Origin of the sequence: Acidiphilium iwatense, assembly GCF_021556475.1 — a bacterium.
Classification (GTDB): domain Bacteria; phylum Pseudomonadota; class Alphaproteobacteria; order Acetobacterales; family Acetobacteraceae; genus Acidiphilium; species Acidiphilium iwatense.
The window spans coordinates 1-112,055 of the sequence record NZ_JAKGBZ010000010.1 but is presented as its reverse complement, the minus strand read 5'-3'; the positions used below and the strand labels follow the sequence as shown (position 1 = coordinate 112,055).

The 112,055-nt window shown below is 64.6% G+C and carries 94 protein-coding genes, 2 tRNA genes and 3 pseudogenes; 51 read left to right on the top strand and 48 right to left on the bottom strand.

Annotation, left to right across the window (positions count from 1 at the left end; genetic code table 11):
* A pseudogene (locus L2A60_RS07390) lies at window positions 1–111 on the top strand (IS5/IS1182 family transposase); the annotation flags it as partial.
* Between the two features lie 125 nt (window positions 112–236).
* Here the strand turns inward: L2A60_RS07390 and ubiG are convergent.
* Window positions 237–971: a bifunctional 2-polyprenyl-6-hydroxyphenol methylase/3-demethylubiquinol 3-O-methyltransferase UbiG gene (ubiG, locus tag L2A60_RS07385; protein WP_235703731.1), complete on the bottom strand. Its 735-nt coding sequence runs from the start codon at window positions 969–971 to the stop codon at window positions 237–239.
* A 100-nt stretch (window positions 972–1,071) separates the two neighbouring features.
* Here ubiG and L2A60_RS07380 point away from each other — a divergent pair, with 100 nt between their 5' ends.
* The 10 genes from L2A60_RS07380 to L2A60_RS07335 all read left to right on the top strand — a co-directional run bounded on the left by L2A60_RS07380 (window position 1,072) and on the right by L2A60_RS07335 (window position 12,553).
* Window positions 1,072–2,289, top strand: coding sequence for an aspartate kinase (locus tag L2A60_RS07380; protein ID WP_235703730.1), 1,218 nt, complete (start codon window positions 1,072–1,074; stop codon window positions 2,287–2,289).
* A gap of 23 nt (window positions 2,290–2,312) precedes the next feature.
* On the top strand, window positions 2,313–3,350 hold the full coding sequence (locus tag L2A60_RS07375) for an NAD(P)H-dependent flavin oxidoreductase (protein WP_235703737.1): 1,038 nt from the start codon (window positions 2,313–2,315) through the stop codon (window positions 3,348–3,350).
* The gene (locus tag L2A60_RS07370; protein ID WP_235703729.1) at window positions 3,328–5,595 is read left to right on the top strand and encodes a phosphoenolpyruvate--protein phosphotransferase; all 2,268 of its coding nucleotides are present in this window, start codon (window positions 3,328–3,330) and stop codon (window positions 5,593–5,595) included. The genes L2A60_RS07375 and L2A60_RS07370 overlap by 23 nt, the downstream gene beginning before the upstream one ends.
* Before the next feature lie 135 nt (window positions 5,596–5,730).
* Window positions 5,731–6,819 carry a helix-turn-helix domain-containing protein gene (locus L2A60_RS07365; RefSeq protein ID WP_235703728.1) on the top strand — a complete coding sequence of 363 codons (1,089 nt, stop codon included), beginning with the start codon at window positions 5,731–5,733 and terminating at the stop codon, window positions 6,817–6,819.
* 46 nt (window positions 6,820–6,865) lie between these two features.
* On the top strand, window positions 6,866–7,990 hold the full coding sequence (gene ispG / locus L2A60_RS07360) for a flavodoxin-dependent (E)-4-hydroxy-3-methylbut-2-enyl-diphosphate synthase (protein ID WP_235703727.1): 1,125 nt from the start codon (window positions 6,866–6,868) through the stop codon (window positions 7,988–7,990).
* Between the two features lie 113 nt (window positions 7,991–8,103).
* Entirely contained in the window at window positions 8,104–8,706 is a 603-nt protein-coding gene (locus L2A60_RS07355) for an NYN domain-containing protein (protein WP_235703726.1), read from the top strand.
* Window positions 8,707–8,722: 16 nt separating this feature from the next.
* The gene (gene hisS / locus L2A60_RS07350) at window positions 8,723–9,958 is read left to right on the top strand and encodes a histidine--tRNA ligase (protein WP_235703725.1); all 1,236 of its coding nucleotides are present in this window, start codon (window positions 8,723–8,725) and stop codon (window positions 9,956–9,958) included.
* The gene (prfA, locus tag L2A60_RS07345; RefSeq protein WP_235703724.1) at window positions 9,955–11,010 is read left to right on the top strand and encodes a peptide chain release factor 1; all 1,056 of its coding nucleotides are present in this window, start codon (window positions 9,955–9,957) and stop codon (window positions 11,008–11,010) included. Before hisS ends, prfA begins: the two co-directional genes overlap by 4 nt.
* On the top strand, window positions 11,007–11,840 hold the full coding sequence (gene prmC, locus L2A60_RS07340) for a peptide chain release factor N(5)-glutamine methyltransferase (protein WP_235703723.1): 834 nt from the start codon (window positions 11,007–11,009) through the stop codon (window positions 11,838–11,840). The genes prfA and prmC overlap by 4 nt, the downstream gene beginning before the upstream one ends.
* A 260-nt stretch (window positions 11,841–12,100) precedes the next feature.
* Window positions 12,101–12,553, top strand: coding sequence for a DUF4167 domain-containing protein (locus tag L2A60_RS07335; RefSeq protein ID WP_235703722.1), 453 nt, complete (start codon window positions 12,101–12,103; stop codon window positions 12,551–12,553).
* A gap of 3 nt (window positions 12,554–12,556) precedes the next feature.
* On the opposite strand, the gene L2A60_RS07330 is transcribed toward L2A60_RS07335, so the two are convergent.
* A complete protein-coding gene (locus tag L2A60_RS07330; protein ID WP_235703721.1) occupies window positions 12,557–13,228 on the bottom strand; it encodes a tyrosine-protein phosphatase in 672 nt (223 codons plus the stop codon).
* Between the two features lie 75 nt (window positions 13,229–13,303).
* Between L2A60_RS07330 and murJ the strand changes: the two genes are divergently transcribed.
* From murJ to L2A60_RS07295, 7 genes are read left to right on the top strand one after another with little or no spacing between them, the layout of a single operon-like run.
* The gene (gene murJ, locus L2A60_RS07325; protein ID WP_235703720.1) at window positions 13,304–14,857 is read left to right on the top strand and encodes a murein biosynthesis integral membrane protein MurJ; all 1,554 of its coding nucleotides are present in this window, start codon (window positions 13,304–13,306) and stop codon (window positions 14,855–14,857) included.
* A gap of 9 nt (window positions 14,858–14,866) precedes the next feature.
* A complete protein-coding gene (trpS, locus tag L2A60_RS07320; RefSeq protein WP_235703719.1) occupies window positions 14,867–15,868 on the top strand; it encodes a tryptophan--tRNA ligase in 1,002 nt (333 codons plus the stop codon).
* Entirely contained in the window at window positions 15,865–17,511 is a 1,647-nt protein-coding gene (locus tag L2A60_RS07315; RefSeq protein WP_235703718.1) for an ABC transporter substrate-binding protein, read from the top strand. Before trpS ends, L2A60_RS07315 begins: the two co-directional genes overlap by 4 nt.
* Window positions 17,508–18,530 carry an ABC transporter permease gene (locus L2A60_RS07310; protein WP_235703717.1) on the top strand — a complete coding sequence of 341 codons (1,023 nt, stop codon included), beginning with the start codon at window positions 17,508–17,510 and terminating at the stop codon, window positions 18,528–18,530. The genes L2A60_RS07315 and L2A60_RS07310 overlap by 4 nt, the downstream gene beginning before the upstream one ends.
* Window positions 18,531–18,533: 3 nt before the next feature.
* A complete protein-coding gene (locus L2A60_RS07305; RefSeq protein WP_235703716.1) occupies window positions 18,534–19,508 on the top strand; it encodes an ABC transporter permease in 975 nt (324 codons plus the stop codon).
* Window positions 19,505–20,509 (top strand): ABC transporter ATP-binding protein, encoded by a 1,005-nt coding sequence (locus L2A60_RS07300; protein ID WP_235703715.1) that lies wholly within the window; start codon window positions 19,505–19,507, stop codon window positions 20,507–20,509. Before L2A60_RS07305 ends, L2A60_RS07300 begins: the two co-directional genes overlap by 4 nt.
* Window positions 20,506–21,483: an ABC transporter ATP-binding protein gene (locus tag L2A60_RS07295; protein WP_235703714.1), complete on the top strand. Its 978-nt coding sequence runs from the start codon at window positions 20,506–20,508 to the stop codon at window positions 21,481–21,483. Before L2A60_RS07300 ends, L2A60_RS07295 begins: the two co-directional genes overlap by 4 nt.
* A 6-nt stretch (window positions 21,484–21,489) precedes the next feature.
* On the opposite strand, the gene pgmG is transcribed toward L2A60_RS07295, so the two are convergent.
* Together pgmG and galU are read right to left on the bottom strand one after the other, a co-directional pair.
* Window positions 21,490–22,908 (bottom strand): phosphoglucomutase/phosphomannomutase PgmG, encoded by a 1,419-nt coding sequence (gene pgmG / locus L2A60_RS07290; RefSeq protein ID WP_235703713.1) that lies wholly within the window; start codon window positions 22,906–22,908, stop codon window positions 21,490–21,492.
* The gene (gene galU / locus L2A60_RS07285; protein ID WP_235703712.1) at window positions 22,901–23,779 is read right to left on the bottom strand and encodes a UTP--glucose-1-phosphate uridylyltransferase GalU; all 879 of its coding nucleotides are present in this window, start codon (window positions 23,777–23,779) and stop codon (window positions 22,901–22,903) included. The genes pgmG and galU overlap by 8 nt, the downstream gene beginning before the upstream one ends.
* A 476-nt stretch (window positions 23,780–24,255) precedes the next feature.
* Between galU and L2A60_RS07280 the strand changes: the two genes are divergently transcribed.
* Entirely contained in the window at window positions 24,256–24,681 is a 426-nt protein-coding gene (locus L2A60_RS07280) for a MaoC family dehydratase (protein WP_235703711.1), read from the top strand.
* 2 nt (window positions 24,682–24,683) lie between these two features.
* Here the strand turns inward: L2A60_RS07280 and L2A60_RS07275 are convergent, their stop codons facing one another.
* From L2A60_RS07275 to L2A60_RS07255, 5 genes are all read right to left on the bottom strand, one after another.
* Window positions 24,684–25,583 (bottom strand): alpha/beta fold hydrolase, encoded by a 900-nt coding sequence (locus L2A60_RS07275; RefSeq protein ID WP_235703710.1) that lies wholly within the window; start codon window positions 25,581–25,583, stop codon window positions 24,684–24,686.
* A gap of 7 nt (window positions 25,584–25,590) precedes the next feature.
* Window positions 25,591–26,121, bottom strand: coding sequence for a transcription termination/antitermination protein NusG (gene nusG / locus L2A60_RS07270; protein ID WP_235703709.1), 531 nt, complete (start codon window positions 26,119–26,121; stop codon window positions 25,591–25,593).
* Between the two features lie 9 nt (window positions 26,122–26,130).
* The gene (secE, locus tag L2A60_RS07265) at window positions 26,131–26,325 is read right to left on the bottom strand and encodes a preprotein translocase subunit SecE (protein ID WP_316044757.1); all 195 of its coding nucleotides are present in this window, start codon (window positions 26,323–26,325) and stop codon (window positions 26,131–26,133) included.
* 71 nt (window positions 26,326–26,396) lie between these two features.
* Window positions 26,397–26,473: transfer RNA gene (locus L2A60_RS07260), tRNA-Trp, on the bottom strand.
* Between the two features lie 107 nt (window positions 26,474–26,580).
* Window positions 26,581–26,654: transfer RNA gene (locus L2A60_RS07255), tRNA-Gly, on the bottom strand.
* Window positions 26,655–26,713: 59 nt separating this feature from the next.
* Here L2A60_RS07255 and L2A60_RS07250 point away from each other — a divergent pair.
* The 8 genes from L2A60_RS07250 to alaS all read left to right on the top strand — a co-directional run bounded on the left by L2A60_RS07250 (window position 26,714) and on the right by alaS (window position 36,810).
* Window positions 26,714–28,369: an acyl-CoA dehydrogenase family protein gene (locus L2A60_RS07250; protein ID WP_235703707.1), complete on the top strand. Its 1,656-nt coding sequence runs from the start codon at window positions 26,714–26,716 to the stop codon at window positions 28,367–28,369.
* Window positions 28,370–28,378: 9 nt separating this feature from the next.
* Entirely contained in the window at window positions 28,379–29,506 is a 1,128-nt protein-coding gene (locus L2A60_RS07245) for an aldose epimerase family protein (RefSeq protein WP_235703706.1), read from the top strand.
* A 168-nt stretch (window positions 29,507–29,674) separates the two neighbouring features.
* The gene (gene recA, locus L2A60_RS07240; RefSeq protein WP_235703705.1) at window positions 29,675–30,715 is read left to right on the top strand and encodes a recombinase RecA; all 1,041 of its coding nucleotides are present in this window, start codon (window positions 29,675–29,677) and stop codon (window positions 30,713–30,715) included.
* Between the two features lie 77 nt (window positions 30,716–30,792).
* A complete protein-coding gene (locus L2A60_RS07235; RefSeq protein WP_235703704.1) occupies window positions 30,793–31,527 on the top strand; it encodes a hypothetical protein in 735 nt (244 codons plus the stop codon).
* 40 nt (window positions 31,528–31,567) lie between these two features.
* Window positions 31,568–32,215: a type II toxin-antitoxin system toxin DNA ADP-ribosyl transferase DarT gene (gene darT, locus L2A60_RS07230; RefSeq protein WP_235703703.1), complete on the top strand. Its 648-nt coding sequence runs from the start codon at window positions 31,568–31,570 to the stop codon at window positions 32,213–32,215.
* On the top strand, window positions 32,212–33,288 hold the full coding sequence (gene darG, locus L2A60_RS07225) for a type II toxin-antitoxin system antitoxin DNA ADP-ribosyl glycohydrolase DarG (RefSeq protein ID WP_235703702.1): 1,077 nt from the start codon (window positions 32,212–32,214) through the stop codon (window positions 33,286–33,288). Before darT ends, darG begins: the two co-directional genes overlap by 4 nt.
* Before the next feature lie 50 nt (window positions 33,289–33,338).
* Window positions 33,339–34,010 carry a hypothetical protein gene (locus tag L2A60_RS07220; protein ID WP_235703701.1) on the top strand — a complete coding sequence of 224 codons (672 nt, stop codon included), beginning with the start codon at window positions 33,339–33,341 and terminating at the stop codon, window positions 34,008–34,010.
* 163 nt (window positions 34,011–34,173) lie between these two features.
* Window positions 34,174–36,810, top strand: a complete 2,637-nt coding sequence (gene alaS / locus L2A60_RS07215) for an alanine--tRNA ligase (protein WP_235703700.1) — start codon at window positions 34,174–34,176, stop codon at window positions 36,808–36,810.
* On the opposite strand, the gene L2A60_RS07210 is transcribed toward alaS, so the two are convergent.
* Genes L2A60_RS07210 through putA form a run of 6 tightly spaced genes read right to left on the bottom strand, consistent with a single transcriptional unit; the run spans window position 36,778 to window position 45,157 of the window.
* On the bottom strand, window positions 36,778–37,506 hold the full coding sequence (locus tag L2A60_RS07210; protein WP_235703699.1) for an ABC transporter ATP-binding protein: 729 nt from the start codon (window positions 37,504–37,506) through the stop codon (window positions 36,778–36,780). The two genes, alaS and L2A60_RS07210, sit on opposite strands and share 33 nt — an antisense overlap.
* Window positions 37,503–38,288, bottom strand: coding sequence for an ABC transporter ATP-binding protein (locus tag L2A60_RS07205; RefSeq protein ID WP_235703698.1), 786 nt, complete (start codon window positions 38,286–38,288; stop codon window positions 37,503–37,505). The genes L2A60_RS07210 and L2A60_RS07205 overlap by 4 nt, the downstream gene beginning before the upstream one ends.
* The gene (locus L2A60_RS07200) at window positions 38,285–39,214 is read right to left on the bottom strand and encodes a branched-chain amino acid ABC transporter permease (RefSeq protein ID WP_235703697.1); all 930 of its coding nucleotides are present in this window, start codon (window positions 39,212–39,214) and stop codon (window positions 38,285–38,287) included. Before L2A60_RS07200 ends, L2A60_RS07205 begins: the two co-directional genes overlap by 4 nt.
* Complete coding sequence (locus tag L2A60_RS07195; protein WP_235703696.1) at window positions 39,214–40,116, bottom strand: branched-chain amino acid ABC transporter permease; 903 nt, start codon at window positions 40,114–40,116, stop codon at window positions 39,214–39,216. Before L2A60_RS07195 ends, L2A60_RS07200 begins: the two co-directional genes overlap by 1 nt.
* 16 nt (window positions 40,117–40,132) lie before the next feature.
* Entirely contained in the window at window positions 40,133–41,275 is a 1,143-nt protein-coding gene (locus tag L2A60_RS07190) for a branched-chain amino acid ABC transporter substrate-binding protein (RefSeq protein ID WP_235703695.1), read from the bottom strand.
* A gap of 27 nt (window positions 41,276–41,302) precedes the next feature.
* Complete coding sequence (gene putA, locus L2A60_RS07185; RefSeq protein WP_235703694.1) at window positions 41,303–45,157, bottom strand: trifunctional transcriptional regulator/proline dehydrogenase/L-glutamate gamma-semialdehyde dehydrogenase; 3,855 nt, start codon at window positions 45,155–45,157, stop codon at window positions 41,303–41,305.
* A gap of 133 nt (window positions 45,158–45,290) precedes the next feature.
* Between putA and L2A60_RS07180 the strand changes: the two genes are divergently transcribed.
* The 8 genes from L2A60_RS07180 to ilvD all read left to right on the top strand — a co-directional run bounded on the left by L2A60_RS07180 (window position 45,291) and on the right by ilvD (window position 56,971).
* Window positions 45,291–47,207: a polysaccharide biosynthesis protein gene (locus L2A60_RS07180; RefSeq protein ID WP_407932528.1), complete on the top strand. Its 1,917-nt coding sequence runs from the start codon at window positions 45,291–45,293 to the stop codon at window positions 47,205–47,207.
* 9 nt (window positions 47,208–47,216) lie between these two features.
* Window positions 47,217–48,353, top strand: a complete 1,137-nt coding sequence (locus tag L2A60_RS07175; protein WP_235703692.1) for a DegT/DnrJ/EryC1/StrS family aminotransferase — start codon at window positions 47,217–47,219, stop codon at window positions 48,351–48,353.
* Between the two features lie 2 nt (window positions 48,354–48,355).
* On the top strand, window positions 48,356–49,306 hold the full coding sequence (gene pip, locus L2A60_RS07170) for a prolyl aminopeptidase (RefSeq protein WP_235703691.1): 951 nt from the start codon (window positions 48,356–48,358) through the stop codon (window positions 49,304–49,306).
* Window positions 49,307–49,333: 27 nt separating this feature from the next.
* Window positions 49,334–50,938 carry a Rieske (2Fe-2S) protein gene (locus L2A60_RS07165; RefSeq protein ID WP_235703690.1) on the top strand — a complete coding sequence of 535 codons (1,605 nt, stop codon included), beginning with the start codon at window positions 49,334–49,336 and terminating at the stop codon, window positions 50,936–50,938.
* A gap of 47 nt (window positions 50,939–50,985) precedes the next feature.
* Complete coding sequence (locus tag L2A60_RS07160) at window positions 50,986–51,999, top strand: TAXI family TRAP transporter solute-binding subunit (protein WP_235703689.1); 1,014 nt, start codon at window positions 50,986–50,988, stop codon at window positions 51,997–51,999.
* 175 nt (window positions 52,000–52,174) lie between these two features.
* Window positions 52,175–54,751, top strand: a complete 2,577-nt coding sequence (locus L2A60_RS07155) for an MMPL family transporter (RefSeq protein WP_235703688.1) — start codon at window positions 52,175–52,177, stop codon at window positions 54,749–54,751.
* A gap of 104 nt (window positions 54,752–54,855) precedes the next feature.
* A complete protein-coding gene (locus L2A60_RS07150) occupies window positions 54,856–55,059 on the top strand; it encodes a ribbon-helix-helix domain-containing protein (protein ID WP_235703687.1) in 204 nt (67 codons plus the stop codon).
* A gap of 58 nt (window positions 55,060–55,117) precedes the next feature.
* On the top strand, window positions 55,118–56,971 hold the full coding sequence (gene ilvD, locus L2A60_RS07145; RefSeq protein WP_235703686.1) for a dihydroxy-acid dehydratase: 1,854 nt from the start codon (window positions 55,118–55,120) through the stop codon (window positions 56,969–56,971).
* Between the two features lie 106 nt (window positions 56,972–57,077).
* Here the strand turns inward: ilvD and L2A60_RS07140 are convergent, their stop codons facing one another.
* The 11 genes from L2A60_RS07140 to L2A60_RS07090 form a co-directional block, all read right to left on the bottom strand.
* The gene (locus tag L2A60_RS07140) at window positions 57,078–58,274 is read right to left on the bottom strand and encodes a YbfB/YjiJ family MFS transporter (RefSeq protein WP_235703685.1); all 1,197 of its coding nucleotides are present in this window, start codon (window positions 58,272–58,274) and stop codon (window positions 57,078–57,080) included.
* Window positions 58,275–58,322: 48 nt separating this feature from the next.
* Window positions 58,323–59,030 carry an ABC transporter ATP-binding protein gene (locus L2A60_RS07135; protein ID WP_235703684.1) on the bottom strand — a complete coding sequence of 236 codons (708 nt, stop codon included), beginning with the start codon at window positions 59,028–59,030 and terminating at the stop codon, window positions 58,323–58,325.
* Window positions 59,027–59,791 carry an ABC transporter ATP-binding protein gene (locus tag L2A60_RS07130; RefSeq protein WP_235703683.1) on the bottom strand — a complete coding sequence of 255 codons (765 nt, stop codon included), beginning with the start codon at window positions 59,789–59,791 and terminating at the stop codon, window positions 59,027–59,029. The genes L2A60_RS07135 and L2A60_RS07130 overlap by 4 nt, the downstream gene beginning before the upstream one ends.
* On the bottom strand, window positions 59,788–60,786 hold the full coding sequence (locus tag L2A60_RS07125) for a branched-chain amino acid ABC transporter permease (RefSeq protein ID WP_235703682.1): 999 nt from the start codon (window positions 60,784–60,786) through the stop codon (window positions 59,788–59,790). The genes L2A60_RS07130 and L2A60_RS07125 overlap by 4 nt, the downstream gene beginning before the upstream one ends.
* Window positions 60,783–61,655, bottom strand: coding sequence for a branched-chain amino acid ABC transporter permease (locus L2A60_RS07120; RefSeq protein WP_235703681.1), 873 nt, complete (start codon window positions 61,653–61,655; stop codon window positions 60,783–60,785). The genes L2A60_RS07125 and L2A60_RS07120 overlap by 4 nt, the downstream gene beginning before the upstream one ends.
* A 73-nt stretch (window positions 61,656–61,728) precedes the next feature.
* Window positions 61,729–62,982: an ABC transporter substrate-binding protein gene (locus L2A60_RS07115; protein WP_235703680.1), complete on the bottom strand. Its 1,254-nt coding sequence runs from the start codon at window positions 62,980–62,982 to the stop codon at window positions 61,729–61,731.
* Between the two features lie 223 nt (window positions 62,983–63,205).
* Entirely contained in the window at window positions 63,206–63,871 is a 666-nt protein-coding gene (gene trmB / locus L2A60_RS07110; protein ID WP_235703679.1) for a tRNA (guanine(46)-N(7))-methyltransferase TrmB, read from the bottom strand.
* A 37-nt stretch (window positions 63,872–63,908) separates the two neighbouring features.
* Window positions 63,909–65,096, bottom strand: a complete 1,188-nt coding sequence (gene metK / locus L2A60_RS07105; RefSeq protein WP_235703678.1) for a methionine adenosyltransferase — start codon at window positions 65,094–65,096, stop codon at window positions 63,909–63,911.
* A gap of 113 nt (window positions 65,097–65,209) precedes the next feature.
* Window positions 65,210–65,944: a 4-hydroxy-tetrahydrodipicolinate reductase gene (dapB, locus tag L2A60_RS07100; protein WP_235703677.1), complete on the bottom strand. Its 735-nt coding sequence runs from the start codon at window positions 65,942–65,944 to the stop codon at window positions 65,210–65,212.
* Between the two features lie 46 nt (window positions 65,945–65,990).
* The gene (locus tag L2A60_RS07095; RefSeq protein WP_235703676.1) at window positions 65,991–66,452 is read right to left on the bottom strand and encodes a hypothetical protein; all 462 of its coding nucleotides are present in this window, start codon (window positions 66,450–66,452) and stop codon (window positions 65,991–65,993) included.
* A 105-nt stretch (window positions 66,453–66,557) separates the two neighbouring features.
* On the bottom strand, window positions 66,558–68,207 hold the full coding sequence (locus L2A60_RS07090) for an electron transfer flavoprotein-ubiquinone oxidoreductase (RefSeq protein ID WP_235703675.1): 1,650 nt from the start codon (window positions 68,205–68,207) through the stop codon (window positions 66,558–66,560).
* A 21-nt stretch (window positions 68,208–68,228) separates the two neighbouring features.
* On the opposite strand from L2A60_RS07090, the gene L2A60_RS07085 reads away from it, so the two are divergent.
* From L2A60_RS07085 to L2A60_RS07070, 4 genes are all read left to right on the top strand, one after another.
* Complete coding sequence (locus tag L2A60_RS07085) at window positions 68,229–69,110, top strand: uracil-DNA glycosylase (protein ID WP_456237164.1); 882 nt, start codon at window positions 68,229–68,231, stop codon at window positions 69,108–69,110.
* Window positions 69,111–69,223: 113 nt separating this feature from the next.
* Complete coding sequence (locus L2A60_RS07080) at window positions 69,224–71,053, top strand: lytic transglycosylase domain-containing protein (RefSeq protein ID WP_235703674.1); 1,830 nt, start codon at window positions 69,224–69,226, stop codon at window positions 71,051–71,053.
* A gap of 59 nt (window positions 71,054–71,112) precedes the next feature.
* Window positions 71,113–72,765 (top strand): tetratricopeptide repeat protein, encoded by a 1,653-nt coding sequence (locus tag L2A60_RS07075; protein ID WP_235703673.1) that lies wholly within the window; start codon window positions 71,113–71,115, stop codon window positions 72,763–72,765.
* Window positions 72,762–73,694 carry a methylglyoxal synthase gene (locus L2A60_RS07070; RefSeq protein ID WP_235703672.1) on the top strand — a complete coding sequence of 311 codons (933 nt, stop codon included), beginning with the start codon at window positions 72,762–72,764 and terminating at the stop codon, window positions 73,692–73,694. Before L2A60_RS07075 ends, L2A60_RS07070 begins: the two co-directional genes overlap by 4 nt.
* Before the next feature lie 203 nt (window positions 73,695–73,897).
* On the opposite strand, the gene L2A60_RS07065 is transcribed toward L2A60_RS07070, so the two are convergent.
* The 7 genes from L2A60_RS07065 to L2A60_RS07035 all read right to left on the bottom strand — a co-directional run bounded on the left by L2A60_RS07065 (window position 73,898) and on the right by L2A60_RS07035 (window position 83,109).
* Window positions 73,898–75,622 carry an ABC transporter ATP-binding protein gene (locus L2A60_RS07065; protein WP_235703735.1) on the bottom strand — a complete coding sequence of 575 codons (1,725 nt, stop codon included), beginning with the start codon at window positions 75,620–75,622 and terminating at the stop codon, window positions 73,898–73,900.
* Window positions 75,623–75,690: 68 nt separating this feature from the next.
* Window positions 75,691–77,151, bottom strand: coding sequence for an MFS transporter (locus L2A60_RS07060; protein WP_235703671.1), 1,461 nt, complete (start codon window positions 77,149–77,151; stop codon window positions 75,691–75,693).
* A gap of 6 nt (window positions 77,152–77,157) precedes the next feature.
* Window positions 77,158–78,321: a DUF2125 domain-containing protein gene (locus tag L2A60_RS07055; protein WP_235703670.1), complete on the bottom strand. Its 1,164-nt coding sequence runs from the start codon at window positions 78,319–78,321 to the stop codon at window positions 77,158–77,160.
* A 112-nt stretch (window positions 78,322–78,433) separates the two neighbouring features.
* Entirely contained in the window at window positions 78,434–80,026 is a 1,593-nt protein-coding gene (locus L2A60_RS07050) for a hypothetical protein (RefSeq protein WP_235703669.1), read from the bottom strand.
* 87 nt (window positions 80,027–80,113) lie between these two features.
* Window positions 80,114–81,193 (bottom strand): hypothetical protein, encoded by a 1,080-nt coding sequence (locus L2A60_RS07045; RefSeq protein WP_235703668.1) that lies wholly within the window; start codon window positions 81,191–81,193, stop codon window positions 80,114–80,116.
* The gene (locus tag L2A60_RS07040; protein ID WP_235703667.1) at window positions 81,147–81,974 is read right to left on the bottom strand and encodes an IS5 family transposase; all 828 of its coding nucleotides are present in this window, start codon (window positions 81,972–81,974) and stop codon (window positions 81,147–81,149) included. The genes L2A60_RS07045 and L2A60_RS07040 overlap by 47 nt, the downstream gene beginning before the upstream one ends.
* 70 nt (window positions 81,975–82,044) lie before the next feature.
* A complete protein-coding gene (locus tag L2A60_RS07035) occupies window positions 82,045–83,109 on the bottom strand; it encodes a YfhO family protein (protein WP_235703666.1) in 1,065 nt (354 codons plus the stop codon).
* Between the two features lie 146 nt (window positions 83,110–83,255).
* Here L2A60_RS07035 and L2A60_RS07030 point away from each other — a divergent pair.
* The 5 genes and pseudogenes from L2A60_RS07030 to L2A60_RS07010 all read left to right on the top strand — a co-directional run.
* A pseudogene (locus tag L2A60_RS07030) lies at window positions 83,256–83,461 on the top strand (IS256 family transposase); the annotation flags it as partial.
* Window positions 83,462–83,995: 534 nt separating this feature from the next.
* Window positions 83,996–84,640: a class I SAM-dependent methyltransferase gene (locus L2A60_RS07025; RefSeq protein ID WP_235703665.1), complete on the top strand. Its 645-nt coding sequence runs from the start codon at window positions 83,996–83,998 to the stop codon at window positions 84,638–84,640.
* Window positions 84,641–84,647: 7 nt separating this feature from the next.
* Window positions 84,648–85,052: a GtrA family protein gene (locus L2A60_RS07020; RefSeq protein WP_235703664.1), complete on the top strand. Its 405-nt coding sequence runs from the start codon at window positions 84,648–84,650 to the stop codon at window positions 85,050–85,052.
* 237 nt (window positions 85,053–85,289) lie between these two features.
* A complete protein-coding gene (locus L2A60_RS07015; protein WP_456237163.1) occupies window positions 85,290–85,820 on the top strand; it encodes a MaoC family dehydratase in 531 nt (176 codons plus the stop codon).
* Window positions 85,817–86,743 carry a bifunctional riboflavin kinase/FAD synthetase gene (locus L2A60_RS07010; RefSeq protein WP_235703663.1) on the top strand — a complete coding sequence of 309 codons (927 nt, stop codon included), beginning with the start codon at window positions 85,817–85,819 and terminating at the stop codon, window positions 86,741–86,743. The genes L2A60_RS07015 and L2A60_RS07010 overlap by 4 nt, the downstream gene beginning before the upstream one ends.
* Before the next feature lie 9 nt (window positions 86,744–86,752).
* On the opposite strand, the gene recF is transcribed toward L2A60_RS07010, so the two are convergent.
* Together recF and dnaN are read right to left on the bottom strand one after the other, a co-directional pair.
* Window positions 86,753–87,889, bottom strand: coding sequence for a DNA replication/repair protein RecF (gene recF / locus L2A60_RS07005; RefSeq protein WP_235703662.1), 1,137 nt, complete (start codon window positions 87,887–87,889; stop codon window positions 86,753–86,755).
* Entirely contained in the window at window positions 87,886–89,010 is a 1,125-nt protein-coding gene (dnaN, locus tag L2A60_RS07000) for a DNA polymerase III subunit beta (protein ID WP_235703661.1), read from the bottom strand. The genes recF and dnaN overlap by 4 nt, the downstream gene beginning before the upstream one ends.
* Before the next feature lie 235 nt (window positions 89,011–89,245).
* Between dnaN and L2A60_RS06995 the strand changes: the two genes are divergently transcribed.
* Both L2A60_RS06995 and L2A60_RS06990 read left to right on the top strand, forming a co-directional pair.
* Window positions 89,246–90,979 carry an ABC transporter permease gene (locus tag L2A60_RS06995; protein WP_235703733.1) on the top strand — a complete coding sequence of 578 codons (1,734 nt, stop codon included), beginning with the start codon at window positions 89,246–89,248 and terminating at the stop codon, window positions 90,977–90,979.
* 10 nt (window positions 90,980–90,989) lie between these two features.
* On the top strand, window positions 90,990–92,309 hold the full coding sequence (locus L2A60_RS06990) for an ABC transporter ATP-binding protein (RefSeq protein WP_235703660.1): 1,320 nt from the start codon (window positions 90,990–90,992) through the stop codon (window positions 92,307–92,309).
* A 9-nt stretch (window positions 92,310–92,318) separates the two neighbouring features.
* Here L2A60_RS06990 and L2A60_RS06985 read toward each other — a convergent pair whose 3' ends face one another.
* Complete coding sequence (locus L2A60_RS06985; protein WP_235703659.1) at window positions 92,319–92,600, bottom strand: DUF427 domain-containing protein; 282 nt, start codon at window positions 92,598–92,600, stop codon at window positions 92,319–92,321.
* 136 nt (window positions 92,601–92,736) lie between these two features.
* Here L2A60_RS06985 and fumC point away from each other — a divergent pair, with 136 nt between their 5' ends.
* Window positions 92,737–94,197, top strand: coding sequence for a class II fumarate hydratase (gene fumC / locus L2A60_RS06980; protein WP_235703658.1), 1,461 nt, complete (start codon window positions 92,737–92,739; stop codon window positions 94,195–94,197).
* Between the two features lie 3 nt (window positions 94,198–94,200).
* On the opposite strand, the gene L2A60_RS06975 is transcribed toward fumC, so the two are convergent.
* Window positions 94,201–95,088, bottom strand: a complete 888-nt coding sequence (locus tag L2A60_RS06975) for a LysR family transcriptional regulator (protein ID WP_235703657.1) — start codon at window positions 95,086–95,088, stop codon at window positions 94,201–94,203.
* A gap of 167 nt (window positions 95,089–95,255) precedes the next feature.
* On the opposite strand from L2A60_RS06975, the gene L2A60_RS06970 reads away from it, so the two are divergent.
* From L2A60_RS06970 to L2A60_RS06955, 4 genes and pseudogenes are all read left to right on the top strand, one after another.
* Window positions 95,256–95,678 (top strand): DoxX family protein, encoded by a 423-nt coding sequence (locus L2A60_RS06970; RefSeq protein ID WP_235703656.1) that lies wholly within the window; start codon window positions 95,256–95,258, stop codon window positions 95,676–95,678.
* A 2-nt stretch (window positions 95,679–95,680) separates the two neighbouring features.
* Window positions 95,681–96,463: a DODA-type extradiol aromatic ring-opening family dioxygenase gene (locus tag L2A60_RS06965; RefSeq protein WP_235703655.1), complete on the top strand. Its 783-nt coding sequence runs from the start codon at window positions 95,681–95,683 to the stop codon at window positions 96,461–96,463.
* Window positions 96,464–96,589: 126 nt separating this feature from the next.
* Window positions 96,590–100,525 carry an amino acid adenylation domain-containing protein gene (locus L2A60_RS06960; protein ID WP_262311900.1) on the top strand — a complete coding sequence of 1,312 codons (3,936 nt, stop codon included), beginning with the start codon at window positions 96,590–96,592 and terminating at the stop codon, window positions 100,523–100,525.
* Between the two features lie 2 nt (window positions 100,526–100,527).
* Window positions 100,528–101,712, top strand: a pseudogene (locus tag L2A60_RS06955) (glycosyltransferase); the annotation flags it as partial.
* Between the two features lie 75 nt (window positions 101,713–101,787).
* On the opposite strand, the gene L2A60_RS06950 reads toward L2A60_RS06955, so the two are convergent.
* The 11 genes from L2A60_RS06950 to L2A60_RS06900 form a co-directional block, all read right to left on the bottom strand.
* Window positions 101,788–103,020: an MFS transporter gene (locus L2A60_RS06950; RefSeq protein ID WP_235703653.1), complete on the bottom strand. Its 1,233-nt coding sequence runs from the start codon at window positions 103,018–103,020 to the stop codon at window positions 101,788–101,790.
* A gap of 101 nt (window positions 103,021–103,121) precedes the next feature.
* Window positions 103,122–104,654, bottom strand: a complete 1,533-nt coding sequence (gene mctP, locus L2A60_RS06945) for a monocarboxylate uptake permease MctP (protein ID WP_235703652.1) — start codon at window positions 104,652–104,654, stop codon at window positions 103,122–103,124.
* 12 nt (window positions 104,655–104,666) lie between these two features.
* A complete protein-coding gene (locus L2A60_RS06940) occupies window positions 104,667–104,873 on the bottom strand; it encodes a DUF3311 domain-containing protein (RefSeq protein WP_235703651.1) in 207 nt (68 codons plus the stop codon).
* 41 nt (window positions 104,874–104,914) lie between these two features.
* A complete protein-coding gene (gene gmk / locus L2A60_RS06935; protein ID WP_235703650.1) occupies window positions 104,915–105,526 on the bottom strand; it encodes a guanylate kinase in 612 nt (203 codons plus the stop codon).
* Between the two features lie 8 nt (window positions 105,527–105,534).
* A complete protein-coding gene (locus L2A60_RS06930; RefSeq protein WP_235703649.1) occupies window positions 105,535–106,443 on the bottom strand; it encodes a YicC/YloC family endoribonuclease in 909 nt (302 codons plus the stop codon).
* Window positions 106,440–107,459, bottom strand: a complete 1,020-nt coding sequence (locus tag L2A60_RS06925) for a site-specific DNA-methyltransferase (protein ID WP_235703732.1) — start codon at window positions 107,457–107,459, stop codon at window positions 106,440–106,442. Before L2A60_RS06925 ends, L2A60_RS06930 begins: the two co-directional genes overlap by 4 nt.
* Window positions 107,460–107,586: 127 nt before the next feature.
* Window positions 107,587–108,519: a heavy metal-binding domain-containing protein gene (locus tag L2A60_RS06920; protein WP_235703648.1), complete on the bottom strand. Its 933-nt coding sequence runs from the start codon at window positions 108,517–108,519 to the stop codon at window positions 107,587–107,589.
* 14 nt (window positions 108,520–108,533) lie between these two features.
* Window positions 108,534–108,926: a hypothetical protein gene (locus tag L2A60_RS06915; RefSeq protein ID WP_235703647.1), complete on the bottom strand. Its 393-nt coding sequence runs from the start codon at window positions 108,924–108,926 to the stop codon at window positions 108,534–108,536.
* Window positions 108,923–109,642, bottom strand: a complete 720-nt coding sequence (locus tag L2A60_RS06910; RefSeq protein ID WP_235703646.1) for a PspA/IM30 family protein — start codon at window positions 109,640–109,642, stop codon at window positions 108,923–108,925. The genes L2A60_RS06915 and L2A60_RS06910 overlap by 4 nt, the downstream gene beginning before the upstream one ends.
* Window positions 109,643–109,670: 28 nt before the next feature.
* The gene (locus L2A60_RS06905; protein WP_235703645.1) at window positions 109,671–110,507 is read right to left on the bottom strand and encodes a heavy metal-binding domain-containing protein; all 837 of its coding nucleotides are present in this window, start codon (window positions 110,505–110,507) and stop codon (window positions 109,671–109,673) included.
* Between the two features lie 272 nt (window positions 110,508–110,779).
* Complete coding sequence (locus L2A60_RS06900) at window positions 110,780–111,880, bottom strand: IS1595 family transposase (RefSeq protein WP_235703644.1); 1,101 nt, start codon at window positions 111,878–111,880, stop codon at window positions 110,780–110,782.
* Between the last annotated feature and the right edge of the window lie 175 nt (window positions 111,881–112,055).

Below are 112,055 nucleotides of genomic sequence, written 5' to 3'. Positions count from 1 at the left end.
TTCCTTGCCAAACTCAAGCAATTCCGCGCCATTGCAACGCGCTACGACAAAACCGCCAGAAACTTCCTCGCAGGCGTCCACCTCACCGCCACCGCTATCTGGCTTAATTGACGACACACCCTAGTGTCCCGATTCGGAATCGGAAAAATTGGCGCGGGAGGCGCCTGGATGCGCTTTCGAGCCGGTCGGTATCGCGACCTGCCGGCGATCAGGATTTGCAATTGGCGTCGTGACGTTTAGGCCGCCTGAGCCATCGCGATGTAGTTGACGCTGGTGTTGCGGCTGGCGCGGAAGCCGCCGGCGAGCGGGGCCGGAACCAATCCCGCGACATCGGCGAGGCGCAGCCCGGATGATCGGCACAGCACGCCGAGTTCCGCCGGAGTGATGAATTTGCGCCAGTCATGGGTGCCGACCGGCAGCAGGCGGAGCAGGTATTCGGCGCCTAGCTTGGCAACGGCATAGGATTGCGGGGTGCGGTTCAGGGTCGAGACGAACAGGAGGCCGCCCGGCTCGAGCAAGCCGGCCAAGGTGGCGAGAAAACCCTGGGGATCGGGCACGTGCTCGATCACTTCGAGCGCGGTGATCACCGGAAATTTTTTCGCTTCGGCCAGAAGATCGTCGGATTCCGCCGTGCGATAGTCGATGGCGAGCCCTTGCCCGGCCGCGTGAGCGCGCGCCGCCTCGATCGCGTCCGAAGCCGCGTCGATCCCGGTCACGGCGCAGCCGGCGCGGGCGAGGCTTTCGGCGAGCAGCCCGGCGCCGCAGCCGACATCCAGCACCCGTATTTTTGTCGTGCCGAAACGATCGCGCAGCCGGTTCACGATCCACGCGGTGCGCGCCGGGTTCATCGCGTGGAGCGGGCGCATCGGCCCGCGCCGGTCCCACCAGCGTTGCGCCAGCGCGTTGAATTTTTCCACCTCGCCGCGATCCGCGCGCGCTTGTCCCGCCGAGGCGGCTTCGCGATCCTGCATTGCCCTGCTCCTTGCGTGACGCTATGTGAACGCGCCGGGGCGCGCGGGCAAGCGCCCCACAGGCGATATTCACCAATACGCGGCAACGAACGGACTCCCCATGGCGCGCATCGTGATGAAATTCGGCGGCACCTCGGTCGCCGATCTGGAGCGGATTCGCAACGCGGCGGCGCGGGTGATGCGCGCGGTCGAGGCGGGCGACGAGGTCGCGGTGGTGGTATCGGCCATGGCGGGGGCGACCAACCAACTCGTCGACTGGTGCCATGAGCTGTCGCCGCTGTACGACGCGCGGGAATACGATGCGGTGGTGGCGACCGGCGAGCAGGTGACGGTGGGGCTGTTCGCCATCGCCCTGCAGACGCTGGGGGTCGAGGCGCGGTCCTGGACCGGCTGGCAGATCCCGGTCTCGACCGACGGCCAGCACGGCAAGGCGCGCATCATGGCGATCGACGGTGCCGAGCTGATCCGCCGGATGCAGGCCGGACAGGTGCCGGTGATCGCCGGGTTTCAGGGGCTCGGGCCGGACAAGCGGATCACCACGCTCGGGCGCGGCGGATCGGACACCTCGGCGGTCGCGGTCGCCGCGGCGATCCGTGCCGATCGGTGCGATATCTACACCGATGTGGATGGCATCTACACCACCGACCCCAGGCTGGTGTCGAAAGCACGCAAGCTTTCGCACATCACCTACGAGGAGATGTTGGAACTCGCCTCGGTCGGTGCCAAGGTGCTACAGACGCGCTCGGTCGAACTCGCGATGAAGGAGCGGGTGCGCGTGCAGGTTCTGTCCAGCTTTACCGATACGCCGGGAACGCTGGTCGTCGATGAGGATGAAATCGTGGAACAGGAAATCGTCGCCGGCATCGCCTATTCGCGGGACGAGGCGAAACTCACCGTCCGCCGCGTGCCGGACCGGCCCGGCGTGGCCGCCGCCGTGTTCGGGCCGCTCGCGGAGAATGGCATCAATGTCGACATGATCGTGCAGAACGTCTCGGAGGACGGCACGACCGACATGACCTTCACCCTCAACAAGACCGAATTGCCGCGCGCGCGGGCGGTGCTGGAGGCGATGCGCGGCGAGATCGGCTATGCCGACCTCGCGGCGGATTCCGATGTCGCGAAAATCTCGGTGGTAGGGGTCGGAATGCGCAGCCATGCCGGCGTGGCGGGCACCATGTTCAAGGCGCTCGCAGGACGGGGGATCAATATTCAGGTGATTTCGACCAGCGAGATCAAGGTGAGCGTGCTGATCGCCGCGGAATATACCGAGCTTGCGGTGCGCGCGCTGCATACCGCCTATGGGCTGGACGTCGCGTGAGCCGGCCAGCGCAAGCGGCGAAGATGTCGGTTCTCGACCATCTCTGGGCGCGCGGCTGCGCCTTCCTCGGCACCAGAACCGCCATCATGGGCGGGGCGATGAGCTGGGTGAGCGAGCGGCATCTGGTTTCGGCGATTTCCAACGCCGGCGGGTTCGGAGTGATCGCCTGCGGCTCGATGACCCCGGCGCTGCTCGATGCCGAGATCGCCGCGACCCAGGCGCTGACCGACAAGCCGTTCGGCGTCAATCTGATCACCATGCATCCGCAGCTCGACGAACTGATCGGTGTGTGCGTCGCCCACAAGGTGAGCCACGTGGTGCTCGCGGGCGGCGTGCCCACGGCATCGGCGGTGCGCGCGGTGAAGGATGGCGGGGCCCGGCTGATCGGCTTCGCGCCGGCGCTGGTGCTCGCGAAGCGGCTGATCAGGATCGGCGCCGACGCGCTGGTGATCGAGGGCTCCGAGGCCGGCGGGCATATCGGCCCGGTATCCCTCGCGGTTCTGGCGCAGGAGATTTTGCCTACGGTGCGTGAGGTGCCGGTCTTCGTCGCCGGCGGCATCGGGCGCGGCGAGGCGATCCTGGCCTTCCTGGAAATGGGCGCTTCGGGCGCGCAGCTCGGCACCCGCTTCGCCGCCGCGACCGAGAGCATCGCCCATCCGAGGTTCAAGCAGGCGTTCATCCGCGCCAATGCGCGCGACGCGGTGCCCTCGGTGCAGCTCGACGCGCAATTTCCGGTGATTCCGGTGCGCGGGCTGGCCAATGACGGCACCCGCAGATTCCTCGCCCATCAGGCCGAAACGCTCCGGCGTTTTCAGGCGGGCGAGTTCGACCGCGAAGCGGCGCAGCTTTCGATCGAACATTTCTGGGCCGGCGCGCTGCGCCGCGCGGTGATCGACGGCGATGTCGAGCAGGGCTCGGTGATGGCGGGGCAGTCGGTCGGCATGGTGACCGCGATCCAGCCGGTCGCCGTGATCATCGCGGAGCTGATCGCCCAGGCCGAGGCCGCTCATGCGGCGCGGTCCGGGGCATGCGTGCCGGATGCCGCAAGCGCGGCGGCGTAACGGCGGGGCCAAGCGCCGGGGCGAGCCGTTCGCGGCGTCGCGGCGGCTGTTCGCCAAGCTGCGCGAGCGGCTGAGCGCAGGCGATTCCAGCCTCGCCGAACTCACCGAGCTGGTCGCCGCGGAACTCGCCGTCGAGGTCTGCTCGATCTACGTCGCGCGGCCCGGCGAAATGCTCGAACTGGTGGCGACCCATGGGCTGCGCCTCGAAGCGGTGGGGCGGACGCGGCTGCGCATGGGCGAAGGGATCATCGGGCTTGCGGCTGCGAAGGGTGAGCTTCTCAATCTGGCGGATGCGCAGAACCATCCCGAATTCGCCTATCGGCCGGAGACCGGGGAGGATCGCTACGCATCGATGCTGGCGGTGCCGGTGCGCCGGGCCGGACGCACGCTCGGGGTGATCGCGGTGCAGAACACCGAGCCGCGCGCCTATTCCGGGCTCGAAGCCGAGACGATCTCGACCATCGCCATGCTGCTCGGCGAAATCCTGAGCGGGCTGGGCGCCGGCGAGATCCCGGCGAGCGGGTTCGGCGATTCGCTGTCGCGCCGCTATGCCGGCCATCCGCTGGCGCCCGGCATCGTGCGCGGGGCCGCCCTGCCGTTCGGCCGTTCCATCGGGCCGCGCCACGTGCTGGCCGACGATCCCGGCGCCGAGCTGGAACGGCTCGAACAGGCGATGGCCGATGCGGAATCGAGCCTCGATGCGCTGATGTCCGAGCATTTGCCAAGCGGCCACGCGACCCGCGAGGTGCTCGATGCCTACCGGCTGATCTCGCAGGGCACCGGCTGGCTGGACCGGGTGCGCGCCGGCATCGCCGACGGGTTGACCGCCGAGGCGGCGGTGGATCAGGTCGGCGCCGAATTGCGCGGGCGGATGCGCAAGATCGCCGACCCGTATCTGCGCGAGCGCCTCGCCGATATCGAGGACATGGTCGAGCGCATGCTGACCGCCCTCGGCGCCGGGACGCCGAAGCCCGACGATGCGAGCGGGATGATCCTGGTCGCGCGCCGGCTCGGGCCGGCGGAACTGCTCGACTGGCACCGGCGCGGCATCGCCGGGGTCGCGATCGAGGAGGCAAGCGCGGGCGGCCATGCCGCGATTCTGGCGCGGGCTCTGGAAATTCCGGCACTCGCGGTCGAGGCCGGCGCGACCGAGGCGGCGCGCCCAGGCGATCCGGCTCTGCTCGACGCGGAGTCCGGCGCGCTGATCCTGCGTCCCGACCCCGAGGTCACCGCGCTCTACGACCGGGCGCTGGCCAGCCGCTCCAGCCGCGCGGCGGAACTTGCCGCCTATCGCGACCGTCCGGCCGAGACGCTGGACGGCACGCGGCTGACCCTGATGCTCAATGTCGGGCTGGCCTTCGAGCTCGATCAGCTCGCGCGCACCGGCGCCGAGGGGATCGGGCTGTACCGGACCGAAATCGCCGCCCTGGCGGCGGCGCGGGTTCCCGGCATTGCCGCTCAGGCCGCCGAATATCGCCGGGTGATCGAACGCGCGGGGGATCAGCGTGTGGTATTCCGCACCCTCGATCTCGGCGCCGACAAGCTGCTGCCCGGCGAGGCCGAGGATGCGGTGGAAAACCCCGCGATGGGCTGGCGCAGCCTGCGCGTCGGGCTCGACCGGCCTGCGATTCTCCGCCGGCAGTTGCGCGCGCTGCTGATGGGCGCCGCGGGATACCGGCTTTCGGTGATGTTTCCGATGGTGGCGACCGTGGCCGAGTTTCGCGCCGCGCGCGACCTGCTGGAGGCCGAAGCGGCACGGCTGAACGAAGGGCCATGCGAGATCGAGGTGGGCACCATGCTGGAGGTGCCGGCGCTGCTGTTCCAGTTGCCCGGCCTGCTGGCGGAGGCCGATTTCATCTCGCTCGGCACCAACGATCTGATGCAGTTCCTGTTCGCCGCCGATCGCGGAACCCCACGGCTCGCCAACCGCTACGACGTGCTGTCGGCCCCGGTGCTCGAACTGATCGAGGGGCTCGCCGCCGCCTGCGCCGAGGAAGAGGTGGGGTTTTCGATCTGCGGCGAGGCTGCCGGGCGGCCCCTGGATGCGCTCGCCTTCGCGGCGATCGGGGTCAACACCCTCTCGATGTCCGGCGCATCGATCCTGCCGGTCAAGGCCTTGCTGGCCGCGACCGATCTGGCCATTCTGCGTCCGGTGCTGCGCGAGCTGCGCCGCGCGGGGGCTGCCGGCGGGAGCCTGCGCGACCCCCTCACCGCCTGGGCGCGCGAGCACGGTTTGCCGATCTGAATGGAACCGGGTAGACTGGCGCCGTAATGAAGGATGCGGCATACGCCTCGGGCATGGCGTTTCCTTTTGGCGCGGCTTGGATGCGATCATGCCGCCGCAGGGGAGGTTTCGGCTTCCAGACGTCGATGACCCGCGATGAATGATATGGATGGCGACCGAGACACTGGTGTGAATACCCCGGATTTCCATGACTCCGACCTGCACGGTCCCGCACGGGTCGGCGCGGAATTGCGCGCCGTGCGCGAGCGGCTTGGGTGGACGCTGACCGATCTGGCCCGCCGCCTGAAAATTCGCCTGCCCTTTCTGGAAGCGATCGAGGCGGGCGATCTCGCCGCCCTGCCCGCCCCCGCCTACGCCGCCGGATTCATCCGCTCCTACGCCGAAGCGATGGGGCTGGACCCCGAGGAAATTCTACGCCGGTTTCGCGCCGAGGGCATGAGCCGCGCGAAGCAGCCGGTGCTCAGCTTTCCCGAACCCGTGCCGGACCGTGCGGTACCGCCCGGCGCGATCGTGTTTCTCGCCGTGGTGATCGCGGTCGGCGCCTATTTCCTGTGGTATCGGCATTCCGAGCACGAGTTGCGCATGGCCCAGATGGTGCCCGCCGTGCCGGCGAAGCTGGCGCCGCTGGCCGTGCCAAAACCGCCACCACCGGCCAAGCCGAAACCCGCCAAATCCGCGCCGGCCGTGACTGCTCCCGCCAGCGCTGCCGGTTCGGCATCCAGTATGTCGAGTTCACCAGGTTCGGGAAGTGCTGGGCCGGTCGTAACCGCATCCAACAGCACAACGACGCAGCCGACCAGCCAGACCCCTCAGACCGCCCCGAATTCGACCGCGAATGCCGGCACGCCGAATGGCGCTTCATCCGCCGGCAGCACGGCGGCTGCCGCCAATCCGCTCGTGATCAGCGCTACCGCCGATAGCTGGGTGCAGGTGCGTGGCACCGGCGGCACGATCCTGTTCAGCCGCGTGCTGAAGGCCGGCCAGTCCTGGCCGGTGCCGGACGAGCCGGGCCTGACCCTCACCACCGGCAATGCCGGCGGCACGGTGCTGGTGCAAAACGGGATTTCGGGCAATCCGCTCGGCGCCGCCGGCGCGGTGTTGCGCAATATTCCGCTCACCAAGGGATCGGCACAAACCGCGACCCCGACAGGTGCAGGTGCAGGCACGGTGCCGCAATCCGCGCCCAACCCCGCAACCTCCGGCGCCTCCGCCGCATCTCATTGAGATTACTTCCTTATTTCGGAAATTCCCGTTCTTCGAAAGCCAACTCATGAATTATCGCGAATATCAGCAGATCGACCGCCGCAAATCCCGCCAGATCAGCGTCGGTGCGGTGAAAGTCGGCGGCGACGCGCCGGTGACGGTGCAGACCATGACCAACACGCCGACCGATGATGTGGCGGCGACGGTGGCACAGATCCATCGCGCCGAACGCGCCGGGGTCGATATCGTGCGGGTCTCCTGCCCGGACGAGGCGAGCACCGCGGCGCTGGCCGACATCGTGCGGCAGGTGAACGTGCCGGTGGTGGCCGACATTCATTTTCACTACAAGCGCGCGATCGAGGCAGCGAAGGCCGGTGCCGCCTGCCTGCGCATCAACCCCGGCAATATCGGCAGCGCCGAACGGGTGCGCGAGGTGATCAAGGCCGCGCGCGACCATGGCTGTTCGATGCGCATCGGCGTCAATGCCGGGTCGCTGGAGCGGCATCTGCTGGAAAAATACGGCGAGCCGAACCCCGACGCGCTGGTCGAATCCGCCCTCGAACACGCGAAGATTCTGCAGGATCACGATTTTCACGAGTTCAAGATCAGCGTGAAGGCCTCGGATGTGTTTCTCGCGGTCGCGGCATATCAGCAGCTTGCCGAGGTGTGCGACCATCCGCTGCATATCGGCATCACCGAGGCGGGCGGGCGGCGCACCGGGACGGTGAAATCCTCGATCGGGCTGGGCTCGCTGCTGTGGGCCGGGATTGGCGACACCATGCGGGTCTCGCTCTCGGCGGAGCCCGAGGAAGAGGTGATGGTCGGCTGGGATATCCTGAAATCCCTCGGCATCCGCCATCGCGGCGTGCGGATCATTTCCTGCCCGTCCTGCGCGCGCCAGGGGTTCAACGTGATCGACACGGTCGCCAAGCTGGAAGACCGGCTCGCCCATATCGAAACGCCGATCACCCTCTCGATCATCGGCTGCGTGGTGAACGGGCCGGGCGAGGCGCTGATGACCGATCTCGGCGTGACCGGCGGCGGCAACGGGCGGCACATGATCTATGCCGCCGGCAAGACCGACCACACGATCGAAGGCGATGCGATGATCGATCACGTGGTTTCCCTGGTCGAGACGCGCGCGGCGCAGATCCAGGAACAGGCGGCACGGGAAAAGCAAGCGGCGGAATAAGATTGACTTTTTTGCTGAATCACATAATTATGTGATTATTCCGATACGCCCGTAGGCGGGCTTGTCTTCTGCGCCCCGCGCCAAAAGCGCGGGGTTTTTAATGGGTGCGCGTCATGAAAAAAGTAGCGATCCTAATGGATGGCGGATATACGCGCGTGATCGTGCGCAAAGCCGGCAAGACGTATAACCCCGACTACATCGAAAGATTGGCTCAAGCTGCCGTAATTAGCCAGGAAATGAATGCTTTCGATGCCGAAGAGGTTTTGCGGGTTTTATATTACGATTGTCCTCCCTTTAACGGGAAAGTGAAGCTTCCCGTTAGCGGCGAATTCAAGGAATTCAAAGATAGTGGCGCATGGCTCGACGATCTCGCGGAACGCAATCTCTTTGCGGTCCGGCGGGGTATTCTGAAGTTTCGCGGATTCGTACCGAAAACCGTACCGGTAGCTCCCGCAACCCTGAAAGATGCCGATTTCAAGCCGGATTTCGAACAAAAAGGTGTGGATATGCGGATCGGTCTCGATATCGCGACGTACGGAGATGCCCGCACGGTTGATCGTTTGATCGTTTTTACTGCCGATACGGATTGTATCCCCGCGTTCAAACGCGCTCGCAAGTGCGGGTTACAGGTTGTTCTGGCCGATCTTCCCGGCGGCAGCGTGATCGGTGAATTACGTCAACACGTTGACTTCGTTCGTTCTGTAACACTGCCTTGATAATTGCTGGTCAACCATGAAAGCCCTGCAACCCGTGCGCGGCACCCGCGACCTGATCGGCGACGATGCACGGCGGCATTTCCGCGTGGTGGATACCGCGCGCCGCGTCACCGCGCTGTACGGTGCATCGGAATGGGCGACGCCGATTTTCGAATCCACTGCTGTCTTCGCCCGTACGCTGGGCGAAACCTCCGATGTCGTGACCAAGGAGATGTATACTTTCGAAGACCGGAGCGGCGAGAGCATTACCCTGCGCCCGGAGGCGACCGCCGGCATCTGCCGCGCGGTGATCTCCAACGGTCTCACCCAGACCCTGCCACAGAAAATCTTCTTTCAGGGTCCGATGTTCCGCTACGAGCGGCCGCAAAAAGGCCGTTACCGCCAGTTCCACCAGATCGATTTCGAGATCATCGGCGCCGCCGAACCGCTGGCCGATGCCGAAGCCATCGCCTGCGGCTGGCAGATTCTGCGCGAGCTCGGCATCGCCGACGGTACCGTTCTCAATATCAACACGCTGGGCGACAAAGCGAGCCGCGACGCCTATCGCACAGCGTTAGTGGATTATTTGTCACGTTATGAGGCTGATCTTTCGGCGGACAGCCGGACCCGGCTTGCCAGAAATCCGCTGCGCATCCTCGATTCCAAGGATTCCGGCGACATCGCCCTGCTCGCTGCCGCACCCGTGATCTATGACCATCTGAACGCCGAATCGGCGGCGTTCTATGACGGCGTGAAGTCCGCCCTCGCGCAGTTCGGCATCCCTTTCGTCGAAAATCCCCGCATCGTGCGGGGATTCGACTATTACAATCACACGGCGTTTGAATTCGTGACCACCGAACTCGGGGCCCAGGGAACCGTGCTCGGCGGCGGCCGTTACGACGGGCTGATGGAACAGATGGGCGGACCGTCGATTCCCGGAATCGGCTGGGGCGCGGGCATCGAACGCCTCGCCATGCTGCTCGCCGATGTGCCTGAAGCAGCCAGCATGATCGCGGTCATCCCGATGGGTGAGGCGCAATATCCGGCAGCCCTCGGCATTCTGAACCGCCTGCGCAATGCCGGCATCGCCGCCGAAATGGCCTATCGCGGCAATGTCAAACGCCGGATGGAGCGGGCAAATCGCATTCATGCCCGTGCCGCCATCATCATCGGCGAAGATGAGCTGGCGCGCGATGCGGTTGCGGTGAAATTTCTCGATGACGGCACGCAGCGCGAGGTCGCGATCGGCGATCTCGCCGCCCTGTTGCGATGAGTCTGGCCGGCAAACTCGACCGGATCGTCGAACGCGCCGCCGAATTGCGCGCGATGCTCGCCTCCGGGCTCAGCGGGGAAGCCTTCGTCGCGGCCTCGCGCGAACTCGCCGAAATCGAAACGCTCGAAGAGAGGGTCATCGCCTTTCGAGAGGCCGAACGTGCCCGTGCGGAAGCGGAGGCGGCACGCGCCGACCCCGAATTGCGAGAACTCGCCGATGCGGAACTCGCCGAATTGCGCGAGCGGCTTCCGGTTCTGGAGCGCGAAATCAGCCTCGCCCTCCTGCCGCGCGATGAAGCCGACGATCGTGCCGCAATTCTGGAAATCCGCCCCGCCGCCGGCGGCGACGAGGCGGCATTGTTCGCCGCCGAGTTGTTCGGCGCCTATCGGCGTTATGCCGATCAGCGCGGCTGGCGCTTCGAGAGTCTCGACTATACCGAAACCGAACTGGGCGGCCTGAAGGAAGGCATCGCCGAGATCAATGGACGCTCGGTTTTCGCGCGGCTGAAATACGAGAGCGGCGTGCACCGGGTGCAACGCGTACCGGCCACCGAGGCGCAAGGCCGAATTCACACCTCGACCATCACCGTCGCGGTGCTGCCCGAAGCCGAAGAGGTCGATGTCGATATCGCCGACTCTGATCTCAGGATCGACGTCTATCGCGCGTCGGGCGCCGGCGGCCAGCACGTGAACAAAACCGAAAGCGCCGTGCGCATCACGCATATTCCGACGGGAATCGTCGTGGCGATGCAGGAAGAACGCAGCCAGCACAAGAACCGCGCGAAGGCGATGAAGATTTTGCGTGCCCGGCTTTACGAGCAATCGCGCGCGCGCAATGCCGCCGACCGGGCGGCCGACCGGAAATCACAGGTCGGCACCGGCGATCGTTCGGAACGGATTCGTACCTATAATTTTCCGCAAGGCCGGGTGACCGACCATCGCATCAATCTCACGCTCTACAAGCTCGACCGGGTGATGCAGGGCGAATTCGACGAGATCATCGATGCGCTGACCGAGGAAGATCAGGCGGCCCGCCTCGCCGCGACGACATGATTCCCCTCGGCGAAGCGATCGCGCGAATCGCGGCGATGCTGGAGGCTGCCGGCATTCCCGGCGCACGGCGCGAGGCGCGGCTGATTCTGGCTCATGCGCTGGGGTGCGACGTCGGCGCGCTCTGGAGCCGCGATGCGGTGCCGGATGGTGCGGGTTTGGCGTTCGCGGCGCGGCGGGCGGCCCGCGAACCACTGGCCTATATCACCGGGCATCGCGAGTTCTGGAGCCTCGATCTCGCGGTTTCGCCCGCAACCCTGATTCCACGCCCGGATACCGAAACCCTGATCGAGGCAGCGCTGCGCCATTGCCCCGACCGGGTGCGGGTGCGCCGGATTCTTGATCTCGGCACCGGCACCGGCGCGCTTCTGCTCGCCGCTCTCGTCGAATTTCCCGGCGCCTTCGGAATCGGCGTCGATCGCGTGCCGGCCGCCACCTCGCTCGCGCGCGATAATGCCGCCCGTCTCGGCCTTGCCGATCGGACCGCGTTCTTCGCCGGCGACTGGGGCGACGCGCTCGCTGGACAGTTCGATCTCATCCTGGCGAACCCGCCTTATATTCGCAGCAATGACATCGCCTCGCTGATGCCCGAAGTGACCAGGCATGAGCCGGTATTGGCGCTCGACGGCGGACCGGACGGGCTTGACGCCTATCGGCGGATCATCGCGGCACTACCCGGCCAGATGGCGCCGGGCGGAATCGCGATCGTCGAATCCGGGGCAGGTCAGTATGACGAGATTGCCGCGTTAGCCCGTACCTGCGCGCTTGAAACCGATGGCCACGCAGATCTCGCAGGTGTGCCCCGCGCAATCGTCATGACCAGAACCACATAGAATGACAAAAAAACCATTTGGTGAATCGGCCATTCGGCGCTATTTACCAAAAGCGGGTCAAGGTTATGGATTAAGTCCTCCCGTTTGGATAAATCCTGACAATTCACCTGCACTCCCTTGCAAAACCAAGGGCGGCACATGGGTAGATTCCGCTTAAATGCGCATGCCTTCTTGTGCCATTAGCGACTTGTTCGGGACGATTGGGAGGGTTTACGACCCGCCGCGTTCCTGGCCGCACTTTAACAGGATGACCGATTTCGATGAATATCAAACGTATGCGCGGGCGCAACAACCGGGGCGGTGGCGGTAATTTCCGCAACTTCCAGAGTGGCGCGCCACTCAATCGCAATCACGTATTCGACAGCAATGGACCGGAGCAGCGCGTGCGCGGCACGGCGCAGCAACTGTTCGACAAATACCAGCAAATGGGCCGCGATGCTTCGAGTGGTGGCGACCGGGTGCTGGCGGAAAGCTATTTCCAGTATGCCGAGCACTATTTCCGCATCATCACCGCGATGAATCAGGCTCAAGGTGTTCATGGCGGCCAGCACGGCGGCCACGCACAGGGGCAGAACGGCCACATCAATGGACGCCGCGAAACGGCCGAAGACCAGAACGACGGCGATTTTCCTGCCGCCGCGGCCGGAATCGGCGATCAACCGCCGATCGAGCCCAGGGAAATTCCGATCAGCGCGGTGCCGCCGGAAGCGTAACCATTACTCGCGCGCAAGCAGCCTGTCGTTGACGAAGCGCGCGAACGACCACGACGAAAACCGCGCGCGCAGGGCCTGTTCGTCGTAATCCTGGGCGACCCAGTCGAGAAACGCCTTGCGACCCTCGCCGTCTTTTTCGTAGGCGTCAAGAAACGCATCAAGAATGCCGGTGTTCGACTGCCTGATATGGCCGAACCGCAGGCTGAGTTGGCGCCGCGCCTCGGCGACGGTTCCGCCTTCGACCAGGATGAACAGCGCGGCGGCGATGCCGGCGCGATCGGCCCCGGATTTGCAGTGAATCAGTGCCGGGCGGTTCATGGTGCGATAGATTTCGGCGAGCCGGAGAATACGGTCGCGCTGCGGGGCGCCGCGCGAGTCCAGCGCCATGTCGAAGAAATCGAGCCCGAGCCGGGATGCCGCGTCGCGCGACAGCGCATCGGACCCGTTGCGACATTGACCGCGCAGGTTGATGACCGTGCGCAGCCCCGCCTTGCGGGTGAACCGCGCGAGTTGGAACGGCACCGGATGGTTCGAGCGATACAAAGCCCCCGGTGCGACCGTGGCGAAATTGGTCCAGCCGAGACGCAGCACCGCATGATCGACGAACAGCGCGTCGAGCCACGCGTTGCGGCGCCCGGCCTGGGTCGAAAGATCGCCGCGATAGATCGTGTCCATGGCGGCTCACTAGCAGAACCGCGTCCGCCAATCGAGCGGCTGGAAACCGCGCGTGCGTCGGGCTAGAGCAGGCCGATGATCCGCAATGCGCTGACCGTTGGCGCCTGGACGATGGGGAGCCGGGTTCTCGGCTTCCTGCGCGACATATTGATCGCGGCGATGCTCGGCGCCGGTCCGGCGGCGGATGCGTTTTTCGTCGCCCTTCGCCTGCCCAACCTGTTTCGCCGCCTGTTCGGCGAGGGGGCGTTCAGCGCGGCGTTCATTCCAGCCTATGCCGGCACGCTCGCGCATGAAGGCGACGTCCCGGCGCGGCGCCTTGCCGAGGAGATCGCCTCGATCATGGTGATCGGGCTGTTCGCGCTGATGCTGCTCGGCATGGTGTTCATGCCGGTCCTGCTCGATGCGCTGGCGCCGGGATTTCGTGCGGAACCCGCGAAATTCGCGCTGGCGGTGCGGCTGTCGCGCATCACCTTTCCCTATCTCTGGCTGATCTGCCTGTGCGCCTTGTTCGCCGGGGTGCTGAACGCGCGCGGTCGATTCACGACGGCCTCAGCCGCGCCGATTCTGTTCAATATCTGTATCATCGGGGCATTGTTCGTTCTGCACCGCGCGGGCCAGCGCGTGCCGGAGGCGTTGGCCTATGGCGTCGCGCTTTCGGGGATCGTGCAATTCGCTCTGCTCGGCCGGGCGATGGCGCGCGCCGGCGTGCCGCTGCGGCTGCACCGCCCGCGCCTGACGCCGGGGGCGCGGATCGTGCTGCGCCGGCTCGGCCCCGGACTGATCGGCGCCGGGGTGACGCAGATCAATCTGACGGTCGATACCATCATCGCCTCGCTGCTGCCGAACGGCACGGTTTCGGTTCTGTACTATGCCGACCGGGTGAACCAGCTGCCGCTCGGCGTGATCGGCGCGGCACTGGCGACGGCGCTTCTGCCCAGCCTGTCGCGGCAGTTCCGGCGCGGCGAGACCGAGGCCGCGCGTGGCACGCTCAACCGCGCGATCGAGTTCGGGCTGCTGCTCACCCTGCCGGGTGCGGCGGCACTCGGCGCGATCGGCCTGCCGATCATGCGGACCCTGTTCGCCCATGGCGCTTTTTCCGGCGCCGATGCGGCACGCAGTGCGGCGGCATTGGCAGCCTATGCCGCCGGTCTGCCGGCTTTCGTGCTGGTGAAGCTGTTCACGCCGGGGTTTTTCGCGCGGGGCGATACGAAAACGCCGGTGAAAATCGGCATCGGCGCGGTCGCGATCAATCTCGGGTTCAATCTCGCCCTGATGCATCCGCTCCAGCAGGTGGGCATTGCGCTGTCCACCAGCATCGCCGCCTGGTTCAATGTGGGGATGCTGGCGTTTCTGCTGGCGAAACGCGGCGATTTCATCGCCGATGCGCGATTGACCGGCCGGATCGCGCGAATCGCGATCGCATGCGCCGTGATGGCCGCCGGGCTTTTGCTGTTGCGCGGGGCGGGTGTCATGGGATGGCCCGCGCCGCTCGGCCTGGTTCTGCTGGTTGCCGGCGGAACCGCGATCTTCGCGCTGGTCGGGCTGGCGATCGGGGCATTTCGGGTGGACGAACTGCGCATCCTGCTGCGCCGCCCGCCCCCGCTTGACCCGGCCGCGCAAGCCGGCTGATAGAGGACCATGGCACGCATTTTTTCGGGCATCCAGCCTACCGGCATCGCGCATCTCGGCAATTATCTCGGCGCCATTCAGAACTGGGCGGCGTTGCAGGAGGGCAACGAGAGCATCTATTGCCTGGTCGATCTTCATGCGATCACGGTCTGGCAGGAGCCGGACGCCTTGCGCGCGCAGACCCGCACTAACGCAGCCCTTCTCATTGCTTGCGGCATCGACCCGGTTCACAGTATTTTGTTTCATCAATCGGCGGTTCACGCTCATGCGCGGCTCGCCTGGATTTTCAATTGCGTCGCCCGGTTCGGCTGGCTCGGCCGGATGACCCAGTTCAAGGACAAGGCGGGCAAGGATCGGGAAAACGTCTCGACCGGGCTGTTCGTCTACCCGAACCTGATGGCCGCCGATATTCTGACCTATCACGCGACCGAAGTGCCGGTGGGCGAGGATCAGAGCCAGCATCTGGAACTTGCCAACGATATCGCGCAGAAATTCAATCACGATTACGGCATCGCGTTCTTTCCGACGATCACACCGCGTATCATCGGCACGACCGCGCGGATCATGAGTTTGCGGGACGGGACGAAGAAGATGTCGAAATCCGATGCGTCCGATCAGAGCCGGATCAACCTGACCGACGACGCCGATACGATCGCGCAGAAGATCCGCCGCGCCAAGACCGATCCCGAGCCCTTGCCGGAGTCCGCCGAGAATCTGGACGGCCGGCCGGAGGCGCGCAATCTGGTCGGCATCTACGCGGCTTTGGCTGACGCTCGTGTGGCCGACGTGCTGCGCGACCATGGCGGCCAGGGTTTCGGCACGTTCAAGGAGAGGTTGACCGAGCTGATCGTCGCAAAGATCACGCCGATCGGCGCGGAGGCCGCACGGCTCGCCGCCGACCCTGGCACGATCGAGCGAATCCTGCAGGATGGTGCCGCGCGGGCGGCGGCGATCGCGGAGCCGATCGTTCGCGAGGCGGAGCGCATCGTCGGGCTGCTGCCGGCGCGATGAGGCGAATCCTCGCGATATTTCTACTCCTCGGCGCGAGCCTCGCCACGGCGCGCGCCGCCACCAACACCCCGGAATACGGCGGAACGCTGCGCCTCGTAACCACAGCGGCTTCGGGGTCGTTCGATCCGCAGATCAACTACACGCTGCGTTATGCGGAAATCTACCAGGCAATGTATGACGGGCTGGTCACCTTCGCGAAGGTGGGCGGTCCCGGTTCGATCGAGGTCGTGCCCGATCTTGCGACCAACCTGCCGAAACCGACCGATCATGGCACGACCTACGTGTTTCATCTGCGCCATGGCATTGAATTTTCCAACGGCGCGCCGGTGACCGTGCAGGCGGTCGTGCATTCGTTCCGCCGGCTGTTCAAGGTGAACAGTCCGAATGCCGGCACCTGGTATGACGTGATCGTCGGCGGGCGGCGCTGCCTTGCCCATCCCGGCCATTGCACCCTGCCCGGCCTGATCGCCGATCCCGCGACGAACACCGTGACATTTCATTTGCGCCACCCCGATGCCGAGTTTCTTGACCAGCTCGCGGTTCCCTTCGGCTCGATTCTGCCGGCCGACACGCCGGATCGCGACATGGGAACGATGCCGATTCCGGGAACCGGCGCCTATATGGTGAAAAGCTACGATCCGTCTAACGGAATCGTGATGGTGCGCAATCCTCATTTTCATCAATGGAGCGCGATCGCCCAGCCGAAGGGATTTCCGAACCGCATTCTCTACCGGTTCGGGCTGTCCGCCGAGGCGCAGGTGACCGCGGTGGAAAACGGCCAATATGACTGGATGTATGAAAACGCCCCGGCCGACCGGCTGAACCAGATGGCGACCCACTACACCAAGCAGATCCATATCACGCCGGTGAACTGGTTTTTCTATGCGCCGATGAACGTGAACATTCCGCCGTTCAACAACAAATATGCGCGGCTCGCGGTGAATTACGCAGTGAACCGGGAATCGGCTGTGAAACTGTCCGGCGGCAATGCGCTCGCGACCCCGTCCTGCCAGATCCTGCCGCCGCAGATGCCGGGCTATGTCCCCTATTGTCCGTTCACCCGCAATCCTGGGGCGGACTGGTCGGCCCCCGATTGGAAGCGCGCCCGCCATTACATGCAGAAATCCGGCATGATCGGCCAGAAGGTAACGGTGGTGACCCAGATTCAATCGCCGTACCGGCAACTCGGCGTCTATCTTCAGGGCGTGCTGAACAGGCTGGGCTTCAAGGCGAGCGTCAAGCCGATCTCGCCCGATCTCCAGTTCACCTATATCCAGAATTCCAATAACAACGTGCAGATTTCGATAACCGACTGGGCGCAGGATTATCCCGCGCCATCGGATTTTCTGAACGTGCTGTTTTCCTGTAAATCGTTCAAGAAAGGTTCGGACAATTCGATCAACATCTCGGGTTTCTGCGACCCCGCGATCGATGCGGAGATGGCGCACGCAGAGCTCATTTCGCTGAAACATCCCCGTGCGGGCGACGCGATCTGGGCGCATGTCGATCGCCAGATCACCAGGCGCGCGGTGGTCGCCAGCCTGCTTTCGGTGAACCGGCTCGATTTCGTCTCGGCGCGGCTCAGGCATTTCCGGTTCAGCGGCGAGTATTTCTTTTTGCCCCAGCTCGCGGTGATCAAATGAGCCAGGCAACCGAATTACGGATCGACGATATCGCCCCGCCCGCGCCGGGTTACTGGGCGACGGCGATGCGCAAATTGCGGCGCGACGGTGCCGCGATGACAGCGCTCACGACGCTGATCGTGATCATTCTGCTCTGCGCAGCGGCTCCCCTCTATGCGCGCGATATCGCCCATACCAATCCGTTCGAATCGAATCTTTCCGGCACCGTTTTGCGGCACGGCAAAATGGTCGAGGTTCTGGGGGCGGCGCATAATCCGTTACGGCTCGGCGTCGAGCCGATCGGCCCGAGCTGGAAACTCGGCCCGTATATGCTCGGTGCGGACGGACAGGGACGCGACGTGGCCGCGCGCATGCTCTATGGCGGGCGAAATTCGCTGCTGGTTTCCTTCGCCGCCGCCGTGATCTGCCTTGTGCTCGCGGCGCTTACCGGCATTCTCGCCGGTTTTTTCGGCGGCTGGACTGACCGGGCGATTTCCTGGCTGCTCGACGCGCTCTGGGCGTTTCCGGTATTCCTGCTGGCGATTTCGCTGTCGGTCGTGCTGATCGCGCACGGCATCGATATCGGCCCGATCCGGCTCGATGCGTCCAGCCTTGCCTTGCCGATCACCATTATCGGGGTGATCTACGTGCCCTATGTCGCGCGGCCGGTGCGCGGCCTCGTGCTCGGGCTGCGGCAGAGCGAATACGTGCTTGCCGCGATCGGGATCGGCGCGCCGTCATGGCGCATTTTGTGGTTCGACATCCTGCCCAATGTCATTTCATCGCTGGTCGTGTTCGCACCGCTGATCGTGGCACTCGACATGCTGACCGAGGCGGCACTGTCGTTTCTGTCGATCGGGGTGCAGCCGCCGGCCGCGAGCTGGGGCACCATCATCCATAACGGCGAAAGCCTGATCTACACCCGCCCGATCGTCGCCATCGCACCGGGGCTGGCCATCGTCATCACCGTGCTCGCGCTGAATATTCTCGGCGACGGATTGCGCGATGCGCTCGATCCGCGCGCGAAGCTGAGAAACTGACCGATGGCGGGCACGGTTCTTCGCCGGCTGGCGCACATGATCGCGGTGCTGTTCGGCATTTCGGTTCTGGTGTTCCTGATTTTCTTCGCGACCCCCGGCGCCAATCCGGCCGCGCGCATCGCTGGCAAGGATGCGTCGCCGCAGACCATCGCACGGGTCGAAAAACAGTTTGGCCTGAACCGGCCTTTGCCCGTGCAATACGCACTGATGATGAAGAAGCTGTTCGTGACGCGGAACCTCACCTCGTTCGTCAATCTCGGCGAGAAAGTGGTGCCGCAGGTGTTCAAGGCGGCGCCGGTAACCTTGTCGCTGGTGAGCGGAGCGGCGGTGATCTGGATCGGCTTCGCGATTTTGATCGGCGCCCTCGCCGCCGCCTTTCGCGGCGGCTGGATCGACCGGCTGCTGATGGTGCTGTCGCTCATCGGCATCTCGATGCCGGTGTTCTGGGTCGGGACCATGGCGAACCTGATCACTCAGGGCGCATATCATCACACCTGGCTGTTTTCCTGGGTGCCGCCGCTTGGCTATATCCCGTTCTCGCGATCGCCGCTCGGCTGGTTCAAGGCTCTGGTGATTCCCTGGATCACCCTGGCGATTCTGTATATCGGGCTCTATGCGCGGGTGCTCCGCGCCGCCCTGATCGAGACGATGCAGGAGGATTTCATCCGCACCGCGCGCGCCAAGGGATTGTCCGAACGGCAGGTGCTGCTGCGCCACGCGCTGCGCTGCTCGCTGGTCAGCGTGGTGACGCTGTTCGGCCTCGATTTCGGAGTTCTGGTCGGCGGCGGCGCGCTACTGACCGAAGTGGTGTTCGGCCTGCAGGGCGTGGGTTATCTCACCTATCAGGCGCTGGAGACGCTGGATTTGCCGATGATCATGGCGACGGTGATCTACGCATCGGTCTTCGTGGTCGTCTCGAACGCGGCGGTGGATATCGTCTATGCCGCGTTCGATCCGCGCATGAGGGTGCGGCGATGAGCGCTGTTGGTCTGCTGTCGGTGCGCGATCTCGCGGTGGCGTTCCGCACCCGCGACGGGGTGGCGCGCGCGGTCGATGGCGTGTCGTTCGATGTCGCGGAACGGGAAATCCTCGGCATCGTCGGCGAGTCGGGTTCGGGCAAGAGCCTGACGGTTCTCGCGATTCTCGATCTGATCGGCGACCCCAACGCCATCGTCAGCGGCTCGATCCGCTTCAGGGGCGCGGAACTGGTTGGCCAAAGCCCCGATGTGCTGCGGCGGCTGCGAGGCGGCGCGATCGCGATGATCTTTCAGGACCCGATGACGGCGCTGACGCCGGTTCACACCATCGGCGCGCAGATCATGGAGCAGATCCGCATCCATACCGGGCTGTCGCGCCATGGAGCGCGGGCGCGCGCGGTGGAACTGCTCGACGCGGTCGGCCTGCCCGATCCGGCGCGCGCGGCGGGGCGTTATCCGCAGGAATTGTCCGGCGGGCAGCGCCAGCGCGCGGTGATCGCCATGGCGCTGTCGTGCAATCCGGCGCTGCTGCTCGCCGACGAGCCGACCACCGCGCTCGATGTGACGGTGCAGGCGCAGATTCTCGATCTGATCCGCAGGTTGCGGGACGATTTCGGTTCGGCGGTGATACTCATCACCCATAATCTCGGCGTCGTCGCCGAGACCGCGGACCGGGTCGCGGTGATGTATTCCGGGCGGATCATCGAGACGGCTTCGACCGCGGCGTTGTTCGCCGATCCGCGCCATCCCTATACCTGGGGGCTGCTTGGGTCGATGCCGGAACTCGGCGGCGCGCGCCGCGCGCGGCTGGCGACGATCCCCGGCCTGCCGCCAGCACTGGACCGGCGACCAAAGGGCTGCGCCTTCGCGCCGCGTTGCGGCTTCGCGCGCGCCGAATGCGCGGTGCGTCCGCCGCTGATCGGCGAGGCCGGGCACCGCGCCGCCTGCATCATTCCCGCCGCCGAGCGCGCCGGTGCGCGTGACCAGGCGCTTGCGGCATGAACACTCCCCTGCTGTGCGTCGAAGGATTGTCCAAACATTATGTCAGCGGCGGCGCGCTGTCGCGGCGCGGCAGAACCGTGGTGCGCGCGGTGGACGATGTGTCGTTCACCATCGCACCGGGAGAGACGCTTGGTCTGGTCGGCGAATCCGGCTGCGGCAAATCGACGCTCGGGCGCTGCGTGACGCGGCTGCTTGAAGCGAGCGGCGGAAAAATCGAATTTGACGGGCGCGATATCACGCGGCAGAGCGGCAGAGCCCTGCGCGAAACCCGCGCCGGATTGCAGATGATTTTCCAGGACCCTTATGCGTCGCTCAATCCGCGCCGGCGAGTGCGCGATATCGTCGCCGAACCGCTGATCGTGCATGGCCGGGGCAGAAGCGGCGAAATCCGCGATATGGTCGCCTCGCTGTTCGCCGATGTCGGGCTGCGGCCCGAACAGCTCGATCGGTTTCCGCATGAATTTTCCGGCGGCCAGCGCCAGCGGGTCGGCATCGCCCGCGCTTTGGCGCTGGCTCCGAAGCTGATCGTCGCCGACGAGCCGGTTTCCGCACTCGACGTTTCGGTGCAGGCGCAGATCGTCAATCTGCTCGCCGATCTGAAGCGCGCGCGCGGCCTCGCGTTCCTGTTCATCGCGCACGATCTCGGCGTGGTGCGGCAGATCGCCGATCGGGTCGCGGTGATGTATCTCGGCGCGATCGTCGAACTCGGTCCGGCCGAGGCGGTACTTGCCTCGCCCGCGCATCCTTATACCCAGGCGCTGATTTCCGCGGTTCCGGTCGCCGATCCGGCGCGGGCGCGCGAGAAGCGGCGGATCGTTCTGGCCGGCGACCCGCCGAGTCCGTCCAACCCGCCATCGGGCTGCCCGTTTCATCCTCGGTGCGGATTCGCGACCGAAATCTGCACGACGACCAAGCCGCCGTTAGCGCCGCTCCCTGACGGCAGGCTGACCGCCTGCCATCATCCGCGGATTTAGCCCCTTTCAATGACCCGCGTTGGCGCCCGAGAAATCGGGTGCAAGGCCGGAGGCGGCGAGTTGCGAGGCGAGCGTCGCCTTCAGCCGCGTGAGGCCGGCATCGGACGAGGCTTCGGCGCGGGCGACCAGTACCGCCTGGGTATTCGAGGCGCGCAGCAGCCACCAGCCATCCTCGGTCGAGACGCGCACGCCGTCGGTTTCCGAGACTTTGGCGCCGTCGGCGCGCAGCCGCTCGGCGACCTCCGACACCACCGCGAATTTGCGGTCTTCCGGGCAATCGAAGCGAAGCTCCGGCGTGTTGATCACCTGCGGCAGGCTCTTGCGGAAGGCGGACACCGTCTTGCCGCTGCCGATCACCGCGTTCAGCACCCGGATGGCGGCATAGAGCGCGTCGTCGAACCCGTACCAGCGATCGGCGAAGAAGATATGGCCGGACATCTCACCGGCGAGCGGCGCGCCGGTTTCGGCCATTTTCGACTTGATGAGCGAGTGCCCGGTCTTCCACATCAGCGGTTTGCCGCCGGCGGCGGCGATCTGGTCGAACAGCACCTGGCTCGCCTTCACATCGGCGATGATGGTCGCGCCCGGATTGGCCGCAAGCACGTCGCGCGCGAGCAGGATGAGGAACTGGTCGCCGAACAGAATTTCGCCGGTGTCGTCGACGATGCCGATCCGGTCCGCATCGCCGTCGAAGGCGATGCCGATATCCGCCCCCTGCTTGCGCACGGCGGCGACCAGTTGTTCGAGATTCTTGGGAACGGTCGGGTCGGGATGATGCGCGGGAAAGCGCCCGTCGATCTCCCCATTCAGGACGGTATGCTTGCCCGGCAAGGATTTCACCAGCCGGCGCAGAATATCGCCGGCCGCTCCATTGCCGGAATCCCACACCACGTTGAGCATGCGATCGCCGCCATCCCAATCCTGCAACAGCCGGGCGATATAGGCGTCGCTGACATCCTTTTCGGCAACCGAACCCCCGGCTTCGGGCACCACGTCGCCCGAAGCGGCGAGCCGGCCGAGCTCCTGGATCTGCGCGCCGAAAAACGGTTTGCGGCCGAGCATCATCTTGAAGCCGTTATAGCTGGCCGGGTTGTGGCTGCCGGTCACCATCACCGCGCCGTCGGTCGCTTCGGTGGTCGCGGCGAAATAGAGCAGCGGCGTCGGCCCGCAGCCGATATCGGTCACCGCCATGCCGCTGGCCATCAGCCCCTCGATCAGTATTGTGGAAAGCTCCGGTGAGGAGAGCCTGCCGTCGCGCCCGACCGCGACCCGCACGCCGCCGTTGCGCGCGACGATCGAGCCGAAGGTTCGCCCGATCGCGAAGGCATCCGCCTTGTGCAGGCTTTCGCCGACGATGCCGCGAATATCGTATTCGCGCAGCGAGCTTGCGGGGAACGGATGGGCGAAGCGTGTGCCGTCATGCATCGATATATGCCTTCAGAAAGCTGCGGATCGCGGGGCCGAGATCGGGGCGGGCTAGGCCGAAGGCGAGCTGCGCCTCCAGATAGCCGGCCTTGTCGCCGCAATCGAAGCGGCGGCCTTCGAATTTCAGGCCGAAAAATGGCGCGTGGCCGATCATTTTCGCCATCGCGTCGGTGAGTTGCACCTCGTTGCCGGCGCCGCGCTCCATCCGCGCGAGGTGCTGAATCACTTCCGGGCGCAGCACGTAGCGGCCGATGATCGACAGGTTGGAGGGGGCGGCCTCGCGCTTGGGCTTTTCGACCAGGCCGAGCACCTCCACGAGGTTGCCATGAGTTTCGCCCATTTTGAGCACGCCGTAGCGATGAACCTGTTCCATCGGCACTTCCTCGACCGCGACGACATTGCCACCGGTCTCGCGATAGGCGTCGGCCAGTTGTTTCAGGCAGGACGTGTCGCTCAGCACCAGATCGTCGGGCAGCAGAATCGCGAACGGATCGTCGCCGATAAAGGCGCGGGCGCACCAGATCGCGTGGCCGAGGCCGAGCGGCACCTGCTGGCGCACCGTGACGATCGAGCCCGGCTCCATCGCCTCGGAGCGCAGCATGCCGAGTTCCTGGTCCTTGCCGCGTTCGGCGAGGGTGGCTTCCAGTTCGAAAGCGACGTCGAAATGGTCGATCAGCGCGGTCTTGCCTCGGCCGGTGACCATGCAGAACTGCTCGATTCCCGCCGCCCGCGCCTCGTCGATCGCGTATTGGATCAGCGGCTTGTCCACCACCGGCAGCATTTCCTTCGGGATCGCCTTGGTGGCCGGCAGGAACCGCGTGCCGAGGCCGGCGACCGGCAGGACCGCTTTGCGCAAAGGCTTGATCGGCAATGTATCCCCCTGAAAACAGAAACCCCAACCGGCATGAACCGCCGAATGAATGGACGCAATCCTGCCCTTATGGCACCTTCCGATGCGCCATTGGCCGGGTGAGTGCCACGGCGTGGCGCGCCGGACAAGAAGACGTGACAAGGAAATCAACTAGTGTGGTGGTTCTGAAGTTCCTACACACACGCGGCGGCCGCTTTTAGGAACTTCAGAACCATAAACCACACTAGAATCATACACTTGCTAGTGTCCTTTCGATTCGGAAGTTCGTATGGTGCCAGGTATGACGATAACGAACTTCCGAATCGGGACACTAGTGTGGTGGTTCTGAAGTTCCTACACACACGCGGCGGCCGCTTTTAGGAACTTCAGAACCATAAACCACACTAGAATCATACACTTGCTAGTGTCCTTTCGATTCGGAAGTTCGTATGGTGCCAGGTATGACGATAACGAACTTCCGAATCGGGACACTAGCCATGAATGAAATGGTGAAGCTCGATGCAGTTTTCGAGGCCGAGCACGTGTTCGACACCGAATCGTCGCAGAGATTCGCGCGCATGGCGGGCGATCTCAACCCGATGCATCACGACACGGCGCACGCCGCGGCGTCGCGGTTCGGCAGGCTGATCGCGAGCGGCACGGAAACCACGGCGCGGATGATGGGCCTGAACGCAACGCATTTTGCCCAGTTCGGTCCCACGGTCGGGCTGGAATTCAGCTTCCGCTTCCGCCGTGCCGTGCCGATGGAGGCGCGCACCCTGATCCGCTGGACCATTACGGAGATCGAGCCGAAGCCCGACCTCGGCACCATCGTCGCGTGCGCGGGCACGCTGACGCTGCTCGATACCGGCGTGATTGCACTTGAGGGCACCAGCAAGGGCGTTCTCCTCGAAACCGCTTGATTTTAGGGCGAATACTCCGGCACGGGCTTCCCGGTAAGCCACGCCGCGATCATCGCGTTGACCGCCTCCGGCGCCTCCTGCTGCACCCAATGCGACACGTTGGGCAGGTAGCGGAGGGTGAAATTCTCGACCAATGCCTCGGTGCCGATGGTCAGTTCGCGCCCCAGCGCCGAATCGCGCTCGCCCCACAGCATCAGGGTCGGCACCGCGAGGTGCCTGGCTGAAGCAAGATTGCGGAACGGATTGCGGAAATTGGCGCGATACCAGTTGATCATCGCGGTCAGTGCACCGGGGATAAGCGCGTTGCGGCGATAGACATCGAGCACCGCATCCGGGAAACGGGATTTATCCACCGCCATGCCGCGAAACGTGCGGGCGATCCGCGCCGCATTGTCGGCGGCGAGCAGGCGTTCAGGCAGAACCGGCAACTGGAAGAAGAAAATATACCAGGAGCGGCGCAATTGCCGCCAGGTGCGCAGCCCGCGCCCAAACAGGTAGGGGTGCGGCAGATTCATCACGATGAACCGGTCGATCGGGCGCACCGCGTTGAGCACGAAGAACCAGCCCAGCGCGCCGCCCCAGTCATGGCCGATCAGCACGATTTCGCCGTCGATGCCGCGGGCGCGCGCCGCGTCGATCAGGCCGGCGACATCCTTGAGCAGTTCGGAAATCCGGTAGGCGGCGACGCCCTTCGGCCGCGCGCTCTCGCCATAGCCGCGCAGATCGGGCGCCCAGGCGGTGTAGCCGAGCGATGCCAGCATCGGCAGTTGATAGCGCCAGGAAAACCGGCTTTCCGGGAAACCGTGCAGGCAGAGAGCGAGCTTCCGCCCGTCGCCGCACGTATCGACCGCGAATTCGAGACCGTTGGCGGCGACCCGGATCGTTTCGATGCCGGGCGCCACGACCGGATCAGACCTTCTCGACCTGCCCGTATTCGAGTTCGACCGGGGTGGAGCGGCCGAAAATCGAGACCGAGACCTTCACCCTGCCCTTTTCCTCGTCCACATCCTCGACCACGCCGTTGAAGCTGGTGAACGGGCCATCGGCCACGCGCACCTGTTCGCCGATCTCGAACACCACCGCCGGGCGGCGATGCTCGGTGCCTTCCTGGACCTGGCGCATCATGCGCTCGGCCTCGGCGTCGGAAATCGGGGTGGGGCGGATCTTGGTACCAAGGAAACCGGTGACTTTCGGGATGTCGCGGACCAGATGCCAAGCATCGTCGGTCATTTCCATTTTCACCAGCACGTAGCCGGGGAAGAATTTGCGTTCCGCGTTGACCTTCTGCGCGCGGCGGATCTCGACCACCTCCTCGGTGGGCACCATCACCTGCTCGATCTGATCCGACAGCCCTTTCTGCGCGGCGGTTTCGGTGATCTGGGCCGCGATTTTCTTCTCGAACCCCGAATAGACGTGCAGGACATACCAGCGCTTAGCCATTATTCTATCTCAACCCCCGAGGCCGAACAGCACTCGCATACCGAGGCCGATCACCTGATCCACCACCAGAAAAAACACGATCGTCAGCGCGACCATCGCGAGGACGACACCCGTGGTGACCAATGTTTCCTTGCGCGAGGGCCAGGTCGTCTTGGCCGCCTCGCTGCGCACGTCGCTCAGGAATTTCGCCGGATTGAACGCCAATTTCGACATGCTCCATCGATAACTTCACGGTTTCCGCATCACGCGCGCCCGCGCCCGGCGCGACAGGTTTCTGGCAGGGGTGGAGGGTCTCGAACCCCCAGCCTCCGGTTTTGGAGACCGGCGCTCTAGCCAATTGAGCTACACCCCTGCGGAGACAGGTCGCCGACGGCGCGCGCGCGCATCCGCCCGCCTTGCACAACGCGCGGGCTCCGCTGTCAAGTGCGACCGCGAAACCATGGGACCTGCACGGAGCCTTGGAGCGGGTGACGGGAATCGAACCCGCACAACCAGCTTGGAAGGCTGGGACTCTACCGTTGAGCTACACCCGCACCGCCCCCGCGTATAGGCCGCGCGCCTCGCTGGTTCAAGCCGGCGAGACAAATCGGCAATGGGTGACTACATTGACGATATGGTCAGTACGCACGACGTCTATAATCAGGCGGGCGAACCGCCGGACTACAATGCCTATACCGAAGATCGCGCCTTCAGCGAGGCGATTTCGGCGCTCGGCGCCGGTTGGGCGGAGCAGAAATTTGCCGCATGCGGCGCGGTGATCGGCTCGGCGCGACTGCGCGACCTCGCGCGTGACGCCAATCGCTATGTCCCGGAATTGCGGGCGTTCGACCGTTTCGGCAACCGGATCGACGAGGTTGCATACCATCCGGCTTGGCATGAACTGATGGGGCTGATCCGGGGGTCGGAATATCATTCGCTTGGCTGGACGGCACAAAATTCTGGCGCGCAGGTTGCCCGCGCCGGTATCGCTTATCTCTGGGGTCAGGGCGAGCCGGGCGTGTGCTGCCCGGAGGCGATGACCTTCGCTTCCCTCGGTGCCTTGCGCCATGCGCCGGAATTGCTTGGCCGGTTCCGCGCCGGCATTCTGTCATCGGAGTATGATCCGCGCCCGTTGCCGCCGGGCGCAAAATCGGCGCTGAGCGTCGGCATGGCGATGACCGAGAAGCAGGGCGGCTCCGATCTGCGCCAGACCCAGACGACGGCGCGCCGTTCGGGCAACGGGCGCTGGGCGCTGACCGGCCATAAATGGTTTTTCTCGGTGCCGACCAGCGATCTGTTTCTCACTTTGGCGCGCACCGATGCCGGAGTGAGCTGTTTTCTGGCCCAGGGCTGGCGCGACGACGGATCGCGCAACGGTGTGGAAATCCAGCGGCTCAAGGAGAAATGCGGCAACCGCTCGAACGCGTCCTCCGAGGTCGAGTTCCACGATCTCGACGCCGAAATGGTGGGCGAGGATGGGCGCGGCATCGCCACGATCATCGAGATGGCGCATCTGACCCGGCTGGAATGCGCGATCGGCGGGGCATCCCTGATGCGTCACGCAACCAGCCTCGCGATGTTCCACGCAAGCCGCCGCCATGCGTTCCAGAAAGCGCTGATCGACCAGCCGATGATGCGCGCGGTGCTCGCCGACCTGGCGCTGGAGGCGGAGGCGGCTTTGTGGCTCGCGATGCGCGCCGCCGCCGCCGTCGATGCCGCGCCGCATGACGCGGCCGAGGCGGCGCTGGCGCGGGTGATCGTGCCGGTCGCCAAATACTGGAACTGCAAGCGCGCCCCCGCTCTGGTCGCCGAGGCGCTGGAGTGCCATGGCGGCAACGGCTTCATCGAGGATCACCCGATCGCCCGGCTGTATCGCGAGGCGCCGCTGAACGGCGTGTGGGAGGGGGCGGGCAACGTCATCTGCCTCGACGTGCTGCGCGCGCTGACCCGAACCCAGGGTGCGGCCGACGTTTTGATGGTGGAACTGGCCCCGGCGCGCGGGGTGGATACGGCGCTCGACGCGCTGATCTCCGGCATCGGCGACGCGCTGGCGAAACCCCATGCCATCGAGACCGAGGCGCGGCGGATCGTCGAACATGCCGCCCTTGCCTTCGCCGCCGCCCTGCTGCTCCGCCACGCCCCGGCGCCGGTTGCCGAAGCCTTCATCCGCGCGCGAATCGCGCGCCCCGGCCTGGCGTTCGGGGCCTTGCCCGACGGGATCGACCTGGCCGCGATTCTCGATCGATCTGCCGTAATTCCAGTTGGTTAGGAGTTTTTGATGTCTGATATCGACGCCGCGTCCTATGGCGAGACCAGCGCAGGCGCGCTCGTGCGCCAATACACCCTGCGCAACGCGAGCGGGATGGTCGTCCGTTTCCTCGATTATGGCGGGACGCTCACCGAGATTTCGGTGCCCGATCGGGCGGGCAGTTTCGCCAATGTGGCGCTCGGCTGCCGGAATATCGCCGATTACGAGACGCGCAGCCCGTATTTCGGCGCGCTGGTGGGACGCTATGCCAATCGGATCGCCGGCGCGCGCTTCATTCTGGATGGCGAGCCCTGCCATCTCGCGGCCAATAATGGCCCGAACACGCTGCATGGCGGCATGGCGGGCGGAGTTGTGCAAGGTTCCGGCGATCCGAAGGATCGCGGGAAGCGCAACGAAGGGGGGGCGACACCCAATTTCAGCCACCGGATCTGGGATGTGGTTTCTGCCGGGCCGAATGCCGCGACCCTGCGCCTTGTCAGCGCGGACGGCGATAACGGGTTTCCGGGCACCCTTACTCTGGAAGTTACCTACACGCTGGACGAGGCGAATGCGCTGCGGATCGACTATGCGGCGCGGGTCGAAGGACGCGCGACCGTGCTCAATCCGACCAGCCATTGCTATTTCAACCTCGCCGGCAATGGCGCGGGATCGGCGCTCGATCATGTCGCGACGATTTACGCGGGCCGTTACCTTCCTACCGACGCTGGACAGATTCCAACCGGCGCGATCGAGAAGGTGGACGGCACGCCGATGGATTTTCGCGCCGGCAAGCGGATCGGGGCCGACATCCGCGCCGGCTTCGAGCAGCTCGCCCTCGCCGGCGGTTACGACCATTGCTATGTGTTGGACAAGCCGGAGGGTGCGCTCGGACTCGCGGCGCGGGCGCATGATCCGGTCTCGGGGCGAACCTTGGCGATCGAAACCACCGAACCCGGCGTGCAGTTCTACACCGGCAACAAGCTGGACGGCACCATCATCGGCTCGGGCGGCGCGCTCTATCGGCAGGGCGACGGTTTCGCGTTCGAAACCCAGCATTTTCCTGATTCGCCGAACCAGCCCCAATTTCCCTCGACGCGACTCGATCCGGGGGTGGAATTTCGGTCAACCACGATCTGGCGGTTTGGGGTGAGTTCGTAAAAATGCGAACAGAGTGGGAACGAATTATTAATAAATCCTTTCCAATCGCGTTGCTGTTCTGTTCTCTTCATGCGAAACTCATGCTCGACGAGTCGCTCGGCCGTCGCTAAAGTGATTTCGCCTTTAGGTTGCGTCCCGGCTAATAATACACGCTTGAGGAGTTTCACGATGGAAAAGAACAAGGCTCTCGACGCCGCCCTCGCGCAGATCGAGCGTGCTTTCGGCAAGGGCTCGATCATGCGCATGGGTGCGCGGCCCGGCAGCGAGGAAGTCGACACCATCCCGTCGGGCTCGCTCGGGCTCGACCTCGCTTTGGGCATCGGCGGGTTTCCGCGCGGCCGGGTGATCGAGATTTACGGGCCGGAATCCTCGGGCAAGACCACCTTGGCGCTGCACGCGATCGCCGAGGCGCAGAAACGCGGCGGCACCTGCGCCTTCATCGACGCGGAGCACGCGCTCGACCCGATCTATGCCCGCAAGCTGGGCGTCGATGTCGATAACCTGCTGATTTCCCAGCCGGATACCGGCGAACAGGGGCTGGAAATCGCCGATACGCTGGTGCGCTCGGGCGCGATCGACGTGCTGGTGATCGACAGCGTTGCCGCACTGGTGCCGCGCGCCGAACTCGAAGGCGAAATGGGCGACAGCCATGTCGGCCTGCACGCAAGGCTGATGAGCCAGGCACTGCGCAAGCTGACCGGATCGATCTCGCGCTCGAAAACCATGATGATCTTCCTCAATCAGATCCGCCTGAAAATCGGCGTGATGTTCGGCAACCCGGAAACCACGACGGGCGGCAATGCGCTGAAATTCTACGCCTCGATCCGCATGGAAATCCGCCGGATCGGCGCGATCAAGGACCGCGAGGAGGTCACCGGCAACCAGACTCGGGTGAAGGTGGTCAAGAACAAGCTGGCGCCGCCGTTCCGCCAGGTCGAGTTCGACATCATGTATGGCGAGGGGATTTCCAAGGTCGGCGAGCTGATCGATCTCGGGGTGAAGGCGGGCATCGTCGAGAAATCCGGCGCGTGGTTCAGCTACGACAGCCAGCGCGTCGGCCAGGGCCGCGAGAACGCCAAGCAGTTCCTGCGCGAGCACCCGGATGTCGCCGCCGCGATCGAGGCGCGCATCCGCGATCAGGCTCTGGTGGTGGAAAAGGCGCTGATGGTCGATCCTTCCGAAACCGAGGCCGCCGAAGCCGCCGAATAATATTTTCGCTCCTGTCATTGCGAGGCCGCAACGCGGCCGAAGCAATCCATGGCGCCGCCCGCCGTCGCCGGCGCGGCTTGCCCGGCGCCGCCCGCGTCCATACAATGCGCCCGGCTTCGGTCAGGTTTAGCCGCAGCGGGGGAACGATGGATAATCTTGCAATCTATTCGATATTCTGCGGCCCCTCCAGCGCCAAGACCGCCAATCCGACGCCGGTCGATCCACGCTATCCCCATTTTTTCATCTCGAACAATTATGAGATTCTGGAAGAAACCGCCGCCGCCGGCTGGACGCCGGTGTTCATCGATCTCGCCATCAGCGACGATCCCGTCGCCTCCGCCACCCAGGCCAAAATCCCGAAAGCCGATCCGTGGGCGATCGGGGAACTCATGGGCTTCGACTATCTTTGCTACAAGGACGACAAATGGCTCGTTCATATGGACGGGCTGGACGAGAATATCGCCTTTATGAAAAACGCCAATGCGGTCATTGGAATTCGGTCGCACCCGTTCCTTGGCGATAACATCCTGTTCGAATTCGGCGAGTCGATGCACCAGCCCCGGTACAAGTCGCAATGGGAGCGGATGGTGAATTACATCACCGAAGAAGTCGCCAACGGGTACCAGCTCAAGTCCCGGATTTTTGCGACCGGTTCCCTGCTGAGAAACATGAAACACCCGGACACCGAAGCCATCGGCAAGACATGGCTTGAGCATATCGGCCGCTGCGGCATCGAATGCCAGATCAGCTTCGATTTCGTGGCGCAGAGGTTTTCCTCGATCGTCGCGCTGCCGATTAAACTGCTGATATGACGGGCAACGGCCCCGGCCCCGCACGACGCATGGCTGAGCGATGGCGCTTGACCTGACCCCCGAGCGCGGCCTCCTGTTCCGCATCACCCATGTCGCCAATCTGCCATGGCTGTTGGCGAACGGCCTTCATTGCACCAACGGCGCCGCCTCTGATCCGAATTTCGTGGCGATCGGCAACCCGGATTTGATCGGCGCACGCGCCCGCCGCCCGGTACCGATCCCTCCGGGCGGTACGCTGGCCGATTATGTTCCCTTCTATTTCACCCCGAAATCACCGATGCTGCTGAACATCAAGACGGGATATAATGGTATTGTCCACCGCCCGGATAAGGATATAGCGATTCTGGTCTCGTCCTGTCGGACCATGAGCGATAATGGAGTGCCCATGCTGTTCACCGATCGCCACGCCTATACGGCGACGGCCACCTGGAGCGGCAAGCCCGCCGATCTGGCCGCGATGATCGACTGGGATATCCTCCGCCGGCACGATTTTGCCCGCGACGATCGCTATCCAGACAAGAAGGAGCGCTATCAGGCCGAAGCTCTCGCCCACCGGCACGTTCCGCCGAACGCGCTTCTGGGCATCGGCTGCGTTTCGGAAACGGTAAGACACACGATCGAGACACAGGTCCGCGCCGTGGGTCTGGCGCTCAAGGTGGTTGTTCGTCCGGAGTGGTATTTCTCATGATCCGCTACACCCAGGGCAATCTGCTCGCCGCCGATGTCGATGCGCTGGTCAACACCGTCAACACGGTCGGCGTCAGCGGCAAGGGCATCGCACTGATGTTCAAGGAGAATTACCCCGAGAACTTCCGGGCCTACGAAACCGCCAGCAAGGCGGGCCAACTCGCCCCTGGCGGCCTGTTCGTCACCGAACGGCATGACATGCTCGGCCCGCGCTTCATCATCAATTTCGCGACAAAAAAACATTGGCGCCATCCGTCCCGTCTCGAATGGATCAGGCAAGGTCTCGTTGCACTCAGGGAAGAGATCGAGGCACGGGGTATCCGTTCCATCGCGATCCCACCGCTGGGCGCCGGCAATGGCGGACTCGATTGGGGCGATGTCAAACCCCTGATCGCCAATGCGCTGGGCGATCTCGATTGCGAGATCGCCGTCTATGAGCCGACTGGCGCCTATCAGAATGTCGTCAGGCGCCACGGTGTCGAGAAACTGACGCCCGCGCGCGCATTGATGGCGGAGATGATCCGCCGCTATGAGATCCTGGGCTTCGATTGCTCGATCCTCGAAGCCCAGAAGCTGGCTTGGTTCCTGACCGGCGCCATCCGGCGCCTGAACCTGCCCAACCCGATCGCCGACGACTTTGCCGCCAATCGCTATGGCCCTTATTCGGACCGGCTCCGGCACCTGCTGGACAGTCTGGATGGCAGCTATCTGACGTGCGAACGGCGGGTCGCGGACGCGCGGCCCTTCGATCCGATCCGCTTCAGGCATGATCGGCAGGACAGGATCGGCGCCTATCTCACCTCGCCCAAAGCCAGCCCCTATCGGCCCGCCCTCGATGAAGCCACCGAAATCATCGACGGCTTCCAGTCCCCTCATGGCCTCGAACTTCTCGCGACGGTCGACTGGCTCAACCGCCAATCGGGCGTGGCCTTGGACGTGAATGCCATGATGGCCGCCATGGCGTCCTGGCCGGGCCCCGAGGGCGCGGCCGAACGCAAGGCCAGAATTTTCACCCGGCATCATGTGGACGTGGCGGTCGAGCACCTGCGAACCGTTCGAGCCGCCGCCTCGTAAAATACAATCGCCCTTGCCCACCCCCCTGGGTTCATGGTCTTGTTCCGGTCATGAACGCGGCCACACCCTCCGCCCGCTTCGCCGGCATCATCGAGTATCTCTGCCAGGCCGTCGCCACCTGGGGCGTCAAGGGCGCGTTCGCATCGCCGCTGCTGACCATCCTGCTCTGGACCCGCCTGCGCCATATCGCCGTCCGCTTCAAGGCGCTGGCGAACGCGCCCCGCCGTGTCACCCCGCTTCAGCGCCGCGCGGCACAGAAGCGGGAACCCCAACCCGCGCCCGCATCACCCGAGATACCATCGCCGAAGCCCGTGCCGCTCAGCCTGCCGCGCCGCTTCGGCTGGCTGCTCGCTCCGGTGCCGGAAGCCAGGGTGGCCGCATCGCAGCTTCGCTTTTTCTTCAGCGATCCGGCGGTCGCCGTCATGATCGAAGCCGATCCCCGCTTCGGCCGCCTGCTTCGCCCCCTGTGCCGCGCCGTCGGCCTTCGCCTGCCGCCCTGCCTGCGCATCGTGAAGCCGGCCAGACCCGCCGCCCCTCCGTTGCGTTTCCAGCGACCCCTCGGATCGCCGGAACCTTGCGCAACTCCGCCCGAACCGCCGGAAACCGCCGGCGCCGGATCGGCGCCCGCCCGGCGGGTTCCGCCATCCATTCACGCGCCAGTCCAACCCGGACGCGCCGCCCAACCCTTGCTTTACCGCACCCTGGCGCGCGCCCCACCCTGATCGCCCGGCCCTGGCCGCACCTCGGCTCATCCACCCGCCCACCCTGCCCGATCTGGCGATCGGGCGGGGCGGACTGTGTTGCGCCGCCCCCCGAGATGACATTCCGCATCCCCTGCGGTATGCCCTTCGCAGCCTCGGTTTTTCAGGGACTTTTCGCCGCTCCATGACCTCCAGCAACGATATCCGCGACACGTTTCTCGATTATTTCCGCAACGCCGGGCATGAGGTGGTGCCCAGTGCGCCGTTGGTGCCGCGCAACGACCCGACGCTGCTGTTCGTCAACTCGGGCATGGTTCCGTTCAAGAACCTGTTTACCGGGCAAGAGAAGCGATCCTATGTGCGCGCGGCGTCGGCGCAGAAATGCGTGCGCGCCGGCGGCAAGCATAACGATCTCGACAATGTAGGGTATACCGCGCGGCACCACACGTTTTTCGAAATGCTCGGCAATTTCTCGTTCGGCGACTATTTCAAGGATGTCGCGATCGAACACGCCTGGACCCTGCTGACGCGCGATTTCGGCCTGCCGAAAGACCGGCTCCTGGTCACCGTCTATCACGACGACGAACAGGCCGCCGAATTGTGGCGCAGGATCGCCGGATTGCCGGAACAGAAAATCATCCGCATCGCGACCGACGACAATTTCTGGCGTATGGGCGATACCGGACCGTGCGGCCCATCTTCCGAGATTTTCTACGACCACGGACCGTCGATCGCCGGCGGACCGCCGGGCAGTCCTGACGAGGATGGCGACAGGTTCATCGAAATCTGGAACCTCGTGTTCATGCAGTATCTGGAGGCCGAAGGCGGCGTTCGCACCGCCCTGCCCCGCCCGTCGATCGACACCGGCATGGGGCTGGAGCGCTTCGCCGCCATTCTACAAGGCAAGCACGACAATTACGATACCGATACGCTACGCGCCCTTGTCGTGGCTTCCGCCGAAGCATCGCACACCGACCCGGACGGCCCGCACAAAATCAGCCACCGGGTGATCGCCGATCATCTCCGCAGCACGGCGTTTCTGATCGCCGATGGCGTGCTGCCCTCCAATGAAGGCCGGGGCTATGTGCTGCGCCGGATCATGCGCCGGGCGATGCGCCACGCCCACCGGCTCGGGATGCGCGAGCCGTTCATCTATCGGCTGGTCCCGGCGCTCACCCGCCAGATGGGCGTGGCGTATCCCGAACTGCCGCGCGCAGAACCGCTGATCGTCGAAACCTTGAAGCTGGAAGAACAGAAATTCGCGGTGATGCTGGAGCGCGGACTGTCGCTCCTCGATGACGAGGTGGCGCGACTGAGCGAGGCGCAGCCGCTGGACGGCGCGGTTGCCTTCAAGCTTTACGACACGTTCGGCTTTCCGCTCGACCTGACTGAAGACGCGCTGCGCGAGCAGGGGCGCGGCCTGGATCGCCAGGGGTTCGAGGCGGCAATGGCGGAACAGCGCGCCCGTGCCCGCGCCGCCTGGGCCGGCACTGGCGATGCTGCGACAGAATCGGTCTGGTTCGAACTGAAGGACCGGCTGGGCAGCTCGGAATTCCTCGGCTACACCAGCGAAGACAGTGATGCGGCGGTTATCGGCATCGTCGTCGATGGCGCACCGGCGAATTCGGCCAAGGTGGGTCAGGACGTTGCGATCGTCCTGAACCAGACACCGTTCTACGCCGAAAGCGGCGGCCAGGTCGGCGATACCGGCACGCTCAGCGCCGACGGACTACGTGTCGTTGTTAGAGATACCCAGAAGAAGGCCGGCGATCTGATCGTGCATTTCGGCAAAGTCGAAACCGGCGACCTGACGCTCGGTCAGACGGTTCACGCCGAGGTCGATAACGCCCGCCGCGCCGCCATTCGCGGGCATCATTCCGCGACGCATCTCTTGCACGAGGCGTTGCGCCGCACGCTCGGCCCGCACGTGACCCAGAAAGGCAGCCTGAACGCACCGGACCGGCTGCGCTTCGATATTTCCCAGCCCCGGCCTGTCACACCGGCCGAGTTGCGCGTGGTGGAGCGCGCGGTCAATGCGCGCATCCGCGAGAACAGCACGGTCGAGACACGGCTGATGACGCCCGATGAGGCGGTGAAGCGCGGCGCCATGGCGCTGTTCGGCGAAAAATACGGCGACGAGGTGCGCGTGGTTTCGATGGGTGCTGGCGATGCTAACAAGACCGCCTACTCGATCGAGCTTTGCGGCGGCACGCATGTTGGGCGCACCGGCGATATCGGCGCGTTTCGTATTCTGGCCGAATCCGGCGTCGCCGCCGGCATCCGGCGCATCGAGGCGGTCACCGGCGAAGCGGCTCTTGCCGCGATCGAAGCCGACGCCGATCTTCTTGCCGAAGCCAGCGCCGTGGTGAAAGCCGCACCCGCCGAACTGCCAGCACGCATCGCCGCTCTTCTCGAAGACCGCAAGCGGATGGAACGTCAGATCAGCGAGTTGCAGCGCAAGCTCGCGACCGGCGGTGCCGCTTCGGAGATCGAGGATGTCGGCGGGGTGAAGCTCGCCGCGCGCAATCTCGGCGAGGTTTCGCCGCGCGATCTGAAATCGCTTGCAGATTCCATCCTGAAATCGATCGGCTCCGGCGTCGCGGCCCTGGTTTCGACCGCCGATGGCAAGGCGAGCATCGTCGTCGGCGTATCCGACGATCTGACCGGCAGGCACAATGCGGTAACTCTGGTGCGCGCCGCCGCCGAAGCGGTGGGCGGCAAAGGCGGCGGCGGCCGCCCCGACATGGCCCAGGCCGGCGGCCCCGACGCGGAGCGCGCCAACGCCGCGTTAGACGCGGTGCGCGCTGCTCTCGCCGCCTAGATAGGCCGCCTGGATGTCCGGCGAGGCGAGCAACCGCTTAGCCTCGTCGGCGAGCACGATCCGCCCGACTTCCAGCACGTAACCGCGATCGGCGAGTTTCAGGGCCATGCGCGCGTTCTGCTCGACGAGAAGGATCGTGACCCCGGTGCGCGCGATTTCGCGCAGGCTGCGGAAAATCGCCTGCACGATGATCGGTGCGAGGCCAAGACTTGGTTCGTCGAGCAGCAGCAAACGCGGCTTTGCCATCAAGGCGCGACCGATCGCAACCATCTGCTGCTCGCCCCCGGAAAGCGTGCCCGCGAATTGCGCGCGCCGCTCGGCGAGGCGCGGAAACAGCCCGAGCACGAAATCCAGCGATCCCATAATTTCGCCGCGCGGCCGCGTGAAGCCGCCGAGCCTGAGATTTTCCAGAACCGTCAGCGTGCCGAACACGCGCCGCCCTTCCGGCGATTGCGCGATACCGCGCTGAACGATGCGATCCGCGCCGAGCTTTGTGATCTCAGCGCCATCGAAGCGTATCGTCCCGCCACGCGGCGCGAGCAGGCCGGAAATCGTTCGCATCAGCGTTGTCTTGCCTGCGCCGTTGGCGCCGAGGATAGCGACGATCTCGCCTTGCGCGACGGCAAGCGAAACCCCTTTCAGCGCTTCGATCTCTCCATAGTTGACGCGAAGATCGGCGATTTCGAGCAAGCTCATGCCGCCTCCTCCGTCTCGTCATCGTCGCGCCCGAGATAGGCCTCGATCACCTGTTGGTTGTTGCGAATGGTAGCGGCGTTTCCTTCGGCGATCTTGCGACCGAAATTGATCACCACGATGTGGTCGGTCACGTTCATCACCACGTTCATGTCGTGCTCGACCAGCAGAACGGTAATTCCGGAATCACGGATACCGAAGATGGTTTCGTTGAGTTTCGCAGATTCCCGATCGTTCAGCCCGGCCGCGGGCTCATCGAGGATCACCAGCTTCGGGTTGGCGATCAGCGTGCGCGCGAGTTCGACCCGGCGTTGCACGCCGTACGGCAGAGCGATCGCGCGTTCGTCGGCCACCGTTTCGAGGTCGAGCCGCTTCAGAATATCCGAAGTGCGATCCGCGATCTCAGCTTCCTCGCGGCGTTGCGACGGCAGGCCGGCAAGCCCCTGCCACCAATGCTGGCGCGTGCGCAAATGGCAGCCGGCGCGGACATTCTCGAACACCGACATGTCCGAAAACAACCGGATCGTCTGAAAGGTGCGCATGATACCGAGACGGGCGATACGATGCGGAGCAAATCCGGTAATGTCATGATTGTACCAAAGGATTTTTCCGCCATTCGGCCGGTAGACGCCGGTGATCATGTTGAACACCGTGGTCTTGCCGGCGCCGTTCGGCCCGATCAATGCCACGATCTGGCCTTCCCCAACCGTGAAACTCAGATCGTCGACGGCGCGCAACCCGCCAAAACTGATACCGATGCCGGCGAGTTCGAGGAGTGCGCTCATCGGGCCAGCCTCGCGCGCGGCCATAACCCTTGCGGCCGCAGCACCATCACCGCGATCATCGCGATACCGAAGATGAAATAGCGGTACTGCGCGAATTCCCGGAAAATCTGCGGCACGACGAACATCAGCGCGGTGCCGAGCAAAACGCCGGGGATCGAACCCTGGCCGCCGACGATCACGATCGCGAACAGAGTGACGGATTCGGTGAACACGAAGGATGATGGGCTGACCGTTGAAATCTGAACGGCGAACAGCGTGCCGGCGAGACCGGCAAGGCCGGCGCCCAGCGCGAAGGCGAGGATTTTGGTACGCCGCGCATCGACGCCAAGCGTGCTCGCCGCGAGTTGGTCCTGTTTCAGATAACGCAGCGCGCGGCCAAGTTCGCAACGGTCGAGATTGCGCATCACCAGGAGAACGACGCCGAGCAGAACCCAATCGAACCAGAACAGCGCGCTCTGGCTCTCAATCTGCAATCCGAACAAAGACGGCACGCCGAGACCGGGGATGCCGTCCGACCCGCCGGTGAGCCCACCAAGATCGTTGCGCATGGCAAGGACGAAGATGGCATTGAGCCCGATCGTCGCGACCAGAAGATAGTCGCCGCGCAGGCGGATGATCGGGGCCGCGAAGACGGCGCCAACTAATGCGGCGCCGACGATCGCGACCGGCAGGGTCGCCAGGATTGGCCAGCCGAAACCGACATTCAGCACGGCGGTTGCGTAGGCGCCGATGCCGAAATAGACCGCATGACCCATATCGTAGAGACCCGCGCGGCCAAGCACCACGTCCTGCGAAAGAGCGACGATCGCATAGATCGCGAAAATCGCCGCGATCGAGATCCAGGCGCTGTCGAGAAAGATCGGCAGGGCGAGGCATCCCGCCCAGAGAACGGCACCGATCGCGGCCGTCGGTAGCGTGCGCCGCATCATACCTTCTCCGCCACCCGCTCGCCCAGAAGTCCCGAAGGCCGGATCAGCAGAATTGCGATCAGCAAAGCGAACGTGATCGCGTTCTGCCAGGAGCTTGAAACATAGCCGGCGGCAAAGGCGTTGAACAGGCCAAGCAGAACGCCGCCCAGCATCGCACCGGGAATGTTGCCGATTCCGCCGATGATCGCGGCGATGAAGGCGTTCAGCCCATAGGTCCAGCCCATGGTGAAATACGCCTCGCGGTAATAGAGGCCGATGAACAATCCACCGACGGCACCCAACGCCGGGCCGATGACGAACACGCTGGAAATCACACGGTTGACGTTGATGCCCATCAGCCGTGCCGCATCCTGATCGATCGCGGCGGCGCGGATCGCGGTGCCGAAGCGGGTATGGTTTACGAAACCATAAAGCGCCGCCATCAGGACGACCGAGACGATAATGATCATCACCTCGACGAAGCTGATCGACGCGCCGGCGACGTGCCAGGTCGTCGCCGGCAGCAAGCCAGAGGGAAATACCCGCACCTCGGGCCCCCAGATCAGCATGATGCCGTTTTCGATCAGCATCGAGGCACCGAGTGCGGAGACCACCGCTGCCAGCCGGTCCGCCTTGCGCAGCGGCCGGTAGGCGACGAATTCAAGGGCGACGCCCGCCACCGAAATCGCGATCACCGCGACCACGAAGGCGAGTAGCACTAACGCCGGGCCGGGATGGCCGCCACCGAGTGCGCCGCTCAGCATCGTCAGCCCGACGAAAGCGCCAAGAATGCAGAGATCGCCATGGGCGAAATTGATCAGCCGCAGCACGCCATAAACCATGGTGTAGCCGAGTGCGATCAGCGCGTAGATGCCGCCGACCGTCAGCCCGTTGATGACCTGCTGGATGAATGTGCCCATGGCGGGTGTCTCCGCGTTATCCCGCGCTCGGCGCCGGATAGACGATCGTGTAGCCGCCATCCGCCCCGACCTCGAAGGCGGTGAACGGGCTGCCGATCCGCTTGCCGCGTCCGTTCCACGCGAAGGTTCCGGTCAGGCCCTGGAAATTTTTCAGGTGGTGCAGATAGTTTTCGAGTTTCGCCGGTTTCACGCTATGGGTTGCCTCGATCGCCTGCATCACCGCGCGCATCCCGTCCGCATTGGTCAGGGTGAACACCGAAGGCGGCAAGGCGTGATATTTCGCCTGATAGGCAGCGACGAATTGCTTAGCCACCGGATAGGGCAGATCCTGCGGCGCGGGAACATTGATGATGACAGCACCTTTCGCCGCCGCACCGGCGATCTTGCCGAAAGCGACGTTCTGGTTCGCATCGCCACCGACGAAAGCCGCCTTGATGCCGAGTTGCACCATCTGCGCGCGGATCAGCCCGCCATCGGAATAGTAGCCGGAGAAATAAATCGCATCCGGGTGCAGCGATTTCAGCTTGGTCAGGACCGGGGTAAAATTCTGCGAGCCGGCATTGATGAAGGCTTTGTCGATGATTTTGCCGTGATCTGCCTTCACGTCCTTCACCACCGAATCGGCGAGGCCGGTCGCGAAGCTCGAATGATCGGTCAGCACGGCAGTGCGCTTGAAGTGCCGCACATCGACCATGTAATGCGCGGTGAACTTGGCCTCGGCGCTGTTGGGCGCGGCATTGCCGAACCAGGTTTTGTAGCCTCGCGCGATCAGCTTGTTGGAGGTGCCGTCAGAGGTCTGGATGATGTTCGCCCGCGCGTAGATCGGCTGTGCGGCGAGTGCCGCACCGCTGGTGTAGGAGCCGACCACGGCGACCACGTGAGCGTCCGCCAGTTGCCTCGCGCAGATCGCGGCCTGCGCTGCCTTACCCTCGTCGTCGCAGACCTTTATTTCGATTTTCCGGCCAAGCAGTCCGCCCTTCGCGTTCTGCTGTTCGGCGAGCAATTTCACCGCCTTTTCGATACCCTGGCCTTCATCGGCATAGGTGCCGGTGATCGGCGCCTGCACGCCGATGCGGATCGGCGGGGCCGCCTGCGCGATGCAACCTGATGCCAGTATGGCGATGGCCGATGCGCCACCGATCATGAATTTTTTGATCATCGTCGTTCTCCCTTGTTGTCCTGTTTACTAACCAATCGTCATTAAGCTCGCATTGCCGCCCGCCGCCGCCGTATTAATGCTGAGCGACTGCTCGGTGAGCAGGAACTCCAGCGGATAGTCCCAATCCGACAGCCCATCCGACGGTACGGCGTGAACCGCGATCACCGGCCCCGGCCGCGCCGCAAAAGCTGCCTGGAACGCGCGCAGCGCGGCGCCGTCGCCTTCGAACAAGGCGACATCGGCCTCCACGTCAAGCGGATTTTTGACCGGTGCAATCAATTTCCTGACCAGATCGGGCAAATTGGCAAGATTCTCGAAGGGTTCGGCACACCAGACGAGTGCGCGATTGCCGGTCGCGATCGCGGCTGCAATCTGGCGCAGCAATCCCGCTTGCGTCGCTGCCCGGCACAGAACCCGCCCGCGCGACTTCAAACGATACCAATTATGCTCGCCAACCGGCCCCGGCAGATCGACCGATACGTTGAGCGGGGTGGTTGCCGCATAGCGCTTGGCATGTGCCGAATCGAATCCGTACCGATCGAGCCAGGTGACAAACTCATCCATCGCGGCGCGCGGGGTAGCCCCGGCTGGCAGCCCGCTGCTCCGGGGGCGCGCGGCGAGCAGGCGGCGCAGATAGAGCGGCCCGCCGGCCTTCGGCCCGGTGCCCGACAGGCTATGGCCACCGAACGGCTGAACGCCGACCACGGCACCGATGATATTGCGATTGACGTAGATATTTCCTGCCTCGATGCGATCGGTCACCTGCGCGATGGTCTCGTCGATCCGGCTATGGATGCCGAAGGTGAGTGCGTAGCCGCGCGCGTTGACCGCCTCGATCATCCGGTCCCGCTCGGCGCGGCGGTAGCGCACCACGTGAAGCACCGGACCGAACACTTCGCGTTCCAGTTGAGCGGGATCGTCGATTTCGATCAGCGTCGGGGCAACGAAGTATCCGTCCGCGCAGGCGGCCGGCAGAGCCGGTGCGAAAATCGGGCAACCGCGTTCGGTCATGCGCGCAATATGGGCCGTGATGGTCGCGCGCGCGGCCTCGGAAATCACCGGACCGATATCGGTTTCCAGCCGGTCGGGATTGCCGATCGAGAATTCCGCCATCGCACCTTTGAGCATCGCCAGCAGCGGATCGGCGATGTCGTCCTGCACCAGCAGAATGCGCAGCGCCGAACAGCGTTGTCCGGCGGAGTCGAAGGCGGAGGCGACGATGTCGCCTACCGCCTGTTCGAGCAAGGCGGAGGAATCGACAAGCATCGCGTTCTGCCCGCCGGTTTCGGCGATCAGCGGCACCGGCATCCCGCGCGGGTCGAGCCGCGCGGCAAGGCTTGTCTGGATCAGTCGCGCCACCTCGGTCGAGCCGGTGAAGATCACGCCGCGCACGCGCGGATCGTTCACCAACGCCGCGCCCACATCGCCGTCGCCGGGCAGAAGCTGGATCGCACCGCGCGGCACGCCGGCCTCGCGCAGCAGACGCACCGCTTCGGCGGCGATCAGCGGGGTTTCCTCCGCCGGTTTGGCGAGCACGACATTGCCGGCGGCCAATGCCGCCGCGACCTGACCCATGAAAATGGCGAGCGGGAAGTTCCACGGACTGATCGCTGCGACCATGCCGAGCGGGCGGTGCGTATCGTTATTGAAACCGGTACGCAGGGTTGCAGCGTCGTAGCGCAGGAAATCGACCGCTTCGCGGACCTCGCCGATCGCGGCCGGAAGCGTCTTGCCGGCTTCACGCACGATCAGGCCGATGAGCTTCGGCATCCGCGCTTCGAGCAGGTCGGCGGCGCGCTCCAGCACGGCGGCGCGATCTTCCGGCTGTGCTGCCTGCCAGATCGGTGCGGCCTCGCTCGCCGCCGCCAGCGCCGCCTCGATCGCCGCGGCACTCGCCTCGATCACGGTGCCGACACCATCTTGCCGCATCGCCGGATTCTGGATGATCCGCCCAGCACCATCAGTTTCGCCGGATGCGATATCGGGGGCGGCGCGTCGCTCCTGCTCGATCCCCGCGAGCAGGGCCGAAGCGAGCGAGGCGAGGCGCTGCTCGTTGGAGAGATCGAGCCCAGCCGAATTGCGCCGCGCATCGCCGAAGATCGCCGCCGGTTCCGCGATTTTCGGATGCGGCGCACCGATCGGTGCGTTCTTGCGGGCTTCATCGACCGGATCGGCGAGCAGTTCGTCGACCGATACGCGATGATCGGCGAGTTTGTTGACGAACGACGTGTTGGCTCCGTTTTCCAGAAGGCGCCGGACCAGATAGGCGAGCAGCGTCTCATGGGTGCCAACCGGCGCATAGATCCGGCACGGCCGGTTGAGGTGCTGCGCCCCGACAACCTCCTCATATAGCGGTTCGCCCATGCCGTGCAGGCACTGGAACTCATATTGCCCGACATAGAAATTCGCCCCCGCCATGGCGTGAATCGCGGCGAGCGTAAGGGCGTTGTGCGTGGCGAATTGCGGAAAAATCTCGGCGGGTGCCACGAGCATCTTGCGCGCGCAGGCAAGGTAGGAAATGTCGGTGTGCACCTTCCGGGTGAACACCGGAAACCCTTCGAGCCCGTCGAGCTGGGCGCGCTTGATTTCGGAATCCCAATAGGCGCCCTTGACCAGCCGCACCATCAGCCGGTGCCGGCTGCGCCGTGCGAGATCGATCAAAAAGTCGATCACGAAGGACGCACGCTTCTGATAGGCCTGGACGACGAAGCCGATCCCGTTCCAGCCAGCGAGCGCCGGCTCGAAGCACAAGCCTTCCAGCAAATCGAGCGAAAGCTCCAGCCGGTCGGCTTCCTCGGCGTCGATATTGATGCCGATATCGTAGCCGCGCGCGAGCAGGGCCAGCGCGGTGAGGCGCGGCGCGAGTTCCGTCATCACTCGCGACCGCTGAGCGCGTGCATAGCGCGGATGCAGGGCCGAGAGTTTGATGGAAATTCCTGGGCCTTCGTAAATTCCTTTGCCGCGTCCGGCGGTGCCGATCGCGTGGATCGCCTGTTCGTAGTCGCGATAGTAGCGTGCCGCGTCCGCTTCGGTGATCGCGGCTTCGCCCAGCATGTCGTAGGAATAGCGGAATCCGCGCGTTTCCAGTTTACGGGCATTGGCGAGCGCTTCCGCGATGGTCTGGCCCATGACGAACTGCTCGCCCATCAGCCGCATCGCGATGTGCACGCCGCGCCGCACCAGCGGTTCGCCGCCGCGCGCGATCAATTTCGTCAGCGCCGAGGACAGGCCTTTTTCGCTTGCCGTCGCGGTCAGCTTGCCGGTGAGCAACAACCCCCAGGTCGCCGCGTTGACGAACAGCGAGGGGCTTTCGCCGACATGGCGCTGCCAGTCGCCCTGGCCGATCTTGTCGCGGATCAGGCTGTCGCGGGTGGCCGCGTCGGGAATGCGCAGCAGCGCCTCGGCGAGGCACATCAGCGCAACGCCTTCCTGGCTCGACAGGGCATATTCCTGAAGCAGGGTTTCCACCAGCCCACCGCTGCGCCGCGCCCGCAGCTTCGCGATGAGGTCAGTCGCGGTCTTGCGTGCCTGTCGCGACAGCGCCTCGGGCAGCGCCGCGTTCTCGATCAGCGCCGGGATGCATTCGGTCTCCGGCCTGCGATAGGCGCTGGTGATCGCTGCGCGCAGCACCGTCTGCGGCTGGACATCCTGGGCGAAATCGAGAAACGGAACGCTCGGGGCGGCTTCCTCGGCCGGCGGCAAATCCATCTCGGCATCGGGAGCAGCGCCGTCGATCGTCTCGCCACGTTCCAGGCGCTCCAGCCCGGACAGAATCACCTGCTTGACCAGCCAATGCGTGGTGCGACCTTGGCGTTCGGCGGCGACGCGCAGGCGCGCGCGCACCTGGTCATCGAGCTTCACCCCCATGGTCGAAACCGTCATTTTGCTCTGTCCCTACAAAGGTTATACCGTCGCGGACGGTCGGTTACACTGAACGGAAATAAGGTGCAACCAAAATCGATATTGCGGTGCACTCATGACCTTTCGCGCGATTTCGCGTAAGAACCGTGCCGTCATGACGTTCGGGCGCAGCCAGTTTCGCATCGCGGTGAATTTCCTGCTTGACGGCGTGCTCGCCGCGCTCGCCGTGATCGCGGCGTGCTGGCTGGCCGTCCCCGCCCATCCGGCGCCCGCACCCGCTTTGTTGCCGCTGGCGGGCACCGGCGCGATCTGGCTGATCGGCGTGCCGTTCGGCCTCGCGCGCCAGCATTGGCGCTTCACCAGCCTGCCCGACCTGACCGCGATCGGCGCCATCGCGGCGCTCGCGGCGCTGCTGATCGTGCTGCTTCTGGTCGGGGTCGGGGCGGCGCTGCCGTCGGCGAGTTTTCCGGTGCTGCTGGCCCTCACCTTCGGGCTTGGGCTGACCGCGCCGCGCCTGTTGTACCGGATCGCGCGGGCACCGCGCGAGACGCCCGCCGACGATGCCGAAACCGCGCTTCTACTCGGCGATGGCGAAGGCGCGGAATTGTTCCTGGCAGCGTTGGGGCGGGATTCGAAGCGGCGCTACCGCGTGCTTGGACTGCTTTCGGTATCGGCGCGGGAGATCGGACGGCGCATTCATAACGTGTCGATCCTGGGCACGGTGGGCGAACTCGGCGCCGCGCTCGACCGACTTGCGGAGTCGGAGCAGACCCCGTCGGTGCTGATCGTCGCCAGCGGCGAAATCATCGGTTCGGGGCTGCGCGCCATCCTTGCGGAAGCCGAGACGCGCGGTATCCGTGTCGCCCGCGCGCCGAGCCCGACCGTGCTGGCACCGACATCGCTCGCCGCGACGGAGGGCATCGCCGATCTGGCGCTGCGGCCGATCGCCATCGAGGATCTGCTGAACCGGCCGCAAGTGGCGCTGGACCGCGAGGGCATGGCACGGCTGATCCAGGGACGGCGGGTTCTGGTCACCGGCGCGGGCGGTTCGATCGGATCGGAACTTGCCCGGCAAGTCGCCGGTTTCGGGCCGGAGAGCATCATTCTTCTTGATTCCAGCGAATACGCGCTGTGGAAAATCGACCTGGAACTGTCGGAAACCGTGCCGTCTTTGCCCCGCGAGGCGATCATCGCGGATGTCCGCGACCGGACGCGGATCGAGGCGATCTGTGCGCGGCTGCGGCCCGAACTGGTATTCCACGCCGCGGCGCTGAAACACGTGCCGATCGTCGAGGCGAACCCGCTGGAAGGGATGGCGACCAACGCGATCGGCACCCGCAACGTGGCCGACGCCGCGCGCGTCTCCGGCACCGCGCTGATGGTGCTGATTTCGACCGATAAGGCGGTCAACCCGTCCTCGGTCATGGGCGCGTCCAAGCGGCTCGCCGAAATCTATGCGCAAGGATGGGACATCGCGGCGCGGCGCGACGGGGGGATGCGCATCGTGACGGTGCGGTTCGGCAATGTGCTCGGCTCGACCGGCTCGGTGGTGCCGCTGTTCCGCCGCCAGCTCGCGCGCGGCGGGCCGCTGACCGTGACCCATCCCGACATGCGGCGCTATTTCATGACCGTGCGCGAGGCGGTATCCCTGGTGCTGCAGGCATCGGTGGTCGGCGATTCCGATGCCGACCTGCCGGTCACGCAAGGCGGGATTTTCGTGCTCGACATGGGCGAGCCGGTGAAAATCGTGGATCTGGCGCGACAGATGATCCGCCTCGCCGGGCTGCGGCCCGATGCCGATATTCCGATCCGCTTCACCGGATTGAGACCGGGTGAAAAACTGTTCGAGGAGTTGTTCCATGGCGCGGAACGGCCGATCGAGACCGGGTTTCCCGGCCTGCTGATGGCCGCTCCGCGCGTTGCGGACTCGGCGTTCATCGGCCGCGCGCTCGATGAAATCCAGGGCTATGTCGATCGAGGCGAAGTGCCGGCGGCGCTGGCCGCTCTCGCGCGCCTGGTGCCGGAATTCCGCAATCCAACCCCTCTCGCCGCATCGGGGCCGACAGGCTAAGTCGCATCCATGGATGTCTCAGCAAACCCGATTCCTTTTCTCGACCTGAAGGCGCAGCAGGCGCGGCTGGGGCCGTCGCTGCGCGCCCGGATCGATGCGGTGCTGGCGCATGGCCAGTTCATTCTCGGCCCCGAGGTGGCGGAGCTGGAAGCCCGGCTCGCCGCGTTCTGCCGCGCCGCCCATTGCGTGACCGTGAGTTCGGGGACCGATGCGTTGCAGATCGCGCTGATGGCCGAGGGGGTCGGGCCGGGCGATGCGGTATTTCTGCCGGGTTTCACCTATACCGCGACCGCCGAGGTGCCGCTGCTGCTGGGGGCGACGCCGGTGTTCGTCGATATCAACCCGGCGACATTCCAGATCGATCCGGCGCATCTGGAGGCGCGGATCGCCGAGACCGCACGCGGCGGAAAACTGCGGCCGCGCGCGGTGATCGGCGTCGATCTGTTCGGCCAGCCCGCGCCGTGGCCCGAATTGCGCGCGATCGCCGAGCGTCATGGGTTGTTCACACTGGACGATTGCGCGCAGGCGTTCGGCGCGTCGCTGCATGGCACGCGGCTCGGGCATGAAGCGCATGCGACGGCGACCAGCTTCTTCCCATCGAAACCGCTCGGCGCCTATGGCGATGGCGGCGCATTGTTCACCGAGGATGCGGAGCGTGCCGCGCTATATCGGTCCCTGCGCACCCATGGCGAAGGCGCGAGCCGCTATGATGTTCAACGCATCGGCATGAACGGACGGCTGGATACGTTGCAGGCGGCGGTTCTGCTCGCCAAGCTCGATGTGTTCGAAGCCGAACTGGCGCGGCGCGAGGCGATCGCCCGCGCCTATGATGCCGGCCTTGGCGATTATGCGACAATCCCGGCGCGGGTGGCTGACAGCGCCGGTGCCTGGGCGATCTACGCCGTGCTGTTCGAGAACGCAGCCGAGCGCGACGCAACGCAGGCTCGGCTGCGTGCCGAGGGCGTGCCCACCGCGATCTATTACCCGAAACCGTTGCACCATCAGCCGGCCTATGCGGCCGCGCATGACGGCGCGGTGCTGCCAGTAGCGGAGGATGTGGCGACGCGCATTCTCGCCCTGCCGATCCATCCCGATCTCGACAACGATCAGGTGGCACGGGTGATCGCCGCGTTCGGGCCCGTCTGACCATGCCGCGCGGCGACCTGTTCCCGGAAATCGGCCCGTACGAGAGCGGCTATCTGCCGGTCGGCGATGGGCATGTGATCTATTGGGAGCAGGTCGGCAACCCGCGCGGCAAGCCAGTGCTGTTCCTGCATGGCGGGCCGGGCGCCGGGGCAGGCGCGGTGCATCGGCGGTTCTTCGATCCCGCGATCTGGCGCGTGGTGATTTTCGATCAGCGCGGCGCCGGGCGGTCCACCCCGCTCGGCGGGCTGGCGGCGAATACCACAGCGCATCTGGTGCACGACATCGAGACGCTACGCGGATTTCTCGGCATCGAGCGGTTCATCCTGTTCGGCGGCTCCTGGGGGTCCACGCTTGCGCTGGCCTATGGTCAGACATATCCCGAGCGGGTGGCCGGGATGGTGTTGCGCGGCATTTTTCTCGGCCGTCCCGGCGAAGTGGACTGGTTCCTGCGCGGACTCGCCCAGTTTTTCCCCGACGCTCATGCGGCGCTGGTCAATTTCCTGCCCGAAGCCGAGCGCCGCGATCTCCTGGCCGGCTATCTGAAGCGGTTGCGCGATCCGAACCCGGACATCCACATCCCGGCGGCGCGCGCATGGTCGGTCTATGAAGGCTCGTGCTCGACTTTGCTGCCGAGCTTCGAGACCGTGGCGGCCTTCGCGCAAGACCGCACCGCGATCGGGCTGGCGCGGATCGAGGCGCATTATTTCGTGCATGGCCTGTTTCTGCCAGAAGGCGGGCTGCTCGCACATATGGAGCCGCTGAAGCGGGTGCCGGCCGAAATCGTCCAGGGCCGCTACGACATGATCTGCCCGCCGCGAACCGCCTTCGATCTCGCCGCCGCCTGGCCGGCCGCCAGGCTGACCATCGTGCCGGATGCCGGCCATTCGGCGCTCGAACCCGGCATCCGCGCCGCCCTGATTGCCGGATTGCAGCGCGCGCACATCTTGCTCTAGCCTGGAAGAAGCACTCGGGAGAACACGATGCAATGGCTCGACGCGATCACGCTCGAACGGCTCGATCGGAGCGGCAAAACAATCGTCAGGCATGACGGCGGCCAAATCCTGCTGATCGCAGCGGACGGCGCGATCTTCGCGGTCGATAACCGCTGTCCGCACGAGGGCTACCCGCTCGCCGAAGGCGCGCTCGACGGCTGCACGCTGACCTGCCATTGGCACCACTGGAAATTCGATCTCGCCTCGGGCCGGACGCTGGTCGGCGAGGACCGTTTGCGGCATTACCCGGTGCGCGTTCGGGACGGACAGGTCCAGATCGATTTGACGCCGCCCGATCGGAACGCGAGCCGGAGACGGATTCTGGACGATCTCGAAACCGCCCTGCGCACCCGCCGGCAGGGACGCATTCTCCGGGAAGCCGCCCGCTATCTCGCGGCCGGCGGAGACCATCTCGATCTGGTCCGCCATGCCGTCGCCTGGGCACACGAGCGTCTCGAAGACGGAACCACTCACGCCATCGCCGTCACCCCCGACTGGCTCGCCCTTGCCGCGCGGCCGGAAACGACGCCGGCGGAACGGCTCGTCGCCCTGGGTGAAATCCTCGGCCACATCGCGGACGACGCCTTCGGGCAGGGTTTGCACCCGTTTGCGGACGACGCGGACCCCAAAAGCCGATCCTGGAACCCGGCCGCGTTTCTCGACGCGATCGAGACGGAGAACGAAGCCGCCGCGATCCATCTGATCCGCGCCGCGCCCCGCGCCGGATTGGCCGCGGATGATCTGCGCCCGATCCTCGCGCGCGCCGCCCTGAACCACTACGCCGATTTCGGCCATTCCCTCATCTACACGATCAAGACGGTCGATCTGATCGACACCCTGGGGCCCGGCGGCGCGGCGCCCTTGCTGGCGCTGCTGGTTCGCAGCCTGATCCGCGCGACCCGCGAAGATCTGTTGCCGGAGTTCGCCACCTACCAGACCGTGCTGGACGCCTGGGGCCGCGCCCGGACCGACACGCCGGCGCTGGCTGGCGCGTCCCTGCGCGGCAAATCGGTTCGCCGGGTCCTGCCGATCGTCGCCGGCTGGGGCGCGCGCCACCCGCCGGAGCAAATTTTCGAGGCGCTGGTCGGCGAGGCGGCCTGGATGATGCTGCACGCGAATGCATCGTTGTTCGACCGCACCGACGTGGCGCCGGCGCAATCCGTCAACTGGCTCGACTTCACCCACGCGATCACCTTCGCCGAGGCGGGATGGCGGGTCGCCGGCGAAACGCCCGCGCTGTGGCCGTCGATATTGTTGCAGTTGGCCTGCTTCATCGGCCGCAACGCCGGATTTGTCGATGCGGCCGCCGATGCCTCGGCCCATGGTCAGGACGATGACCGCGCCAGCCTGGACCGGCAGTACCGGGCGGTGTTCGACCATGGCCGGGACCGCTTCATCATTTCGGCGCACGTCGTCAAAACCCTGTGCGCGGCCGACGCGATGGCCACGATCCTGCCCGCGCAAGCGCATACCCTGACCGCCGCCCTGAACCGGTTCGTCGCGGCACCGATGAAGGGACGCCATGCCTTGCGCGCCGCCCGCCAGGCGCTCGATCTGATCGGGCCTGGAGCGAATCGAATTGCCCTGATTTAGCCCCAATAGAGGCGGAAAAAATCACCGGGAACCGAAGGGAAGCAACCATGGCGCTGGGAGCACGAGCGCGCCGCGACTTCATTGGCCGGCGGTCGGCGCTTGGATTGATCGCGGGCGGCGCCACGATCGGCGTTGCGCGGGCAAATCCGGCCTTGCCCCTGATGCCGGCGGCGCTGACCATGGCGACCGGCGAGCCCGGCGGCGGTTTCGCCTTGTTCGGTCCGGCCTGGGGAATGGCGGCGCAGAAAGGCACGCGGATTGCCGTATCCTACCACGCATCCGGCGGCAGTGCCGCGAATATCCTTTTAGCCGAACAGAACGCGGCACAGCTCGGCATGACCACGCTCGCGGTCGCGGCCCAGGCCTGGAGCGGCCACGCGGCATGGACCGGAAATGTGCCGTTGCGCGGATTTCGCGCCCTGTTTCCCATCTTCGAGACGACATTGCAGATTTTTGCGCCGCTCGACGGCAAGGTCCGGCACCTTGGCGATCTCACCGGCGCGCGTATTGGCATCGGCCCTGCTGGCGGCGCCGGATCGGTTCTGATTCCCGCCATGCTCGCCGCCGCGGGGATTTCACCGCGCCTCGCGATCACCGGACTCTATGCCGAACAGACCGATCTGCTGCGCGAAAAGCGGCTCGATGCCTGCGCATTCTTCGGGGTGACGCCCCTGCCGGCGATCCGCGCGGCGGCGAAGCGAGGCGGCTTCACCATGATCGGGTTCACCAGAGCAGAGCAGGCCGCGATAGGCCGAATCGTACCGGGACTGGCGGCGGCGGTGATTCCGGCCACGAGCCTGCCCGACCAAAGCGCTCCGGTTGCGACGATCGGCTCCGGCGCGATCGCGATCTGCCGGGCCGATCTGCCGGATATGCTGGCCGGGCGGCTGACCGATGCGGCGCTTGCCCATCGTGCCGCGCTGATCCGCGACCTGCCGGGTGCCACGCTGTTCCATGGCTCATGGATCGAAGGCGATATCCCGGTCGAGATCCATCCGGGTGCCGCGGCCGCACTGCGGCGTCATGGGCTTGCGGCGCCGGCGCGTCTGATTCAAAGTTAAATCGGACCGCGATCGGATTAGGGTGTGTACCCAATGGCGGTGTGAGCCGCGCTGGGTACACACCCTAGGCCGGTCACGGCTTAAATTCGCGGCCGCGGAGCCGGTATCGCGGGGCGGCGGTTTCAGATCGACAAATCCGGTCTATGTGTTCGCCGAAACGCTCACGGATGGGTCAATGCGCAGATTGATCATGACGATGGTGGCGCGGAGCCGCCGCAACGCGATGGCGGTGATCGTCGCCTATCTCGTGGCGATCGGACTGGGGCTCGCCTATGCCGCCGCACATCTCGGCATCGACACCAATACCGATCATCTGTTCGCGAGTTCCCTGCCCTGGCGGCAGGAACAGATCAAGTTCGACAAAGCGTTTCCGCAATTCGGCAACCTGATCGTCGCGGTGGTGCGCGACCGCACCCCGGAAGGCGCCGCGGCGACCGCGAAAGTGCTGGCCGAACGCGTGGCGGCGGACAATGTGCATTTCAAGGATGTCAAGCGCCCCGGCACCGGACGGTTCTACCGGCGGGACGGATTGCTGCTCCTGCCGCAGGCGCAACTGGCCGGCCTGCTCAACGCCATCGTTTCGGCGCAGCCGTTTCTTGGCCAGCTTTCGGCCGATCCATCGGCGGCCGGGCTGTTCAAGGCGCTGGATCTGATGGCGGTGGGGGTCGGCGCCGGACAGGCGAACCTGACCCCCTATACCGACCAGCTCAAGAGCTTCGAAGCGGCACTCGATGCCGCGGCCGCCGGCCATCCAAGGCCATTGTCGTGGCAGTCGCTGATCACGCCGGGCGTCACCAAGGAACAGGGCGATGTGCGCTTCGTGCTGATCCATCCGGTGCTCGACCATGGCAGCCTGGAGCCGGGCGGTGCCGCGACCGCGGCGCTGCGGCGAATCGCGGCATCGCTGCCCGAAGTGAAATCCGGCGACGCCTCGGTGAGCTATACCGGCCAGATCCCGCTTTCGGACGAGCAATTCGCGAGCCTCAAGCAGGGCATGGTGCTCGGGCTGGTGGTCAGCGTCGTACTGATCACCCTGTGGCTGCTGCTCGCGGTGCGGTCCTGGCGGATGATCCTGCCGATCCTGGCGACTTTGCTCGCCGGCCTTGCACTGACCATCAGTTTCGCGGGCATCGCGATCGGCACGCTCAATCTGATTTCGGTCGCGTTCGCGATATTGTTCGTGGGGCTCGCGGTAGATTTCGCGATTCAGTTCTGCGTGCGCATGCGCGACGTACGGCGCCGGATCGACGATCCCGCACTCGCCCTGATCGGCGCGGCGGCGGAGGCCGGCATGCAGATCGCGCTGGCCTCGATCGCGACCGCCTGCGGCTTTCTCGCCTTCGTGCCGACCAGTTTCGTCGGCGTCGCCGAGTTGGGGCTGATCGCCGGTATCGGCATGATCATCGCGTTCTTCTGCACCGTCACGTTTCTGCCTGCGCTGCTCGCTCTGACCCGGCCGCGCGGCGAGCCCGAGCGCATCGGATTCCCGCTCGGCGATTGGGGCGACGCCGCGCTGAAACGGCACGGACGGCCAGTCCTTGCGCTGTTCGCCATTCTGGCGCTCGCCGGGATCGTCTCGGTCGGCACGCTGCGGTTCGACGCCAATCCGCTCGATACCCAGAACCCGAATACCGAGGCGATGCGCACATTGAAGACGCTGCTCGGCAAATCGGTGACCAATCCGTTCTATGTCGATGTACTGGCGAAGGATCTGCCGGCGGCACGAAACCTCGCGGCGCGGTTCGGCAAGCTGCCCGAAGTGTCGCAGGTGATCTCGGGAGCCACTTTCATTCCCGAGCATCAGGAGGCGAAGCTCGGAATGATCCAGCAGACACAGCAGATTCTCGCCCCGTCGCTGCTGGACGAACCGCCGCCGGCATTGACGCCCGCCCGGCTGCGCACCGCCGCTGCCAAGGCGGCGGCGGAAATCGCCAAGGTGACCGACAAACTGCCCAAGGAGTCGCCGCTGCTCGGAATCGGCCAGGCGCTGGGCAAGCTCCAATCCGCGCCGGATGCAGTGCTGATGGCGATGAACGCGGCGCTGACCAAATATCTGCCCGGTGAATTGGCACGGCTGAACGACGCACTGTCCGCCCAGCGGATCACCGCCGGCAATCTGCCGCAGGACGTCAAACGCGACTGGTTCCTGCCGGACGGCCAGGTGCGGCTACAGGTGATTCCGACGGCGGCGGCGCAAACCTCGCCGGGGTTGTGGAAATTCGTCGACGCTGTGCATCGGGTGGTGCCGGTGGTCACCGGGCCGGCGGCAACGACGGTGGCCACTGCGAAAACCATTCTCGGCGCGTTCCGCGAAGCGGCCTCGCTCGCCGCCGTCGCCATCGCGATCATCCTGATGATCGTGCTGCGTTCGGCGCGGGATTCGGCGCTGGTGGTGATCACCCTGGCGCTGTCCGCCTTCCTGACCGCCTTGTTCGCCCAGCTTGCCGGATTGTCGCTCAACTACGCCAATATCATCGCGCTGCCGCTGCTGCTCGGGGTCGGCGTGTCGTTCAACGTCTATTTCGTGATGAACTGGCGCGATGGGATGAAGCATCTGCTCGGCTCGGCCACCGCGCGGGCCGTGCTGTTTTCGGCGCTGACCACCGGGACCGCGTTCGGCTCGCTCGCGGCCTCGCATGACCGCGGCACCGCGAGCATGGGGGATGTGCTCTTGCTGAGCCTTGCCGCCGTGCTGATTGCGACCTTCGTATTTCTGCCCGCCCTGCTCTACTCCCTGTCTCGCCGCGAATAGAGCATGATGATTTTAGGTATCATCATGCTCTACTCATGTTTGGCGAGCAATTTCATGGCTTTGATGGATCGCTGCGCGATTCCATCAAATGCCATATTGCTCTAGTGCTGGAAAAACGCAGCATTTCGCTTTCGGGTCATCGGACCAGCATCGCTCTGGAGCCCGCGTTCTGGGCGGCCCTTGCGGCGATCGCCGAGCGCCGCGACGTGACGTTGCCGGACCTGATCGCCTCGATCGATGCCGGGCGCGGCGCCGATCAGGCCTTGGCATCCGCGCTGCGCGTATTTGCCCTGATTCAGGCGGGGTAGCGGAGCAGAGAACGCCAGACTATAAGAAAATTGAAATATTCGACCGGAAACTCGAAAAATGCCACAATATCGTTCCCGTACTTCCACCCATGGCCGCAACATGGCCGGCGCCCGCGCATTGTGGCGCGCGACCGGCATGGGCGATGGAGATTTCGGCAAGCCGATCATCGCCATCGCCAATTCCTTCACCCAGTTCGTGCCCGGCCATGTGCATCTGAAGGATCTCGGGCAATTGGTCGCGCGCGAGATCGAGGCGGCGGGCGGGGTGGCCAAGGAGTTCAACACGATCGCGGTGGATGACGGCATCGCCATGGGCCACGGCGGCATGCTGTATTCGCTGCCCTCGCGCGAGTTGATCGCCGATTCCGTCGAATACATGGTCAACGCCCATTGCGCCGATGCGCTGGTCTGCATTTCCAACTGCGACAAGATCACGCCGGGGATGCTGATGGCGGCGCTGCGCCTGAACATTCCGGCGATTTTCGTCTCCGGCGGCCCGATGGAAGCGGGCAAATACGTCGCCGGCGGGAAGACCCAGGCGGTCGATCTGATCACCGCCATGGTCGCCGCCGCCGACCCGACCCAGACCGACGAACAGGCGGCGGTGATGGAACGCTCCGCCTGCCCCACCTGCGGATCGTGCTCGGGCATGTTCACCGCCAATTCGATGAACTGCCTGACCGAGGCTTTGGGTCTGGCGCTGCCCGGCAACGGCTCGCTGCTCGCCACCCATGCCGATCGGCGGAAACTTTTCGTCGAAGCCGGCTGGCAGATCGTCGATCTCGCGCGGCGCCATTACGAGCAGGACGACGCCTCGGTGCTGCCGCGCGCCATCGCCAGTTTCGCCGCCTTCGAAAACGCCATGTCGCTCGACATCGCGATGGGCGGTTCGACCAACACGGTGCTGCATCTGCTAGCCGCCGCACGCGAGGCGGAACTCGATTTCACCATGAAGGACATCGACCGTCTGTCGCGCCGGGTGCCGAATTTGTGCAAGGTTTCGCCTTCAGTAGCGGATGTCCATATGGAGGATGTGCATCGCGCGGGTGGGATCATAGGGATTCTCGGCGCACTCGATCGCGCCGGGCTGATCCACCGCGGCTGCGCGACGGTGCATGAAAAGACCCTGGGCGAAGCGATCGATCGATGGGACGTGGTCCAAGGCCGCGAGCAGGCGAAAACGCTTTACAGCGCGGCGCCAGGCGGCGTGCGTACGACCCAGGCGTTCAGCCAGGACCGGCGCTACGAGAGCCTCGATCTCGATCGGCAACATGGCGTCATTCGCGACGCCGAACACGCCTTCAGCAAGGATGGCGGACTTGCGGTTCTGTATGGCAATATCGCGCTTGACGGGGCGATCGTGAAGACCGCCGGCGTCGATGCCGCGAACCTGAATTTCAAGGGCCCGGCCCGGATTTTCGAAAGCCAGGACGATGCGGTGGCGGGGATTCTCGGCGATGCGGTCAAGCCCGGCGATGTGGTGGTGATCCGCTATGAAGGGCCGAAGGGCGGGCCGGGAATGCAGGAGATGCTGTATCCGACGAGCTATCTGAAATCGAAGGGCCTTGGCAAAGCCTGCGCGCTGATCACCGACGGACGGTTTTCCGGCGGCACGTCGGGGCTTTCGATCGGTCATATCTCGCCGGAAGCCGCCGAGGGCGGCGCGATCGGCCTGATCGAGGACGGCGACATCATCGCGATCGATATTCCCGCACGCAAAATCGATGTTTTGTTAGACGATGCAACCCTGACGGAACGGCGCGCGGCGATGGACGCGAAAGGCACGCAGGCGTGGCAGCCGGCCGCACGCGACCGCATGGTCTCGCCCGCCCTGCAAGCCTACGCGGCACTGACCACGAGTGCGGCAAACGGGGCGGTGCGCGACGTGAAGCAGGTGCAGCGGGCGCGTTAGAGCAAGTTGGCCGGTTCTGGTTGAACGGAATGGTTCAACCAGAACCGGCCAACTTGCTCGCCCAAAATATATGAGTAGTGCGTGATCGACTTGAACCGATCACGCACTACTCTCGGCGTATCGCTGCGAGAAATACCATCCCCGCGGCCATGGTCGCGGCGGCCATGAACAGGGCGCCGCGATAGCTGCCGGTGAATGCCGCGATATAGCCCGAGACGGCGGGAGCGATGATCTGCGCCGCACCGAAGCTGATGGTCAGCCGCGCCATCGCCTTTGCCGGATTGCTCGGATAGAGCCGGCCGATGATGCTCAGCGTCATGCTGGTGATGCCGTTGAACGAGGCGCCATAGAGCGCGGCGCTCACCATCGAAGCGGCGAGACCCTTGTTGGTGGCCGACAGCATGATCGCGACGATCAGCATCGCGAATGCCGCGAGCAGCGCCGGAATATCGCCGGTGCGCCGCGCCATGCGGTCCCAGAGCGGACAGGACGGCATCGCCGCCAAGCCGACGACGACCCAGACGAGATTGCCGAAACCGCGCAGTTGCGGCTGATGCGCGGCAATCGCGACGATGAAGGTCGCGCTGACCACATACCCCACCCCCGCGCAAAAATAGGCCAGGGTGAACAGGGTCATCCAGCGATGGGACGGCGGCCGATCGACCATTGCCGGGCGGTGAATGCCGTCATGCGCGGGCGGCGCAGGCAGCCAGACCCAGGCAGGAATGAGAAACAGCACGCCGAACGCACCGGCGACCAGCCATTGATCCGCCCAGTCGAGCCATCCGGCCATCGCGATCGCGAGCAGGCCGGAAACCGCGATGCCAAGCCCGACACCACCGAAATGCACGCCGAGTTCTAGTCGCCGCCCGTGGCGCAGCAGCCAGTTGAGTACGAGGCCGGAGCCGAGCAGAAGCCCGGCAACGCTGGACATCCCCGCGATGAAGCGCAGCACTGCCCAGAGGGCCAAATTCGTGGTCAGACCCATGCCGGCGGTGCCGACCAGGGCAACCAGGAGCAGCGCACGATAAAGGTGGAACTTCGTGCGCAGACCGCCGACCGAGGCCGCGAGCAGCGTACCCGTCATGTAGCCCGCGTAGTTGATGGTCGCGAGCCAGCCGCCCGCGACGGTGGAGAGATGGGCTTGCGCCTGCATGACCGGCAGAAGCGGCGTGTAGAGGAAGCGCGCGAGCCCCACCGTGAGGATCATGCTGGCCACGCCGGCAATCATCACCTTCGCCGCGTCCAGATTGGATGCGGTTGGTTCGGTTTGGATGATCGCGGAGGGCATGGCAGACCTCATGACGTTTCCGCCATCACTAGATCAGTCGCGACGATCCGCCAATCCGGCTTAAATGTGGCTGACCCCCGCGAGATTTTCCATGCGCGTGGTGTCGGCGGCGAGTTCGGCGGCAGAGCCGTCATAGACGACCTCGCCGTCCGACAGCACATAAGCCCGGTCCGCGAGTTTCAACGCGAGGAACGCGTTCTGCTCGACCAGAAGGATCGACATGCCTTCGCTTTTCATCCGCCCGACGGTGAGCATCACCTCCTGCACGATAACCGGAGCCAGGCCCTGGGAGGGTTCGTCGAGAATCAGGAATTTCGGGTTCAGCAACAGGGCGCGCGCGATCGACAGCATTTCCTGTTCGCCGCCGGACAACCGGCCGCCCTTGCTGGTGCGGCGTTCTTCGAGACGGGGGAACAGTTGATAGACCGCCGGGATGGTCCATGGCCCCTTGGTTTGCGGCGGAACCAGCAGATTTTCGTGAACCGTGAGGTGGCCGAAAATCTTGCGGCCTTCAGGCACATACCCGACCCCCATGCCGGCGACGCGATAGGGCGCGATACCCGTGGTGTCCCGGCCAAACAGGCGCACCATGCCTTCACGCGGCGCGGTCAAGCCCATGATGCTGCGCATGGTGGTGGTCTTGCCCGCGCCGTTGCGGCCCAGCAACGCGATCAGCTCGCCCTGCCCCACGGTGAGCGAAACTCCATGCAGGATGTGGCTTTTTCCGTAATAGGTCTGTAGCCCCTCGGCCTGCAACACGGCGCTCATGCGGCGTTCCCCAAACCTGCATCGCCAAGATAGGCCGATTGCACGCGCGGATTGGCGGCGATTTCGGCCGCATTGCCCTCGGCGAGCATTTTTCCGTTATCGAGCACGGTGATCCGATCGGCGATACCGAAGACGATCGCCATGTCGTGTTCGACGAACAGCATGGTGATGTGCTGTTCCTTGTTCAGCCGGCGGATCAGATCGGTCATGTGGCGGGTTTCCTCGTCACCCATGCCCGCCGTCGGCTCGTCGAGCAGCAGAAGTTTCGGTGATTTGGCCAGCACGATGCCGATTTCCACCACACGCTGATCGCCATGCGACAATTCGCCCGCCACACGATGAAGCTTTGACTCAATCCTGACGATGGCGGCCAGTTCCGCGATGCGCTCCGCCACCGCCGCGCGTTGCGCACGGGAAATCCACGGGCGCAGATTGAGGCCCATCGCGGTTTCGACCGCGATGCGCAGATTCTCATAGACGGTAAGCGACAGAAAAATCTCGGTGATCTGGAAGGTGCGGATGATACCGCGATGGACCAGTTCGGTCGGATTGACCGCAGTGATCGGCGCACCCTCGAAGGTGATATTACCTTCGGTGGGCGGGAAAAAGCCGCTGATCAGGTTGAACAACGTGGTCTTGCCCGCGCCGTTCGGCCCGATGATCGCACGCAATTCGCCGGACTCGACGCTGAGCGAAATATCCGACAGTGCGCGCAACGCACCGAATCGGCGACCGACCGAGTCGAGGACGAGGAAACTCATGACGCGGATTTCCGGTTGAAGAAGCCGAGAATGCCGAGCGGAAAAAAGAGCACCGAAAGGACGAAGATGAGGCCGATCACCGTCATCCAGTTATCGGTGATCGAACTGACATAATCGCGGACCAGAATGAAGATGACGGCGCCGGCCAACGGTCCCCAGAAATTGCGCATCCCGCCAAGCACCGCGATGATCAGAAAATCGCCCGACAACGTGTAGTTCAGTGTGTTCGGCGACGTGAAATTGTCGAGCAGCGCGTTCAGCCCGCCGGCCAGCGCCACCACGAACCCGGAAATCGCGAAGGAAATCGCCAGATATCGCTTGGTCCTCACGCCGAGAAAGATCAGCCGCTTATAATTTTCCCTGATTCCGACGAACGTATGGCCAAGAGGTGAATTCAGCACAGTCCACAACAGCAGCGCGCAGGCTCCGAAGCAGACCAGCACGAGGTAGAAGAAACCGACCGACCCCATCGGCACGGTCAGGCCCGGAAGCTTGATAGGATGGCGCGAAAATCCGGTCAGGCCATCCTCGCCGCCGGTCAGCGAATTCCAGCGTACCGCCAGGAAGTAGAACATCTGGCCGATGGCGATGGTGATCATCGCAAAATAGATGCCGCGCCGGCGCACCGCGATCGGGCCAAGCAGCGTGGCCGCGATGCCGCCAACCAGGGTGCCGACCAGAAGGGCGAGGAGAATGCTGTGGGTTTCGTATTTCAGCATCAGCCCGACGCCATAGGCCCCGAGGCCGAAATAGGCCGCGTGGCCGAACGACAAGCCGCCGGTGAAGCCGAGCAGCAGGTTCAGCCCCATGGCCGCGAGTGCATAGATCAGCACGCGCGAGGCGAGATCGGTGTACCCCCCGACCAGCGGCAGCCAAAACGGCACGGCGAGCAAAACCAGACCGAGAGCGACATTGCCGAGGACGCGGCGCGATATCAAGCCTGGCGCAGGCGGTTTCGCGACAGCGGTACGGGCGCTTGCGATTTCCATGGTCATTCGAACAGCCCCTCCTGCCCGAGCAGGCCGCGCGGCCGCACCACCAGCATGATGCCCATGATGACGTAGATCACCACCTCGCTCGCCGCCGGGAAGAACGCCGTGGTGATGCCGGAGGCGAGGCCGATGATCAGCCCGCCGAGGAGAGAGCCGACCAGCGAACCCACGCCGCCGACAACGATCGCGACGAAGGCCGGCATGATCAGCGCATCGCCCATGGTGGGGTTCAATCCAAGCTGACCGGCGGCAAGAATCCCGGCGACGCCGGCGAAGACGATGCCGATGATGAAATTCGCCGTGCGCAGCAGATATATGTTCACGCCAAGGGCTGAAATCGTTTCAAGATCGGCATTGCCGGCGCGGATGCGGATGCCGATGCGGGTGAAGCGCAGGACCGCGAACAATGCGCCCGTGCCGATCAACGCCACCGCGACGACGAACAACCGATAGCCGGTAAGGAAGAAATATGTGTTACTTAGAGGATGATTGAGAAATCCCGGAATCGCCAGCGGCTTGCCCTGCGCGCCCCAGATCGTGCGGATCATATCCTGGATGATCAGCGCGAGGCCGAAGGTGAGCAGCAGCGTATAGATCGGATCTTTGCGGCTGTAGAGGCGGCGCACCAGAACCGTCTCGACCGCGAAGCCGATTACCCCCGCGAGTAGCGGCGCCGCGATCAGCGCACCCCAGAACCCTGTATAAGGCACCAGGGTGAACGCAAAATACGCCGCAAGCGCCATGAATGCGCCCTGAGCGAAATTGATCGTGTTGTTCAGGCCGAGAATCAATGCGAGCCCGAGCGCCATCAACGCGTAGAACGCGCCTTGAATCAGCCCGTTGAATGCGTTGAACAGCAGAATGAGACCCATGACCTCTTCCCAAGGTGGCATACGGCCCCGGAACCAGCCGGGGCCGCCGTCCTTCACGCCGAGTAGTACCCGATCAAGCCGGGTATTTGATTTTGCAGCCGGTCTCCGCCGGGGGCAAAGCGAGTTGGGCGCCGGGCACGATCGCCGAGACCTCGAACAGATTCGGATATTTTCCGGTCTGGATCGCATGGCCGGGGAACATGCTGAGCATCAATTGATGATCCTCGGCGCGATAGGCCGGCGTGCCGGGCTGCAACGCGATTTCGGGCGGCAGAACCAGCCCCTCCATCGCCTTGACGACTTTCAGCGTTTCGATCGATTTCGCGCGCTCGACCGCAAGCTTGATCGCGTAGACCGAGGCATAGCCGAACCAGGATCTGGCGGTCGGGTATTGGCCTGGATATTTAGCCAGATAGGCCTTGACGAATTCCGCGACATGCGGGGTTTTCGGCTGTTTCCAGTACCACTCCATGGTCCACCAGCCATAGAGTGCTGCCTGCGGCAATGCCTGCAATTCCTCGAGCTCGATCAGCGCGCCGCCGACCGCGATTTCCTTGTCGATGCCGAACTGGGAGATCTGCTTCATGCAGTTCACCTGATCGTCGCCGGCGAGCAGCAAGCAGAGCACCTTCGGTTTCTTCGCTTTCACGTCGATCAGATAGGAGGAAAAATCGGTGGTGCCGACCGGTGCCAGGGCGCCGCCGACGACCTTGCCGCCCGCCTTCTTGAGCTGGGTGATGTAGTCGGCCTGCTCGGCATGGCCGAACGCGTAGTCGGTGGTGATGAAGTACCAGGTCTTGCCGAATTTCTTGAACAAGGTCTCGAAGTCGCCCGCCGTCAGCATCCATGTGGTCGAGCAGGTGCGGAACGTGTTCCAGTGGCAATCCTTGCCGGTCAGGCTGTCGACGTGACCGCCGGTGCAGACATAGAGAAGGTTGTGCTTGTTGGCGAATTGGCTGAGCGCCAGCGCCGATGCGGAATTCACCGCGCCGATCAGGAAGTCGATCTTGTCACGCGACACCAGACGCGCGGCCTTATCGATGCTGGTTCCGGGGCTGCCCGCGCCATCCTCGACGATAAGCTGCAGAGGCCGGCCCATGATGCCGCCCTTCTTGTTGATCTCTGCCTCGGCGAATTTCGCGCCCTTGATCTCGCTATGGCCGAGTGCTGCGAAAATGCTGGTGATCGGATCGATCATACCGATCTTGATCGGCTTTTCGCTGGCCGCCCATGTGGGTTTCGGCGTGGCGAGCAGCCCGGCGACACCGACAGCGGCGCCGGCCTTGAGTACGTTGCGACGATCGAACGAACCCGACGGATTATTCATGAATATTTCCTTCCCCTCTGTTCATGTTTCCATCGGCGGTTCGGTCCGCCGATAGTTTCGGCACGCGCGTGGGTAAGCAGCCATTTACCTAACACCGGCGTCATCCTGGCAAGGCTGATCCAGGGCCTGGGCAGCGCCACCGGCACACGATAACTTTCCGATTGTCCATCCGGCGGATAGGCGCTGTCAATGACAGATTGAGCTTATCCGGCGATTTTTCATGTCATTTGCGTGTGAACGACCAGTATCGAGGAAGCCGTCCTGCCCTTATCGCCTTCGCTTCGTAACGCGTGGCAGGCCAGTTGCCCGGGCGAATATCGTAACACGATGATAGTTCAAATGAATTTTGGTTAGAAAAGACTTCGTCGACCCACTCCTGATAGGTCGGGTCGTCGCTCGCGATCCGCCATTCCCCGCCGAGCGCCATGACGCGTGCAACTCCGGCGGTTGTCGCCGGGTGGATAAATCGCCGCTTGGCGTGTCGCGATTTCGGCCATGGGTCCGGGAACAGCAAAAACAATTTCGCGATCGATCCGTCCGGCAAATCGCGGATCAGATGCCTGGCATCGCCGTCATACACGCGAAGATTGCGGGGAATCTCCCGCACCTCGCCGGAAGGCGCCAATCGCGAGAGCAGCGAGGCGATGCCGTTTTCGAAAACCTCGCAGGCGATCAGCCCGATCTCGGGGTTAGTGGCAGCGATCGCCTCCGCGTGCTCGAACCCGCCGGCGCCGACCTCGAGCCAGATCTCGCGCGGCGTATTGTCGAACCGCACATCGGGCCAGCGCAGGCGGGGCAACAGATGTTCGATGAGGTTCGCTTGCCGCGCCCGCAACGCATGTCCGCGCGCCCGACCATAGAGCCGGTCGGGCGGCGGTTTGAGAGTCATAGGTTGGTGCGCGGCCGCCCCACCATCCCCGCGCACATTACCGTCCAAACGCCGATTTCAGCGCCGGCACCAGATCGGTCTTTTCCCAGGTGAACGTGCCGAGATCGGCATCGGGTTCGCGACCGAAATGGCCATAGGCGGTGGTCGGCACGTAAATCGGCCGGTTCAGATGCAGATGCTCGCGAATTCCGCGCGGCGAGAGATTGACCAGGTCGCGCAGCGTGCGTTCGAGCTTGGCCGGGTCGATATCGCGCCCGGTGCCGTTCAGATCGACATAGACCGACAGCGGATGCGAAATGCCGATCGCGTAGCTCACCTGAATGGTGCAGCGCTCGGCGAGGCCGGCGGCGACGACATTCTTGGCGAGGTAGCGGCAGGCATAGGCGGCCGAGCGATCGACCTTGGTCGGGTCCTTGCCGGAAAAGGCGCCGCCGCCATGCGGCGCCGCGCCGCCATAGGTATCGACGATGATCTTTCGCCCGGTCAGTCCGCAATCGCCGTCCGGTCCGCCGATAACGAAATTGCCGGTGGGGTTCACGTAGAATTCCGCCTCCGGGCACATCCAGCCTTCCGGCAGCAGTTCGGTGATCAGCGGCCGCAGCATCTCCTTGATGGCGGCCTGCGTCATCCCGTCGACATGCTGGGTCGAGACCACGATCGAGGTGGCCGCGACCGGCTTGCCGTCGACATAGCGCAGCGTGACTTGACTTTTCGCGTCCGGCAGCAGCCCGGCCACATGCGCGTCGCCAATTTTCCGCAGCTCCGATATCCGGCGCAGGATCAGATGCGCATAATGGATCGGCGCGGGCATCAGCACCTCGGTCTCCGAGCACGCGTAACCGAACATGATGCCCTGGTCGCCGGCGCCCTCGTCCTTGTTGCCGGCGGCGTCGACGCCGGCGGCGATATCCTCGGACTGGGCGTGGAGCAGCACGTCGATCTTGGCGTCGCGCCAGGAAAACCCTGCCTGATCGTAGCCGATGTCATGCACCGCGAGCCGGGCGAGATGCGCGAGATATTCGGGGGAGATGGTCGCGGGGCCGCGGGTCTCGCCCGCCAGCACGATCCGGTTGGTGGTCACCAGGGTTTCGCAGGCGACCCGCGCATAGGGATCGGCCGCGAGATAGGCATCGAGTACGGTGTCGGAAATCCGGTCGGCAACCTTGTCGGGATGACCTTCGGAAACCGACTCCGAGGTGAACAGAAACTCGCCTCTATCGCGCATGGATTTCTCCTCTTGTCGCGAGTGATGGCCCCAAGCCGGGACAGCGCCCTGGCCGCATGCCGGAGCCATGGGGGGATGGCGGAAACCGCGCCGAGGGTCAAGCTCTGGATTGGTTACAAGCCGAGCAGGTCACGCATGCCGTAGCGGCCGGGCGGCTTGCCGGCGAGCCAGAGGGCGGCGCGCACCGCGCCATCGGCGAAAATGCGCCGATCGAGCGCGTGGTGGGTGATGGTGATCTGCTCGGTCGCAGCGGTGAAAATCGCGCTGTGCGAACCCACGATCTGGCCGCCGCGCAGGGCGGCAAAGCCGATCGCGCCCGGTTTACGCGCGCCGGTCGCGCCATGGCGGCCCGACTCGATGACCGAGTCGAGATCCACCCCCCTGCCCTGCGCGATCGCCCGGCCGAGCGCGATGGCGGTGCCCGAGGGGGCGTCGATTTTCTGGCGATGGTGCATTTCCAGGATTTCGGCGTCATGCGACTCGGCAGGCAATGCAGCGCCCAGGCGCTCGGCGATGGCGAGCACCAGATTGACTCCCGGTGCAAAATTCGCCGCCGCGAAGACCGGGATGCGCGCGCTTGCCACGTTCACCTCAGCCTCGTCGTCCGAAGTAAGGCCGGTAGTGCCGAGCACCCAGGGCGTTGCCGCACCGGCAAGACTCCTGGCATGGCACGCGGTGGTGGCGGCCGTGGTGAAGTCGATGATGACATCCGATTCGACGGCGAGAGCAGCGAGATCGCCGTCCCGCCCGATGCCGCCGGCGAGCACCGCCCCGGATGCCGGCACGGCCTCCGCCAGCAGCCTGCCCATCCGGCCGGTAATCCCGGCAATGCCGATGCGCGTTTTCATCCAGCCCTGTTTATGGGCGCGGCCCGGCGTTGGCAATCGCGCCGGGTCAGCGGCAATTGGTCCGTGCCGCGAGCGATTTCTGGGCAAGCGTCCAGACGCCGTATTTATACTCCAGCGGATAGGGCCGTTCGGGCATTCCCGGCTCGAAGCGCGGAAACACCATGTTGGTGATCGTCGCGACCAGCCGCGCATCGAGTTCCGGGAGGCTTCGGCGTACCAGGGCGACATGGGCGGTGCGCCCGTTCGGCAGGATCTGGAACCGGATGATCGCGGGGCCGGCGCAATAGAGGTTGCGCCCGGTTCCACCATGACCGAAGCGATTGAACAGGGCCTGATTCACCGTCTTGCGATATCGGATTTCCGCCGCCGACGGGGCGGTGGTGGCGGGAAGCAGCCCGACACCTTGCGGCGGCGCGCTCTGGCTGGTGGCCAGCGCAGTCCCGGACGCGCCGACGAGACAGGCGGCGATGACGAAAGGAGCGGTAAGACGCTTCACGACAAGGTTCATGTCGCAACCTCCCAAAGGCAGGCACGATCAGGATGAGGTGATACGGACGGTTGGTTTCAAGGACGCACACATGACGTTGTAAGCGATACCGGCGGACAAGGCCCGTCACATCCCGCCAGGATAATTCGGGCCGCCCGAGCCTTCCGGCGTCACCCAGTCGATGTTCTGCGTCGGGTCCTTGATGTCGCAGGTTTTACAATGCACGCAGTTCTGCGCGTTGATCTGCAGTTTCGGGTCGCCCACGTCGGCGCCGACGATTTCATAGACGCCGGCAGGGCAATAGCGCGTCTCCGGGCTGCGATATTCGGCCCAGTTTACCGAAATCGCGATTGAGGGATCGCGCAATGTCAGATGCGCGGGCTGGTTCTCCTCGTGATTGGTGTTGGAGACGAACACCGAGGAGAGCCGATCGAAGGTGAGCATGCCGTCCGGCTTCGGATAGGCGATCGGCGTCGCGTCCCTGGCCTTCTTTAACGTCGCGTTGTCGGCGTGGTTGCGCAGCGTCCAGGGCGATTTGCCGCGGGTGATGTAGGTTTCGAACGCGGCGTTCATCAGCCCGCCCCATATGCCGAACCTGGCGAAGCCGGGCCTGATGTTGCGCACGCTTTCCAGCTCCGGCCAGAGCCAACTCGCGCGCACCTTGGCGGGGAAACCGTCGAGCGTGGCGGGCCGATCGCCCGCCAGGGCTTCGGCGATCGCTTCGGCGGCGAGCATGCCGGATTTCATCGCGGTATGGGTGCCCTTGATTTTCGGCACGTTGAGAAACCCCGCCTCGCAGCCGACCAGCACGCCGCCGGGAAAAACCAGTTTCGGGATCGACTGGAAGCCGCCCTCGTTCAGCGCCCGCGCGCCGTAGGAGATGCGTTTCGCGCCCGCGAAATACGGCCGGATCATGGGATGCGTCTTGAACCGCTGCGTCTCCTCGAACGGCGAGAAATACGGATTTTCATAGTCCAGACCGACGACGAACCCATAGGCCATCAAATTGCCGCCGAGATGATACAGGAACGAGCCGCCATAGGTTTTGCGATCGAGCGGCCAGCCGATGCTGTGCATCACCAGCCCCGGCGTGTGGCTCGCCGCCGGAACCTCCCAAAGTTCCTTGATGCCGATGCCGTAGGTCTGCGGATCGGCGCCGTCGTTCAGCCCGTACCGCGCGATGAGCTGCTTGCCGAGCGAACCCCGGCAGCCTTCCGCGAACACCGTATAGGTCGCGCGCAAGTCCATGCCGCGCTGAAACAACTCGGTATGCCGGCCATCCTTGCCGACCCCCATGTCGCCCGTGGCGATTCCGGTCACCCGCCCGTCCTCGAACAAAACTTCGGCGGCGGCGAAACCGGGATAGATTTCCACGCCGGCCGCCTCGGCCTGCGCGCCGAGAAACCGCACCACATTGCCCAGGCTGACGATGTAGTTGCCGTCATTGTGCATCTGCGGTGGCGTGGGCAACCTGAACCCGGTTTTTTCAGTGAGAAGCATGAACCGGTCGTCGCCGGCCGGCACGGAAAATTCGATGGCACCCGGATCGGCATCAGGCAGCAATTCGCGAAAGGCGCGCGGCTCGAGAACGCAGCCCGACAGGATGTGGGCGCCGACCTCGCCACCCTTTTCGACCACGCAGACCGAAATGTCCGGATCGAGCTGTTTCAACCGGATCGCGGCCGAGAGACCGGCCGGCCCGGCACCGACCACCACCACGTCGAATTCCATGGATTCACGCTCCACGACTCCATGGGCGGGCATTGCTTCGGACATGCGCATTCTCCATTGACCATCTTGACGTATAGGGAAGCGATCGGCATTGCGCAAAGCCCGTTTGACGGCGCAAATCATCCGATGCACCCGGCCGGCGAAACCTCGCGCGAAACGCTGCTATCATGGCTGGCACTCCAGGCGGAATGGGGCGCGGAAGACGCCTTGCTGGATGCGCCGCAAGATCGTGGCGCGATGCCGCCACCTGCCAGCGCCGGCAAGGGAAAACAACAGGCCGTTTCCGCCCCGGTCGCCTCGCCCGTCATGGCACCGTCCACGGCCGAAGCGGCATCGCTCGCCGAATTGCGCGCCGCCCTCGAAAAATTCGACCAGTGCACGCTGAAACGCACCGCGACCCAGTTGGTTTTCGCGGATGGTGCGGAGGATGCACGGATCATGCTGGTGGGCGAAGCCCCTGGCGCCGAGGAAGATCGCGTCGGCCGGCCTTTCGTCGGTCCAGCGGGCCAGTTGCTCGACCGGATGCTGGCCAGCATCGGGCTGGACCGGACGAGCGTGCGGATCGTCAACGTGGTGCCCTGGCGGCCACCCGGCAACCGCACCCCGTCGGACGCCGAAATTTCCCAGTGCCTGCCGTTCCTCCATCGGCACATCGCGCTGATCCGGCCGCATTGCCTGCTTCTCCTCGGCGCGGTCGCGGTGCGGGCGCTGATCGGCGGCAAGGACGGCATCACGCGGATTCGCGGCAAGTGGCGGAACCTGGAGATCCCCGGTCTCGACGCACCCGTCCGCACGCTGCCGACCTATCATCCGGCGTTTCTGCTGCGCCAGCCGGCGGCGAAACGGCAAGCCTGGGCCGATCTGCTCGCATTGCGGCAAGACTGTGTCAGCGCCGGCATTCCATGCGATGCTGCTATGCAAAATAACGATAAATTCACGAAAAGTTGATGTCATATACGCAACGTAAGCCACTCTAATCCGGTATTTTGTATCAAAATATGAGATTCGTCTTTATTTAAGGGGTTGCTCCGGTCCCTCGAAGCCGTGTAGCCGGTTCAACCATGCGAGGGGCCGTCAAAAAGCTCTCCCGCCTAAGTGTCGCCCAGGCGGTCATCGTCTCCGCGGCACTGCTCGCCGCCACCGCGCTTCCAAGCGCGGCGCAGGCCGGGCAAAGGGGGCCTTCACCGAATCGGCAGACCGGGTCGTCACGACCTGAAAACGTTGCCTATGCCATACCGCGCTCGACACCGCTCAACGGTGCCGAAACGGCCCTCGCACAACCGCTTACCCCCAGCGATGCGGCGGTCTATGCGCGGATTTTCACCGATCAGCGCGCCGGGCGCATCGCTGCCGCGCAGCGGCTGATCGCACGGGTCCATAATCATCTGCTGATGGGTCAGGTGCTCGCCCAGCTCTATCTCGGGCCGTATCACCATTCGACGGCGGCGGAACTCAGCGCGTGGCTCGACAAATATAACGGCCAGCCGCACACGCAGCGGATCAGAAACCTGCTGATGCAGCGCCTGCCGCGCGGCGCCGCGGTGCCGCCGCCCGCCGAAATTTCCTATCTGCCCGAACCGACGATAACCTCGTCCGGCGCGGCACCGCCCCGGCATATGGGCATCGCGGTTCCGCGCTATATGGCCGAGCGGGTCGGCAATCTGGCGCGTAACGGCCATTCCAGGCTTGCACTCAATCTGATCGGCCGCGACAATCATATTTCCGCATGGGCCGGCGCCGCGCTGCGCGGCGAGGTCGCGCGCCATCTGTTCATCCGCGGCGCATACGATCAGGCGTTCGGCGTGGCCAGCAAGGCGGCTCAGGAAGGCGGCGATTCCGTCTGGCGCCCCGATTTCATCGCCGGTCTCGCGGCGTGGCAAATGCACCATGTCGCCAAGGCGCTGCCCTATTTCACCGAAGCGGCCAATGCCCGCGACGCATCCGAAGGGCAGCGCGCCGCGGGCGCGTTCTGGGCCGCGCGCGCGGCACTTCGCCTGCGCCAGCCCGATGGCTATCTGCATTGGCTCGACCGCGCGGCCGCCGCGAAAGGAAGTTTCTACGGGATGCTGGCCGGGCGGCTGCTCGGCCACGGGCTGGCTGGTTCGGGACTGGCGGCGAGCCTGTCCGAGGCGGATATCGAGGCTGTCGCGGCACAGCAGAACGGCGCTCTCGCCTTCGGCCTGATTCAGGCAGGTCGGCCGGAAGACGCCGCAAACGCGCTGCGCTCGCTCTGGCCCGCAATTCAGAGCCATCCGGGGCTGGGCCGGGCGGTCATGGGCGTTGCGGCGCGTGCCGGACTGGTCGATGTCGCGATCGCCTTCGATCGGACACTGCCTGGCAGCGCGATCGCCGGGATGAATCTGCCGCTGCCGGGTCTGCATCCGCTTGGCGGATTCAGCGTCGATCCGTCGCTGGTCTATGCGCTGGCACGCACCGAGTCCGGGTTCAATCCGAACGCGGTCTCACCCGTGGGGGCACGCGGCCTCATGCAGCTCATGCCCGGAACCGCATCGGCGATGGCAAGGCGCGGCGGAATTTCCGGCAGTCCGACCAACCCTTCGGTCAATCTGGCGCTCGGACAGAGCTACCTGATGTATCTCGGGCATCAGCCGGGGGTAGAACGCAACCTGCTGGATATACTGGCGAGCTACAATGCCGGGCCGGTGGCCGCCTCAGCCTGGGCGCATTCGATCCATGACGGCGGCGACCCGCTGATCTTTCTCGAATCGATCCCGGACGTGCAGACTCGCCGGTTCGTGACTCAGGTTCTCACCGATAGCTGGATCTATGCCGAGGAAATCGGCACCACGCCGGAAAGCCTCGATGCCATGGCCGAAGGGCGATTCCCGCGGCTTTCGCCATACGGGACGACCGCCCTCGCCGATCGCTGAATCCGGTCTCGCTCACTTTTCTTGATCGAACGTTCATCATTTCAGGCTAGCCTCTATCCATGGATCAGGCTTTTCCCGAGAGCGATCGATCGCCGCTGCCGCCCGCTTTGCTGCACTCGGGACTTCTGGCGTATCGGCGCGGTGATTTCGCGGGAGCCGCTCGGGATTTCACTATGATTCTCGACTCGATGCCGGAGCATCATGGCGCGCGCGTCAATCTCGCCAACGCTTTGTGGTCGCTGGGGAAACTCGACGCCGCCGAACGCGAGGCCGATCGGGCCCGGACCGATCGGCTCGATTCCGCAGAGGCCTGGATGGTCACCGGGGCGATCCGGCTCGATCGCGGCGATGCCGAGGGTGCCATCGCGGTCTACGGCCACGTCGTGGCCTTGCGGCCCGATCTCGCCAGCGCTCATGCCGGACTTGGCGCGGCGTTTCTGTCGATCACCGACTATGCCAAAGCCGAGCGATCGGCCCGCGATGCGCTGGCGCTTGATCCGGCAAGCACCCATGCGCGCTTCACCCTGGGCTCGGCGCGTGCCGAGCAGGGCGATCCCGCAGGCGCCGTCGCCGCGTTCGACATCGTGCTTGCCGCCGAACCGGGCCATGCCCGCGCGCGGCTCAATCGCGGCAACGCGCTGGTCGATCTCGACCGGATCGACCAAGCCGAGGCAGATCTGCGCACCGCCAGTCTCGATCCGACGCTCAAGGAAGCCTGGGCCAGTCTGGGATTCGTTCTGACCATCCAGGGTGAGCTTCCGGCAGCGATCGCGTCGTGCGACCGCGCCATTGCACTCGATGCCGACTTTGCACTGGCCCATTGGAACCGGGGGGTGGCAATGCTTCTCGGCGGCGATTTCACGGCCGGCTTCGCCGCTTATGAATGGCGCAAGCGCCATTCGGTCTATCGGCACCATTTCACACAGCTTCCCGCACCGGACTGGCGAGGCCAGCCCCTCGACGGCAAGCATCTTCTGGTCCGCGCCGAGCAGGGATTCGGCGATACCATCATGCTCGCGCGGTTCCTGCCTGATCTGGCCGTGCGGGCGGCACGCGTCACCCTCGCCTGCCCGCCAACGCTGTTTCCCCTGTTTGCCGGCATGGGGATCGGCCTCCACCCGCTCGACGCAACGCCGGATGCCGAATGCGATCTCGCGATCGACCAGATGAGCCTGCCGCATGTGCTCGATCTGACCGAGGCGACAATTCCGCGCGCGACCGGATATCTCACGGCTGACCCAGTCCGTGCCGCACGCTGGCGCGCGGCGCTCCCGGCCACGCCCGGACGACGCAGGATCGGACTCGTCTGGGCCGGCAATCCGGCCCACGGCAACGATCGTCGGCGATCGCTGCCGCCGCGCGCGCTCGCGCCGCTGATCGAGATTCCGGGGTTCGATTTCGTCGGCCTGCAACTCGGCGCGCGGCAGGGCGAATATCCAATCCCGAACCTTTCGGCCTCGATCGGCGATTACGGCGACACCGCCGCCATCCTCGCTCATCTCGACGCGGTGGTGACGGTGGATACCTCGGTCGCCCATCTCGCCGGCGCGATGGGGGTTCCCTGTCACATCCTGCTCTCCGCCGCGTGCGACTGGCGCTGGCGGCTCGGGCGCGATACCACCGCCTGGTATGATAGCATCGTTCTTCATCGCCAGCGCCATCTCGGCGACTGGGCCGGCCCGATTGCCTCGGTGATCGAGGCACTGCGATGACCGTATCATCGCTCAGCATCGGCCTCGGGGCGTCCGCCGCACTGCGAAACAACGCGGCCTCGCCGCTGTTCGGCTTTCTGCGCGATTTCGCGCCGTTTCTCGGCTCCGATGGCGTGACGCTCCATATCGTGGGAGCGACGCATGACGCGGTCGCCGCAAGCGGGATTCTCCGCGCCGAGTCCCTGGTTCGCCTGCCGCCAGCGCGCGAGGGTGGGGTGATCCGGCTCACCGCGATGACCGTGCCGGACGCGACGGGGCGATCGGCGCTCGACTGGGTGATCTATCTGCTCGATCCGATCGACCCGATCACGGTATTTCCCGAAATGCACGCGCTAAAACGGCAATGCGTGGTGCATGGCAAGCCGTTCCTGACCAACCGCGCCGCCGCCTCGGAATGGTGCGCGCTCGCATGGAGCCACCGCACCGATTCGCGCGACCCGGTGCTCGCCCCGCAAATCGCCCGTTGGGTGCGTCCCGAGCGCGTGGGCGAAGAGACGATCGGGCTGATCGCGCATGACAGCCAGAAACGGACGATGCTCGAATTCGTCCGCGCCCATCGGGCCGTGCTGTCCCGTTTCGGGCGTAGGCTGGCTACCGGAACCACCGGAGGCCTGCTCAACGGCGAGATCCCGGCCCGGATGGCCGGCGAGGCGGAATCGCTGCGCGACCTTCTGCCGCCAACGCCCGAGAATTGGGTCATCCGCTACCAGTCCGGCCCGCGTGGCGGCGATGCGCAGATCGCCGTCGAGGTTCTGGACGGACACTGCCGCCGGCTGGTGTTTTTCGAAGACCCGCATGTCGCGCGCGAGCACGAGGCCGATATCCAGTTGCTCGAACGCGCGACCCGCTTCGCGCCGGACGGCTGCCTCTGCGTCAACGACCGGGCCAGCGCCGAGACCTGGATCAAAAACCTCGCGCGCCTGTTGTGATGAATTTTTCCAGCGGAACGTAGTGCTTCACTCGTTCCGCTGCCACCTCCGTGACCATTCCAGCAATCCTTCGGATTGCCGGAACCTTTGGTCACTCCGCCGCGAATGCGGCGCGCGCCTTATGGCGCGAAGCCAAGCGCGCAGATGCGCGCGCCCGGCGTTTGATGGCACACTGGCTGCGCAAGCAGCCAGTATCGTCGATATTACGCCAGCGCCTGGGCGCGAACCAGGCGGGCGAAGGCACCTTCCTCGGCCAGCAAATCCTCATGCGTGCCGGATTCGAGCACGACGCCGTCGGCCATCACCACGATCAGGTCGGCGTCGCGCACGGTGGCGAGCCGGTGGGCGACCACGATGGTGGTCCGGCCGCGCCGAAGCCGCGCCAAGGCCTCCTGCACGGCGGCTTCGCTTTCGGCATCGAGCGCGCTGGTGGCTTCGTCCAGCAGCAGGATACGCGGATCGCGCAGCAAAGCGCGCGCGAGAGCGACGCGCTGGCGCTGCCCGCCGGACAGGCGCTGGCCGTTCACCCCCACCCGCGTTTCGAATCTCTCCGGCAGATCGGCGATGAACTGCGCGGCCGCCGCTTCGGCCGCCGCTTCGACCTCGCGCATCGGCGCATCGGGCCGGCCCATCGCGATATTCGCGGCGATGGTGTCATCGAACAGCAGCGAATCCTGGCCGACATAGGCGATCGCGCCGCGCAGGCTGGCGAGCGAAACGCCGGCGATATCCGCGCCGTCGATCAGGATGGCGCCGCGCTCGGGATCGTAGAGACGCGGGATCAGCGCGAGCGCGGTCGATTTACCCCCCCCGGAAGCGCCGACCAGGGCAAGAGTGCGCCCCGGCTCGGCAATGAAGGACAGGTCGCGCAAGCCCGGCCTTCCGTCGGGGTAGGAAAAACCGACATGGCGGAATTCCACCCGCCCCGGCCCCGGCGGCAGCGGCGCCGCGTCCAGCGGTTCGCCCACCGCGCGCGGCTCGTCGATCACGCCATAGACCCGGTCGAGTCCGGCCAGACCCTCCTGCACCGCCGCGTTCATCGTGCCGAGGGCGCGCAGCGGCCGCGAGGCGATCAGCAGGGCGGCGACGAAGCCGGTGAAATTGCCGATCCCCGAAGCGCCCGCCGCGTGGCGCCAGCCGGCGAAGCCGATCACCAGCGCGATCGCGAGCCCGCCCAGCACTTCCAGCATCGGGTCGAGCGCGGCACGGCCCCGGATCATGCGCATCAGGGCGCGATAGAGCTGCTCGAAGGCGCGGTCGGCGCGCCGGCGTTCCTGCGCCTCCAGCCCGTAGGCGCGTACCGTGCGCGCCTGGGCGAAGCTTTCGTTCAGCATCGACGCCGCCTCGCCCATGCGTTCCTGCATCCCGCCCGAGGCGCGCCGGATGCGCCGGCCGATCTTCTGGATCGGCAATCCCGCCAGCGGATAGAGCACGGCGGCGATCAGGCTGAGCGACCAGTCGATCCACAGCATGGTCGCGACCAGGCCGATCAGGGTGAACGCGTCGGCCACGCCGTTCACCGCCCGGCTCATCGCCTCGCGGATCACCGTTGCGTCGGTGGTGAAGCGCGCCGCCAGCGCGGCGGGCGATTCGCGCTCCAGCCGCGCCAGTTCGGCATCGGTGAGATGGGCGAACATCGTGCCTTGCAGGCGCCTGATCGTGCCCAGCACCACCTGCTGGGTCAGCACCGTCTGGAAATATTGCGCGAGCGCCTTCACCATCGTGACGGCGAGCACGATCGCCGGCACCTGATACAGAATGCGCGGATCGCGCTTGGCGAACATGGTGAAGGCGCGGTCGATCAGCGCCGGATACAGCGCCGTGGTTCCCGACATCAGCAGAGTGAACAGGACGATCAGCGCCACCCGGCCGCGATAATGGCGGATGTGATCCCGCCACAGCCGCCGCGCCAGCGCCCAACCGCCCATCTCTCCGATCACCGCCAACCCGTCATGCCTCTATGTCATCGGTTCCGAGCCGATCCCGGACAGGCGGTTTAGTGACGTGGCGGGACCGGGGCGTCAATCGGCTCGGCGTGATGGCCGCTGACATCCTCGCCGGCTTCGGCGGCGAGGCGCGCGCAGATCGGCACCGAGACCAGGCCGATCGCGCTGACGATCACGAAGGCCCAGGCATAGTCGTCGATGGTGGGGTTGGCATGGCCGGAAAAGGCGGTCGCGAGTTCGAGCGAGCCGGCAGCGATCGAAATTCCCAGGGTGATCGTGATCTGCTGGAACGTGGCGTAGAAGCTGGTCGCGGCACTCATCCGGCTGCGCGGCACGTCGGCATAGGCGATGGTGTTGAACGCGGTGAATTGCAGCGAGCGGAACACGCCGCCGATCAGCAGCACGGCATCGAGCGCCAGAACCGGCCAGCCCGGCCGGAACGCGGCGCAGAGCGCGGTGAACACCACCGAAAGCAGGCCGAACGCCACCATCGAGGCGCGGAAGCCGAAGCGCCGCAGGATCGGCTGGGCCAGCGGCTTCATCGCCAGCGCGCCGATCGCGGCGGCGAAGGTGACGGTGCCGCTTTTAGCGGCGCTCTCGCCGAAGCCGAGTTGCAGCATCAGCGGCAGCAGGAATGGCATCGCCCCGGCCAGCACGCGGAAAAAGCTGCCGGCGATGGTCGAATTCGCGAAAGTCGCGATTTTCATCAGGGTCAGGTCGAGCACCGGATGCTCATGGCGGCGCGCATGGCGCCAATAGGCAAACGCGGAAAATCCACCGATCGCGAAACAGGCGAGGCTCCAGGGCACCGGGATGATGCCGCGCCCGATCGTCTCGATGCCGGCCATCAGCAGCGCCATGGCCAGTCCGCTCCAGACCAGCCCGACGATATCGAGCCGCCCCGCGTGCTCGGTGTCGCGCACCTCGCGGATGAACAGGCTGACGGCGACGATACCGATGATGCCGATCGGCACGTTGATGTCGAAGGTCCAGCGCCAGGAGACATAGGTAACGATGAAACCACCCAGCGGCGGCCCGATGATCGGGCCGATCAGCGCCGGCATGGTCAGCCAGGACGTGGCGGCGAGCATGTCGCGCCGGCGCACCGATTTGAGCAGGAGCAGCCGGCCGACCGGCACCATCATCGCCCCGCCCACACCCTGCAGGATGCGCGCCGCGATCAGCGCACCGAGGCTGGTGGACAGTCCGCACAGGATCGAGCCGATGGTGAACACCAGGATTGCGGCGCGGAACACGGTGCGGCTGCCGAAACGGTCGGCGAACCAGCCCGAGGCCGGGATGAACACCGCGAGCGACAGCAGATACGACGTGAGCGCCAGACTCATATGAATCGGATCGGCGTGGAAGCTTTTCGCCATCGCCGGCAGGGCGGTCGCGACGATGGTGCTGTCGAGATTCTGCATGAACAGCGCGGTCGCCACGATCACCGCGGTCAGGCGCATCTGCCCGGTGGTCAGGGCGGCGCGATCGTCATCCTCATCGTCGGTCATCGGCGCTCAATGCGCTGCCGGGGCCGATCTCGGCCAGACGAGCTTCGGGACGTTCGCGGTTTTCCTGCCGTTCGCGGTCAGCACACCGTCCGCGAGTGCGAGATCGGCCTTGAGGCGCTGGCTACCCTTGGGTCCTTTGGTCATGTAGGGCGCGGTTTCGGTGGTCAGGGTGCTGATCGCGCCGACGGCGGCGGGGTAGGCGCTGGCGATGTCGCCGAGAAATTCGCCCAGGCCGTCGGCGGTCAGGGTTGATCGGCTCACCGGCTGAACCGCCTTGTCGAAGCCGAAATTGCCGTGCGCGTGGGCGTCGAGCGGGCCGAGCACCAGGGCGATTGCGTAGCGTCCATGGCCGCCTGCCTTCGCCCAGTCATGGATTTCCGGCCCGAATTTCCGCCACATGGCTTGCAAGGGTTGCATCGGGTTGACCCCGCTGCCGTCCGGCGACGGGGCCAACGGAAGCTGGCCGAAATGGGACAATGCCGGCATTGACGGCCCCGACAGGTCGAGATCGAAAATCAACGATTTGATTTTGCCGGCGAACGGCAGATGGCCGAGGGTCACGAAAATCGGCGACAGGGCAAAGCCGGTGATTTTCTCATGAATCGTGATCGCGGTCGCGTTTTTGCCCGCTGCCGGATTGCGGGTGCCGCGAGCGGTGAGCGACTTGATGCTGACCAGGGTGAAATTGGTGTCCGCGCTGTCGACCCGCATGTCGATGAAGGAGGCTTCGACGGCACGCAGCGGGTCGGGCGCATGGTCGAGCAGGGCATTCGGGTCGAAGCGGTAGCGATCATGCAGGGTGGCGAACTGGATGGTGAAGGCCGGCCCGGACGGCATCGCCATGTGCCAGGACAAGGGCAGTCCGAGATCGAGAGTGAAAGGCGAGGCCGGGTGCACGTCGAGGTTGAGGTTGGGCAGGGTGATCGACGGCTCCGGCATCCCCCGATCAGGCGGGCTGAAGGTGAGATCGGCTACCGAGAACCGCGCCACCAGCGGCGAGGCGCCGCGCGCGGTCGCGCCATGGCTGACGGTCCAGCCCGCCTTGCGGAACGCGGCTTCCTGCTGGCGGAACGCGACCCCGAGGCGTCCCTCGGCATACCACCACGCTCCAAGATAGGCGATCGCCAGCACCACGATCAGCAGGAGCAGAAACCGGGCGAAACCGCGCATGAGAGGTCTTTCATTGCTTTTGCCGCAGGCAGGATTCTAGTTGCCGAACAGTCGTGCATCGAAGCCGGAGCATGGCATGGAGTAGCGCCCTCGCCCCAGCTAAGTCCATAAGTCAGGGAATGATGGGATGATCGAATACCAGCACATTAAATCCGTGATAATATAGCTTTTTAGTTGGCATTCCGAACTGCCTGGCCGCTGCGACAGCACACGATGGTTGAGGCAGACACTGTCCAGGATCAACGGAAACGATGAGAAACATTCGCTTCGGCTCGTTTAGAATGCCCTCCCGCGTGTACCACCGCGCCAGGGTTTGGACGGGCTTAGGCAAAAATTGCTGCTTATTTGCATCGAAATCCACTGGCCGGATCGTGACTTCGCCATGGGTCACCCAGGCAACGGCATTTGCCTGAGTTGGCCAATACGGTCCGTAGCCGAAAGAAAGACCATGGGCGTGCAAAAATCTGGCAAGGGCCGGTATACCTCTGAGCGATACATGTGGCGGATCTAGAGTCCAGACAACACGATTACTCACCACGCCAGAAACTATCGAAGCAATACCGATTGCCGTTACAATACTAAGGCCCAGATGTCGTAAGCCCGATGTCTCAATAGGAATAACGGCAAGTAGGATTGGAACAAAGACAAAAAAATTGGCAAAATAACGTGCAGTCACCATTGCAGTTGCAAAGCCGGTAAAGAGCAACGCCGAAAACATGATCCCCATGGATGCAAGTGCTGTCAGCGCAAGAAACTGCCGACGGATCGGCATCATACGGTAACTTCCGGTAAGACAGGCGAATGAAAATGCCACAACCAGCGCAAGCACACCGCAATCAATCACCAGGGATGTAATCGGGGGCGGGTGGTACGGGGATGTCAGTGAGCCTGGCACCAAGTTCATAAACACCGCCACGTAACGGAACGCCAAAATCAGATTCTTGCCAATCTCGTTCCATGTCGCGATGCTGTGAGACGGCGCCGGAAGGAAGCCAAACATGCCAAAAAGTTTAGTCTCCGCCAGTGCACCGGCCAATATGTCGATGCCCAAGATAGCAATGATTGGTTTGCGGCCCACCTCGTCATTGCCCGTGACAATCAGAATGATGGTGGCAGTAGCCATAGGCATGAGAAAAGCGGCAAGCGTCCAGGGATCGGACAAAGCACCGATGAATAGGCAAATTCCGGCGATCATCAGCCAGCCGAGTCGTCCGCTGTCGAGCCAAAGGGTCGAAAGTAAGACACCAAGCAGCCCCCAAACCAGCGAGACGTTATGGCTGACCGGGTAAGCGAGGAATCCGTTGGCACCAAGAGCCGGTTGTCCAGCGAAGAGAAGAACAATAGCAGCCAGAGCCCCAATCACCGGACCACGCTCGCGCCCGATTAGGATCACTGTCAACAGCACCATGAGATAAAAAAAGACGGCGCCGCTCGCAATCAGAACCACCGGTGAATCACCAAAGATCAGGAAAGCGAAGAAATCTGCCGGCATCAAGGACAGGAGCCAATTATCTTGGGTGTAGCGCCAGAGTGTCACGAAGCCGATGCCATGTGCATGGACGCCTTGCCAGAGCAAGACTGGGCCCGCGATATCCGAATCGGCACCCCATAGATGAAAAATCGCCTTCAGGCTCTGGATGAAACCAAGCGTCACGCCAATGCCGACTACGATCAGCAGGAGCAGAAACCGGGCGAAACCGCGCATGAAGCATCCTTTCGAGGAGCGAGCCGATGCCAGCTTAGACCAACGGATCGAATGATGGCCAATCGGGCAAACCGTCCAATCGGATGGTCAGGCCGGATTGTGCGGCAACGCCTCCAGCGCGATCGTCACCGACAGGTGGCGATAATCCTTGTTGTGTATGACATCCACCGGACGGAAAATTTTTGCCGCCTTCAACGTCGTGGTTGATCCAGATTTCAAGGTCAAAACGATCCGCGTCGCGTCGCTGACTTCGTAGACCGTCGTTTTCTTTCCGATTTTTACGGTCAATCTGACCGGCCGCAGCGACGCGGGCCGCTCGGATCCTTTGATGATAAGGCGTAGAGAACGGCCGCTGGTTGCGATCCTGGCATATCGCCCGATCCAACTGAACCGACTGTGAGCGGATGGCCAATAATCCCCTTGAACATAGAAATAGCGAAGCTTCCTGCGCGGCGGAACTTCGACGATCCCGGTGCCGTCGTGGCGGATTATGGGCCATCCGAGTGCCATGATAGCCTGCGCAAGCGGCTTCGGCGTTTGGGGTGCAAGGAGAATGTAGTCGACCCGGTGAGTCCCACAAAACGCCAAGATGTCGTTTTCGAAGTTTCCGTGCGGCGCGCCGTCCATGAAGTCATGGACAACGGGCCAGCGCCAAGCCTGACGAGGAGTAAACCCTACATAACCGCCCGTTTGGGTAAAACCCATACGGGTATCGAGCTGCCAAGCCATTCCCGGACCATGATTCGCGAACGGCAGCACGATGATATTCGCTGGCTTCCCGAGCGCAGATGCTGCGATATTGCTCGGTAACGCCGGCGCCAGCGGAAAATTCGTCCATCCGAATGCCTTGGGGTTGGGAACCAGAAAAACGCAGGCAAGAAAGGCAAGAACGAGCCGAACGAGGCGAGAGGCAGCCTTTGCTTCGGTAATCCAACACGCGACGGCGATGCCCGCAGCAAGAAAAACATACTGGGTGAATCGGATCGGCAAGGCCGATTTTATGAGCGGGAGCCAAGAAGTGACAGCCCACGGAAGTGGGATGCCGGTGTTCAGACCGTCGAGATGCAGCTTCGGGCCAAGACTTGCAACAGTAAGAGCCTGACTCTGAATGGTAGCGTTGCTATCGTTGGCGGGCGATTTTTCTTGTGAGCAGGCGGATATGGGCAAGGAGGAGCCACGCTGTGGCGCTGGCGATGGTTGCTTCGAAATCCTTGGCGAGGCGGCGGCATCTGCCGAGCCAGGCGAAGGTTCTCTCAACCACCCACCTTCGGGGCAGGAGTTCAAATCCTGTGGCGGTGTCAGATCGTTTGACGATCTGCATGGTCCAGTTGCCGATTTTGGCGAGGCGCCTGTTCAGCTTCGGGCCGGCATAGCCGCCGTCGGCGAAGACGTGTCGGAGCCACGGATACAGCGAGCGAATGGCGCTGAGCACCCGCACGGCGCCATCGCGGTCCTGGATATCGGCGGAGTGGATGACAAGCCCGACCAGATGGCCCAGCGTGTCGGTGATGATATGGCGCTTGCGCCCCTTGATCTTCTTGCCCGCATCGAAGCCGCGCGGCCCCCCGGCTTCGGTCGTCTTCACCGACTGGCTGTCGATTACCCCGGCAGTAGGGGAAGGTTCACGACCAGCCAATTCTCGGGCCATCATGATAAGGGCGTGGTTGATGCGTTCCAGGGTGCCATCGCGGCAGAAGCGGTAAAAATACCCCTGCACCGTCGTGAACGGTGCGAATTCCTTCGGGATCTGCCGCCATTGGCATCCGGTCGCCAGCATGTACAGGATCGCCTCCACGATCACTCGCAGCGATACCGAGCGCGGTCGGCCACGCTGTGACGGCGCTGGCATGAACGGCTCGATCAACGACCATTCCGCATCGGTGAGATTGCTTGCATAACGAAGCTCGCCCCGGCAGTATCGCCGGCGAGCGATTTCGGTCCAGGCCATTGCGAATCCGTCCGTTGTTGCAAACCGACTGAATCACAATCCACTGAAATCGCTCAACTATCTTTTTCGGTCAGGCTCTAAGCAATAAAATCGAAATAAATAAAGCCTTTTTGTATCGGATTAATTCGCCGCGCCATAAATATGCAATCAAAATAGCGATCAGCGGCAATCCAAGATAAGCGCCTTGCTCCGACAAGTTGGCAGTCATGTGCCGGACAATCGGTGCCGCAGCGCGATGTCCCAGCCAGGTCATATAGGTTGGCAGCACGAAATTGAGCGGGTCAGCCGAGTAATAAGTAACCGAGTTAATCTCCTTCGGAACCGTATCCGCGCCGACAATCAAATAATAGATGAAAGGTAAAGACAAGAATGCGGCGATACACGCCGCCCCCAGAAATTCAAGCGCAAGCTGCCATAAAGCCGTGCGCTCCCGATCGGGAGTAAAATACCAGAAAATCGCCCAGACGATCGCTCCAAGAGTACAGAAAGTCGCGACAATCTCCGTTGAAATGCCGATTTCCAGAAACAGCGCCAGGGCCGTAAGAAGCACGAAAGTGCGCCGCGACACCTCTTCTCGAAAGCGCAGCAGGGTAAGCAAAACGATCAGGGGAACCAGAAACGTGACGTCGAGATTAAGATGACCAAGTAACTGGCCCAATTCATACGAAGAAAAACCGTAGATAAATCCTGCTACAAGCGCCGCACCGGTATTTTTGACAATGGAGCGTGCCAGAAGAAAGGTCGTCCAGGCTGCTAATCCGGGAGCCGACACCGATATAACATTGAATGCCAGCGTTGCATTCCCCAAAATCGTGAAGGGCGCGGCGATTGCGGCAAGGGTCGGAACCGACGTCGCCCATGCGAGATCGAAACCATGGGGAAACCAGACATAGCGGGTCCAGAACGGGTTGAGGCCGTGAGCGATCGCGAAAGGCCACCAATGCAGGAACCACATGAAAGAGATTGGATCGTTACCGCCACCGATATAATGCGTGGTCCATGGCAGGCGCGATCCAAATAACATAATTGAAATAAGTAGATAGAAAAAAAGAGCCAAAACCGTCTCAACTACGCCCCGTACGCCGCGATACTGGCCAATGGCCGCTTGCTCGGTTGCCGTAACCGGATCGCTCATCGGTCCTTCCGAATCCTTCACAATCGCCCCACTCTTGACCTCGTTGCATGATCCAGGGCTTTGTGCAGCGCACGATCCTCTCGTTCGATCTGCAGCATCCCCTCGCGGAGCCCCTCATGCCATCTTGCATACCATTTGACCAGTTGGGCACTGTCAGGCGGGTCTGCCGGAATGTGAAACGTTGGCGCAACGCCGCAATGGCGCTGCGCTGGACCGCTGCCGCCATAATGGAAGCTACCAAGGGCTCTTTCGGAAGCTGAAGGCTCATCCAGCACTTCGCTCGGCCCTGGCTGCACACAAGCCGAAGCTCCTCCTCGATGCCAATTTTGCTCAATACACCAAAGCCGCATAATCAGAAATCGGGCAACGTGCCCGCACCGATTTTCAACAACGGGCCGGGCATCTCTGGCCAGTAGATTTGCGGCTGATTCACAACAAACAGACTTCCGAGGCCATCTTCAAGCTGCTACTACCTCACCACTGGAGCGGATCGGCCGCTTACTCAGCGGGTGAGAACTAGGGTGTGTACCCAATAGCGGTGTGGCCGCGACCGGAGGGATTTTGGCTGCTGGCCAGGAGAGAGGAGTGAGGTGATCTTGCCGATCATGAGCGACGAACGACATAGCCAGCGGCCAAAAGCTCCCGGTCCCTTCGGGCTGGGGCGCAAATCGCGGCTCACGCCGCCATTGGGTACACACCCTAGAACGTCATGCGGACCAAAAGACGTGAACTATATAATCGAATATCGTGCGCCCTTGTCGTCTTACATGCCGACGGCTGAGTAATTTGGAATTTTGTAATGGAAACCAAAGCATACCTCGACATGGCGGAACTTGAAGAACGCCATTGGTGGTTTGCGGCTCGCCGAGACATCCTTTCCGATCAGTTGAAGGCGCTCGACCTACCGCGCCACGCTCAGATCCTTGAGATCGGCTGTGGCACGGGGGGTAATCTGCCCATGCTGTCGGACTTCGGAACCGTATGCGGGATCGAAATCTCTGAAGTCGCGCGCGATTTGGCCATAAAAAAGACCGGCGGAGCGTTCGAAATTCGCGCCGGCACCTTACCCTCCGCAGTGCCGGATTTCGGGCGCCAATTTGATCTGATCTGCCTGTTCGATGTGCTCGAACATATCGACGACGATCTTGGCACGCTCCGCGCCGTGGCTTGTCTGGTCAAGCCTGGCGGCCGCCTGATCATCTCCGTGCCGGCCTATCAGTGGATGTGGAGCCGACACGATGAATTTCTCCATCACCACCGACGCTATTCAAAGATCAGATTAATCGATGTGGTCCAATCAGCGGGACTGCGCCTCGACCGCGCCACATATTTCAATATGTGGCTGTTCCCGGCGGCCGCCCTAGTGCGGAGCTTCGACAAGCTGCGCGGAGCGCAGAGCGCGACCGGGACGAACATCCCGCCCGCCCTGATCAATCGGATCATGCGGACGATCTTCGCATCAGAACGTCATCTGCTTGAACGGACCGGGCTACCGTTTGGGCTGTCCCTGCTCTGCGTCGCGAGCGCGTGAGTCCGTGGTGACCAACGTCAGCGAAATCCGCCAATTGGTGTCGCGCGTGATGAAGTTCGGGGTGACAGGCATCACCTCGACGGCGATCTATGTCGGCCTGTCTTACACGATGATCAAAATACTCGCGTTGGAGGTCATCGTCTCAAGCATCGTCGCTTTCATCATTGCCAGCGTATTTTCCTACCTGGTCAACACGCTCTGGAGCTTCTCGGAAAAGCCGAGCCCAGCCAATCTGATGAAATTCGCGACGGTAACGATCCTTGGATCGGCCATCTCATCAGCGATCTTAAAAAACGCGATCACGATGGGCTTCGGCTATTGGATCGGAATCATTGCCATATTATTAATAGTGCCGCTAATGACCTTCATTGCCCATCACGTCTGGACTTATCAACAACCAGCACGAATGTAAGGTAATGAGCTCTTGTCTGTTGCGGTCTGTAAACTTATACTCCTCGCGGCTGCTAAATTATAAAATTAATTGATCAAGAAATATGCTGTAGCGTACCTTTTAGACGGAAGTGACCACATTCTACACGTATCCAAACGCCGCGATACTGGCCAATGGCCGCTTGTTCGGTTGCCGTAACCGGATCGCTCATCGGTCCTTCCGAATCCTTCACAATCGCCCCACTCTTGACCTCGTTGCATGATCCAGGGCTTTGTGCAGCGCACGATCCTCTCGTTCGATCTGCAGCATCCCCTCGCGGAGCCCCTCATGCCATCTTGCGTACCATTCGACCAGTTGGAAATCGGTCAGACCGCCTCGCTCGGCAAGACCATCACCGAGGCCGACATCCTGCTGTTCTCGGCGGTTTCGATGGATACCAACCCGGTCCATCTCAACCAGGAACTGGCGGACCAGACCCTGTTCAAGGGCCGGGTCGCCCATGGGATGCTGTGCGGCAGCCTGATCTCGGCGGTGCTCGGCACCGTGCTGCCGGGGCTGGGGACGATCTATCTCACCCAGTCCATGCGGTTCCGCGCGCCGGTACGAATCGGCGACACGGTGACGGCGGTGGTCGAAGTCGCCGGCCTCGACCACGACCGGAAGCGCGCCACCATGCGCACGCGCTGCCTGGTGCGCGGACGGGTGGTGATCGAGGGCGAGGCGGTGGTGATTCCGCCGACCGAAGCGGTCGTCGCGATCGCCCAGAGCGAGAAGCGCGCCGCCGAATGATCGGAGTCATCCATGACTGGACCGAGGTGCCGGCGGAGGCGCGCGGCGCGTCGGTCGCTCTCGGCAATTTCGACGGGGTGCATCGCGGCCATGTCGAGGTGCTGCGCGCCGCCCACGCGGCACGCCCGGACGCGCCCCGCGCGGTGCTGAGCTTCGCGCCCCACCCGCGCGAGTTTTTCCGCCCCGACGACCCGCCGTTCCGGCTGATGCTGGAGGAGGAACGCGCCGCCGCCCTTGAGGCCGAGGGGGTCGGCATCCTGTTCGAACTGCGGTTCGACCGCGCGTTTTCGCTTCTGACCGCAACCCAGTTCATCGATGAGATTTTGCATCGCGGCATCGGCGCGGCGCACCTCGCCTGCGGCGCCGATTTCGCCTTCGGCCACCGGCGCGGCGGCGACGTTTCGCTGCTCGCCACACGCGCCGAAGCGCTCGGCATGGGGCTGACCGTCGTATCGCATCTCGACGACGCCGAAGGCCCGATTTCCTCGACCCGGATTCGCCGGCTGCTGCAGGACGGTTACCCCGAGCGCGCAGCCTCGCTGCTCGGGCGCCCGCATGTGATTCGCGGCACGGTCGCCCACGGCGATGCGCGCGGCCGGACCATCGGGTTCCCCACCGCCAATGTGGCACTCGGCCGGCACCTGGAACCCGCGCGCGGGGTCTATGCGGTCACCGCGAAGCTGGACGATGGGCGCAGCGTGCGCGGGGTCGCGAATATCGGCCGCCGGCCGACCGTCGCCGAAGGCGCGATTGCCCGGCTGGAGGCGCATCTGTTCGATTTCGATGGCGATCTCTACGGCCGGGAGATCGCGGTCGCGCTGCATCATTTCATCCGCGACGAACGCAAATTCGCGAGCTTCGACGAGTTGCGCGGCCAGATTGTGCGCGATGCCGACACGGCCCGCGCATTGCTGGAGCGGTAACAGACACGCTCAGGCGGGTTCGATCAGGCCGGGCGCGACACGCCAGACCATCGCGTCATCGCCGAGCGTGGCGAGCGATTCATGTTCTGTCGCGGTGCAGAATATCTGGGCTGGGCTTCGTGTCAGCGCAGCGCCGAGCGCGGCACGATGTGCGGCATCGAGATGCACGAACGGTTCGTCGAGCAGGAGCACGGGGGCGGCACCGCGCAGCTGCGTCACCGCCGCCAGATGGGCGAGCACGATGGCAACCAGCATGGCGCGCTGCTGGCCGGTCGACGCCAGTGACGCGGGCAATCCGCTCGTCCGGTCGGCGAGCAGGAAATCGGCGCGCTGCGGCGAAGACGGCACCTGTGCGGCGTTTCGGGCGACTGCGTAGGTTTCGCGCAGCCAGTCTTCGACCGCGAGGGCAGGCGCTTCCCGCAGCCGCGCGCCGATCGGGCAGTCGAGCGCCAGTATCGCCGGCGGAAACGGCGCCGCGACGCCGGCAGCAAGAGCGTCGTTCAGCCGGGCGATCAGATCGAGCCGGGAAGCGGTCAGCGCCGCCGCGTGACGCGCCATCGACTCCTCGATCGTCGCCAGCCACACCGGATCGGAGCCACCCTGCTCGATCAGCCGGTTGCGGTTGGCCGAAGCGGCCTCGAACGCGGCGACTTCGCGCGCATGGCCGGGTGCAAGGGCAATGGTCAGCCGGTCGAGAAAACGCCGCCGTGCCGGAGCGCCTTCGGTGAACAGCCGGTCCATCTGCGGCGTGAGCCAGACGCAGGCGAAGTGCTCCGCCGCCGCCGAAGCCGGAATCGGTTCGCCGTCGAGCAGGATGCGCCGCCGCTCGGGCTGGGACGGTTCGATTCCGGTGCCGAAATCGAATTCCTGCCCGTCCTCCCCGCGCACGATCCGCGCGGCCACCGCCCAGCCACCGGAAGCCTCCGGGGCACGGCGCGCCAGTTCGGCGAACCGGGCGCCGCGCAAGCCACGCCCCGGCGCCAGCAGCGAAATCGCCTCCAGCAGATTGGTCTTGCCCGAGCCGTTCGGCCCCTCAAGGGCGACGATTCGCCCGGCGGGTTGCCAATCGAGCGCGGTGTAGGAGCGGAAATCGGCGAGGCGCAGGCGTTCGATACGCGCGCCCGCCGGTCGGCCGTTAGCGTTCAAACACGCATCGGCATCAGGACGAATATGGCGCTCTGATCGCCGGCCGCGCGCACCAGGGTGGGCGCCGCGCCGTCGGCGAAGCAGAATTCGACATGACCCTTGATCTGCTCGGTCACGTCGTTGAGGTAGCGCGCCTGAAAGCCGATCTCGATCGGGCTCGATTCGTACTGCACCTGTTCGCCGTCGAGCTCTTCCGAGGCGGTTCCCTGATCCGGGCTGGTCGCCGACAGGACGAGCAGATCGCGTGCGACCGACAATTTCACCGGCTTGTGGCGCTCGGCGGTGATCGCCGAGACGCGGGCAACGGCGTTGGAAAAATCATTTGTATCAACACGTAAAATCTTGTCGTTACCGACCGGGATGACCCGGCTGTAATCGGGGTAGGTACCGTCGATCAGCTTGCTGGTCAGGCGCATCGTATCGAGGCTGAACTGGATGCGGGTTTCCGACAGGGCGATGGCGACATCGCCGGAAACCTCGTCGAGCAGTTTGCGCAGCTCGTTCACCGTCTTGCGCGGAATGATCACGCCCGGCATCCCGGAAGCGCCCTCGGGCAGCGGTTCCTCGACGCGGGCAAGCCGGTGGCCGTCGGTCGCGACCGCGCGCAGCACGGCGGCGCCGTCCGATTCGGCCGCATGCAGATAGATGCCGTTGAGGTAGTATCGGGTCTCCTCGGTGGAGATTGCAAAGCGGGTGCGGTCGATCAGCCCGCGCAGCGCCTGGGCCGGAATTGCGAAACGATGGCTCAGCTTGCCGGCATCGAGCTTGGGGAATTCGTCGGTCGGCAGAACCACCAGCTTGGTCGCGTAGCGACCGGCTCGCAGATGCAGGGGCGCGTCGCCGCCCGGATGATCCAGCTCGATCTCGGCATGGTCGGGCTGGCGGCGCACGATTTCATAGAGCGTCGCCGCCGGCGCGGTGACCGCCCCGTCCGCTGCGCTGGCGGCGGCAACCTCCTCGATCAGGGCGATCTCCAGATCGGTCGCGGCGACGGTCAGCCGCCCGTCCTTCACCGAGAGCAACACGTTGGCGAGGATGGGAATTGTGTTCCGCCGCTCCACCACATTCTGAACATGGGCCAGCGCCTTGAGGAGCGTGGCGCGATCCGCCTTGAGCTTCATGCGATCCTTCCAGTCATCTCGCCTGACAATTATGCGACTCGCCAGGGTTTCGGTCCATAGCCCAGATCGGCACGGAATAGAACCGGCCCATCCGCGCGTAACGCCGATCGAGTGCGTCGCCGAAACATAATTATTGCGCGGGTGACAGGGCGGTCATGCCGGGCTATGGGCCGGGCGGGGGTCGAACGACATCCGGCTCCGCACGACCCTGACAACGACCATGAGCGGATCGGCCATGACCAGCATCGCACCGCCCGCCCTTGTCCATGGACGGCGCCTGCCCAACGCATGGGATCTGGCGGCGATCCTGCTCGTGCTCGGCCTGCTGATCGGGGTGGTGAACGTGGCGCGGGGCACACTCGCCCCGCTCGCGGTTGCCCAGGCGGGGCATATCCATCTCGATCCCGCCTATCTGCCGGGCTACGCCATACGCACCACGCTGCGGATGTTCGCGGCCCTGATCGCTTCGCTGATCTTCACCTTCACCGTCGCGACCCTTGCGGCGAAAAGCCGCCGTGCGGCGATCATCATCATCCCGATCCTCGACATCCTGCAATCGGTACCGATTCTCGGATTTCTGTCGTTCACCGTGCTGTTCTTCCTTCACCTGTTCCCCGGCCGGGAACTCGGCGCGGAACTTGCGGCGGTATTCGCCGTCTTTACCAGCCAGGCATGGAACATGACGTTCAGCTTCTATCAGTCGCTGACCACCGAGCCGGCCGATCTCGACGAAGCCTGCCGCAGCTTCGGCCTGTCGCCCTGGCAGCGCTTCTGGCGGCTCGACGTGCCGTTTGCCACCCCTGGCCTTGTCTGGAACACCATGCTGTCGATGTCGGGCGGCTGGTTCTTCGTCGTCGCCTCCGAAGCGATCACGGTGGGCAACACCACCTTCACCCTGCCGGGGATCGGGTCCTATGTGGCCGTGGCGCTGGGCCGGCGCGACCTTCCAGCGATCGTCTACGCCGTGCTCGCCATGCTTGTGGTGATCCTGATGTACGACCAGTTGCTGTTCCGCCCGCTGGTCGCGTGGTCGGCCAAGTTCCGCTTCGAGACGGTGCAGACAGCGGCGGATTCCGAGCCCTGGGTGCTGAAACTGTTGCGCCGGACCTTCATCCTGCGCGAGGCGGGCGGCTGGCTCGGCGATCAGGTGGCGCGGATCGGCCGGTTGCGTCTGGGCCGCGCTCAGCGGACTTTTCAGTCGCTCAGGACCGACCGGCAATCATCGCGCCTTGGCGATGGCGTGTTCTACGTGCTGGTGGCACTCGGCGCCATCTATGCGTTCTGGCAGGTGGCAAAGTTCTGCGCGGCGCATCTGCAGTGGTCCGATCTGGTCACCTGCCTGACACTCGCCGTCTTTACCCTGGCACGGGTGATCGTGGCCCTCGTGGTATCCAGCGCGATCTGGCTGCCGCTCGGCGTGTGGGTCGGGCTGCGGCCGAAGGCGACCAGGATCGTCCAGCCGGTGGCGCAGTTCCTCGCCGCATTTCCGGCCAATCTGCTGTTTCCCATCGCGGTCGCGCTGATCGTCGCCTACCGGCTGGCGCCGAATATCTGGCTGACGCCGCTGATGATTCTCGGCACCCAGTGGTATGTGCTGTTCAACGTGGTGGCCGGCGCGTCGGCGCTGCCAGGCGATTTGAAGGAGGTCGCGGCGAATTTCGGCCTGCGCGGTTTTCTCCGCTGGCGGCGCCTGATCATTCCCGGCATCCTGCCTTATCTGGTCACCGGTCTGCTGACCGCGAGCGGCAATGCCTGGAACACCTCGATCGTCGCGGAAGTGGCGTCCTGGGGGCACACCACGCTGGTCGCCCAGGGGCTCGGCGCCTATATCGCGGAGGCGACCAACGCGGGAAACACCGCCAGGATCGTGCTGGGTGTCGCCGTGATGTCGGCCTTCGTGCTTGTTTTCAACCGGCTGGTCTGGCGCCCGCTCTATGCCTATGCCAGCCGCCGCACCACGCTTGGATAGGGAATCCCGCATGGACCAGCTCGTCGCCACGCGAACCCTGCTCGAAGTCCGCAAATGCCGGCAGGCCTATCCGAAAGAGGCCAATAACGAGCTCGTGGTGCTCGACGATGTGAACGTCTCTCTGCGGGAGGGCGAAATCGTCGGCCTGCTCGGCCGTTCCGGGTCGGGGAAATCGACTTTGCTGCGCATCATCGCCGGGCTGTTGCGCCCGACCAGCGGCGAGGTGCTGTGGCAAGGCAAGACGGTGCGCGGCCCGGTGCGCGGGGTTGCCATGGTGTTTCAGAGTTTCGCGCTGTTTCCCTGGCTCACGGTGCAGGAAAATGTCGAGCTTGGATTGGAGGCGCAAGGCATTGCGCGGGCGGAGCGCGAGGTCCGCGCCGAGGAGGCGATCGACCTGATCGGCCTCGGCGGTTATGATGGCGCCTATCCCAAGGAATTGTCGGGCGGGATGCGCCAGCGGGTCGGCCTCGCGCGAGCGCTGGTGACCCATCCCGATCTGCTGCTGATGGACGAGCCGTTTTCGGCGCTGGATGTGCTGACCGCCGAGACGCTGCGCACCGATCTGATCGATTTGTGGTCGGACCGGAAATTGCCGGTGAAATCGATGCTGCTGGTGACCCACAACATCGAGGAAGCGGTGCTGATGTGCGACCGCATCCTGGTGTTTGCATCCGATCCGGGCCGGGTCGCGCACGAGATGACCGTGCGCTTCGCCCATCCGCGCAACCGGCTCGACCCGGCGTTCCGCCAGATGGTCGACGACATCTATGCGGTAATGACGCGGCGGAAAACCCCGGCCGATCTGCGTGCCCAGGCGGCACAGCCGGCGACCGGCTTCGCCACCCCGCTTCACCCGATCGGCACCAATCTGATGTCGGGTCTGATGGAAACCCTCGCAGCCCCCCCCTATGAGGGCCGCGCCGACCTGCCGGCGCTGGCCGCCGCGCTGCAATACGAAGTCGACGAGTTGCTGCCGCTCGGCGAAACCCTGCAATTGCTGAAATTCGCCGAGCTGGAGGAAGGCGACATCCGCCTGACCGAACAGGGGCACCGCTTCGTCAACGCCGAGACCGAGGAGCGCAAACGCATCTTCGCCGCCAATTTGCGGGCTCAGGTTCCGCTGGTGGCGGCGATCCGCCAGGTGATCGACGAACGCTGGAATCACCGCGCCTCGGCGGTGCGCTTCCGCGACGAACTGGAAGACCACATGTCGCCCGAGCGCGCCGAGGAAACCCTGCGCACCGCGATTTCCTGGGGCCGCTATGCCGAGCTGTATTCCTATGACGAGGAAGCGCAGCAATTCAGCCTGGAGGATATCGAGGAGGACTGAACGGGGCGGCTACGCCACCCGAACACCCTTCCAGAACGCGATCCGGCCTTTGATTTCGGCGGCTTCGGCGGAGGGATCGGGGTAGTACCACGCGGCGTCCCTGTTGGTTGCGCCATCGACCGCGATCGAGTAATAGTGAGCGGTGCCCTTCCACGGGCAGCGGCTGGTTGTGGCGCTGTCGCGCAGCACCTCCCGCCGGACCGACTCGATCGGGAAATAATGATTGCCCTCGATCATGACGGTCGCGTCCGACTCCGCGATGATCGTTTCGTTCCATACCGCCTTGACCATGGTTCGCTCCTTAATTTTATGGTCATGGAATTCCACGTCCGTGTAATTCCATGGTCGTGCCTTTCAGATGGGCTCCCATGCGCCGGATAAAAGCCTCACCGCTTTAATGGCGCGTCGGCACAACCATGTTCGTTGCATGACCCAGAACAAAACCGACCACCCGGCGCTTCACGACATTCCCATCGGCATCGACGCGGCCGGCTTTCGCACCGAAAGCGATTCGATGGGCGAGATCGAGGTTGCCGCCGATCGCTACTGGGGCGCGCAGACCCAGCGCAGCCTGAAGCATTTCTCGATCGGCACGGAGAGGATGCCCAAGCCGCTCTACCGCGCCTACGGCATCGTCAAGAAGGCCGCCGCCTTGGCGAACGCTGCATCCGGCCATCTTCCGCGCTGGAAAGCCGATGCCATCGCGCGCGCCGCCGACGAGGCGATCGCAGGCAAGCTCGACGATCATTTCCCGCTCTTCGTCTATCAGACCGGGTCGGGCACCCAGTCCAACATGAACATCAACGAGGTTCTGGCAAACCGGGCGAACCAGCTTCTGGGTGGGACAATCGGCGGCAAATCCCCGGTGCATCCGAACGACGACGTGAATTTGGCCCAATCCTCGAACGACACCTTCCCCACCGCGATGCACATCGCGGCACTCGACGCGCTCGATGCGATGCTGCTGCCGCGCGCGACCGCGCTGACCGAGGCGATCGAGGCGAAATCCGCCGAATGGATGGAGATTCCCAAGACCGGCCGTACTCATTTGCAGGATGCGGTGCCGCTGACCGTCGGGCAGGAATGGTCCGGCTACGCGCACCAGTTGCGCGACGCATTGGCCCGCATCGAGGCGTCGAAAGCCGGGCTTTTCGAAATTGCCGCTGGCGGGACAGCAGTGGGTACGGGGTTGACCGCGCCGGCGGGATTCAGTGTGGCGATCGCCGCACAAATCGCTGCCCTCACCGGCATGCCCTTCATCACCGCGCCGAATAAATTCGCCGCCCAGGGGTCGCTCGATGCGATGGTCGCTTCGATGGCCGCGGTCCGGGGGCTTGCGGTTGCGTTGATGAAAATCGCCAACGACATGCGCTGGCTCGCCAGCGGGCCGCGCTGTGGCATCGGCGAGCTTGTGCTGCCGGAGAACGAACCGGGCTCCTCGATCATGCCGGGCAAGGTGAACCCGACCCAGTGCGAGGCGATGGTGATGGTCTGCATCCAGGTGATCGCCGACGACAATGCCGTGGCTTTTGCCGGCAGCCAGGGCAATTTCGAGCTGAATGCGATGCGGCCGATCATCATCAACAATTTTCTCCGCTCCTGCCGCAACCTCGCCGATGCATGCGCCACATTGAACCGCTTCTCGGTCACGGGCACCAGGCTGAACCGCGCGGTGATCGACGAACAATTGGGCCGGTCGCTGATGCTGGTCACCGCCCTCAGCCCCGAAATCGGCTACGACCGCGCCGCAATGATCGCCCACAAGGCCGAGACCGAAAATCTGTCACTGCGCGAGGCGGCGCTGAAATATGGCGGGTTGGACGGCGAAACCTTCGACCGGATCGTCGATCCGGCCCGCATGGTGGGCAGCGGCCTCGGCGGCGCCTGACGCTCAGCCGGCAAGCCGGGCGGCACCGTCGCGCAATCCCGTGGCGATCGCCTCGGCGACGACGCGGATGCGCGGAGTGGTTCTGGTATCCTCATGCTGGGCGAGCCAGATTTCCCGTCCCGGCGGATCGGGCGCGGCGAGCCGGACCAGATCGGCTCCGATGGCGAGGTGGTGGGCAAGACAGGCGATGCCGAGTCCGGCCTCGGCCGCCGCGCGATGGGCGAGACGGCTATCCGCGCGCAAGGCAGCCCGCGCAAGCGGCGCGAGTGCAGCCATGTGGTCGAGTTCAGGATAGCTGCCCGTCTCGTCGCGCATCAGGATCAGCCGGTGCCCATCGCCCTGGTCCGCCGCGAAATCCGGCGTGCCATGGCGCGCCAGATAGTCGGCGCTGGCGTAGAGCCCGAAAGCGACCGTGCCGATTTTTCGTGCCAGGATCGACTGGCCGCGCGGGCGGGCGAGGCGGATCGCCAGATCGGCCTCCCGCGCGGCAAGGCTGAGCGTGCGATCGTCACCGATCAACTCGATGACGATGCCGGGGAAGCGGAGCGAAAGTTCAGCGAAAACCGGCATCAGCAGCGCCTCGGCGAAGCCCTCCACCGTGGTGACCCGCACGACGCCTTCCAGCCTGATGTCGCGCCCGCTGATCGCCCGTTCAGCGGCAAATGCCGCCTGTTCCATGCGTTCCACCTCGGCACGCGCCGCTTCGCCCGCCTCGGTCAGGGTGAAGCCGCGCGGCGTGCGCACCAGCAGCCGGGCGCCGGCCTGCGCCTCCAGCGCCGCGAGCCGCCGCCCCATGGTCGATTGCCGCACGCCGAGCGTGCGCGCCGCCGCCGACAATGTGCCGGCCCGCGCGATGGCGAGGAAGGTTCTCAGATCATCCCAATCCAGCATTTTTTCTATCCATTGTTTGGCGAGCAAATTTCATGGCTTTGCTGGATCGCTCCGCGATTCCATCAAACGCCATATTGTTCTATGCGAAAACGCATGACGATGCTGCCAGAATCGGCACTATAAGAGCAATCCGCGCATGGTTAGATTGGCGGTCAAAGGAGAGTTTCATGACCAGTTCCGTCGATCCGCGTACCGCCCCCTATGCCGGCCTTCTGCTCCGGGTGAGCATGGGGCTGCTGTTTCTGGCCCATGCGTCGCTGAAATATTTCGTCTTTACCCCGGCAGGGACCGAAAAATACTTCATCAGCCTCGGCCTGCCCGGCTGGTTCGGCCTGTTCATCATGGCCGCCGAATTCGCCGCCGGCATCGCGCTGATTCTCGGCGTCTGGCCGCGGCTGATCGCCCTGCTGATCGCGCCCGATCTGATCGGCGCCATCGCGCTCGTGCACATCCATAACGGCTTCTTCTTCAACGTGAAGGGCGGCGGCTGGGAATATCCGGCGTTCTGGACCATCGCGCTGATCGCTCTCGCGCTGCTCGGCGACGGCGCCTATGCGCTGGCCCCTACCCCGTTCGGCCGGAGGGTATAGCCATGCTCCCCAGCCTGTTCGTCAGCCATGGCTCGCCGATGCTTGCGCTGAGCCGAACCCCGGCGCGCGATTTTCTCGCTGGCCTGGCCGCAACCCTGCCGCGCCCGCAGGCGATCCTGGTGATTTCCGCGCACTGGGAGACCGAAGCGCCGATGGTGAATGCGGTCGCGCGCAATGACACCATCCATGATTTCGGCGGATTTCCGAAACCCCTCTACGAGCTGACCTACACGGCACCGGGCGATCCGGCGCTGGCTGAGCGCGTCGCCGAATTGCTCAGGCAGGCCGGTTTCGATGCCGGGATCGACCGGGCGCGCGGGCTGGACCACGGCGCCTGGGTGCCGCTGCTACTTGCCTATCCCGAGGCCGATATCCCTGTGCTGCAATTATCCGTGCAAACCCATCGCGGCCCGGCGCATCATCTGGCGATCGGCCGCGCCCTGGCGCCGCTAAGACACGAAAACGTGCTGATTCTGGGGTCGGGCAGCTTCACCCACGATCTCAGGCGGTTTCGCGGCCAGGCGGTGGATGCGCCGGAATCCCCCGATGTCACCGCGTTCAGCGCCTGGATGGACCGGGTGATCGCCGCGGGCGATGTGGCGGCGCTGACCGATTATCGGGCGCGTGCCCCCCATGCGCGGGATGAACACCCCACCGAGGAGCATATTCTGCCCCTTTTCGCCGCGATCGGCGCGGCGGGCGATCCGGTTGCCGCGCGGCGCCTGCACAACTCCACCGAGCATGCGATCCTCCGCATGGATGCATACGCGTTTGGGACAGGGTAAATGCCGACGATACCACCACCGAGGCATGTTCACCAAAACGTCGCAACTCAAGATAATTAAATCGGTTGTAATTGATTTGCATCGCAATATGATACCGGTCTCATTTCTGACACAGAGGCCCAGGCGATGCATCACGAGGAACGATCCCTTCCATTGACGGTCGCCCAGCGCGGCTTGTGGATCGGCGAAAAAATCGCGCCGCGCGGATCGATCTTCAACATCGCCGAATCCATCGAAATCCCCGGCGCGATCGACCCGGACCTGTTCCTCGCGGCGTTGCGCGCCGTCGCCGCCGAAACCGACACGATCCGCGTGCGCATCGCCGAGACCGGCAATGGACCGCGCCAGATCATCGAACCCGCCTATACCAAGGATTTCCCGGTGTTTGACGTGTCCGGCGCCACCGACCCGCGTGCCGAGGCAGAAGCCTGGATGTGGCGGGAATTATCCGCGCCGGTCGATCTCGCGTGCGACAGGCTCTGGATGGGCGCGCTGTTCCGTGCCGGGCCGGACCGCTGGTTCTGGTATCACCGCGCCCATCACATCATGTTCGACGGCTTCACCGGCGGCCTGGTCGCCCGCCGCGTCGCCGAACTCTACACGGCGAGCGTCGAAAGACGCGCGGCGGCGCCCTGCCCGTTCGGCAGCCTCGGCGATCTGATCGCCCACGATCAGGCCTATCGCGGGTCGCCGCGTTTCGAGCGCGACCGGGCGTTCTGGCTTGAACACCTCGCCGACCTGCCGCCGGCGATGTCGCTCGCGATGCGCCGGGTGCCCGGCGGCGGCGGGCTGCGGCGGCGCACCGCGCATCTTTCGCCGGATGTCTCGCGCCGGCTCCACGCCATGGCGAAGCCGCTCGGCGCCAGCCTGCCGCAGGTGCTGATCGCACTGGTGGCGGCCTATTATCACCGGGCGACCGGAGCGTCCGATCTGGTCATCGGGATGCCGGTCACCGGCCGGCCCTCCGCCGTGCTGCGCTCGATCCCCGGCATGGTCGCCAATGCCGTGCCGCTGCGGCTTCGCTTCACGCCGGATATGAGCTTCGCCGCGCTGGTGAGCGAAGTGGGCCGCGCCGTACTGCGCGCTCTGCGCCACCAGCAGTTCCGCTACGAGGAATTGCGCCGCGATCTCGGCCTGTTCGGCGCGGATCAGCAGGTTTCATGGCTCGGAGTGAATATCGAGCCGTTCGACTATGTCCTGAATTTCGGCGGCCATGCCGCGATCACCCATAACCTGTCCAACGGTTCGGTCGAAGATCTGATGATCTTCATCTATGACCGTGCCGACGCGCGCGGGCTGCGGATCGATTTCGACGCCAACCCGGTGCTGTACGACGATGCCGATCTCGCCTTGCACGAGGCGCGGTTGATCCGGCTGATGACCCAGGCGATCGCCGATCCCGCATCCAGGATCGCGGGCTACGACCTGTTCGCGAACGGCGAACGCAGCCGGATACTGGTCGACTGGAACGCGACCGCGCGCCCCCTGCCCGCGCGATCGGTCGCGGCGCGCATCGGCGATCGGGCTGAAGCCACGCCGGACGCGCCTTCGATAATTACCGGCGGCGAGGTGCTGACCTATCGGGACTTGCTGGCGCGGGCCGACGCGATCGCGTCGCGGCTGCGCGCGGCGGGAATTGGACCAGGCCATCTCGTCGCGATCGCGCTGCCGCGCGATGCCGATCTGCCCTGCGCCCTGCTTGGCGTGATGCGCGCGGGGGCGGCGTACCTGCCGCTCGACCCCGATCAGCCGGCCCAGCGCCTCGCCATGATCCTGGACGATGCGAAACCCTGCCTGCTGCTGACCGACGTGGAACTCGCGGCCAAATCCGGCGTGGCGAATATCGCGACACTGCGCCTCGATGCACCCGATCCGACAATCCGACCGCGTGCCGTGAAGCTCATGCCCTCGGTGCCGGAGGCAACCGCCTATGTGATCTTCACCTCCGGCTCGACCGGACGGCCGAAGGGCGTCGTCGTCTCGCGGACGGCACTGGACAATCTCTGCGCCGGATTCGAAATGCTGCTCGGCCTCGGCCCACGGGATCGCATGCTCGCCGTCACCACGATCGGATTCGACATCGCCGCTCTCGAATTTCTGCTCCCCCTGCTGTCCGGTGCGGCGATCGTGCTCGCCGGCCGCGCGCTGGTGCGCGATCCCGCCTTGCTCGCCGCGACGATCCGCGATCAGGGCGTAACGGTCATGCAGGCGACGCCGTCGCTGTATCAGGCGATGCTCAATGCATCCCCAGATGAGGCATCCGGCTCAGGCGCACTGGCCGGGCTGACGCTTCTGGTCGGCGGCGAGACGTTGCCGCCGCATCTCGCCGTCAGCCTCCACGCCGCGGCGCGGCGGCTGATCAACGTCTATGGCCCGACCGAGACGACGATCTGGTCCACCGCGCACGAGATGCGCGAAGAGGATTGCGGCACCCCGCCGATCGGCCGGCCGATCGCCAACACGCGCGTTTATGTACTCGACGACGCGGGCGAGCCGGTGCCGCCCGGCGTTGCCGGCAATCTCCATATCGGCGGCGCCGGGATCGCGCTTGGCTATCTTGGGCAGCCCGACCTTACCGCCGAGCGCTTCATCAGCGATCCTTTCGCGCCGGAGGGTGCGAGAATGTTCCGCACCGGCGATATTGCCCGGTTCCGCGAGGACGGTATTCTGGAGTGCCTCGGCCGGAGCGACGATCAGATCAAGATCAGGGGTTTTCGGGTCGAACTCGGCGAGGTCGAGGCGGCGCTCGTTGCCATTCCGGGCGTGGCTGCAGCCGCGGCGGCGCTGCGCGAGGCGGCTGGGCGGAAACAATTGATCGGCTATGTCGTGCCGCGCGATACGGCTTGGCCGGAACCGGCGGCGTTGCGCCGTGCCTTGGCCGACCGCTTGCCGGACTATATGATCCCTGCCGCCTTCGTCGTGCTGTCCGATCTGCCGCTGAACGCCAACAACAAGCTCGACCGTGCCGCCCTGCCCGCGCCCGAGACGACTTCTCGGGCCACCGCCAGCACGGATTACGTCGCGCCGCGCACCAAGGGCGAGATCATGCTTGCCGAACTCTGGGCCGAGACTTTCGGCCTCGAATGCGTCTCCATCCACGATAATTTCTTTGCTCTCGGCGGGGATTCGCTGATGGCGGCGCGCATGGTCGCAGATCTCGCCGGGCGGTTTTCCGCCGATCTGCCGATCGGTGCCCTGTTCCAGGACGCGACCATCGCCAATCTGGCGCCCTATCTGGATGGCGCGGAGAATGCCGATCCGCTCGCCACGCTGCTGACGTTGCGTGCCGGTAATGGTTCCCCCGCACTGTTCTGCGTCCACCCCGTCGCCGGTCTGTCCTGGGGCTATGCCGGGCTCGCGCGGCACCTCGCCGCCGATCACGCCATCTATGGGCTGCAATCCATCGGTCTCGCGGATGCCATGCCATCCTCGATCGAGGCGATGGCCGCGCATTATCTCGACGAAATGCGCACGGTGCAGCCGCGCGGGCCGTATATGCTGGTTGGCTGGTCGCTCGGCGGGTTGATCGCCCATGCGATCGCCGAGCGCCTGTGCCATGACGGCGAGACCGTGCGACTGCTTGCCCTGCTCGATTCATACCCGTTCCGCCTGATCGAGAACGAACACGCGATCGAGGAAGCGGAACTGGTCGCGGCCTCGCTCGGCTTCCTCGGCTACGCACCAGACCGGCTGGCAGGAACCCCACGGATGGACGCGCTCGCCGAACTGCTTGCAAACGATTATTCGCTTGCCGACATCCCGCTCCCGCCCAGCCTGCGCACCGGCGACATCATCGGCCGGGTACGGAGCGTGACAGAGCGGAACCTGTCGCTCGCGCGGCGCTTCACGCCGGGTCACGCACCGCTCGATGTGTTGTTCCTGCGCGCCGCCCACCGGCCTGTCGGCAGTGCGGACCGCTTTCTCGACGACCGGCCTGAGGCGTGGAGCCGCCATATCGGCGGCCGGCTGATCGTTCACGACATTCCCTGCCGACATCAGGACATGCTCGACCCCGAGCCGCTCGGGCGGGTCGGCCGGATCATCGCACAGGCCATCGCCTGACCATGCGGATCGCGATTTTCTGCGTCGGCACCCGTGGCGACATCCAGCCATTCATCGCGCTCGGTCGGGGCCTCCAGAGCCATGGCCATCAGGTGACGATCGCCACCAGCCGGAACTTCGAGACCGATATCGGGCGTTTCGGCCTCGGCTTTTCGCCCCTCACCGCCGACTACGACACGCTCATGCGCCGGGCGCCCGAAATGCTCGAAAACGGCATGAACGTCATCAAGGGATCACGGATCATGGTCCGCCATCTCGCCGAGATGGCGTCGCACTGGGCGGCGGAAGGCAAGGCGGCGGCAAAAGACGCGGAACTGCTGATCGGTCAGGGGCCGGCGACGATCCTGGCCGGGTCGCTGTCCGAAGCGCTCGGGATTCCGGTCGTTCAGGCGCAGTTGCAGCCGATGACGCCATGCACCGATATCCCGCCGATGGTGCTGCCGCCGATCCGCGTGCCGATTCCGGGCCCGGTCAATCTCGGGCTGTATCATGCGCTGCGATTTTTCATGTGGTCCCTGGTGCGTCCACCGGTCAACAATCATCTGCGGAAAGATCTTGGCCTCGAACCCTATAGCCGGCTCGGACCGCTGCACGGCAAGCCGGAGGCCCATCGGAGAACCCTCTACGCCTATAGCGAGCAGATCCTGCCGCGCTCGCGCGACTGGTCGTCCGACGCCCAGGTGACCGGATTCTGGTTTCTCGACGAGGGGAAGGACTGGCAGCCGCCCGACGATCTTGCCGGTTTCCTGGCTTCGGGAAGCAAGCCTGTCTATCTCGGCTTCGGCAGCATGTTCCCGCGCGATGCGGAGCACATCACCCGCATTGTGATCGCGGCGATCCGCAAGGCCGGTTGCCGCGCCGTCCTGGCGACAGGCTGGGGCGGGCTCGCGCCCGGCACCTCGCCACGGAACGATGATATTTTCATCCTGCGGCAGGCCCCCCATGACTGGCTGTTTCCCCGCATGGCCGCTGCGGTGCATCACGGCGGCGCGGGCACCATGGCGGCGGCCGTACGCGCCGGAATCCCGTCCCTGATCCTGCCGTTCATCACCGAGCAGGCGTTCTGGTCGGTCCGGCTGGAGCAGCTGGGCGTCGCGGTGCCGCACATGAACCGCAAGACAGTGACGACCGACCGGCTGGCCGCCGCGATCGTACGACTCCAGGAGCCGGGCATTGTCGCCAAAGCGGCGGCACTCGGCGACAGAAACCGGGCCGAGAACGGCATCGGCTCCGCGATTCGCCAGATGACCGAGTGGGGTCTGCTACGACCGGCGCAGCAACAGGACAGGCACCAGCGAGGCGAGCAGCAACACCCCGGCGAGAAGCAGCGGAACGCCGGCGGTCCAGATATCGGCGCGGCCATGATGGCCGAGGCAGTTGGCGTAGATGGTGGTGAACAGCAGAGGACCAATCAGCGCGGCGAGACCTGACAGGCTTGCCAGCAGCCCCTGGAGCCGCCCCTGCTCGGCGCTGCCGATGCGGTGCCCCATGATCCCCTGCAAGGCCGGCATGGCGAGGCCCCAGAGCGAAATCACCGGCACGCCGATCCAGAAAACCCGGCTGCCATGCGCCAGGCCGAACACGGCGAAGCCGGCCGCGCCGAACAAAAGACCAAGCGCGAGGGCGCGGATTTCGCCCAGCCTTCGCACCACGGGGCGCACCATCAACCCACCCACCAGCGCGAAACCGACCCCGGCGACGGCAAGCGTTATGCCGATCAGCACCGGCGTCCAGCCGAACCGATCCTGCACATAGAGAACCAGGACCGACGGAATCGCCTGCTGGGCGAGAATGCCGATCGCATAGACACTGGCCGGCGCGGTGATCGCCCGGCGGCGCAGCATGCCGAGTGCCGCGAGCGGATTGAGCCGCTTCAGGCTCAATCGCGTCCGCGCCCGGCGCGACAGACTCTCCGGCACCGCGACCAGCCCGTAGAGAAAATTCGCCAGGGCGAGCCCGGCCGCGAACCAGAACGGCAGGCGCAGCGACACCCCGCCCAGCAATCCGCCGAGCGCCGGCCCGAGCACGAATCCGAGCGCTGCCGCGACACCAGACAAGCCGAACGCCGCCGCCCTGCGCTCCGGCGGGGTGACATCGGCGATATAGGCGTTCGCGGCGGCGATGTTCGCGGACGACGCTCCGGACAGGACGCGCCCGACCAGCAGCCACGCGATCGAGGGTGCCAGCGCCATGATCGCGAAATCCACCGCCTGACCGAGACAGGAAAGCAGAATGACCGGGCGGCGGCCGAACCGATCGGACAGGGCGCCGAGCACCGGGGCCGCGACGAACTGCATCGCCGCCCAGGCCGCACCGAAAATGCCGAACACATGGGCGGTGAGCACGGTATCGCCATGCACCAGCCCCTGCACCAGACGGGGCAGCACCGGCAGCACGATCGCCATCGCCAGCATGTCGAGCAGGATCGTCGCCATGATGAAGCCGAAGGCCGCGTCTCCGGCGCGCCGCCCCTTGGCGAGTGCGAGACCGCTCACGCCGGGCAGTCCCGGCGATCGAAAATCCTATCCATCGTCTCGAAAAAACGCCCGGTTCATCCTTTAGAATTTAACGAACCGGGCGGTCTCGCGCAAATCGGTCAGACGTAATCGGCGGCGACGGTCACGTCGCGCGTGCGATCGGAGGCGATGGCATGGAACAGCGGCGACAGCACCGTCGCCACCACAATGTTCACCACGACGGTCGCGAGCGCGATATAGCAGGGGAAGATCGTGCCGAGGACGTGGAACGGATAGATTGCCCCGGCGAGGTGGTTGGCAAGGGCGAAATGCGTGGCCAGCACGAACCCGGCCGCCCAGCCGATCAGCAGGGCCCAGCCATTGTAGAAGCGGGTGAACAGGCTGAACACGACGGCCGGGAAGATCTGGATGATCCACATGCCGCCCAGCAACTGCAACTGGATCGCGTATTTCAGCGGCAGTCCGAAAACGAACAGCAGCGCGCCGATGATCATGACGATCGAGAAGATCTTGGCGACCCGCGATTCCGTCGCGGGGGCCATGCCGATCTGGACGAACTGGCGCCAGATATCGCGGGTGAAGATGTTGGCCGAAGCGATCGCCATGATCGCCGCCGGCACGAGTGCCCCGATCGCGATCGCGGCGAAAGCTATTCCCACGAACCAGCCAGGCAGCGAGTGAATCAGCAAAGCGGGTACCGAGAAGCTCGGGCCATAGGCTTTGAACCCGGCGGCGAATTGCGGCATCGAAGCGACGCCGGCAGCAACCGCCATCGCGCCGAGCAGGGCGATCAGTCCGAGCATGAAGGAATAGGCCGGCAGGATCACCGCGTTGCGGCGCACGACCCGGCTGCTGGAGGCAGAGAGAATGCCGGTGGTCGCGTGCGGGTAAAGGAACAGCGCCATCGCCGACCCCAGCGCCAGCGTGGCGTAGCCGGAATAGAGACCGGTGCTGCCGGCGGGCGGATGGGGCAGCAGCAGCTTGGCAGGCGCTATTTTCGCGAAAACCGCGCCGAACCCGCCCAATTCCGCCGGGATCACGATGACGGCGACGATGATGGTCAGGTAGATCAGCGAATCCTTGACGATCGCGATCATCGCCGGAGCGCGCAGGCCCGATGTATAGGTGAAGGCCGCGAGCACCAGGAAGGCAATGACGAGCGGCAGATGCGCGCCGAACCCGCCACCGGTGATGCCGAGCCCGCCGATCACCGTCTGCATGCCGACCAGTTGCAGCGCGATATAGGGCATGGTCGCGACGATGCCGGTAATGCCGACGGCAAGCCCGAGCCAGCGATTGCCGTAGCGGCCGCGCACGAATTCCGGCCCGGTGACGAAACCGTATTTGGCGCAGACCCGCCAGAGTTTCGGGAAGATCACGTACAGGATCGGATAGGCGACGATGGTGTAGGGCACGGCGAAGAACGCGATCGCCCCGGCGCCGAACATCAGTGCGGGCACCGCGATGAAGGTATAGGCGGTATAGATATCGCCGCCGATCAAGAACCAGGAGATGAGAGTGCCGAATTGCCGCCCGCCCAGGCCCCATTCATGGAGCTGGTCGAGATCGCCGCCCTTCCAGCGGGCCGCGACGAAGCCGAGGATCAGCACGGCGATCACCAGGATCGCGAAAATAATGCCGGCGACGATCATGATCCGGTCTCCTCAGCTTTCGGTCCGATAGACAATGAAAATGATCAGCGCGGAGAGCGGCACCCAGAGCAATTGGTACCAATAGAAGAACGGAAATCCGCCGAATTCGGGCGTCTTCATGTTGAAGAACGGCACCCAGAGAGTCGCGATAAAGGGAATGATCAGCAGAATGCGCCAGGGCGTCGTCCGCGGTGCCGGCTCGTGCGATGGATCGGCCATGGTTCCCTCCCGAAACGTTAAAGGTCCGCCAGGCTAAGGCGTTACCGTTTGTTTAGGCCGATTTGACCCTCAACGACAAGGCGGGGCCGGGCGAGGCGGGAGGCGCGCAAAATCGCGCGCAGATCGGCCAGCGCCGTCTCGAAATCCCGGTTCTCGATGATGAAATCGAACTCGCCCTGATGGGCGAGTTCGGTCTCGGCTTCTTCCATGCGCCGCGCGATGGCTGCCGCATCGTCGCCGCGCGCAACCAGCCTTGCGCGCAGATCGTCGAGGGTGGGCGTGCGGATGAAAACTCCCACCACGTCGCGCGGCAAGGCGGCGCGCAACTGGCGAAAGCCCTGCCAGTCGATATCGAACAGCACGTCCCGCGCCTCGGCCAGGGCCCGCTCGACCTGGGCGCGCGGCGTGCCATAGGCGCTGCCGAATACCGTGGCGTGTTCCAGAAAATCACCGGCTTCGACCATGGCGGCGAAGGCTTCGGGCGATTTGAAATAATAATGCTGCCCCTCACGCTCGCCGGGACGCGGCGCGCGGGTGGTGGCGCTGATGGAAAGCGAGAGCGCGGCATCCTCGTCGAGCAATGCCCGCGACAGCGAGGTTTTCCCCGCCCCGGAAGGTGCCGCGAGCACCAGGCAAAGGCCCCGCCTAAGCAAGGTGGCGCCTATTCAATGTTTTGCGCCTGCTCGCGCAGCTGCTCGATCGCCGCCTTGAGGTCGAGGCCGATCGCGGTGAGTTCGAGCGAGGCGGATTTGCTGCACAATGTGTTTGCTTCGCGGTTGAATTCCTGCATCAGGAAGTCGAACCGCCGGCCGACCGGCACGGTTTCGGCGAGCAGCGCGTTTGCCGCCGCGATATGGGCGGTGAGGCGGTCGAGTTCCTCGCGAACGTCGGATTTGGCGGCGAGCAAGGCGATTTCCTGAGCGAGCCGCTCCGGCGATACCGGCTGGGCATCGCCGAGCAGGTCCTTGAGGGCGGCTTCCAGGCGCGCACGGTGCTGCACCGACTGGCCGTTTGCCTGACCGTGCGCGGCTTCGACCAGGGATGCGATGCGCGCGAGCATTTCGGCGACGATGACGGCGAGCCGCGCCCCCTCGCCCGCCCGCGCGGCGACGAGCTCGTCCAGTGCCTGCTCGAAGGCGCCGGCAAGCGCCCTGGCAAGTGCCGATCGTTCGGCGTCGCCAGTTTCGGGCTCTCCCGCATCGGCCGACGGGCGAATCACGCCCGGCAGGCCGAGCAGCGCTTCGGCGCGCGGCGCCGGCATGGCCGGATACCGGCGCGCGAGTTCGAGCGCGCGGGCGAGCAGTACGTCCAGCGCCGCCTCGTCCACCACGAGCACGCTCGCGGTGTCCCGCTTCAGTGTGAGCCCCGCCGAGACATTGCCGCGCTTCAGCCGGCGCGCCGCCGCTTCGCGCAACGCGGGCTCCAGCGCATCGAAGCCCGGCGGCAGGCGCAGCCGCAGATCGAGCCCGCGCCCGTTCACGCTGCGCAATTCCCAGGCGTAGTCCATCGCCTCGTGGCGGCCGGCCACCCGCGCGAAGCCGGTCATCGAGGCGATGTTCGATCCGCTCATCGGCGCAGGGTTTCGCGCACATGGTCGAGCGCGACAAGCCTGCCCTCACGCTCGATGTGCCAGAAGGTCCAGCCGTTGCAGCTCGCGGCGTTCTGCACCGCGGCCCCCACCTGATGGATCGAACCGCGATGGCTGCCCGCGATGATCGTGCCGTCGGCGGCCACCGTGGCTCCGACCCGGCGCAGCCGGTCGTGCAGCATGGTGCCAGGCGGCACCAGCCCGCGCTCGACCAGAACGCCGAAGGCGATGCGCGGCGCATCGCGCTTGCCGTTCGCGAGCACCGTGACATGCGCGGGGGCGGCACGGAGCTGGCGCAGCCGCGCCCAGCCGGCCTCCACATAGGCGGGGTGACGCTCGATGCCGATGAAATGCCGGTTCAGCCGTTTGGCCACCGCCGGGGTGGTCGCGGTGCCGGCGAACGGATCGAGCACCACGTCGTCCGGGTTGGTCGCGGCCAGGATGATCCGGTGCAGCAGCGCCTCGGGCTTCTGGGTCGGGTGCAGTTTGAGCCCGTGATCGTTGCGCAGGCGTTCGCCGCCGGTGCATAGCGGGATGGTCCAGTCGCTGCGCATCTGGGTGTCGTCGTTCAGCGATTTCATCGCCTGATAATTGAACCGGTAGCGCGATTTCGGCTCGCGCGCCGCCCAGATCAGGGTTTCGTGCGCGTTGGTGAAGCGCCTGCCGCGGAAATTCGGCATCGGGTTGGATTTGCGCCAGATCACGTCGTTCAGAATCCAGAAACCAAGATCCTGCATGATCGCGCCGATGCGGAAAATATTGTGATAGGAGCCGATCACCCAGATCGTCGCGTCCTTGTGCATCAGCCGGCGCGCTTCGGCGAGCCAGGCGCGGGTGAACGCGTCGTAGGCGGCGAAATCGGTGAATTTGTCCCAGTCGTCATCGACGCCATCGACCAGGCTGTCATCCGGCCGGCGCAGCTCGCCACGGAGCTGCAGATTATAGGGCGGATCGGCGAATACGCAGTCGATCGAGGCGTCGGGCAGCATGCGCATCATCTCGACGGCATCGCCGAGAAGCAGTTGATCGAGCGGCAATTCGCGAATGGCGTGCACGGGCAAGGCGGGCCTCGGGTGATTGTCTGCTCCTATACCTGACGAATCCGCCGTGGTCGCGTCAATGGGCTTAAATCACTGATTCGCTTGCTTCGAGGGACTGGATTTTGCTCTTGCGGGTCAGCAGAACGGCACGCGGCCTGAGGCTTTCGTGCTGGTTCCGGCGGTGCTGAATCACCGTGCCGAAGGCGATGTGGCGGCACAGATACTGCGTCGGCTCCTCATTATTGCCCTTCTCGCGGAACATTTCGGTGAACTGCACCCGGCCGAGCACGCCGGTGCCGCGCATGGTCCGGGCATGATCGCGCATGGCATCGACCGCGGATTTGCGGACCCGTTTCTGGAACGAGGCCAGAACCTCAAGCTCCTGATTGAAATAACTTTGTGACGCATCGGCCCAGCCATAGGGGTCGCTCATCCATTCGTAATAGGCGCCGACCGCGAGCCCGATCGGTAGAATGCCGGCTTCCAGCAGACGGGCGAATTCGAGCTGCGACACGGTGGCGACGAACGGGGCGGTTGCCTCGGGAAAGCCAGCGATTTTCACCGCCGTGCCGGTGGCGCTGTAGTCCATCGACGACCGGGCGTCGGCATCGCCGCTCTCGCGGGTTTTCAGCGTCACCTCGACGATCGCATGAGCGCCCATCAGCGCGGCTTCGTGTTGCATCCGGGCGATCGCCGTATGCCAGCCGTCGCGATGGCCTTCGGTCCAGGAATAGCCGAAATGGAACCAGCAATTGCCCGAGACCATGCCCAGCGTTTCGATGCCGTGGGTGCGCAGCGTGAGCAGATCGGCCGGCGAGGCGGTGGAAACCCAGGGCAGCCGCCCGACCGCCGTGTGGCGCAGCCGCTCGGAGACGAATTTCGGCACCGAATTGTGGCGCAGCGCCTGAGTCCACTCGGCCATCCGCGCGTCCTGGCGCGCCAGTTCCGCCGGGTCGTTCGGCGCCGCCTGAGCCGCGACCGCCCCCACCACGCCCTTGATCAGATCCTTGAACGACATGGGCGGTAGTCCCCTTACGACATCAGGAAGTCATGCAGCACGCGATGCGCGCCGTCGGCCTCGTCCGACAATCTGGCGAGGGCTTCGTTCAGCCCATCCAGCCATTGCGCGACGGTAAGGATTTCCCGCTTGAGCACCACGCCATGAGTGCCGCGCGCCCTCAAGGCGCGGAGCACGCCATGGTCCTGCTCCAGGATATACTGGGCATCGCCGGTATCGACGCCGATGGCGCGGATATGCGCGGTCTTGCTGAACAGACCATCCTTCTTGCGTTCCACGTGGACGCGCCCTGGCAGCGCCTGTTCGAGCCTGATCGCCAGCGCTTCGATGAAGGCCGGCTGATCGGCGCTGGCGCGGCGCATGAAGGCCGCATGCAGATCGAGCCCGCCGAGCGCATCGCCGCTCATGGCTGGGGCGGTTCCTTGTTTTGGTCCAACTCGGCGCGAAGTTTTGCCAACTGATCGTCGATATCCGACTGATCGCGCAGTTTTTCAATCGCGTGTTCGTTGCCGGTCCGGTGATCGAGCGGGTCGTGGATCACGCCTTCATCCATCATCCGCTCCATCGCCTCGGCCTTGGCGGCCGTTGCATGGGTCTTGTCGCGCGCGTGCTGGATCGTATCCTCGACCCCGCCGAGCCCCTTGCCGATGCCGGCCAGTTGCTGATCGACCTGCAATTCCGCCTCGGCGGCCTGATGCTCGGCCTTGAGCGACTCTTTCTCCGTGCGGAACTGTTCGATCTTGTCTTCCAGTTTCTGCTCGTAGATTTTCAGCTTGTCGGCCTGTTGCCTGACGTGATCGAGGGAGGTCTGGATCGGGGCGAGTTTGTGCTCTTCGGACGATTTCTCACCGAGGGCGGCGCGCGCCAGATCCTCGCGGCCCGCTTTCAGCGCGATCCGCGCATCCTGATCGTGCCGGTCGATCGCCGCCTTGTGATCGGTGATCTGATGCTCAAGGGTGATCTGCTCGGCGATGACATCGGCGAGATGACCCTTGGTTTCCTGCAGGCTGGTCAGCATTTTCTCGTAGGAGAGTTCAAGCTCGGCGTCCGGGTCTTCGGCGGCGTCGAGAAACTTGTTGGCCTTGGCGGCGACCAGATTGGTGAAACGCGACATCAGGCTCATGGGGGAATCTCCCAACAATAACGAATGGTTAGTCGTTCACCGGCAGCACGATTTGCGGGATCAGTTTTTCCGGCAGGACGGATTTGTCCTCGACCGGGGTTACCGCGGTGCCGACCGCGAAAAACTCGATCACGTGAGGCTGCCAGTTGTGCGAGCCTTCGTGCAACTGCACGCCGACCACGCCTTCGGCCTTCGCCTCGCCGGCCTCGCGCTGCATCCGCTCCATCGCGAGTTCGCGGGCATCGTACAGCGCCTGGGTGAACACCTCGATTTCGGCATTGCGCCCGATATTGCCGAGGGATTTCATCACACCCTGATGCGCCATGTGATACACGCAGGAGCCCATCACCATTTCCAGCGGCCGGTAGCCCGATTGCAGCAGCAGCCAGAGATCCTGGCCGGACAGATCGGAGGTAAAGGGCTTGCCGCCGACGCCCTTGAACATCGGGTGGCCGGCGGAATGGGCGATGGCGGTGCCGATCGCCATGAATTCCAGGATGTCCTTGTCCCATTCCATGCGCTTGACCTCGAGCCGGACGCCGACGATGCCGTCGGCGTGGAGCGTGCTCGCCTCCTGCTCCATCCGCGCCATGGCAAGCTCGCGGGCGTGGTACATCGCCTGCGACAGCACGGTCATTTCCTGGTTGCGGCTCCAGGAGGTGTACTGCACGCCGACGTGATAGATGCAGGAACCGACGACAAGGCCGAGCGGCTCGAACCCGGCCTCACGCACCATCAGGAACTCGTTGACCGAGAAATCCGAGGTGAAGATGCCCTCATGGCTGCCCTCGCTGCGCAGGCCACGCAGCCGTTCGAGCGCCTGATGGGAAAGCTGGCCATCGGATGAAGTGCTGGTTGCGTCCATGGTCGTCGCTGCTCCAGATTTCGTGAACTCGGCTGGCGGGAGGGGTGTTTTTGCTATTGATTTCGTAACCTCAACGGCGGCATCCTATCGCGTTGCGGATGCGGGTCAAGGTGAGCGGGGCATCGGCCAAAGACGCCGGATTCTGACGTAGAGGGGACTGCGCATCACAATGCTGATCTTGATCGCTTCGGCAAGAGCCAATGGAAACACCGCTGCTGCGGTCGAAAGGCTGCGTTTTCGTTTTGACCCGTCCGAAGCAACATTGATGGCTCTTATAGCGTTGCCTGTTGATATGGTCCGAGTCCGATGGCGCCGAGGATCAAAGCTTCGGGTGTGGCGTGCTGTCCCAGCGCCTCAAGCGTTCTGCGCCAACCGAGATAGTTGGGGAGGTTCTTGGTGGCGACACCATGGAAGCGCCGCAGCCATTCCTTCAGTCGGCCATGATAGGCGTTGACGTTGTTGATGTGAAAATCTGGCGCGTTTGGTTTTGGCTTGCCGGGCATTGGCAGGATGTGCGTCGGGATGCCCGCCTTGCGGGCGAAGGCGATAATCGCGGTGCCACCGTCGCAACAGAATTCGTTGGCGGGCGTGACGATACCGCCCAGCGCCGCGGTGATGGACAAGCGGTTCAATTTCGGCAGCACCGCATCGGTGGTGGCACCATGGCGGTCACGCGCGACAAGCACAGGAATTTGTTCAGCGGAGATCCCACATTTGGCTGGCTTGCCGCCTCTCTTGCGGGCCGCGCGCGGCATCGCGGATCGCTTGCCCTTGAACGATTCCAGGATGAATGTCTCATCGCCTTCCACAATCCCGGACAAGGCCTGGGGTTTATCGCCGGCCAGCGCTTCAAGAAACCTGTGTCGCCATCGAAATGCCGTCGTGTAATGGACGCCGCACCGTTTTGCCGCCTTCGCGGTGCTGACGCCGTCGATCATGGCTTTGGTTTGTGTGGCCCATTTGTCCTTGAGCCGCAGATGAGCCAGCGGCGTTTTCGTCAGCGCGTTGAACGTGCGCCGGCAGGTTTTGCAGCGGTAGCGTGGCAAAGCACTCGCCCGCCCCCAACGCACAACATCGCGGCCCTCGCAATGGGGGCAGCCGACGCTATCCACGCGACGCTGCCCGAGTTCAGCCACGCCTTCCGTTCCAATCGGGTTCGATGGCGGCAACGGCGGCAACGGCACCGCGATCGGCCGTTCGCCGGGCGCCGGCAGGTCAACGGTTGCGATCGCCAAATCCATGGATGCGCCAGTTTCATCGTCATGGCTTTCCGACACCTCCGAAAGAGTCAGAGCCTGCCATGCCCGTCGTCGCTGTGGGACGGTCAGCACCGCAATCCAACCAAGCCAGGATTCAAAATCCGCCACGTCCATGCTCGCCTCCTCACGTCAGACGCGACTTCCGTAGCCGATATCAATAAGTAACGCTTCTGTAATGGGCCTTTTGGTGTCAAGTCCACCGAGTGATCATCTCGTCGCCGGGATCATGCTTCTGTCCGTGGTCAGCACGAAAGGCTGCCACATCATGCCATCAGATCCGGAGCCGGCA

Coding starts and splice junctions, on each gene's coding strand:
- L2A60_RS07165 (WP_235703690.1), top strand. CDS start 49,334: ATGCAATGGCTCGACGCGATCACGCTCGAACGGCTCGATCGGAGCGGC.
- L2A60_RS07015 (WP_456237163.1), top strand. CDS start 85,290: ATGATCCAGGGCTTTGTGCAGCGCACGATCCTCTCGTTCGATCTGCAG.
- L2A60_RS07190 (WP_235703695.1), bottom strand. CDS start 41,275: ATGATCAAAAAATTCATGATCGGTGGCGCATCGGCCATCGCCATACTG.
- L2A60_RS07115 (WP_235703680.1), bottom strand. CDS start 62,982: ATGAATAATCCGTCGGGTTCGTTCGATCGTCGCAACGTACTCAAGGCC.
- L2A60_RS07300 (WP_235703715.1), top strand. CDS start 19,505: ATGAGCGCTGTTGGTCTGCTGTCGGTGCGCGATCTCGCGGTGGCGTTC.
- L2A60_RS07310 (WP_235703717.1), top strand. CDS start 17,508: ATGAGCCAGGCAACCGAATTACGGATCGACGATATCGCCCCGCCCGCG.
- L2A60_RS07205 (WP_235703698.1), bottom strand. CDS start 38,288: ATGAGCGCACTCCTCGAACTCGCCGGCATCGGTATCAGTTTTGGCGGG.
- L2A60_RS07075 (WP_235703673.1), top strand. CDS start 71,113: ATGGATCAGGCTTTTCCCGAGAGCGATCGATCGCCGCTGCCGCCCGCT.
- L2A60_RS06940 (WP_235703651.1), bottom strand. CDS start 104,873: ATGGCCGATCCATCGCACGAGCCGGCACCGCGGACGACGCCCTGGCGC.
- L2A60_RS07305 (WP_235703716.1), top strand. CDS start 18,534: ATGGCGGGCACGGTTCTTCGCCGGCTGGCGCACATGATCGCGGTGCTG.
- dapB (WP_235703677.1), bottom strand. CDS start 65,944: ATGAAAACGCGCATCGGCATTGCCGGGATTACCGGCCGGATGGGCAGG.
- ubiG (WP_235703731.1), bottom strand. CDS start 971: ATGCAGGATCGCGAAGCCGCCTCGGCGGGACAAGCGCGCGCGGATCGC.
- L2A60_RS07195 (WP_235703696.1), bottom strand. CDS start 40,116: ATGGGCACATTCATCCAGCAGGTCATCAACGGGCTGACGGTCGGCGGC.
- L2A60_RS06915 (WP_235703647.1), bottom strand. CDS start 108,926: ATGAGCGGCGATGCGCTCGGCGGGCTCGATCTGCATGCGGCCTTCATG.
- murJ (WP_235703720.1), top strand. CDS start 13,304: ATGATCCGCAATGCGCTGACCGTTGGCGCCTGGACGATGGGGAGCCGG.
- L2A60_RS06970 (WP_235703656.1), top strand. CDS start 95,256: ATGACCAGTTCCGTCGATCCGCGTACCGCCCCCTATGCCGGCCTTCTG.
- L2A60_RS07060 (WP_235703671.1), bottom strand. CDS start 77,151: ATGACCGACGATGAGGATGACGATCGCGCCGCCCTGACCACCGGGCAG.
- trpS (WP_235703719.1), top strand. CDS start 14,867: ATGGCACGCATTTTTTCGGGCATCCAGCCTACCGGCATCGCGCATCTC.
- fumC (WP_235703658.1), top strand. CDS start 92,737: ATGACCCAGAACAAAACCGACCACCCGGCGCTTCACGACATTCCCATC.
- darG (WP_235703702.1), top strand. CDS start 32,212: ATGATCCGCTACACCCAGGGCAATCTGCTCGCCGCCGATGTCGATGCG.
- L2A60_RS07120 (WP_235703681.1), bottom strand. CDS start 61,655: ATGGGTCTCATTCTGCTGTTCAACGCATTCAACGGGCTGATTCAAGGC.
- L2A60_RS07220 (WP_235703701.1), top strand. CDS start 33,339: ATGAACGCGGCCACACCCTCCGCCCGCTTCGCCGGCATCATCGAGTAT.
- L2A60_RS07125 (WP_235703682.1), bottom strand. CDS start 60,786: ATGACCATGGAAATCGCAAGCGCCCGTACCGCTGTCGCGAAACCGCCT.
- L2A60_RS07095 (WP_235703676.1), bottom strand. CDS start 66,452: ATGAACCTTGTCGTGAAGCGTCTTACCGCTCCTTTCGTCATCGCCGCC.
- pgmG (WP_235703713.1), bottom strand. CDS start 22,908: ATGCATGACGGCACACGCTTCGCCCATCCGTTCCCCGCAAGCTCGCTG.
- L2A60_RS06995 (WP_235703733.1), top strand. CDS start 89,246: ATGACCAGCATCGCACCGCCCGCCCTTGTCCATGGACGGCGCCTGCCC.
- hisS (WP_235703725.1), top strand. CDS start 8,723: ATGAAAGCCCTGCAACCCGTGCGCGGCACCCGCGACCTGATCGGCGAC.
- trmB (WP_235703679.1), bottom strand. CDS start 63,871: ATGACTCTCAAACCGCCGCCCGACCGGCTCTATGGTCGGGCGCGCGGA.
- L2A60_RS07245 (WP_235703706.1), top strand. CDS start 28,379: ATGTCTGATATCGACGCCGCGTCCTATGGCGAGACCAGCGCAGGCGCG.
- L2A60_RS07090 (WP_235703675.1), bottom strand. CDS start 68,207: ATGTCCGAAGCAATGCCCGCCCATGGAGTCGTGGAGCGTGAATCCATG.
- L2A60_RS06985 (WP_235703659.1), bottom strand. CDS start 92,600: ATGGTCAAGGCGGTATGGAACGAAACGATCATCGCGGAGTCGGACGCG.
- L2A60_RS07315 (WP_235703718.1), top strand. CDS start 15,865: ATGAGGCGAATCCTCGCGATATTTCTACTCCTCGGCGCGAGCCTCGCC.
- L2A60_RS07365 (WP_235703728.1), top strand. CDS start 5,731: ATGAATGATATGGATGGCGACCGAGACACTGGTGTGAATACCCCGGAT.
- L2A60_RS07160 (WP_235703689.1), top strand. CDS start 50,986: ATGGCGCTGGGAGCACGAGCGCGCCGCGACTTCATTGGCCGGCGGTCG.
- L2A60_RS06990 (WP_235703660.1), top strand. CDS start 90,990: ATGGACCAGCTCGTCGCCACGCGAACCCTGCTCGAAGTCCGCAAATGC.
- L2A60_RS07065 (WP_235703735.1), bottom strand. CDS start 75,622: ATGGGCGGTTGGGCGCTGGCGCGGCGGCTGTGGCGGGATCACATCCGC.
- L2A60_RS06930 (WP_235703649.1), bottom strand. CDS start 106,443: ATGAGCGGATCGAACATCGCCTCGATGACCGGCTTCGCGCGGGTGGCC.
- L2A60_RS07330 (WP_235703721.1), bottom strand. CDS start 13,228: ATGGACACGATCTATCGCGGCGATCTTTCGACCCAGGCCGGGCGCCGC.
- L2A60_RS07135 (WP_235703684.1), bottom strand. CDS start 59,030: ATGAGCGCCGTGTTGCAGGCCGAGGGGCTACAGACCTATTACGGAAAA.
- L2A60_RS06975 (WP_235703657.1), bottom strand. CDS start 95,088: ATGCTGGATTGGGATGATCTGAGAACCTTCCTCGCCATCGCGCGGGCC.
- L2A60_RS07050 (WP_235703669.1), bottom strand. CDS start 80,026: ATGCGCGGTTTCGCCCGGTTTCTGCTCCTGCTGATCGTAGTCGGCATT.
- L2A60_RS07010 (WP_235703663.1), top strand. CDS start 85,817: ATGATCGGAGTCATCCATGACTGGACCGAGGTGCCGGCGGAGGCGCGC.
- darT (WP_235703703.1), top strand. CDS start 31,568: ATGGCGCTTGACCTGACCCCCGAGCGCGGCCTCCTGTTCCGCATCACC.
- pip (WP_235703691.1), top strand. CDS start 48,356: ATGCCGCGCGGCGACCTGTTCCCGGAAATCGGCCCGTACGAGAGCGGC.
- nusG (WP_235703709.1), bottom strand. CDS start 26,121: ATGGCTAAGCGCTGGTATGTCCTGCACGTCTATTCGGGGTTCGAGAAG.
- L2A60_RS07175 (WP_235703692.1), top strand. CDS start 47,217: ATGGATGTCTCAGCAAACCCGATTCCTTTTCTCGACCTGAAGGCGCAG.
- L2A60_RS06925 (WP_235703732.1), bottom strand. CDS start 107,459: ATGATGCGCATGCTGCCCGACGCCTCGATCGACTGCGTATTCGCCGAT.
- L2A60_RS07040 (WP_235703667.1), bottom strand. CDS start 81,974: ATGGCCTGGACCGAAATCGCTCGCCGGCGATACTGCCGGGGCGAGCTT.
- L2A60_RS07280 (WP_235703711.1), top strand. CDS start 24,256: ATGAATGAAATGGTGAAGCTCGATGCAGTTTTCGAGGCCGAGCACGTG.
- ilvD (WP_235703686.1), top strand. CDS start 55,118: ATGCCACAATATCGTTCCCGTACTTCCACCCATGGCCGCAACATGGCC.
- dnaN (WP_235703661.1), bottom strand. CDS start 89,010: ATGAAGCTCAAGGCGGATCGCGCCACGCTCCTCAAGGCGCTGGCCCAT.
- L2A60_RS07180 (WP_407932528.1), top strand. CDS start 45,291: ATGACGTTCGGGCGCAGCCAGTTTCGCATCGCGGTGAATTTCCTGCTT.
- L2A60_RS06920 (WP_235703648.1), bottom strand. CDS start 108,519: ATGTCGTTCAAGGATCTGATCAAGGGCGTGGTGGGGGCGGTCGCGGCT.
- metK (WP_235703678.1), bottom strand. CDS start 65,096: ATGCGCGATAGAGGCGAGTTTCTGTTCACCTCGGAGTCGGTTTCCGAA.
- prfA (WP_235703724.1), top strand. CDS start 9,955: ATGAGTCTGGCCGGCAAACTCGACCGGATCGTCGAACGCGCCGCCGAA.
- L2A60_RS07070 (WP_235703672.1), top strand. CDS start 72,762: ATGACCGTATCATCGCTCAGCATCGGCCTCGGGGCGTCCGCCGCACTG.
- L2A60_RS06965 (WP_235703655.1), top strand. CDS start 95,681: ATGCTCCCCAGCCTGTTCGTCAGCCATGGCTCGCCGATGCTTGCGCTG.
- L2A60_RS07355 (WP_235703726.1), top strand. CDS start 8,104: ATGAAAAAAGTAGCGATCCTAATGGATGGCGGATATACGCGCGTGATC.
- alaS (WP_235703700.1), top strand. CDS start 34,174: ATGACCTCCAGCAACGATATCCGCGACACGTTTCTCGATTATTTCCGC.
- ispG (WP_235703727.1), top strand. CDS start 6,866: ATGAATTATCGCGAATATCAGCAGATCGACCGCCGCAAATCCCGCCAG.
- putA (WP_235703694.1), bottom strand. CDS start 45,157: ATGACGGTTTCGACCATGGGGGTGAAGCTCGATGACCAGGTGCGCGCG.
- L2A60_RS07155 (WP_235703688.1), top strand. CDS start 52,175: ATGCGCAGATTGATCATGACGATGGTGGCGCGGAGCCGCCGCAACGCG.
- L2A60_RS06960 (WP_262311900.1), top strand. CDS start 96,590: ATGCATCACGAGGAACGATCCCTTCCATTGACGGTCGCCCAGCGCGGC.
- L2A60_RS07370 (WP_235703729.1), top strand. CDS start 3,328: ATGCCGCAAGCGCGGCGGCGTAACGGCGGGGCCAAGCGCCGGGGCGAG.
- L2A60_RS07035 (WP_235703666.1), bottom strand. CDS start 83,109: ATGAGCGATCCGGTTACGGCAACCGAGCAAGCGGCCATTGGCCAGTAT.
- L2A60_RS07130 (WP_235703683.1), bottom strand. CDS start 59,791: ATGAGTTTCCTCGTCCTCGACTCGGTCGGTCGCCGATTCGGTGCGTTG.
- L2A60_RS07335 (WP_235703722.1), top strand. CDS start 12,101: ATGAATATCAAACGTATGCGCGGGCGCAACAACCGGGGCGGTGGCGGT.
- L2A60_RS07210 (WP_235703699.1), bottom strand. CDS start 37,506: ATGAGCTTGCTCGAAATCGCCGATCTTCGCGTCAACTATGGAGAGATC.
- L2A60_RS06905 (WP_235703645.1), bottom strand. CDS start 110,507: ATGGACGCAACCAGCACTTCATCCGATGGCCAGCTTTCCCATCAGGCG.
- recA (WP_235703705.1), top strand. CDS start 29,675: ATGGAAAAGAACAAGGCTCTCGACGCCGCCCTCGCGCAGATCGAGCGT.
- L2A60_RS07295 (WP_235703714.1), top strand. CDS start 20,506: ATGAACACTCCCCTGCTGTGCGTCGAAGGATTGTCCAAACATTATGTC.
- L2A60_RS07080 (WP_235703674.1), top strand. CDS start 69,224: ATGCGAGGGGCCGTCAAAAAGCTCTCCCGCCTAAGTGTCGCCCAGGCG.
- L2A60_RS06910 (WP_235703646.1), bottom strand. CDS start 109,642: ATGAGCCTGATGTCGCGTTTCACCAATCTGGTCGCCGCCAAGGCCAAC.
- L2A60_RS07250 (WP_235703707.1), top strand. CDS start 26,714: ATGGGTGACTACATTGACGATATGGTCAGTACGCACGACGTCTATAAT.
- L2A60_RS07375 (WP_235703737.1), top strand. CDS start 2,313: ATGTCGGTTCTCGACCATCTCTGGGCGCGCGGCTGCGCCTTCCTCGGC.
- L2A60_RS06900 (WP_235703644.1), bottom strand. CDS start 111,880: ATGGACGTGGCGGATTTTGAATCCTGGCTTGGTTGGATTGCGGTGCTG.
- prmC (WP_235703723.1), top strand. CDS start 11,007: ATGATTCCCCTCGGCGAAGCGATCGCGCGAATCGCGGCGATGCTGGAG.
- L2A60_RS07380 (WP_235703730.1), top strand. CDS start 1,072: ATGGCGCGCATCGTGATGAAATTCGGCGGCACCTCGGTCGCCGATCTG.
- L2A60_RS07055 (WP_235703670.1), bottom strand. CDS start 78,321: ATGCGCGGTTTCGCCCGGTTTCTGCTCCTGCTGATCGTGGTGCTGGCG.
- L2A60_RS07140 (WP_235703685.1), bottom strand. CDS start 58,274: ATGAGGTCTGCCATGCCCTCCGCGATCATCCAAACCGAACCAACCGCA.
- L2A60_RS07200 (WP_235703697.1), bottom strand. CDS start 39,214: ATGCGGCGCACGCTACCGACGGCCGCGATCGGTGCCGTTCTCTGGGCG.
- mctP (WP_235703652.1), bottom strand. CDS start 104,654: ATGATCGTCGCCGGCATTATTTTCGCGATCCTGGTGATCGCCGTGCTG.